The 111,222-nt window shown below is 73.5% G+C and carries 96 protein-coding genes, 2 tRNA genes, 1 pseudogene and 1 riboswitch (1 of these 100 only partly in view); of the genes and pseudogenes, 42 read left to right on the top strand and 57 right to left on the bottom strand.

Annotation, left to right across the window (positions count from 1 at the left end; genetic code table 11):
- Positions 1-179: 179 nt before the first annotated feature.
- Entirely contained in the window at positions 180-602 is a 423-nt protein-coding gene (locus tag ACWGSR_RS15500) for an ATP-binding protein (RefSeq protein ID WP_376245501.1), read from the bottom strand.
- A 105-nt stretch (positions 603-707) separates the two neighbouring features.
- Positions 708-1,076, bottom strand: a complete 369-nt coding sequence (locus ACWGSR_RS15495) for an STAS domain-containing protein (RefSeq protein ID WP_376245504.1) — start codon at positions 1,074-1,076, stop codon at positions 708-710.
- A gap of 219 nt (positions 1,077-1,295) precedes the next feature.
- Between ACWGSR_RS15495 and ACWGSR_RS15490 the strand changes: the two genes are divergently transcribed.
- The 3 genes from ACWGSR_RS15490 (at position 1,296) to ACWGSR_RS15480 (ending at position 5,682) form a co-directional block, all read left to right on the top strand.
- Positions 1,296-2,195, top strand: a complete 900-nt coding sequence (locus tag ACWGSR_RS15490) for an RNA polymerase sigma factor SigF (protein ID WP_376245508.1) — start codon at positions 1,296-1,298, stop codon at positions 2,193-2,195.
- A gap of 176 nt (positions 2,196-2,371) precedes the next feature.
- Positions 2,372-3,556 carry a DegT/DnrJ/EryC1/StrS family aminotransferase gene (locus ACWGSR_RS15485; protein WP_453566778.1) on the top strand — a complete coding sequence of 395 codons (1,185 nt, stop codon included), beginning with the start codon at positions 2,372-2,374 and terminating at the stop codon, positions 3,554-3,556.
- Positions 3,553-5,682, top strand: coding sequence for a lipopolysaccharide biosynthesis protein (locus tag ACWGSR_RS15480; RefSeq protein WP_453566776.1), 2,130 nt, complete (start codon positions 3,553-3,555; stop codon positions 5,680-5,682). The genes ACWGSR_RS15485 and ACWGSR_RS15480 overlap by 4 nt, the downstream gene beginning before the upstream one ends.
- Before the next feature lie 6 nt (positions 5,683-5,688).
- Here ACWGSR_RS15480 and ACWGSR_RS15475 read toward each other — a convergent pair whose 3' ends face one another.
- The 6 genes from ACWGSR_RS15475 to ACWGSR_RS15450 all read right to left on the bottom strand — a co-directional run bounded on the left by ACWGSR_RS15475 (position 5,689) and on the right by ACWGSR_RS15450 (position 12,712).
- Positions 5,689-6,669 (bottom strand): glycoside hydrolase family 26 protein, encoded by a 981-nt coding sequence (locus ACWGSR_RS15475; protein ID WP_453566798.1) that lies wholly within the window; start codon positions 6,667-6,669, stop codon positions 5,689-5,691.
- An 80-nt stretch (positions 6,670-6,749) separates the two neighbouring features.
- Positions 6,750-7,199, bottom strand: coding sequence for a hypothetical protein (locus ACWGSR_RS15470; protein ID WP_453566774.1), 450 nt, complete (start codon positions 7,197-7,199; stop codon positions 6,750-6,752).
- Between the two features lie 43 nt (positions 7,200-7,242).
- Positions 7,243-9,225: a hypothetical protein gene (locus tag ACWGSR_RS15465; protein ID WP_453566772.1), complete on the bottom strand. Its 1,983-nt coding sequence runs from the start codon at positions 9,223-9,225 to the stop codon at positions 7,243-7,245.
- Between the two features lie 196 nt (positions 9,226-9,421).
- Positions 9,422-10,231 carry a polysaccharide deacetylase family protein gene (locus ACWGSR_RS15460; protein ID WP_453566770.1) on the bottom strand — a complete coding sequence of 270 codons (810 nt, stop codon included), beginning with the start codon at positions 10,229-10,231 and terminating at the stop codon, positions 9,422-9,424.
- Complete coding sequence (locus ACWGSR_RS15455) at positions 10,228-11,520, bottom strand: glycosyltransferase (RefSeq protein WP_453566768.1); 1,293 nt, start codon at positions 11,518-11,520, stop codon at positions 10,228-10,230. Before ACWGSR_RS15455 ends, ACWGSR_RS15460 begins: the two co-directional genes overlap by 4 nt.
- A gap of 115 nt (positions 11,521-11,635) precedes the next feature.
- The gene (locus ACWGSR_RS15450; RefSeq protein WP_453566796.1) at positions 11,636-12,712 is read right to left on the bottom strand and encodes a GNAT family N-acetyltransferase; all 1,077 of its coding nucleotides are present in this window, start codon (positions 12,710-12,712) and stop codon (positions 11,636-11,638) included.
- 249 nt (positions 12,713-12,961) lie between these two features.
- Between ACWGSR_RS15450 and ACWGSR_RS15445 the strand changes: the two genes are divergently transcribed.
- Genes ACWGSR_RS15445 through ACWGSR_RS15435 form a run of 3 tightly spaced genes read left to right on the top strand, consistent with a single transcriptional unit; the run spans position 12,962 to position 14,265 of the window.
- Entirely contained in the window at positions 12,962-13,315 is a 354-nt protein-coding gene (locus ACWGSR_RS15445) for a hypothetical protein (protein WP_376245528.1), read from the top strand.
- A 39-nt stretch (positions 13,316-13,354) separates the two neighbouring features.
- Positions 13,355-13,705, top strand: coding sequence for a VOC family protein (locus ACWGSR_RS15440; RefSeq protein WP_376245530.1), 351 nt, complete (start codon positions 13,355-13,357; stop codon positions 13,703-13,705).
- A 14-nt stretch (positions 13,706-13,719) separates the two neighbouring features.
- Positions 13,720-14,265, top strand: coding sequence for an NUDIX hydrolase (locus tag ACWGSR_RS15435; RefSeq protein WP_453566766.1), 546 nt, complete (start codon positions 13,720-13,722; stop codon positions 14,263-14,265).
- Positions 14,266-14,277: 12 nt separating this feature from the next.
- Here the strand turns inward: ACWGSR_RS15435 and ACWGSR_RS15430 are convergent, their stop codons facing one another.
- The 5 genes from ACWGSR_RS15430 to hutU form a co-directional block, all read right to left on the bottom strand.
- The gene (locus tag ACWGSR_RS15430) at positions 14,278-14,865 is read right to left on the bottom strand and encodes a hypothetical protein (RefSeq protein ID WP_453566764.1); all 588 of its coding nucleotides are present in this window, start codon (positions 14,863-14,865) and stop codon (positions 14,278-14,280) included.
- Positions 14,866-14,962: 97 nt separating this feature from the next.
- Positions 14,963-16,246, bottom strand: coding sequence for an imidazolonepropionase (gene hutI / locus ACWGSR_RS15425; RefSeq protein ID WP_453566762.1), 1,284 nt, complete (start codon positions 16,244-16,246; stop codon positions 14,963-14,965).
- A 17-nt stretch (positions 16,247-16,263) separates the two neighbouring features.
- A complete protein-coding gene (locus ACWGSR_RS15420) occupies positions 16,264-17,604 on the bottom strand; it encodes a formimidoylglutamate deiminase (RefSeq protein ID WP_453566760.1) in 1,341 nt (446 codons plus the stop codon).
- Positions 17,595-18,815, bottom strand: a complete 1,221-nt coding sequence (locus ACWGSR_RS15415; RefSeq protein ID WP_376572646.1) for an allantoate amidohydrolase — start codon at positions 18,813-18,815, stop codon at positions 17,595-17,597. Before ACWGSR_RS15415 ends, ACWGSR_RS15420 begins: the two co-directional genes overlap by 10 nt.
- 17 nt (positions 18,816-18,832) lie before the next feature.
- Positions 18,833-20,533, bottom strand: coding sequence for a urocanate hydratase (gene hutU, locus ACWGSR_RS15410; protein ID WP_376244899.1), 1,701 nt, complete (start codon positions 20,531-20,533; stop codon positions 18,833-18,835).
- A 128-nt stretch (positions 20,534-20,661) separates the two neighbouring features.
- Between hutU and ACWGSR_RS15405 the strand changes: the two genes are divergently transcribed.
- From ACWGSR_RS15405 to ACWGSR_RS15380, 6 genes are all read left to right on the top strand, one after another.
- Complete coding sequence (locus ACWGSR_RS15405) at positions 20,662-22,089, top strand: diaminopimelate decarboxylase (RefSeq protein WP_453566758.1); 1,428 nt, start codon at positions 20,662-20,664, stop codon at positions 22,087-22,089.
- Between the two features lie 32 nt (positions 22,090-22,121).
- Positions 22,122-22,637 carry an SRPBCC family protein gene (locus ACWGSR_RS15400; protein WP_453566756.1) on the top strand — a complete coding sequence of 172 codons (516 nt, stop codon included), beginning with the start codon at positions 22,122-22,124 and terminating at the stop codon, positions 22,635-22,637.
- A gap of 161 nt (positions 22,638-22,798) precedes the next feature.
- Positions 22,799-23,215, top strand: a complete 417-nt coding sequence (locus ACWGSR_RS15395; RefSeq protein ID WP_376244890.1) for a hypothetical protein — start codon at positions 22,799-22,801, stop codon at positions 23,213-23,215.
- Complete coding sequence (locus ACWGSR_RS15390) at positions 23,212-23,988, top strand: transcriptional regulator (protein WP_432088357.1); 777 nt, start codon at positions 23,212-23,214, stop codon at positions 23,986-23,988. The genes ACWGSR_RS15395 and ACWGSR_RS15390 overlap by 4 nt, the downstream gene beginning before the upstream one ends.
- A gap of 41 nt (positions 23,989-24,029) precedes the next feature.
- Positions 24,030-24,533, top strand: a complete 504-nt coding sequence (locus ACWGSR_RS15385) for a roadblock/LC7 domain-containing protein (protein WP_376244884.1) — start codon at positions 24,030-24,032, stop codon at positions 24,531-24,533.
- Between the two features lie 108 nt (positions 24,534-24,641).
- The gene (locus tag ACWGSR_RS15380; protein WP_125667118.1) at positions 24,642-25,013 is read left to right on the top strand and encodes a hypothetical protein; all 372 of its coding nucleotides are present in this window, start codon (positions 24,642-24,644) and stop codon (positions 25,011-25,013) included.
- A 22-nt stretch (positions 25,014-25,035) separates the two neighbouring features.
- On the opposite strand, the gene ACWGSR_RS15375 is transcribed toward ACWGSR_RS15380, so the two are convergent.
- Positions 25,036-25,887, bottom strand: a complete 852-nt coding sequence (locus tag ACWGSR_RS15375; protein ID WP_453566753.1) for a MurR/RpiR family transcriptional regulator — start codon at positions 25,885-25,887, stop codon at positions 25,036-25,038.
- Between the two features lie 462 nt (positions 25,888-26,349).
- Positions 26,350-27,738 (bottom strand): cystathionine beta-synthase, encoded by a 1,389-nt coding sequence (locus ACWGSR_RS15370; RefSeq protein ID WP_376244877.1) that lies wholly within the window; start codon positions 27,736-27,738, stop codon positions 26,350-26,352.
- 103 nt (positions 27,739-27,841) lie between these two features.
- Between ACWGSR_RS15370 and ACWGSR_RS15365 the strand changes: the two genes are divergently transcribed.
- The 3 genes from ACWGSR_RS15365 (at position 27,842) to ACWGSR_RS15355 (ending at position 31,459) form a co-directional block, all read left to right on the top strand.
- Positions 27,842-28,912: an SGNH/GDSL hydrolase family protein gene (locus ACWGSR_RS15365; protein WP_453566750.1), complete on the top strand. Its 1,071-nt coding sequence runs from the start codon at positions 27,842-27,844 to the stop codon at positions 28,910-28,912.
- Positions 28,913-29,170: 258 nt separating this feature from the next.
- Positions 29,171-30,391 carry an acetyl-CoA C-acetyltransferase gene (locus ACWGSR_RS15360; protein WP_453566748.1) on the top strand — a complete coding sequence of 407 codons (1,221 nt, stop codon included), beginning with the start codon at positions 29,171-29,173 and terminating at the stop codon, positions 30,389-30,391.
- Between the two features lie 249 nt (positions 30,392-30,640).
- A complete protein-coding gene (locus ACWGSR_RS15355; protein ID WP_453566794.1) occupies positions 30,641-31,459 on the top strand; it encodes a hypothetical protein in 819 nt (272 codons plus the stop codon).
- Between the two features lie 25 nt (positions 31,460-31,484).
- Here the strand turns inward: ACWGSR_RS15355 and ACWGSR_RS15350 are convergent, their stop codons facing one another.
- The 4 genes from ACWGSR_RS15350 to ACWGSR_RS15335 form a co-directional block, all read right to left on the bottom strand.
- Complete coding sequence (locus ACWGSR_RS15350) at positions 31,485-31,814, bottom strand: hypothetical protein (protein WP_376244865.1); 330 nt, start codon at positions 31,812-31,814, stop codon at positions 31,485-31,487.
- Positions 31,815-31,928: 114 nt separating this feature from the next.
- Positions 31,929-32,831, bottom strand: coding sequence for a Bax inhibitor-1/YccA family protein (locus tag ACWGSR_RS15345; RefSeq protein ID WP_453566746.1), 903 nt, complete (start codon positions 32,829-32,831; stop codon positions 31,929-31,931).
- Positions 32,832-32,991: 160 nt separating this feature from the next.
- Positions 32,992-34,500, bottom strand: coding sequence for a DUF2079 domain-containing protein (locus ACWGSR_RS15340; RefSeq protein ID WP_376244859.1), 1,509 nt, complete (start codon positions 34,498-34,500; stop codon positions 32,992-32,994).
- Between the two features lie 229 nt (positions 34,501-34,729).
- Positions 34,730-34,814: transfer RNA gene (locus tag ACWGSR_RS15335), tRNA-Leu, on the bottom strand.
- Between the two features lie 388 nt (positions 34,815-35,202).
- Between ACWGSR_RS15335 and ACWGSR_RS15330 the strand changes: the two genes are divergently transcribed.
- Positions 35,203-35,973, top strand: coding sequence for an ABC transporter ATP-binding protein (locus ACWGSR_RS15330; RefSeq protein WP_125667110.1), 771 nt, complete (start codon positions 35,203-35,205; stop codon positions 35,971-35,973).
- 76 nt (positions 35,974-36,049) lie between these two features.
- Positions 36,050-38,581, top strand: a complete 2,532-nt coding sequence (locus tag ACWGSR_RS15325) for an ABC transporter permease (RefSeq protein WP_453566743.1) — start codon at positions 36,050-36,052, stop codon at positions 38,579-38,581.
- Positions 38,582-38,670: 89 nt separating this feature from the next.
- Here ACWGSR_RS15325 and ACWGSR_RS15320 read toward each other — a convergent pair whose 3' ends face one another.
- The 11 genes from ACWGSR_RS15320 to ACWGSR_RS15270 form a co-directional block, all read right to left on the bottom strand.
- Positions 38,671-39,972, bottom strand: coding sequence for a class I SAM-dependent methyltransferase (locus ACWGSR_RS15320; protein WP_453566741.1), 1,302 nt, complete (start codon positions 39,970-39,972; stop codon positions 38,671-38,673).
- A 195-nt stretch (positions 39,973-40,167) separates the two neighbouring features.
- Positions 40,168-41,547, bottom strand: coding sequence for an NAD(P)/FAD-dependent oxidoreductase (locus ACWGSR_RS15315; protein ID WP_125664989.1), 1,380 nt, complete (start codon positions 41,545-41,547; stop codon positions 40,168-40,170).
- A 401-nt stretch (positions 41,548-41,948) separates the two neighbouring features.
- Entirely contained in the window at positions 41,949-42,863 is a 915-nt protein-coding gene (locus ACWGSR_RS15310) for a Ppx/GppA phosphatase family protein (RefSeq protein ID WP_453566739.1), read from the bottom strand.
- The gene (locus ACWGSR_RS15305) at positions 42,860-43,480 is read right to left on the bottom strand and encodes a DUF501 domain-containing protein (RefSeq protein WP_453566737.1); all 621 of its coding nucleotides are present in this window, start codon (positions 43,478-43,480) and stop codon (positions 42,860-42,862) included. Before ACWGSR_RS15305 ends, ACWGSR_RS15310 begins: the two co-directional genes overlap by 4 nt.
- 46 nt (positions 43,481-43,526) lie before the next feature.
- A complete protein-coding gene (locus tag ACWGSR_RS15300) occupies positions 43,527-43,997 on the bottom strand; it encodes an FtsB family cell division protein (protein ID WP_030215997.1) in 471 nt (156 codons plus the stop codon).
- 100 nt (positions 43,998-44,097) lie between these two features.
- Complete coding sequence (gene eno / locus ACWGSR_RS15295) at positions 44,098-45,384, bottom strand: phosphopyruvate hydratase (protein ID WP_376234169.1); 1,287 nt, start codon at positions 45,382-45,384, stop codon at positions 44,098-44,100.
- A gap of 324 nt (positions 45,385-45,708) precedes the next feature.
- Positions 45,709-46,434: a transglycosylase family protein gene (locus ACWGSR_RS15290; RefSeq protein WP_376234166.1), complete on the bottom strand. Its 726-nt coding sequence runs from the start codon at positions 46,432-46,434 to the stop codon at positions 45,709-45,711.
- Positions 46,435-46,437: 3 nt separating this feature from the next.
- Positions 46,438-46,609, bottom strand: a riboswitch (cyclic di-AMP (ydaO/yuaA leader).
- A 258-nt stretch (positions 46,610-46,867) separates the two neighbouring features.
- Positions 46,868-47,911, bottom strand: coding sequence for a transglycosylase family protein (locus ACWGSR_RS15285; protein ID WP_453566734.1), 1,044 nt, complete (start codon positions 47,909-47,911; stop codon positions 46,868-46,870).
- A 175-nt stretch (positions 47,912-48,086) separates the two neighbouring features.
- Entirely contained in the window at positions 48,087-49,466 is a 1,380-nt protein-coding gene (locus tag ACWGSR_RS15280) for a cytochrome P450 family protein (protein ID WP_453566732.1), read from the bottom strand.
- Positions 49,467-49,579: 113 nt separating this feature from the next.
- Entirely contained in the window at positions 49,580-50,539 is a 960-nt protein-coding gene (locus tag ACWGSR_RS15275; RefSeq protein ID WP_453566730.1) for a nucleoside triphosphate pyrophosphohydrolase, read from the bottom strand.
- Between the two features lie 19 nt (positions 50,540-50,558).
- Complete coding sequence (locus ACWGSR_RS15270; RefSeq protein ID WP_453566792.1) at positions 50,559-51,149, bottom strand: SurA N-terminal domain-containing protein; 591 nt, start codon at positions 51,147-51,149, stop codon at positions 50,559-50,561.
- Between the two features lie 384 nt (positions 51,150-51,533).
- Between ACWGSR_RS15270 and ACWGSR_RS15265 the strand changes: the two genes are divergently transcribed.
- Entirely contained in the window at positions 51,534-53,975 is a 2,442-nt protein-coding gene (locus ACWGSR_RS15265) for a YfhO family protein (protein ID WP_453566728.1), read from the top strand.
- Here the strand turns inward: ACWGSR_RS15265 and ACWGSR_RS15260 are convergent.
- The gene (locus ACWGSR_RS15260; RefSeq protein ID WP_453566726.1) at positions 53,869-54,513 is read right to left on the bottom strand and encodes a VanZ family protein; all 645 of its coding nucleotides are present in this window, start codon (positions 54,511-54,513) and stop codon (positions 53,869-53,871) included. The two genes, ACWGSR_RS15265 and ACWGSR_RS15260, sit on opposite strands and share 107 nt — an antisense overlap.
- 125 nt (positions 54,514-54,638) lie before the next feature.
- Here ACWGSR_RS15260 and ACWGSR_RS15255 point away from each other — a divergent pair, with 125 nt between their 5' ends.
- Genes ACWGSR_RS15255 through ACWGSR_RS15245 form a run of 3 tightly spaced genes read left to right on the top strand, consistent with a single transcriptional unit; the run spans position 54,639 to position 56,220 of the window.
- Positions 54,639-55,010, top strand: a complete 372-nt coding sequence (locus ACWGSR_RS15255) for a PadR family transcriptional regulator (protein WP_366377033.1) — start codon at positions 54,639-54,641, stop codon at positions 55,008-55,010.
- Positions 55,007-55,576 (top strand): HAAS signaling domain-containing protein, encoded by a 570-nt coding sequence (locus ACWGSR_RS15250; RefSeq protein ID WP_453566723.1) that lies wholly within the window; start codon positions 55,007-55,009, stop codon positions 55,574-55,576. The genes ACWGSR_RS15255 and ACWGSR_RS15250 overlap by 4 nt, the downstream gene beginning before the upstream one ends.
- 38 nt (positions 55,577-55,614) lie before the next feature.
- Entirely contained in the window at positions 55,615-56,220 is a 606-nt protein-coding gene (locus ACWGSR_RS15245) for a GNAT family N-acetyltransferase (RefSeq protein WP_453566721.1), read from the top strand.
- A gap of 45 nt (positions 56,221-56,265) precedes the next feature.
- Here ACWGSR_RS15245 and ACWGSR_RS15240 read toward each other — a convergent pair whose 3' ends face one another.
- A complete protein-coding gene (locus tag ACWGSR_RS15240) occupies positions 56,266-56,880 on the bottom strand; it encodes a hypothetical protein (RefSeq protein WP_453566719.1) in 615 nt (204 codons plus the stop codon).
- A 151-nt stretch (positions 56,881-57,031) separates the two neighbouring features.
- Here ACWGSR_RS15240 and ACWGSR_RS15235 point away from each other — a divergent pair, with 151 nt between their 5' ends.
- Entirely contained in the window at positions 57,032-58,228 is a 1,197-nt protein-coding gene (locus tag ACWGSR_RS15235; protein WP_453566717.1) for a phage baseplate protein, read from the top strand.
- 33 nt (positions 58,229-58,261) lie between these two features.
- Here ACWGSR_RS15235 and ACWGSR_RS15230 read toward each other — a convergent pair whose 3' ends face one another.
- Positions 58,262-58,654 carry a hypothetical protein gene (locus tag ACWGSR_RS15230; protein WP_453566715.1) on the bottom strand — a complete coding sequence of 131 codons (393 nt, stop codon included), beginning with the start codon at positions 58,652-58,654 and terminating at the stop codon, positions 58,262-58,264.
- Positions 58,655-58,828: 174 nt separating this feature from the next.
- On the opposite strand from ACWGSR_RS15230, the gene ACWGSR_RS15225 reads away from it, so the two are divergent.
- Positions 58,829-59,671, top strand: coding sequence for a helix-turn-helix domain-containing protein (locus ACWGSR_RS15225; protein WP_453566713.1), 843 nt, complete (start codon positions 58,829-58,831; stop codon positions 59,669-59,671).
- Positions 59,653-59,850, top strand: a complete 198-nt coding sequence (locus ACWGSR_RS15220; RefSeq protein ID WP_453566711.1) for a DUF397 domain-containing protein — start codon at positions 59,653-59,655, stop codon at positions 59,848-59,850. Before ACWGSR_RS15225 ends, ACWGSR_RS15220 begins: the two co-directional genes overlap by 19 nt.
- 3 nt (positions 59,851-59,853) lie before the next feature.
- Here the strand turns inward: ACWGSR_RS15220 and ACWGSR_RS15215 are convergent, their stop codons facing one another.
- The 6 genes from ACWGSR_RS15215 to ACWGSR_RS15190 all read right to left on the bottom strand — a co-directional run bounded on the left by ACWGSR_RS15215 (position 59,854) and on the right by ACWGSR_RS15190 (position 66,464).
- Entirely contained in the window at positions 59,854-60,642 is a 789-nt protein-coding gene (locus ACWGSR_RS15215) for a helix-turn-helix domain-containing protein (protein WP_453566709.1), read from the bottom strand.
- A 374-nt stretch (positions 60,643-61,016) separates the two neighbouring features.
- Positions 61,017-61,418, bottom strand: coding sequence for an FKBP-type peptidyl-prolyl cis-trans isomerase (locus tag ACWGSR_RS15210; protein WP_453566707.1), 402 nt, complete (start codon positions 61,416-61,418; stop codon positions 61,017-61,019).
- Between the two features lie 90 nt (positions 61,419-61,508).
- Positions 61,509-61,907, bottom strand: coding sequence for an LppU/SCO3897 family protein (locus tag ACWGSR_RS15205; RefSeq protein WP_376234117.1), 399 nt, complete (start codon positions 61,905-61,907; stop codon positions 61,509-61,511).
- Between the two features lie 154 nt (positions 61,908-62,061).
- The gene (locus tag ACWGSR_RS15200) at positions 62,062-63,663 is read right to left on the bottom strand and encodes a protein kinase domain-containing protein (RefSeq protein WP_453566705.1); all 1,602 of its coding nucleotides are present in this window, start codon (positions 63,661-63,663) and stop codon (positions 62,062-62,064) included.
- A complete protein-coding gene (locus tag ACWGSR_RS15195; protein WP_376234112.1) occupies positions 63,660-64,286 on the bottom strand; it encodes a hypothetical protein in 627 nt (208 codons plus the stop codon). The genes ACWGSR_RS15200 and ACWGSR_RS15195 overlap by 4 nt, the downstream gene beginning before the upstream one ends.
- 126 nt (positions 64,287-64,412) lie before the next feature.
- Complete coding sequence (locus tag ACWGSR_RS15190; protein WP_453566790.1) at positions 64,413-66,464, bottom strand: N-6 DNA methylase; 2,052 nt, start codon at positions 66,462-66,464, stop codon at positions 64,413-64,415.
- Positions 66,465-66,777: 313 nt separating this feature from the next.
- Here ACWGSR_RS15190 and ACWGSR_RS15185 point away from each other — a divergent pair, with 313 nt between their 5' ends.
- Entirely contained in the window at positions 66,778-67,527 is a 750-nt protein-coding gene (locus tag ACWGSR_RS15185; RefSeq protein ID WP_376234109.1) for a DUF4352 domain-containing protein, read from the top strand.
- A gap of 119 nt (positions 67,528-67,646) precedes the next feature.
- Positions 67,647-68,411, top strand: a complete 765-nt coding sequence (locus ACWGSR_RS15180; protein WP_376234107.1) for a hypothetical protein — start codon at positions 67,647-67,649, stop codon at positions 68,409-68,411.
- A gap of 183 nt (positions 68,412-68,594) precedes the next feature.
- On the opposite strand, the gene ACWGSR_RS15175 is transcribed toward ACWGSR_RS15180, so the two are convergent.
- From ACWGSR_RS15175 to ACWGSR_RS15165, 3 genes are all read right to left on the bottom strand, one after another.
- The gene (locus ACWGSR_RS15175) at positions 68,595-69,341 is read right to left on the bottom strand and encodes an N-acetyltransferase (protein ID WP_453566702.1); all 747 of its coding nucleotides are present in this window, start codon (positions 69,339-69,341) and stop codon (positions 68,595-68,597) included.
- A gap of 98 nt (positions 69,342-69,439) precedes the next feature.
- Positions 69,440-70,114 (bottom strand): HNH endonuclease family protein, encoded by a 675-nt coding sequence (locus ACWGSR_RS15170; RefSeq protein ID WP_453566700.1) that lies wholly within the window; start codon positions 70,112-70,114, stop codon positions 69,440-69,442.
- A 104-nt stretch (positions 70,115-70,218) separates the two neighbouring features.
- Positions 70,219-71,058, bottom strand: a complete 840-nt coding sequence (locus tag ACWGSR_RS15165; RefSeq protein WP_453566788.1) for an SCO6745 family protein — start codon at positions 71,056-71,058, stop codon at positions 70,219-70,221.
- Between the two features lie 124 nt (positions 71,059-71,182).
- Between ACWGSR_RS15165 and ACWGSR_RS15160 the strand changes: the two genes are divergently transcribed.
- The gene (locus ACWGSR_RS15160; RefSeq protein WP_453566698.1) at positions 71,183-71,752 is read left to right on the top strand and encodes a TetR/AcrR family transcriptional regulator; all 570 of its coding nucleotides are present in this window, start codon (positions 71,183-71,185) and stop codon (positions 71,750-71,752) included.
- Positions 71,753-71,781: 29 nt separating this feature from the next.
- On the opposite strand, the gene mfd is transcribed toward ACWGSR_RS15160, so the two are convergent.
- From mfd to ACWGSR_RS15145, 3 genes are all read right to left on the bottom strand, one after another.
- Entirely contained in the window at positions 71,782-75,315 is a 3,534-nt protein-coding gene (gene mfd, locus ACWGSR_RS15155) for a transcription-repair coupling factor (RefSeq protein ID WP_453566696.1), read from the bottom strand.
- A gap of 190 nt (positions 75,316-75,505) precedes the next feature.
- Positions 75,506-78,076 (bottom strand): ABC transporter permease, encoded by a 2,571-nt coding sequence (locus ACWGSR_RS15150; protein ID WP_453566694.1) that lies wholly within the window; start codon positions 78,074-78,076, stop codon positions 75,506-75,508.
- Entirely contained in the window at positions 78,073-78,891 is an 819-nt protein-coding gene (locus ACWGSR_RS15145; protein WP_453566692.1) for an ABC transporter ATP-binding protein, read from the bottom strand. Before ACWGSR_RS15145 ends, ACWGSR_RS15150 begins: the two co-directional genes overlap by 4 nt.
- A gap of 197 nt (positions 78,892-79,088) precedes the next feature.
- On the opposite strand from ACWGSR_RS15145, the gene ACWGSR_RS15140 reads away from it, so the two are divergent.
- Positions 79,089-80,729, top strand: a complete 1,641-nt coding sequence (locus tag ACWGSR_RS15140; protein WP_453566690.1) for an MFS transporter — start codon at positions 79,089-79,091, stop codon at positions 80,727-80,729.
- A 208-nt stretch (positions 80,730-80,937) separates the two neighbouring features.
- On the opposite strand, the gene ACWGSR_RS15135 is transcribed toward ACWGSR_RS15140, so the two are convergent.
- From ACWGSR_RS15135 to ACWGSR_RS15115, 5 genes are all read right to left on the bottom strand, one after another.
- Positions 80,938-83,205: an FG-GAP repeat domain-containing protein gene (locus ACWGSR_RS15135; protein WP_453566688.1), complete on the bottom strand. Its 2,268-nt coding sequence runs from the start codon at positions 83,203-83,205 to the stop codon at positions 80,938-80,940.
- 69 nt (positions 83,206-83,274) lie between these two features.
- Positions 83,275-83,661, bottom strand: a complete 387-nt coding sequence (locus tag ACWGSR_RS15130) for a VOC family protein (protein ID WP_376234084.1) — start codon at positions 83,659-83,661, stop codon at positions 83,275-83,277.
- A gap of 77 nt (positions 83,662-83,738) precedes the next feature.
- Entirely contained in the window at positions 83,739-84,653 is a 915-nt protein-coding gene (locus tag ACWGSR_RS15125; protein ID WP_453566686.1) for a cellulose-binding protein, read from the bottom strand.
- A gap of 126 nt (positions 84,654-84,779) precedes the next feature.
- Entirely contained in the window at positions 84,780-87,428 is a 2,649-nt protein-coding gene (locus ACWGSR_RS15120) for an SUKH-4 family immunity protein (RefSeq protein ID WP_453566684.1), read from the bottom strand.
- Between the two features lie 7 nt (positions 87,429-87,435).
- Positions 87,436-88,434 (bottom strand): SMI1/KNR4 family protein, encoded by a 999-nt coding sequence (locus ACWGSR_RS15115; RefSeq protein ID WP_366377068.1) that lies wholly within the window; start codon positions 88,432-88,434, stop codon positions 87,436-87,438.
- Positions 88,435-88,703: 269 nt separating this feature from the next.
- On the opposite strand from ACWGSR_RS15115, the gene ACWGSR_RS15110 reads away from it, so the two are divergent.
- Entirely contained in the window at positions 88,704-89,216 is a 513-nt protein-coding gene (locus tag ACWGSR_RS15110) for a YwqJ-related putative deaminase (RefSeq protein ID WP_376234073.1), read from the top strand.
- A 10-nt stretch (positions 89,217-89,226) separates the two neighbouring features.
- Positions 89,227-89,715: an SUKH-3 domain-containing protein gene (locus tag ACWGSR_RS15105; RefSeq protein WP_376234071.1), complete on the top strand. Its 489-nt coding sequence runs from the start codon at positions 89,227-89,229 to the stop codon at positions 89,713-89,715.
- 156 nt (positions 89,716-89,871) lie between these two features.
- Here the strand turns inward: ACWGSR_RS15105 and ACWGSR_RS15100 are convergent, their stop codons facing one another.
- A complete protein-coding gene (locus ACWGSR_RS15100) occupies positions 89,872-91,206 on the bottom strand; it encodes a sensor histidine kinase (RefSeq protein WP_453566681.1) in 1,335 nt (444 codons plus the stop codon).
- 129 nt (positions 91,207-91,335) lie between these two features.
- On the opposite strand from ACWGSR_RS15100, the gene ACWGSR_RS15095 reads away from it, so the two are divergent.
- From ACWGSR_RS15095 to ACWGSR_RS15065, 7 genes are all read left to right on the top strand, one after another.
- Complete coding sequence (locus tag ACWGSR_RS15095) at positions 91,336-92,193, top strand: hypothetical protein (RefSeq protein WP_453566679.1); 858 nt, start codon at positions 91,336-91,338, stop codon at positions 92,191-92,193.
- A gap of 29 nt (positions 92,194-92,222) precedes the next feature.
- Positions 92,223-92,294: transfer RNA gene (locus ACWGSR_RS15090), tRNA-Gln, on the top strand.
- Between the two features lie 163 nt (positions 92,295-92,457).
- Positions 92,458-93,891 carry a bifunctional UDP-N-acetylglucosamine diphosphorylase/glucosamine-1-phosphate N-acetyltransferase GlmU gene (gene glmU / locus ACWGSR_RS15085; RefSeq protein ID WP_453566677.1) on the top strand — a complete coding sequence of 478 codons (1,434 nt, stop codon included), beginning with the start codon at positions 92,458-92,460 and terminating at the stop codon, positions 93,889-93,891.
- A gap of 120 nt (positions 93,892-94,011) precedes the next feature.
- Positions 94,012-94,986: a ribose-phosphate diphosphokinase gene (locus ACWGSR_RS15080; protein WP_030216703.1), complete on the top strand. Its 975-nt coding sequence runs from the start codon at positions 94,012-94,014 to the stop codon at positions 94,984-94,986.
- A gap of 240 nt (positions 94,987-95,226) precedes the next feature.
- Entirely contained in the window at positions 95,227-95,847 is a 621-nt protein-coding gene (locus ACWGSR_RS15075; RefSeq protein WP_376234060.1) for a 50S ribosomal protein L25/general stress protein Ctc, read from the top strand.
- A 157-nt stretch (positions 95,848-96,004) separates the two neighbouring features.
- Complete coding sequence (pth, locus tag ACWGSR_RS15070) at positions 96,005-96,601, top strand: aminoacyl-tRNA hydrolase (RefSeq protein ID WP_453566675.1); 597 nt, start codon at positions 96,005-96,007, stop codon at positions 96,599-96,601.
- Between the two features lie 39 nt (positions 96,602-96,640).
- A complete protein-coding gene (locus tag ACWGSR_RS15065; protein WP_376234057.1) occupies positions 96,641-97,081 on the top strand; it encodes a hypothetical protein in 441 nt (146 codons plus the stop codon).
- Between the two features lie 108 nt (positions 97,082-97,189).
- Here the strand turns inward: ACWGSR_RS15065 and ppc are convergent, their stop codons facing one another.
- On the bottom strand, positions 97,190-99,931 hold the full coding sequence (gene ppc, locus ACWGSR_RS15060) for a phosphoenolpyruvate carboxylase (RefSeq protein ID WP_453566672.1): 2,742 nt from the start codon (positions 99,929-99,931) through the stop codon (positions 97,190-97,192).
- 252 nt (positions 99,932-100,183) lie between these two features.
- Between ppc and ACWGSR_RS15055 the strand changes: the two genes are divergently transcribed.
- From ACWGSR_RS15055 to ACWGSR_RS15040, 4 genes and pseudogenes are all read left to right on the top strand, one after another.
- A complete protein-coding gene (locus ACWGSR_RS15055) occupies positions 100,184-101,176 on the top strand; it encodes an acyl-CoA desaturase (RefSeq protein WP_376234053.1) in 993 nt (330 codons plus the stop codon).
- Entirely contained in the window at positions 101,176-101,865 is a 690-nt protein-coding gene (locus ACWGSR_RS15050; RefSeq protein ID WP_366377239.1) for a TetR/AcrR family transcriptional regulator, read from the top strand. The genes ACWGSR_RS15055 and ACWGSR_RS15050 overlap by 1 nt, the downstream gene beginning before the upstream one ends.
- A 310-nt stretch (positions 101,866-102,175) precedes the next feature.
- Positions 102,176-103,879, top strand: a complete 1,704-nt coding sequence (locus ACWGSR_RS15045) for an FG-GAP repeat domain-containing protein (protein WP_453566670.1) — start codon at positions 102,176-102,178, stop codon at positions 103,877-103,879.
- A gap of 365 nt (positions 103,880-104,244) precedes the next feature.
- Positions 104,245-105,711 (top strand): annotated as a pseudogene (locus tag ACWGSR_RS15040) (FG-GAP repeat domain-containing protein); the annotation flags it as partial.
- A gap of 264 nt (positions 105,712-105,975) precedes the next feature.
- Here ACWGSR_RS15040 and ACWGSR_RS15035 read toward each other — a convergent pair.
- Positions 105,976-106,809, bottom strand: a complete 834-nt coding sequence (locus ACWGSR_RS15035; protein ID WP_453566668.1) for a trans-aconitate 2-methyltransferase — start codon at positions 106,807-106,809, stop codon at positions 105,976-105,978.
- Positions 106,810-106,972: 163 nt separating this feature from the next.
- Between ACWGSR_RS15035 and ACWGSR_RS15030 the strand changes: the two genes are divergently transcribed.
- Positions 106,973-107,470, top strand: coding sequence for a MarR family winged helix-turn-helix transcriptional regulator (locus tag ACWGSR_RS15030; RefSeq protein WP_366377080.1), 498 nt, complete (start codon positions 106,973-106,975; stop codon positions 107,468-107,470).
- Here the strand turns inward: ACWGSR_RS15030 and ACWGSR_RS15025 are convergent.
- The 4 genes from ACWGSR_RS15025 to galT all read right to left on the bottom strand — a co-directional run.
- Entirely contained in the window at positions 107,429-108,229 is an 801-nt protein-coding gene (locus ACWGSR_RS15025; protein ID WP_376234047.1) for a LuxR C-terminal-related transcriptional regulator, read from the bottom strand. The genes ACWGSR_RS15030 and ACWGSR_RS15025 overlap by 42 nt on opposite strands.
- A 285-nt stretch (positions 108,230-108,514) precedes the next feature.
- Positions 108,515-109,654, bottom strand: coding sequence for a galactokinase (gene galK / locus ACWGSR_RS15020; RefSeq protein ID WP_376234045.1), 1,140 nt, complete (start codon positions 109,652-109,654; stop codon positions 108,515-108,517).
- On the bottom strand, positions 109,651-110,622 hold the full coding sequence (gene galE, locus ACWGSR_RS15015; protein ID WP_366377083.1) for a UDP-glucose 4-epimerase GalE: 972 nt from the start codon (positions 110,620-110,622) through the stop codon (positions 109,651-109,653). Before galE ends, galK begins: the two co-directional genes overlap by 4 nt.
- A protein-coding gene (gene galT, locus ACWGSR_RS15010; protein WP_376234039.1) for a galactose-1-phosphate uridylyltransferase crosses the window boundary here: on the bottom strand, positions 110,619-111,222 show its 3' portion. Its footprint extends 440 nt past the window's final position; only the last 604 of its 1,044 coding nucleotides appear in the window; its start codon lies off the right edge, out of view — the gene reads right to left on this strand; it ends in the stop codon at positions 110,619-110,621. Before galT ends, galE begins: the two co-directional genes overlap by 4 nt.

Genomic DNA, 111,222 nt, shown 5'->3' with positions numbered 1-111,222 from the left:
GGGGTTTTTATTCACCCCAATTAGGTCCCAGCGCCCCTGGGCCACGCCCCCCGCCGGCCCCCCCCCCCCACCCGCTGGGCCCCGCCCCCCCGGATCGGTGCGGCGGCCTCCTGCGTTCACTCACGGTCTCCGGCGGGCCCGGTCCAGGGCCCGTCCGGCGGACCGGGGCCGGACAGGCCCTAGTCGCCGGGCGCGGAGAGCTCCGCCCAGACCGTCTTGCCGAGGGCCCCGGGCGTGCGGTCGATGCCCCAGTCGCGGCAGAGGCGCTGGACGATGAACATGCCGTGGCCGCCGGGGCGCCCGGCGCGGTGCGGGGTGCGCGGGGCGGGCTGGCCGGCGCCGCGGTCGGTGACTTCGAGGCGCAGCACCTTGGGCAGCCGCAGGACGCGCAGGCTCTCGGGCCCGTCGGCGTGCAGGCAGGCGTTGGTGACCAGCTCGGAGACGACCAGGAGGACGTCCTCGGCGGCGGCCCTGCGGTCGGCGGTGTCGGCGGGCAGCCAGCCCCACTCGTGGAGCGCCGTCCGCGTGAAGTCGCGGGCGAGCGGCACCGTGCCGCTGGTCTCGCCGAGGGCGAGCGTACGGACGTCGGAAGCTTGGTCCATCAGCGCTTCACCTCACCGATCGACGGGACTGGGGCGGGACGTACGGGTCGTGCGGGACCGGGGCCGGAACCGGGCCCGGGGCCCGGCTGCCCGGTCCGGCCGGGCTCATTCGGGGAGTGCCGTCGCGAGCGTGTCGTGGACGGTGAAGACGGTGTCCGCCCCCGTGATGTGGAACACCCGGGCCACCGCGGGCCGCATGCCCACCAGGTGCACCGCGCCGCCGGCGGCGTCCGCCCGCAGCCGGGCGCCGAGCAGCACGTTGAGCCCGGTCGAGTCGCAGAACTCCAGACCGGAGCAGTCGACGACGAGCCGCGAGCGGCCCGCGTCCAGTGCCCCGTCCAGGGGATCGCGCAGGAGTTCGGCGGTGTGATGGTCGAGTTCGCCCACCGGTGTGAGGAGTTCGCTCTCCCCCACGGCCCGCGTCTCGACCCGCAGCCGCGCGGGCAGTGCGCTGCCGATGTGTTCGCGGTCCATGGCCGTGCCTCTTCTCGCTCTCGCGGATGCCGACTGACGTCCTCGAACACTACAAGCGGAGCGCCCCTCGATGCACACGAGGTCCATCTCATAACGGGACAAACGGGATTAATGGCACTTGCAACCTTCAGGGTCGAGCAGGTAGGGCTAGAGAGAACACCCGAAACGGCCGGCTTGGAGGCGCCGCAAACCGCTGCGAGAAGAACCCGAAGGAGACCCATGTCACCCCGGCTCGACGCCACGCGTACCCCCGACGCGCCGTCGGCAATCCTTTCCGTCGACCACACCGCCCCCCTCCCCGGCGAGCTCGCCGACCGGCTGCTCGACCAGCCCCTCGACCGGATCGGCCCGGTCGACGCGCGCGCCCTGTCGAAGGACCTCTTCGCCCGCCTCGCGGAGCTGGAGGAGGGCACCCACGACCACGCGTACGTCCGCAACACCCTCGTCGAACTCAACCTCGCCCTCGTCCGCTTCGCCGCCGCCCGGTTCGGCACCCGCAGCGAACCGATGGAGGACATCGTCCAGGTCGGCACCATCGGCCTCATCAAGGCCATCGACCGCTTCGAGCTCTCCCGCGGGGTCGAGTTCCCCACCTTCGCGATGCCGACCATCATCGGCGAGATCAAGCGCTTCTTCCGCGACACCTCCTGGTCCGTGCACGTACCCCGCCGCCTCCAGGAGCTCCGCCTCGACCTCGCCCGGGCCACGGACGACCTCTCCCAGCGCCTGGACCGCTCCCCCACCGTCGCCGAGCTCGCCGAGGAACTCGGCATCGCGCCGGAGGAGGTCGTCGAGGGCATGACCGCGAGCAACGCGTACACCGCCAGCTCGCTCGACGCCCAGCCCACCGAGGAGGACGGCGGAGGCGGCGAGGCCGCGCTCGCCGACCGGCTCGGCTACGAGGACCACGCCATCGCCGGCATCGAGTACATCGCCTCCCTCAAGCCGATGATCGCCTCGCTGCCCTCCCGCGAGCGGCAGATCCTCTCCCTGCGCTTCGTCTCCGGCATGACCCAGTCGGAGATCGGCGAGGAGCTCGGCATCTCCCAGATGCACGTCTCCCGGCTCCTGGCCCGCACCCTCACCCGGCTGCGCCAGGGCCTCACTCTGGAGGAATGACCTCCGGCCCCCGCCCCGGGCCGCCACCACGGCCGCAGCCGTGAGGTCGGCCGCGGAAAGGGCCCGTTCACGGTCTGCCGACCCTGGACGGGCCCTTTCCGCGCGTCCGGGCCGCGTTGTTGACGCGCCGTCCGGACCGGGCCACATTGGGCCCGGGGATTTCAGGGGGGAATCACATGGTTTCTGCGTACGCGGAGCTGGAAGGGCGGATGCGCGACCGGCTCGGGGGCAGGGAGTGCCTCTACGTGCCGTCGTGCCGCCTCGGCCTCTACCTCGCGCTGCGCCACTGGTGCGCACCCGGCGGCCGGGTGCTGATGTCGCCGGTCAACGACGACGTCATCCTCTTCGTCGTGCTCGCCGCCGGCCTCCGCCCGGTGCAGGCGCCGCTCGACCCGCGCGACGGCTCCCTCGACGCGGCGGCCGTCCCCGAATCCGTCTGGAGCGGCCTCTCCGCCGTCCTCACGACCAATCTGTACGGGAACCCCGACCCGGCACCGGAGCTGCGGGAGCGCTGCGACCGGCTCGGCGTCCCGCTGATCGAGGACGCGGCCCACGCGATCGGCTCCACCGTCGGCGGCCGCCCGGTCGGCACGTACGGCGAGGCGTCCGTCTTCAGCCTCTCCAAGCACGCCCGCGCCGGGACCGGCGGCTTCCTCGCCCTCGCCGACCCGGCCCTGCGCGACGAACTGGCCGCCGCCCGCGACGCGTTGCTGCGTCCGGCCCGCACCACCGCCGAACTCGCCCACCTGGCACGGCCGTACGCGGAGGCAGCCGTGCGCGGTCTGCGCCTGACCGGGGCCGCCCGCGCCGCGCTGCGGACGCTCGGCCGGGAGGAGCGGGAGGGGATACGGATGCCGCTCCGCCCCGGTGCCCTGGAACGGGCCCTCCCGGCCGCGCCCGCGCTCGACCCCTTCCACTCCTGGATCCGCGTCGACCTGCACGACTACCGGCTCCGGCCGGGCGCCGCCCGGCTCCGCCGCACCGGCCGCCGGCTGGCCCGGCTCGACGCCGTCCTCGACGCCCACCGGGCGGGCACCGCCCGGCTCCTGGCCAGCGAGTACGGCTCCGGCGGCGAGGCCCTGCCCCTCTTCCGGGTGCCGCTGCTCGTCGAGGACCGGGACGCGGCCGTCGCCGCCCTCGCCCGGCGCCGGATCACCACCGGCTACCTCTACGACCCGCCGCTCGACGCCTACGCGGGCGGGCGCTTCACCGACCCCTCCCCCGCGCCGGAGCGGGCCGCCTGGTTCGCCCGGCACGCCCTGCCCGTCGACCCGCGCCGCGCCGGCGCCGCCCTCGCCGCCCTGCGGACCGCCGGGGTGCGACCCGCGCACCCGTCGGCGGTCCCCGGCGGCGCCCGGTGACCGGGACCGGAGTGCCCCGGGGCGCCGCCCCGGACGCCCCCGGGCGGCCCGGCGCCTCCGGGGCGAAGGGCGGCGACGGCGGCTCCCGCGGCGAGGACTCGCTCTTCCGCAACGCCTACGCCCTCATGCTCTCCACCGGCGTCTCCGCCGCCCTCGGCCTCGGCTTCTGGCTGATCGCCGCCCGCCACTACACCGAGGAGGCCGTCGGGCAGGGCTCCGCCGCCATCGCCGCCCAGCGGATGCTCGCCTCCGTCACCGCCACCACCCTCTCCGGCGCGGTCGTCCGCTACGTCCCCCGGGCCGGCCGCGCCACCGGCCCGCTCGTCGCCCGCCTCTATCTGCTCAGCACGGTCGTGGTGGCCGCCGCCTCCGGGATCTTCCTGCTCACCCTGGACCTGTGGGGCCCCTCGTACGCCCCGCTCGGCACCCTCTCCGCCGGCCTCTTCTTCACCCTGTCCTCCGTCGGCTGGGCGCTGCTCACCCTCCAGGACGGGGTCCTCACCGGCCTGCGGAAGGCCTTCTGGGTGCCGGTGGGCAACGCCGTCTTCTCCCTCGGCAAGCTGGTCCTGCTCGTCGTCCTCGCCGCCGCCCTGCCCGTCCTGGGCGTCTTCGTCTCCTGGGCGGCGGCGATCGCGCTCTCCACGGTCCCGCTGGCCTGGCTGGTCTTCCGCCGGCTCATCCCGCAGCAGGCCCGCGCCGACCGGGACCGCGAACCCCCCTCGTACCGCGAGATCGGGCGGTTCGTCGCCGGGGACGCGGCCGGCGCCTTCTTCAGCCTGGCCATGATCAGCCTGCTGCCGGTCATGGTCGCGGTCCGCTTCGACGCCGCGCACAACGCCTTCTTCTACACGGCGTACACCGTCGGCGGCACCATGGAGTTCATGGCCATCAACATGGCCTCCTCGCTCACCGCGCACGCCTCGCACAGCCCCGAGTCCCTCGCCGAGGGCGTCCGGGGCGCGCTGCGCCGGATGATGCTGCTGCTCGTCCCGGTCGTCCTCGTCCTGGTCCTCTTCGCGCCGCTGGTCCTCACCCCCTTCGGCCGGGGCTACACCGACCACGGCTCCACGGTGCTGCGGCTGCTCGCCGCCGGGGCGCTCCCCCGGGTCGCGGTGGAGCTGTACATCGGCGTCCTCCGCGTCCAGGGCCGCACCGGCGTGCTCGCCGCCGTCCAGGCCGGCATGTGCGTCCTGGTGCTCGGCGGCGCGGCCGTGCTGCTCGGCCCGTACGGGATCAGCGGGGCCGGCTGGGCGGTCCTCGGCGGGATGACGGTGATGGCCGCGGCGTGCGCGCCGGGGCTGCGGGCCGTGCTGAAGGGGCGGGAGCCGGGGGCGCCCGCCGCCCCCGACGACGACGGGTACGGCACCGACTGGGCGCGGCAGAGGGCCCGTTCGCGCGCCACGGCCGCCCGGGACGCGGTGGCGCCCGCGTACGGCGTCCCCGTGGACGCGGTGACGCCCGCGTACGGCACACCCGTGGACGCGGTGACACCCGCGTACGGCACCTCCGTGGACGCGCCCCGGCCGCGCGCGCCCGGGCCCGTGCCCGGCGCGCGGCCCCCGGCCGCGAGGGACCGCGCGCTGCCCGCCGTCCGGTGGGCGCTGCTCGCGGTGGCGGTGCTCGCCTTCTGGCCGCCGCTGGCGTCCGCCGCCCCGCTCGACGCCGCCCGGCCCTCCGGCCCGGACCTGCTCGCGGCGCTCCCGGTGCCGACCCTGCTGGCCGGGCTCGCCCTGATCGGCCTCCAGGGCGCGGCGGTCGGCCCGCGCGCCTTCCGCGGCGGGTACGCGGGCGTGGTGCTGCTGGCCACCTTCCTCGCCCTGCACACCGCGCCGCCGCTCCTGGGCGTGCTTCCGCCGGTCGCGGCCGGACCGGGCGCCGAGCTGCTCGGCACGGGTCCGGCGGCGCGGTTCGCGCCGGTGGTGGCGCAGGGCCTGTGCCTGGTGCTCGCGGCGGTGCTGCTGCGGCTGCTCGGCGCGAGCGGGCGGACCACGGCCGGGGCGGTGTGGGTGCTGACCTGGGCCGGCTGGGCGGCCCAGCAGCTCCTCGCCGCCGGTCCGCTCCCGCTGCTGCTCGGCCTGTCCGGCGTGACGGCGGTGGTGTACGCGGTCCGGGGCCCGCGCTCCTGAGCGGGCTCAGCTCCGCGGCAGGGGCTGCTTGAAGTACGGGTCCTGCCCGGCCGTCCGGTAGCCGTCGAGCCCCGGCCCGGAGTCGACGGTGAGGTCGCAGCCGGGTCCGGGCACGGACCGGTTCCAGTGGACGTACGCCCTGACCTCGGGGAGGGTCGGCGCGACCCTCGGGATCCTGGCGTACCAGTCGCGGTGGCGCTCGGGGTCCTCCGGGTCGGGGGCGGTGGCGAACTCGGCGAGCATGACCGGTTTCCGGTCGGAGACGTTCGCGCGGAGCCAGTCGTAGGCGGGGCGCTGGCTGGCGTCGAAGTCCCGCCAGGCGTCGGTGCCGTGGCAGCGGTAGTAGTTGTACTGGTCCATGCCGATCCAGTCGACGTACCGGTCGCCGGGGTACAGGCTTCTCATCTCGTCGGCCATGCCGAGGTGGCCGGAGACGGTCCACACCCAGACGACGTTGTCGGCGCCGAGCTCCCGGAAGCGGTCGTGGAGGTGCCGGTGGGCGGCGACGTACTCGGCGGGGGTGCCGGCGCCCTCCTCGATGCGGGCGTCGACCTCCTGGTCGAAGGAGAGGAAGACCCGCTTGCCGTACTCCTTCACGCGGCGGATCTGCGGGTCGACGACCTCGGCGTCGTACCGCCCGGAGGCGATGTCCTTCCAGCCGAGCTGGGTCTCGGTCCAGCCGGCGTGGTGGGGCTCCTTCCACACGGTGGACTCCCAGGCGAGCATCAGCAGCCGGTCGCGGCCGAGTTCGCGCTCGTCGTCGGTGAGGAGCGTGCCGTCGAGCGCGTTGCCCGACATGTCGTGGTACGCGTACACGAGGTCGAGCCTGCGGCCGATCCTGCGCTCGAAGGCGTACACGGGCCGGGTGAGCGAACCGTCCCGGTCGTGGGGGAGGTACGCGCCCCACCAGGCTCCGCAGGGGGCGACGAGCCGGGCGTCGGGGGCGCAGCGGTCGCCGCCCTCGTCGCCGGTGGCCCAGACCCCCATCGCGGCGGTCAGCGCGCCGACGGCGGCGAGGGCGACCGCGAGGCGTCCGGTGGCGGTGCCCCGGGCCCGCCGGCCGCCGGTCACCGGCCCCCACCGGGCCCTCGTCCACGGGACAGGAAGGACTCGGCGTCGGCGGGGGTGACGGCGCCTCTGGTGGCGGCGGGCAGCGGGAGGCCCGGGAGGAGGGCGGCGGCCGTGGTGAGGGCGGCGAGCGGGGCGAGGAAGGCAGGCACGGAGAAACCTCCGACCAGGAAGAGGACGGTGGCGGTGAGCGCGGCGAGGGCGAGGCTGAGCGGGGCGGCGAGCGCGAAGGCCTCCAGGCGGGCGCCCGGGCGCAGTCCGCGGGGCTGCGGATGGAGCAGGGCGAGGCCGGGGCCGAGGCAGACGAAGAGCAGCACGGGGACCCAGCGGAGCGGGAGGCCGTCGGGGAGGAGGGTCGCGGCGAGGGCGAGCCAGCCGGAGGCGGCGACGGAGGCCCTGGCCCGGCGCCCCCGGGTCCGGGGGGCGGGCGCGGTCGGTTCGGGGGTCACGAGGCACCGCCCGGGGTGGTCGACGGAGTGTGGTCTTCGAGGGTCACGGAGCACCGCCCGGGGTGGTCGACGGGGTGTGGTCGAGGACGATCCCGTACGGGTGCTCCTCGACGGTCCTGAACAGCGGGGAGGCCTTGAGCCGGTCGCGCAGGACGGCGAAGCCGCCGGCCGGGAGCAGTCCCTCGCCGGCGGTGTAGACGTCCTGGGTGCGGGTGAGGACGACCCGGGCGGTGGCGCCGCGCGGGATGCGGTCGGCGAGGTACCGGGCCGGGTCGGCGAGCATCCTCCCGTTCTCGGCGGGGTCCTGCTCGCAGAACCACCAGTGCTCGACCTCGTCGTAGCGGTGCAGGGCCCGGGGGAAGGAGCCGGAGGTGGCGAGGAGCAGCCCGCCGGCCGGCATCCCGTCGATGGCGCGGGTGACGAGCGCGGACTCGGCGGGCGGGGTGTAGTACATGGCGTCCTTGCCGTAGTACGCGGTCAGGAAGCCGGCGGTCAGGGCGAGGAGGACGGCCGGAAGGGCGACGGCGGTGACCCGGCGGCGGGTGACGGCGGCGCGGCTGCGGCGGGCGCCGCCGGCGGCGGGGACGAGCGCGGCGGCGGCGAAGAACGCGGCGCCGGGCAGCCCGAAGAGGTAGACGCGGAAGAGCATCTCGCCGCCGTAGTCGTTGACGGCGAAGAGCGGCAGGGGGGCGGCCGAGGCGAGCAGCAGCGGCAGGGCGCCGTGCGCGAGGCGGCGGCGGGCGAGGACGGCGACGCCGGCGAAGAGGACGACGGCGAGGGCCATGGCGATGCCGGCCCGGCCGGCGAGTTCGGGGCCGGGGCCGGTGAGCTGTCCGGTGTAGCCGGCGCGGGAGTTCTGGGTGAGCCGGCCGAAAGAGTCCTCGAGGGTGCCGAGGGTCTCCAGGAAGAGCGGGCGGCCCATGGTGAGGTTCCAGCCCAGCATGATCAGGCCGGTGACGGCGAGGAGGCCGAGGTTGCGGTGGCGGCGGGTGAGGCAGAGGGCCGCCAGGACGGCGCAGAGCATGACCGGGGTGAGCTGGTGGACCGCGTTGACCGCGAGGATCAGCGGGGACAGGATCAGCACCCCGACGGCCCGCTGCCGGGTGGTCGTGGACGGCGGCACGGCGGTGGCGGCCGGGTCGAGCGCGGTGCGGTCGCGGAGCCGTCCGGCGGAGCCGGGCCGGACGAAGTGGCGCAGCACGAAGGCGAGCACGGTCAGGTGGAGGACGTAGGCGAGGCCCTGCGGGGCGAGGTAGTCCTGGCCGACCCAGTTGGCGAGCTGGAAGATCCAGACGGCGGTCCAGACCAGCCGCCAGTCCTCGGTGAAGGTGCGGTAGAGGAGCACGAGCACCGGGAGGAGGACCAGACCGAGGACGATGGGCGCCCAGTTGAGGTAGACGGCGGTGGACTCGACGCCGAAGGCGCGGACGAGGGCCGCGTTGAGGGCGAAGAAGCCGGGCCACTGGTCGTAGGCGGACATGTTGCCGGACAGGGCGGCGTGCGGGCGGAGTTCACCGGCGCCGAGGAGGGTGCTGACGACGGCGTCGTGCTTGGACGCCCACGGGTAGCGCACCGAGTCGTAGAGGACGGCGGGCGCCGCCTTGAGGGCGACGAGGAGTCCGACGCAGTACACGAGCGGCCAGCCCGGTGAGGTCCCGGCGCGGCGCAGCGCCACCAGGAAGCCCGCGGTGAGGACGACGAGGGAGGCGTGGAAGGGGACGGGCAGCCGGTCGAGGAGTCCGTAGTCGCCCATGGAGCGGAAGTCGACCAGGGGCAGCGAGAGCCCCCACAGGCCGAGGCCGAGCGCCAGGAGGGCGGGGGGCAGCCAGGAGAGGGCGGGGACGGGGGCACGGCGCGGGCGCGGCGCGGGCGTCTCCGGACGGCCGCCGTCCTTCCGCCCGGGCGTGCGGCGCGGGCGCGGCGCGGGCGTCTCCGGACGGCCGCCGTCCTTCCGCCCGGGGGCGCCGGCCCGCGCGGGCACGGCCCCCTCCCTCGCCGGTGCCGGCTCCTGGCGGTGCTGTCGCACGACGCGTCCTCCCCCACTGTCCCCCCGGACCAGGCGGGGGAACGTGCTGCGGTCCTGTCCTGGTGCGCGACTCCCGTCGCGTGCACGGGTTTCGCCGGTCCCGGTCCGGCCGGGCCGACCCGTCCGGATCCCGGTCCGGCCCGATCCCTCCGACGCCGGTCCCGGTCCGGCCCGTCCGGCCGGCTCCCGCCGTCGCTCAGCCCGCGAACCCGGGCCCCTTGAGCAGGGCGCGGGCCCTGCGGTACGTCCGCCAGCCGACGGTGGGCAGCGAGTCCGGGTAGGGCGCGGCCCTCGCGCCCCGTCCCGCCATCCACCGCTCGACGTCGGCGGTGGTGTGGGTGCGGCGCAGGATGAGCCGGGCGATGCGGTGGACCTCGTCGCGCCGGGAGCTCAGGGCGTGCCGGACGGCGACGGCCGAGGTGTATCCGGCGGCCGCGGCGGCCCGGCGCACGGCGGGGCTGTTGTAGCCGTGCGGGTAGGCGAGGTGCGTCACCTCGTGCCCGAGGACGTCTTCGAGGACCGCCTTCGACTCGCGCAGTTCGCGGCGCAGGGCGCGGGGCGCGAGGGTGTCGAGCTGCGGGTGGGTGGCGGTGTGGGCGCCGATCTCCATCCCGTACCGCTCCAGGCGCGGGGCCTGGGAGAGGGTCATCATCGGCGCGGGCGGCAGCAGACAGGGGCGGCCGGGGGTGATGGCGCCGGTGGTGAGGTACGCGGTGGCCGGCAGGTCCCGGGCGGCGAGCGCCTCGGCGGTCGGCCCGGCCAGGTCGGCGAAGCCGTCGTCGAAGGTGAGGACGACGGGCCGGTCCGGCAGCGGGGCCCCGGAGACGAGGTGCGCGGCCAGGGTGCCGACGGTGACCGGGGTGCGGCCGCTGGCGACGACCGCGTCGAGCTGGGAGGCGAACTCCCCGGGCGCGACCGTGAATTCGGCGATCCAGTCCGGGGGGTCCTCCATGACGGCGTGGTAGAGGAGGACGGGTATCCGGGTGTGGAGGGGCGCGCTCGTCATCGGGGGCCCGCCTTCCGCAGCCGGGCCTTGGCGTATCCGATCGGGCCGTAGAGCATGCCGCGTCGCTCCAGTCGGGAGAGGCTGCGAGGCCAGGGGTGATGGGTGCCGTGCTCGCCGGGAACGCCGCTCCCGGCCCCGCCGGCCCGCCGGGCGGTCGTCGTCCGGGCGTGCGCGAGGCCGCGCGGCAGGCGGGCGAGGAGCGCGGGCAGCAGCCGGGGCCGGCGGACCAGGGTCGCGGTGAGGTACGCGGTGAGGCCGGCGCCGTAGCCGTACGCCTGGTTCCGCAGGTCCTGCCAGGTGTCGCGGTGGTGGTGCCAGACGAGGGCCCCGGAGGTGTAGCGGAGGCGGAAGCCGGCGGAGAGGACGGCGACGAAGGCGTACAGGTCGTCGCCGCCCTTCGCGGCGGTCCCGGTGCCGGTGGCGGGGTCGAAGCCGCCGGCCCGGCGCAGGGCGTCGGCGCGGAAGGCCATGTTGGCGCCGGAGCCGAAGCCGCCGGCGGTGAACGGGAAGAGGGGTTCGTCGGCGGGCGGCCGGGCCGGGTCGTACAGGCGCGGGGCGAAGCCCTTGGCGAACCCGCCGTGCGCTTCGAGGAGGACCTGGGCGGGGGTGGCGAGCCGGGCGGGCAGGATCAGGCCGGTGACGCAGCCGAGGCCGGGGTCGGCGGCGAAGGGTTCGGTGAGGGCGGTCAGCCAGTGCGGGTCGGCGATCACGTCGTCGTCGGTGAAGGCGAGGACGGTGGCGCCGGCGGCGGCGACCCCGGCGTTGTGGGCGGCGGCGAGGCCGGGGACGTCCTCGCGGACGTACCGGACGCGGCCGGCGTACTTCCGGGCGATCAGGTCACGGGTGTCCGTGGTCCGGGGCGCGTTGTCGACGACGACCACCTCGAAGTCGGGGTGGTCCTGGGCGAGGAGCGAGTCGAGGGCGCGGGCGAGCCGATCGGGGCGCTCGTGGGTGGCGACGACGACGGAGGTACGGGGCGGGGTGACCGGGCCGGCCTCCCCGCGGGTCTCCGCTCGGTTCCGCGCGAGCCGCTCGGCGTCGGAGGGGGGCGCGGGCCGGGCGAGCCGTTCCCGGGCGAGGGCGGCGAGCGCCTCGGCGGGGTCCTCGCCGTCCGCGACGGTCCCGACGACGGTGGCGGCGGGCCGCCCCCGGAGCCGTACGAGCGCGTAGACGCCGCCGCCCTCGACCTCCGGCCCGCCGGGCGCGGGCCGGAACGACAGGACGGGCCCCTCGGGCGCGTCGAGGTCGAGCTCGGCGACGGAGAGGGGGCGGGGGACGGGGAGGTTCAACGGGGTTCTCCCGGGGGGCGTACGGGCGGGGAGGTTCAACGGGGTTCTCCCGGGGGGCGTACGGGCGGGGACGCGGGCGGCGGCGCGAGCGGGAAGGGACCGTTCCGTCCGGGGGTCAGCGTCCGCCCCGCAGGCGGGCGATCCGGTTGAGGGCGGTGCGGCCCCGGGCGGCGAGGGCGGGGCGCGCGCGGACGAAGCCGTGGAGGCGGCGGGCGGGCTCGCGGCCCGCCCAGTGGAGGGCGGCGCGGACGCCGGGCCGGACGACGGCCCCCTCGTACACGGTCAGCTCGCCGGTCTTGAGGGCGTCCTTGTACTCGGCGTCGCCGCGCCCGAGGTCGAGCACGCCGATCCCGGCGGCGGCCGCGGCTTCGGCCATCCGCAGGTGGAGGACGAGACCGGGCGAGTACGGGGCGAACTCGGGGTCGTAGGAGGGGAACCAGCAGGACAGGACGGTCGCGGACCGGAGCCCGAAGTGGGCGGCGACGGGCCGCTCGCCCGCGTAGAGCACGGAGAGGACGCCGGAGCAGCCGGGCGCGCGGAGTCCGTGCAGACGGCGGACGAGGGCGGTGATCCACTCCTGGGCGAAGCGGTCGCGGCGGCCGGTCCTGCGGTACTGGGCGGACTTCCACGCCATGAGGGTGCGCAGGGCCGCCGGGTCGCGCTCGTCGAAGACGAAGCGGACCCCGCCGTCGGTCCGGCGGGCGAGCCGCCGCTCCTTGGCGAGGGTGGTCTTCAGGAACTTGGGCGACCGGACGCGCAGGAGGGCCTCGTAGGCGGCGTACCCCTCGCCGACGTCGATCACGGGCGAGGCGAAGGACCCGACGGCGGCGCCCTCGAAGACGGGCTGGCCCTGCTCCAGGTTGTCGAACTGCCAGTCGACGAGGCCGCAGCGGCGCAGCAGGGCGCGCGCGCCGGGCCGCAGGCCGTCCCGGAGGACGGCCCCCTGGCTGTCGGAGACGCCGAACCCGATGGCCCGGCCCCGCCCCAACGGCCCCTTCTCGTACGGGAAGAAGCCGACGGGCTCGTCCCCCTCCCACCAGACGGCGACCCGGGCCCGGGGCCGCACCTCGGCGACCGCGCGCGTGAACTCCGGTTCCATGAAGGGATTGGCGGGCGCACCGGACGTGGCGCGCAGCTGCCGCCACGCCCCGATCTCGCGCGCGCTCAGCTCCCCCGGCCTCACGACCCGCATGCGGACAGCGCTCACCCTGCCGACCCCCCGGTCTTCCCCCCGAGTCCTGCCAGGACAGGACGGTACCGGCCCGCAACGCCCGGAGACAGGGATACTCGGCCTTTCCGTGACCGACCGGCGAAGACGGGGACACGGCGAAGTCCCTTGCGCAAAAAAGGACTTCTCGCCCATCGCCCCGAAAAACCCGTGGTCACGGCGACGGACCCGTCGCTACCGTTGAGCTCCCCTTTCCCGGAAGAAGGCGACGCCATGACCACCCCCCGCCCGACGACGACCCTCTGGCGCCCCACGGGCCCCGTGGAGCTGGACCTCGTCCGGGAGTCGGGCTGGCGCGCCTGGCCGCCGCGGCTTCCGGAGCAGCCGATCTTCTACCCGGTGATGAACGAGGACTACGCGATCCGGATCGCCCGCGACTGGAACGTCAAGCACGACGGCGCGGGCTTCGTCACCCGCTTCGAGGTCGACACGGAGTTCCTGGGCAGGTACCCGGTCCAGCAGGCGGGCGGGCGGACGATCCTGGAGCTGTGGGTGCCGGCGGAGGAGCTGGAGGAGTTCAACGCGCATATCGTGGGGGAGATCCAGGTGGTCCACGAGTTCCGCTGAACGCCGTCGAGCGCCGTTTCCCGTGCCGAGGAGTCCCCGATGAGCGTGCGCCGCGCAGTCCCCAACCTCCGTACGGAATCCCCCGAGGAGAACAGGGACTTCTACGGTCTCCTCGGCTTCGAGCAGGTCATGGACCACGGCTGGATCGCGACCCTGGCCTCGCCGGCCGTCCCCGCCGTCCAGGTCAGCCTGATGGGCGCGGACCCGGCCGCCCCCGTCTCCCCCGACCTGAGCGTGGAGGTGGAGGACGTGGACGCGGTGTACGCGGCGGTGCGGGCGGCGGGCGCGGAGGTCGTGCACCCGCTGACGGACGAGGAGTGGGGCGTGCGGCGCTTCTTCGTGCGGGACCCGGACGGCCGGGTCGTCAACGTGCTCGGCCACCGGGCCTGAGAGGAGCCGTCGCCATGCGCTGGAAGGTCCACGGGGAGCGTCCGCTCCACGAGTACCCCTGGGTGAACCTGTGGCTCGCCGACGTCGAGCGGCCCGACGGGCAGCGGGACGAGTACTACGTGGTCAAGCTCCGCGACCTCGCCGTCGCGGCCGTCGTCAACGACCGCCGCGAGGTCCTGATGATGTGGCGCCACCGCTTCGTCACCGACGTGTGGGCCTGGGAGCTGCCGATGGGACTGGTCGAGGACGGAGAGACCCCGGCGGAGGCGGCGGCCCGCGAGGTCCTGGAGGAGACGGGCTGGCGCCCGGGCCCCCTGACCCCGCTGATCTACTCGGAGCCCGCCAACGGCATCACCGACGCCCGGCACCACGTCTTCCGGGCCGCCGGCGCCGTGCACGAGGGCCCGCCGACCGAGCTCAACGAGTCGGACCGGATCGAGTGGATCCCCCTCGCGGACGTCCGGGGCATGATCGCCCGCCGCGAGATCGTGAGCGGCGCGACCCTGGTGGGGCTGTTGCAGTTGTTGCTGGACGAGCCGCCCGGCGTGGCGGGCGGCTGAGGCGCCGCGCCGTCACCAGCCGAGCTGCGGCTCGTCCGGCACCTCGCCGCCGATGTGCGCGGCGAGCTTCCGGGCCCGGGACGGGTCGCCGAACTTGCTCACGTGGACGAAGACGGTGTGGTACTCGCTCCACCGGTCCCACTGGGCCTGCTCGCCGTGGAACACGACCTGGACCCCGTCGTGGTTCGCCGACGGGTACTGGTCCGACTCCGGGTCGTCCGGCCACAGGCCGTGCCAGGCGACGGCGGCCATGCCCCGGCCGAGGACCCCGACGAAACGGTCCTCCACGCTCCCCGTCGGCGCGTCCTCCAGGAGGCCCAGCGGAAGGTGCTGCTCCAGCGTGGCGTCGTCCGCCGCCGCGACGTCCAGGTCGAACCGGACGAACCCGCCGTCCGGCCCGGTGCGCCGGTTCACGTACTCGTACACCGCCCCGGGCAGGACCTCCGCCATGCCCCGGAGCTCCGCGACCGTCTCCAACTCGGCGAAGAGCCCGACCTCGTCGTCCCGCTTCTCCAGCAGCCCGCACAGACGCTCGGCCCGCGCGTACGCCGTCGCCGCGTCGGTGGTCCGGAAGACCGCGTACGCCCTCGAATTGCCCATGGCGGGAACGGTCACACGCCCGGGCGGACGCCCGCCACCGCATTGCGCGGGACCGTGCCGGGAGCCCGGCCCGCCGGGTCGGTCCGGGCCCGTCCCCTCAGACCACCCGCACCCCCCTCCGCCACACCTCCGACACCAGCGGTACGCCCGGGCGGTAGGCCAGGTGGACGTGGGACGGGGCGTTCAGGAGGGTGAGGTCGGCTCGGGTGCCGGGGGTGAGGCGGCCGACGTCCGTGCGGCGGAGGGCCGCCGCGCCGCCGGCCGTGGCGGACCAGAGGGCCTCGTCGGGGGTCATGCGCATGTCCCGGACCGCCAGGGCGATGCAGAAGGGGACGGAGGAGGTGAAGGAGGAGCCCGGGTTGCAGTCCGTGGAGAGGGCCACCGTGACGCCCGCGTCCAGGAGGCGGCGGGCGTTCGGCCACTCGGCGCGGGTGGAGAACTCCGCCCCCGGGAGGAGCGTGGCGACCGTGTTGCCCGAGGCCAGCGCGTCCACGTCCGCGTCCGTCAGGTGCGTGCAGTGGTCCGCGCTCGCCGCGTCCAGTTCCACCGCCAGCTGGACGCCGGGGCCGTACGAGAGCTGGTTGGCGTGGACCCGGGGGTGGAGGCCCTTCGCCTTGCCCGCCGTCAGGATCGCGCGGGCCTGGTCGCCGTCGAAGGCGCCCTTCTCGCAGAAGACGTCCACCCAGCGGGCGTACGGGGCACAGGCGTCCAGCATCGGGCCGGTGACCAGGTCGACGTAGGCCGCCGGGTCGTCGGCGTGCTCCGGGGGGACGATGTGCGCACCGAGGTACGTGACCTCGTCGGTGTGCTCGGCGGCGATGCGCAGGGCGCGGGCCTCGTCCTCGACCGTCAGGCCGTAGCCGGACTTCGTCTCGAAGGTCGTCGTGCCCTGGGCGAGGGCCTCGCGCAGGTAGTGGGCGACGTTCGCCGACAGGGCCTCGTCGCTCGCCGCGCGGGTCGCCGCCACCGTCGTGCGGATGCCGCCCGCCTCGTACGGCTGCCCCGACATGCGGGCGTTGAACTCGGCCGTGCGGTCGCCCGCGAAGACCAGGTGCGAGTGGGAGTCGACGAAGCCGGGGATCACGGCCCGGCCGCCCGCGTCGACCCGGTTGTCAGTGGTCGGTGCTTTGCTGGATTCACCGACCCAGACGACGCGGTCGCCTTCGATGACGACGGCCGCGTCCTGGATCAGACCCAGAGGACTTCCTCCCCCACTCTCGAACTTGGTCGAGCGGGGGGACCCCCATCCGAGGGAGGGATCATTGGTGACCAGGCTCGCGATGTTGACGATGGCGGTGGCGTGCGTCGCCACGGCGCTGTTCGCGCTCGTGGGGGCGGAGGTCGCCGCCGCGCTGTTCCTCGCCTCGGGGCCGGTGTTCATGGTGAGGGGTGTCTCCTTCAGCCGCGCAGGGCGGCGATCGAGTCGGCGAGGGCCCGGGGCACGTCCGGTACGGATGAGTGGACCCCGTCCCGTACGACGTGACGGCCGCCCACGACCGTGTGACGCACATCCGCTGCCGACGCTGCGAATACCGCCGTCTCGGCTGCCAGACGCGGTGCCGGTCCCGCTGTCCTGACGGAGTCCAGGGCGATCGTCGTGAAGTCGGCGAGGGCGCCCGGCGTCAGCTCGCCCGCCTCCTGCCAGCCGAGGGCCGCGTGGCCGTCCGCCGTCGCCGCGCGGAGCAGGGACGCGGCGGTCCAGTGGCCCCGGATGTGGGTGCGCAGGCGCTCGTTCAGCTCCATCGCCCGCGCCTCTTCGAGGATGTCGACGACCGCGTGGCTGTCGCTGCCCAGGGAGAGGGGGGAGCCGGCGCGCTGGAGGTCCACCGCCGGGCCGATGCCGTCCGCGAGGTCGCGTTCGGTCGTCGGGCACATGCAGGTGCCGGTGGAGGACGAGCCGAGGAGGGTGATGTCGCCGGGGGTGAGGTGGGTGTTGTGGACGCCCGTCGTCCGGGGGCCGAGCACGCCGTGTTCGGAGAGGAGCTGCGTGGGGGTGAGGCCGTGGGCCGCCAGGCAGGCGTCGTTCTCGGCCGTCTGCTCCGAGAGGTGGACGTGGAGGGGCGCCTCCCGGCGCCGGGCCCAGTCGGCCACCGTGGCCAGCTGGTCCGCCGGGACGGCCCGTACGGAGTGGATCGCCGCCCCGATCCGTACGCCGTCCCGCTCCTTGAGCGCCGAGGCCCGCTCGGCCCAGGCGTCCGCCGTGCCGTCGGTGAAGCGGAGCTGGTGGTGTTCGGGGGCGGCGCCGAAGCCGGAGGAAAGGTAGGCGGTGTCGAGGAGGGTGATGCGGACGCCCGCCTCGGCGGCGGCCGCGATCAGGGCCTCGCCCATGGCGTTGGGGTCGGCGTACGGGGCGCCGCCGGGGGCGTGGTGGAGGTAGTGGAACTCGCCGACGGAGGTGATGCCGGCGAGCGCCATCTCCGCGTACACGGCGCGGGCGAGGGCGAAGTAGCTGTCGGGGGTGAGTCGCTGGGCGATCTTGTACATGGTGTCGCGCCAGGTCCAGAACGTGCCGGAGCCGACCTGGACCGTGCCGCGCAGGGCGCGGTGGAAGGCGTGCGAGTGGGCGTTGGCCAGGCCCGGGACCGTCAGGCCGCGCAGGACCTCCGCGCCCGGGGGCGGGGTCTCCACCCCCGTCCGGACCGAGGCGATCCGGCCGTCCGTCACCTCCAGGGCGACGCCCGGCTCGACGGCGGGGTCGATCCAGGCGTGCTCCAGCCAGTACGCGGTCGTCAGCGGCACGCCAGCTCCTCCAGTACGTCGGCGAGTGCGCGGACCCCGGCCAGGCAGTCGTCCTCGGCCGCGAACTCGGCCGGGGAGTGCGAGACGCCCGTGGGGTTGCGCACGAACAGCATGGCGGTCGGGATCGATTCGGACAAAATACCCGCGTCGTGGCCCGCGCCCGTGCCGAGGACCGGGACCTTGCCCGAGGTGCCCGTGGTGCCGGCGGCCGAGTCGCCCAGGATCCGGGACAGCTCGTCGCGCAGGGCGTGCGAGAAGTCCACGACCGGGGTGAAGGACTCGCGGACGACCGTGAGGTCGATGCCGTGCCGGTCGGCGTAGTCGCGGGCCGCCGTCTCGACGCCCGTGACGACCGCGTCCAGGGCGCCCTGGTCGGCGGCGCGCGCGTCGAGCCAGCCCCGGACGAGGGAGGGGATGGCGTTGACGCCGTTCGGCTCGACCGCGATCTTGCCGAAGGTGGCGACGGCGCCCGCGAGTTCGGCCTCGCGGCGGGCGGCGAGGACGGTCTCGGCGTAGGTGAGCATCGGGTCGCGGCGGTCGACGAGCCGGGTGGTGCCGGCGTGGTTGGCCTCGCCCGCGAAGTCGTACCGCCAGCGGCCGTGCGGCCAGATGGAGGAGGCGATGCCGACGGCGTCGCCGGACAGGTCCAGGGCCCGGCCCTGCTCGACGTGCAGTTCGACGAAGGCGCCGATGCGGGCGAGCCGTTCCGGGTCGGGGCCGATGGCCTCGGGGTCGTATCCGGCGGCCTCCATGGCCTGCGGGAGGCTGATCCCGTCGCCGTCGCGCAGCTCGTACGCCTGCTCCTTCGTCAGGCGTCCGGCGGTGAGGCGGGAGCCGACGCAGGCGAGGCCGAAGCGGGCGCCCTCCTCGTCGCCGAAGTTGACGATGGCGAGGGGGCGCCTGAACGAGACGCCCCGGGCGCGCAGTTCGTCGAGCGCGGCGAAGGAGGAGACGACGCCGAGGGGGCCGTCGAAGGCGCCGCCGTCGGGGACGGAGTCCAGGTGGGAGCCGGTGACGACGGCGTCGCCGGCCGTCGGGTCGCCGAGCCAGGCCCACTGGTTGCCGTTGCGGTCGGTCTCGACGTCCAGGCGGCGGGCCTCGGCCTGCATCCGGAACCAGAGGCGGCAGTCGGCGTCGGCGCCGGTCCAGGCGTAGCGCCGGTAGCCGCCGGAGGCGTCGCTGCGGCCGATCGGCCGCAGCGAGCGCCACATGGCGTGGAAGCTGTCGCTCACGCGGAGCCGCCCTGGTCGCCCCGGTCGGCCCGGTCGGCCTCGGAACCCTCGCGCATCGGGACGCGGACGCCCTTCTCGTCCGCGACCCGCTCGGCGATGTCGTAGCCCGCGTCGACGTGGCGGATGACGCCCATGCCCGGGTCGTTCGTCAGCACGCGGCGGATCTTCTCGCCCGCGAGGGCCGTGCCGTCGGCCACCGAGACCTGGCCCGCGTGGATGGAGCGGCCCATGCCGACGCCGCCGCCGTGGTGGAGGGAGACCCAGGAGGCGCCGGAGGCGACGTTGACCATGGCGTTCAGGAGCGGCCAGTCCGCGATGGCGTCGGAGCCGTCGAGCATGGCCTCGGTCTCGCGGTACGGGGAGGCGACCGAGCCGCAGTCCAGGTGGTCGCGGCCGATGGCGAGGGGGGCGGCGAGGGTGCCGTCGGCGACCATGTCGTTGAACATGGCGCCGGCCTTGTCGCGCTCGCCCTGGCCGAGCCAGCAGATGCGGGCGGGCAGGCCCTGGAAGTGGACGCGCTCGCCGGCCATCTTGATCCAGCGGTGCAGCGACTCGTTCTCCGGGAAGAGGTCGAGGATCGCCTTGTCGGTCTTGTGGATGTCCGAGGCCTCGCCGGAGAGCGCGGCCCAGCGGAACGGGCCCTTGCCCTCGCAGAACAGCGGGCGGATGTACGCCGGGACGAAGCCCGGGAAGGCGAAGGCGCGGTCGTAGCCGGCGAGCCGGGCCTCGCCCCGGATCGAGTTGCCGTAGTCGAAGACCTCGGCGCCCGCGTCCATGAAGCCGACCATGGCCTCGACGTGCCGGGCCATCGACTCGCGGGCCCGGGTCGTGAACCCGGCCGGGTCCTTCGCCGCCGCGTCGGCCATGTCCTCGAAGGCGACGCCGACGGGGAGGTAGGAGAGCGGGTCGTGGGCGGAGGTCTGGTCCGTCACGATGTCGATCGGGGCGCCCTCGGCCAGCATCCGGGGCAGCAGCTCGGCGGCGTTGCCGAGGAGGCCGATGGAGAGCGGGCGGCGGGCGTCGCGGGCCTCGGTGGCGAGCGCGAGGGCGTGCTCCGGGGAGTCGGCCTTCACGTCCAGGTAGCGGTGCTCGATGCGGCGCTCGATGGCGCGCGGGTCGACGTCGATGCAGATCGCGACGCCGTCGTTCATCGTCACGGCGAGCGGCTGGGCGCCGCCCATGCCGCCGAGTCCGGCGGTCAGGGTGATGGTCCCGGCCAGGGTGCCGCCGAACTTCTTCGCGGCGACGGCGGCGAAGGTCTCGTACGTGCCCTGGAGGATGCCCTGGGTGCCGATGTAGATCCAGGAGCCGGCCGTCATCTGGCCGTACATGGTGAGGCCGAGCTGCTCCAGGCGCCGGAACTCCTCCCAGTTCGCCCAGTCGCCGACCAGGTTGGAGTTGGCGATGAGGACGCGCGGGGCCCACTCGTGGGTCTGCATGACGCCGACCGGGCGGCCGGACTGGACGAGCATCGTCTCGTCCTGCTTGAGGGTGCGCAGGGTGCGGACCATCGCGTCGAAGGAGCGCCAGTCGCGGGCGGCCTTGCCGGTGCCGCCGTAGACGACGAGCTTGTCGGGGTGCTCGGCGACCTCGGGGTCCAGGTTGTTCTGGAGCATCCGGAGGGCGGCCTCCTGCTGCCATCCCAGGGCGCTCAGTTCCGTACCGCGCGGGGCCCGTACGGGGCGGGGTCCTGACATGGCGGTGCCTCCTCGAATGTCGTTCAGATATTCACATCCTGGCGTGATGAATAGTTGTAGTCAACAGGGCCGGGCGGAAGGGGCGGGGCGACACGACGCCCTCCCGTTCCTCCACCGGATCGACGACGATGGGGCCCATGGCCTCCTCCCGTCGCGATCTCGCCGTCCGCGCCTCCGTCGACCAAGGACTCCTCTCCCCCGCCGAACCGGTCGTCGCCCTCCTCGACACCGCCGGCATCCGCGCCTCCGCAGCCGCCCTGACCGGCGCCTTCGCCGCCGTCACCGACGCGCCCGTACTGCACGCCTTCGCCGTGAAGGCAGCCCCGCTCGTCCCCGTCCTGCGCCTGCTGCACGAGGCCGGGATCGGGGCCGAGGTGGCGAGCCCCGGCGAGCTGGCCCTCGCCCGCGCCGCCGGGGTCCCGCCGGAGCGCACCGTGCTCGACTCCCCCGCCAAGACCCCGGACGAACTGCGCCTGGCCCTCGCGCTCGGGATCGCGGTCAACGCCGACAACCTCCAGGAGCTGGACCGGCTCGACGCCCTCGTCGCCTCCGGACCCACCGCCTCGCCCCTCGGACTCCGGGTGAACCCGCAGGTCGGAGCCGGTTCCATCGGTGCGCTCTCCACCGCGACCGCCACCTCCAAGTTCGGCGTGGCGCTCCGCGACGAGGGCGCCCGCAAGACCGTCGTCCAGGCCTACCTGGACCGCCCCTGGCTCACCCGGCTGCACACCCACACCGGCTCCCAGGGCGTTCCGCTCGCCCTGATGGCGCAGGGCGTCGGGGAGGCGTACGCGCTCGCCGAGGAGATCAACCGGGCCACCGGCCGGCGGCAGGTCGACACCCTCGACATCGGCGGCGGCCTCCCGGTGAACTTCGCCTCCGACGAGGAGACGCCGACGTACGCGGAGTACGCCCGGCTGCTCGCCGACACCGTCCCCGGTCTCTTCGACGGCCGCTACCGCCTCGTCACCGAGTTCGGGCGCTCACTTCTGGCCAAACACGGCACGGTCCTCGCCCGGGTGGAGTACACCAAGACCTCCGGCGGCCGCCCGATCGCCGTCACCCACGCGGGCGTGCAGCTCGCCACCCGTACGGTCTACGCGCCCGACTCCTGGCCGCTGCGCGTCCTCGCGTACGACTCCGAGGGCCGGCCCCGCACCGGGGAGACCGCCGTCCAGGACGTGGCGGGCCCCGCCTGCTTCGCCGGGGACCTGATCGCCACGGGCCGCGAGCTGCCGCTGCTGCGGCCGGGGGACGTGGTGGCGGTGCCGGACACCGGCGCGTACTACTTCGCCCACCACTACGCGTACAACAGCCTGCCCCGGCCGGGGATCCACGGCTTCGCCGTGGCCGGCGACGGGACGGTGGCGTTCACGCCCGTGCGGAGGCCCCAGACCTCCGAGGAGATCGTCGCCGAGGCGGGCGGGGACCTGGCGGACGCGCTGGTGCGCATGCCGGCCGAGCAGGTCGAGGCGGTCGAGGCGGTCGAACCCGATGAACCGGCCGAACCGGCCGGGCGGAGGGGTCGAACAGAAAGAGGGCCGACAGTCCGGTAGCGCCGGCCCCACGCCCCGGCTTCCATGAGGACATGAGTGGTGAAGACATGACCGGAACGGGTACGGGCACCACCTCCGTCGTCGTCGAGCGCCGGGTCGCCGCCTCCCCCGGGCGGGTCTGGGAGGCGATCACCGACCTCCCCGGCCTGCCCCGCGTCCTGACCGGCGTCCGGAAGGTGGAGGTGCTCACCCCGGGCGGCTTCGGCGTGGGCACCCGCTGGCGCGAGACCCGGCGGATGCTGGGCCGGGAGGCCACGGAGGAGATGACCGTGACCGCGTGCGAGCCGCCCGACCGGTACGTCACGGTCGCCGACTCCCACGGCATGCACTACGTCTCCGAGCTCACCCTCGTCCCCGACGGGACCGGGCTCGCCCCCGACGGGACCGGGTCCACCGTCCTGCGGATGTCCTTCTCCGTCCGGCCCGCGCACGGGCGCGCCCCCGGCCTCCTCGGCCGGGCGTTCGCCCGCCTCGGGGCGAGGGCCGTCGCCAGAGCGCTCGCGAAGGACCTGTCGGACGTCGCGAACGCCGTGGAGACCCGGATCTGACGGGCCCACCACATCCGCCCGCCGAGGACAAGGGATCAATTTCCGTCAGACCCGGGCATGTTCCGATGGAAAATGCCAGAACACCTCCCACGGACCGGAACGTTCAGTAGCGTCACCGTTACTGCCGCACGTTCGCACGCCGCATCGGGAGGGGAATCCGCGTGCCCGGAATCGACGAGTGCCTGACGGAGGCCATGACCCTACCGGGTGCTCGGGGCGCCTCCCTGGTCGACTGGACCAGCGGGCTCGCGCTGGGAACGGCGGGCGACTCACCCGTCGGGGACCACGAGACCACGGCCGCCGAGACCGCCGAACTGGCCCGCTCGGCGGCCGAGTTCGACACCTTCCTGGCGACGGACGACGACTCCGGAGGGGCGGACGGGGCCGGAGGCGGCGGAGGGCCTCCCGTCGAGGACCTGATCGTCACCACCCGGGCCGGCTACCACGTCCTCCGCTTCGTCGAGACCTCCTTCGACAGCAGCGTCTTCCTCCACCTCTGGCTCGACCGCGACACCGGCAACCTCGCCCTGGCCCGCATGAGGCTCCGCGACATAGCCGAGAAGCTGGTCCTCGGATGAGCGCGGTCGCCACCCCCGTCTCCCCGATGCTGGTCCGGCTCGCCGCCGAGAAGGCCACCGGCGCCCTGCTGCGCGACCACGGCACGCTCTACCTCGTGGACGGCCGGGTCGTGCACGCCGAGAGCCCCGCCGCCCCCGGCGTCGACGTCCTCCTCACCACCGGCGGCCGGCTGCCCCGGGAGAACTGGGACGAGGCCGTCGACCGGGCCGGGGCCCACCGCGCGGTGGGCCGCTTCCTCGTCGACAGCGGGCGGCTCCAGGACGGGGAGCTGGAGATATGCCACCTCGGCGCCGTCTTCGACGCCGCCTTCTTCGCCCTCTCCCCCACCAGCGGCCCGACCCGCTTCCGGTACGGGGTGGGGCACTGGTTCGGCACGGTGCGGCCGGTCTCGGCCGAGGCCGTCGAGCGCGAGACCGTGCGCCGCCGCGAACTCCTCGACGCCGTCTGGCCGTACCCCGCCGTGGACACCGCCCCGGTCGTCCCCCGCCCCGCCGCCCCCGGCCAGACCGTGGGGGCCCGGCAGCGCGCCCTGCTCGCGGCGGCCGACGGCGAGCGGAACCCGGCCGAGCTGGCCCGGCTGCTCGGCCGCCCCGCCTTCCACACGCTCCTCGACGTACGGAGGCTGGCCGCCGCCGGACTCGTCGAGACCCCGCTCGCCCCCGAACCCGACCCCGTGCCACCGGCACCGGCCCTCTTACCCGTCCCGCCGGTGCCCGATCCCGACATCGCCCTGCTGCGCCGGCTCCGTGACGCCCTGGAGGCACACCTGTGATGAGGCGTGCCCTGCGCATGCGCGCCGAGAGGAGACAGCTCATGACGGCAGAAGCCGAGGTCCTCGGCGAGCTGAGACGACTGCGGGCGCGGCTGCCCCAGCTCACCGGAGCCCTGGCGGCCAGCGCCGACGGACTCGTCCTGGCCCACGACACCGTGGACGGCGAGGCCGAGAGCGTGGCCGCGCTGACCGCGGCGGCGCTGGGCGTCGGCCAGCGCCTCACCGACTCCACCGGCCAGGGCCGCTTCCGCGAACTGCTCGTACGCGGCGAGAGCGGCTACGTGGCGACGTACGCGGCGGGCGGCTCGGCCGTCCTGACGCTGCTCGCGGAGCCCCGGATCAACGTGGGGCGGCTCCATCTGGAGGCCCGCAGGTCCAGCGCCCGGATAGGCGAGCTGGTCGACGGAGCCCTCGAGCGCAGGGAGCCGCCGACCCGGCTCGGGCAGCTCCCGCCCCCGTATCCCGGCAAGCCCCCGCACCCCGGGAGTCCTCCGCTGCCGGGGAGGCCCCCGGTCCGCGAGGTCCGCCACCCGAGGAGCCCGTAGCCCCGGCAGTCCCGGAAACCCGCGGGAAGCCCGTCACCCCGGAGACCCACGGCCCGAGAGGCCGTCACCCGAGAAGCACGTCACCCCAGAAGGAAGAAGTACGACACCATGGCGAACACCGAGACCTCCCTCAAGGAAGCGGCCTCCATCGACGGCGCGATCGGCGCTGCCCTCGTCGACTACACCAGCGGCATGGCGCTCGGCACGATCGGCGGCGGCAAGGAGCTCGACCTGAACGTGGCCGCCGCCGGCAACACCGACGTCGTCCGGGCCAAGGTCCGGGCGATGGAGATGCTGGGGCTCAACGACGAGATCGAGGACATCCTCATCACCCTCGGCACCCACTACCACCTGATCCGGCTGCTCAAGGGGCGCAACACCAACGGCCTCTTCCTCTACCTGGCCCTGCACAAGGACCGGGCGAACCTGGCGATGGCCCGCCACCAGCTGAAGAAGATCGAGGCCGAACTGGACGTCTGACGGCCGGGAGGCCGCCCGTCGCCTACTCGACGAACAGGCCCCGCGCCGCCGCCTTCGCGTCGAACTCCTCCAGGCGCGCCTGCGCGTCGGGGAGTTCGTCGGCCATCGCCTCCAGGAGGACCCGGCCGAGCATCATGGGGGCGCAGGCGGTGTCGAAGGCGAGCCCGGTGCCGACGGCGGCCGGGATCAGCAGGTCGCTGTGGGCGGCGACGGGCGCGAACGCCGAGTCGGCGACGGTCACGACCGCAAGGCCGGCCGCCCGCGCGTACTCCAGGGCCTCGACGACCTCGCGCGGGTGCCGGGGCAGCGCGAAGCAGAGCAGGGCCGTGGCTCCGGCCCGTACGGCCGCGTCGACGCGGTCCGTGAGCATCGAGCCGCCCTCGTCGAGGAGCCGCACGTCCGGGTGCACCTTGGCGGCGAAGTAGGCGAAGCCGCGCGCCTGCGAGGAGGCGGCCCGCAGCCCGAGCACGGGCAGCGGGCGGGAGGCGGCGAGGAGGCGGCCGGCCCGCTCGACGGGCCCGGGGTCCGCGAGCAGCCCGGCGAGGTGCCGGAGGTTCCCGATCTCGGCGAGCACGGCCTGCTGGTACTCGTTGAACGCCTCGCCACCGTCCCCTCCCTCGCCCGCACCGGTCTCCGGGGGCGCGACCTCCCGCAGGTGGCGGCGGAGCGCCGGGTAGCCGTCGAAGCCGAGGGCGACGGCGAAGCGGGTGACGGAGGGCTGGCTGACCCCGGCGAGTTCGGCCAGTTCCACGCTGGACAGGAACGGCACGTCTCCGGCGCGCCGCACCATGCAGTGCGCGATCCGCCGCTGGGTCGGCGTCAGCCGGTGCCCCTCGAAGAGGGCCTGGAGCCGGCCGGCCGGGCTGTCGCTCACGTCGCCCTCCCCTTTCACCTATTCACTCGCGCGTCACTCTGCATAAGGATATGCACGATCCGCCACGGGCGGTCCTGGAAAGAGACCGGAAAGAGACCGGGAAGAGAACGGCCGAAGGGCCCCCCGCCACTGCGAGGGGCCCTTCCGTGAGGCTTGGCGCGGGGACCGCCGCACCCCCGTTGCCGGGGGGCGGGACGACGGCGGTCCCCGCGAGGGACACGGGCCCGGGTCAGGGCCGGTCCGCGTCCGTGGCGTCTCTGGAGGCCCGGGAGCCGCTCCGGAAGTCCGTGACGCCGACGAGGAACAATCTGCCGGACGCGTGTTAAGCGGGTGCTGCGCGGACGTGTCGCGCTCGTACCAGTTGCGCGAACTCGCCCGCGAGCCCCGCGCCCGGGCCCGCCCCGCGGCGCCGACCGCCCGTTCCCGGGCCCGCCCCGCAGGGCCGTCCAGCCGCCCCCGGGGCTACTTCGCGCCGCCGCCCGCCAGGAAGGCCAGCAGGTCCTGGCGGCTGACGACACCGGTCGGCTTGCCCTCGACCAGGACGGTCGCCGCGTCGGCGGCCTCGCCCAGGACGGCCATCAGGTCGGCCACGGGCTCGCCGGAGCCGACCTGCGGCAGCGGCGCGCTCATGTGGCGCTCCAGGGGGTCCTCCAGGGACGCCTTCTTGGTGAAGAGGGCGTCGAGCAGCTCGCGCTCGACGACCGAGCCGACGACCTCGGCGGCCATGACGTCGGGGTGGCCGGCGCCCGGCTTCACGATGGGCATCTGGGAGACGCCGTACTCGCGCAGCACCTCGATGGCCTGGCCGACGGTCTCGTCCGGGTGCATGTGGACGAGGGAGGGCAGGCCGCCCTCCTTGTGGCGCAGGACGTCCGCGACGGTGGCGGAGGAGGTGTGCTCCAGGAAGCCGTAGTCGGCCATCCACTCGTCGCTGAAGATCTTGGACATGTAGCCGCGGCCGGAGTCCGGGAGCAGCACGACCACGACGTCGTCGGGGCCGAGGCCGCGGGCGACCTCCAGGGCCGCGACCACGGCCATGCCGCAGGAGCCGCCGACGAGGAGGCCCTCCTCCTTGGCGAGGCGGCGGGTCATCTGGAAGGAGTCCTTGTCGGACACGGCCACGATCCCGTCGGCGACCTTCCGGTCGTACGCGCTGGGCCAGAAGTCCTCGCCGACGCCCTCGACCAGGTACGGACGGCCCGAGCCGCCCGAGTAGACGGAGCCCTCCGGGTCGGCGCCGATGACCTTGACGGCGCCGCCGCTGGCCTCCTTGAGGTAGTTGCCGGTGCCGGAGATGGTGCCGCCGGTGCCGACGCCCGCGACGAAGTGGGTGATCTTCCCGTCCGTCTGCTCCCACAGCTCGGGACCGGTGGTCTCGTAGTGCGAGCGCGGGTTGTTCGGGTTGGAGTACTGGTCGGGCTTCCAGGCGTTCGGCGTCTCGCGGACGAGCCGGTCGGAGACGTTGTAGTACGAGTCCGGGTGCTCCGGGTCGACGGCGGTGGGGCAGACGACGACCTCGGCGCCGTACGCCCGCAGCACGTTGATCTTGTCGAGCGACACCTTGTCGGGGCAGACGAAGATGCACTTGTAGCCCTTCTGCTGGGCCACGATCGCCAGGCCGACGCCGGTGTTGCCGGACGTGGGCTCGACGATGGTGCCGCCGGGCTTCAGCTCGCCGCTGCGCTCGGCCGCCTCGATCATCCGCAGGGCGATCCGGTCCTTGACCGAACCGCCGGGGTTGAAGTACTCGACCTTGGCCAGGACGGTCGCCTGGATGCCCGCTGTGACGTTGTTGAGCTTCACCAGCGGGGTGTTGCCGACGAGGCTGATCATCGAGTCGTGGAATTGCACCGTAATCTCCGGGGTCTCCGTAATGGTGTGGCCAGCGTATGCGTAGTCGGAGCGGGTTACGGGGCAGTTACACCGTGAACGGCTTGAAGGAGGTGACGGCCCCATGTCGAGGGCGAGGGTGGCGCGGCGGATCGCGGCGGGTGCGGCGTACGGCGGCGGGAGCATCGGACTCCTCGGGGTCGCGACGGTGGGGGTCCTCCTCGCCGAGGCGCACTTCGCGAAGCGGACCGTCGGGGGCGGGGCGGCTCCGCTGCCGCCCGCGGCGGACGGGCTGTACGGGCGGGCGTTCGGGACGGAGGACCCGCTGCGACTGGCCCTTCTGGGTGATTCCACGGCGGCGGGCCAGGGCGTGCGCCGCACCGGCCAGACGCCGGGCGCGCTGCTCGCCTCGGGGCTCGCGGCGGTGTCGGAGCGGCCGGTGCTGCTGCGGAACGTGGCCCTGTCGGGGGCGCGCTCGGACGACCTGGAGCGGCAGGTGTCGCTGCTGCTCGCGCAGCCCCTGGGGCCGCCGGACGTGTGCGTGATCATGATCGGGGCGAACGACGTGACGCACCGGATGCCGGCGACGGAGTCGGTGCGGCTCCTGGCGGCGGCGGTGCGGCGGCTGCGGACGGCCGGGTCGGAGGTGGTCGTCGGCACCTGCCCTGATCTGGGCACGATCGAGCCGGTCTACCAGCCGCTGCGCTGGCTGGCCCGCCGGGCGTCGCGGCAGCTGGCGGCGGCGCAGACGATCGTGGTGGTGGAGCAGGGCGGGCGGACGGTGTCGCTCGGCGACCTGCTGGGCCCGGAGTTCGCGGCGAACCCGCGCGAGATGTTCGGGGTGGACAGCTTCCACCCGTCGGCCGAGGGGTACGCGACGGCGGCGATGGCCGTGCTGCCGACGGTCTGCGCGGTGCTCGGCGCGTGGCCGGAGGCCGACCGGCTGGAGCCGGCGCGCCGGGAGAACATGCTGCCGGTGGCGAAGGCGGCGGCCGAAGCGGTACGGGAGGCGGGCACCGAGGTCACGGGCGCCCGGGCGCCGTGGGCCCTGCTCAAGCACCGCCGCAGGCGGCGGCTGCCGGTCGCGGCGGAGGCCGCCGGGGCGGCGGGAGCGACGGAGGGTCCGGAAGAGGCCGGAGGGACACTGGAGGCACCGGCGGACGCCGTCCCCTCGACGGAGACTCCGGCCAACTGAACGCCCGGCGGGAGCCGGGGCTCCGGTCGGCACCGGCCCGGCGGAGCGCCCGCCGGGAGCCGGGTCCCGACGGAGCACCCACGGAAAGCAGGGCCCGGCGAACCGCCCACCGGCAGGCGTGCCCCGGCGAACCGCCCCGCTTCCTGAGCGCCCGCTTAGAAAAGAGGTCCGCATCACACGCCCGTCCCGGTGACCCGTGCGGTACGTACGGGTAACTTCCTTTTCAGTCCGCCCACTCCGCACCCTCATGGAGCCGTGATGCCCGAAGCCGTGATCGTCTCGACCGCCCGTTCCCCCATCGGCCGGGCCTTCAAGGGCTCCCTGAAGGACCTGCGCCCGGACGACCTCACCGCGACCATCGTCCAGGCCGCCCTGGCGAAGGTGCCCGAGCTGGACCCGCGCGACATCGACGACCTGATGCTGGGCTGTGGTCTGCCCGGCGGCGAGCAGGGCAACAACCTGGGCCGGATCGTGGCCGTGCAGATGGGCATGGACCACCTGCCGGGCTGCACGATCACCCGTTACTGCTCCTCCTCGCTCCAGACCTCCCGGATGGCGCTGCACGCGATCAAGGCGGGCGAGGGCGACGTCTTCATCTCGGCCGGCGTCGAGATGGTCTCCCGCTTCACCAAGGGCAACTCGGACTCCCTGCCCGACACGCACAACCCGTTCTTCGCCGAGGCCGAGGCCCGCACCGCCGAGGTCGCCGCCTCCGAGGGCTCCACCTGGCACGACCCGCGCGAGGACGGCGTCGTCCCCGACGCGTACATCGCGATGGGCCAGACCGCGGAGAACCTGGCCCGCTGGAAGGGCATCGGCCGCCAGGAGATGGACGAGTTCGGCGTGCGGTCGCAGAACCTCGCCGAGCAGGCCATCAAGAACGGCTTCTGGGAGCGCGAGATCACCCCGGTGACGCTGCCGGACGGCACGGTCGTCTCGGCGGACGACGGCCCGCGCGCGGGCGTCACCCTGGAGGGCGTGCAGGGCCTCAAGCCGGTCTTCCGCCCCGACGGCCTGGTCACCGCCGGCAACTGCTGCCCGCTCAACGACGGCGCCGCCGCGCTCGTGATCATGTCGGACACGAAGGCCCGCGAGCTCGGCCTGACCCCGCTGGCCCGGATCGTCTCCACCGGCGTCTCCGGCCTCTCCCCCGAGATCATGGGCCTCGGCCCGGTCGAGGCGTCGAAGCAGGCCCTGAAGCGCGCCGGCCTCACCATCGGCGACATCGACCTGGCGGAGATCAACGAGGCCTTCGCCGCCCAGGTCATCCCCTCCTACCAGGAGCTGGGCCTGGACCTGGACAAGGTGAACGTCAACGGCGGCGCCATCGCCGTCGGCCACCCCTTCGGCATGACCGGCGCCCGCATCACCGGCACCCTGATCAACGGCCTCCAGTTCCACGACAAGCAGTTCGGCCTGGAGACGATGTGCGTCGGCGGCGGCCAGGGCATGGCGATGGTGATCGAGCGGCTGAGCTGAGCACCGCTCTCCTCGTGGACGGCGGCTAACCACGTCGCGTCCCAGCCGTGACCGAATCTCCCCCAGGATGTGACCTACATCCCGGGGGAGTTCGTTTTCCCAGGTCAGAGCGGTTTCGGTACTAAACGCCTGGCAGAAATACCTGTCCAATTCGTGACGTAATGCACTGACAGCGGCCCCCGCCTCACGACAAGCTGAGGTAGGAAGTCGGGGGATCGACTCGGAATCGGGAGTACGTCAGTGAGCGCCATGCCTCTTGCCCTGCTGCTGACCACGGCCGCCGCCACGGCCGTGGTCGCTGCCGCCCTGCACGCCGTCCACGGTCTCCGCAAGCAGGTCACCGCCCTGCGGCGCGAGCTGGCCGCCGGGCACGGCGTGACGGTTCCCGCGGCCCGTGCCACGCCCGCCGCCGAGATACGGGCCGCGGTCGCGGAGGCGCTGGCCGAGGAGCGCGAGCGCGAGCTCGCCGAGGCGCGGGCCTTCTGGGCGGCGCAGGAGGCGCGGGACGCGGCCGACGCCCCGTCCCTGCTCGGCGGCCTCGGCGGCCCGGCCGAGGACGGTTCCTTCTTCGTGCCGCGCCAGACCGACTTCGTGGGCCTGGAGGCGATGGCCCTGGAGGCCATGGAGGCCGAGGCCGCGGCGCTCGACGGCGCGGCGGAGCCGCTGGACGAGTTCCCCGAGGACTCCCCGGAGCTGGCCGCGGCCCGGCGCCGGCACCCCTCGCACCCGGACTTCGTGCCGGTGCAGACCCCGGTCGTCACCGACCACGAGCGGACGGTGGCGCGCCTGGAGGAGCTGGCCGACACGCGCACGGCCCTGACCGACGTCCGCCCGGGCCCGCTGGGCACCCTGGACGTCTACGTCTTCGCGGACGGCACCACGCTCTGTATGACCCCCGGGCACCGCGAGACCGCGGAGCGCCTCGCGGAGGCCCTGCGCACGGGCCGCACCCCGGTGCTGCTCGGCGGCTCGGGCGTCTCCGGCGCCTTCGCCCTGACCTTCTCGTACGGCGACACGGACGAGGAGAACGTCTACATCCTCGCGGACCGCGTGATCGCCTCCCTGTAGGGCCGCACGCGGCCCCGGCGGGCCGCTACAGCCCCGAGCGCGCCGCCGCCTCCCGTACGAGCCCCACGGCCTCGTCCAGCTCCCCCTCGCGGGGGCCGGCCGGGGCCGTTCGCAGTGCCTCGGCCAGGTCGCTCCCGGCCACCGCGAGCTGGTCGGCCACCGCGAAGACCCCGGCGTCCGGCATGGTCCGGGGCTCCCGGTCCGGGTCCTCGGCGCGCTGCGCGCGCACCGCGAGCTCCCGGGCGAGGGCGAGCCCCTCGGCCGCCGCGCCCCGCTGGAGGCGGCTCTGCGGGGCGGCGCGCAGCCGGTCGGCGAACCGCTCCACGGCGGCGGTCAGGTCACTCGTATCAAGCACCCCGCGACCCTACGCGCCGTCCGGGACCCCGTGCCAGCGGCATCCGGGAACGCGGAAGGGCCCGCCCGGCGCGAAGCCGGACGGGCCCTTCCCCCCGAGTCAGGGGGCCGTGCGTCAGTCGTCGCCCTGGAGGATCGACAGCAGACGCAGCATCTCCAGGTAGATCCACACCAGGGTCATGGTGAGACCGAAGGCGGCCAGCCAGGCCTCCTCGCGCGGCGCGCCGTAGGTCACGCCGTCCTCGACCTGCTTGAAGTCGAGGGCGAGGAAGCAGGCGCCCAGGATGATGCCGATGACGCCGAACAGGATGCCGAGGCCGCCGCTGCGGAAGCCCAGGCCGTCGCCGCCGGCGAAGACCGCGAACAGCAGGTTGGTCACCATGAGGAGCATGAAGCCCATCGCGGCGGCCATCACGAAGCCGTAGAAGCGCCGGTTGACCCGGATCCAGCCCATCTTGTAGGCGATGAGCACGCCGGCGAAGACCGCCATGGTGCCCAGGACCGCCTGGATGACGACGCCGTCGGCGATGTACGTCGAGACGGCGGCCGAGATCACTCCGAGGAAGACGCCCTCGAAGGCGGCGTAGCTCAGGATCAGCGCGGGCGACGGCTTGCGCTTGAAGGACTGCACGAGCGACAGGACGAGGGCGACCAGGGCGGCGCCGATGGCGATGCCGTAGGACTTGCCCAGGTTCGCCGGGTCGACCGGCAGCAGCAGCCAGGACAGGACGGCGGTGAGCACGACCGTGCCGAGCGTCATGGCCGTGCGGCTCACGACGTCGTCGATCGTCATCACGTTGCCGCGGGCCTGCTGCGGGGCGCCGAGCTGCGTGTCCTGCGGGGCGTACGGGTTGGTCGCGTACGGGTTCGTCGCGCCCTCGGCGTACGGGTTGCCGGTGGCGTACGGGTTGGTTCCGACGGCGGGGCCCCCGGCCTGCGGCTGCTGCGCGTTGAAGCCCGCGTAGCCGTTGTCGCGGCTGAACCCCCGTCGCGAGAAGACCGGGTTGCTGCTCCTCATCTCACTCCTCCATGGCAGACCGCACGGCGCGGCCTTGCGTCAAGGGTAATGCGTAGGCAAAAGAAACTCCCTAGTGCTCGGGGAGGATCTTTCCCTCATCTTCCCGCTCTTCCTCCCCGGAGTCGCGGGGTGTACGCCCCCTCCGCCGGGACCCCTGTCCTCAGGGCCGCTCGCCGGGGGCGCCGGCCCGTTCGCCGACCCGTTCGCCGGCCCGCTCGTCGACCCGTTCGAGCAGGGAGATCCCGCTCCGGCGCTCGACGAGCCGGTAGCCGGGGACGTGCGGGGCGCCGGATTCCAGGGACTTCCCGGTCGCGCATTCCGGATCGGACGGATCGGCGTTGTCGTAGACCATCCAGCGGGGCCGTTCCTTCGGCTCGAAGGAACGCGGGAAGAGGCACACCTCGCTGACGGTGGTCCGGTACGCGAGCTGGGCCGCGAGGCGATTGGACGCGGCCACCGTGGCGCCGTCGGGGATCTTCCCGAGGATTTCGTCGGTCACGCGCACGTGCTCGGACGCGGTCCACGTCCGCGGCAGCACGAGTTCGTGGAACGGGGAGGTGAAGAAGGTGACGCCGGTGGCCACCGCTCCGATCACCCCGGCGTGCAGGAGCCTGCGGGTGATCGTCCGCCCCGAGGCGACGGCGTGGACCGCCGCCGCGAAGGCGACCGGCATCAGGACCGCGCTGTAGTGGAAGTCCATTCCCCAGTAGTTGGGGAAATCCGAGGTGAAGCGCCAGCCGAGGGTGGGGAGCATCACGATCAGGAGGGGGGAGCGGACCGCCAGGAATCCGGTGGGGGCCACGATCATGAGGAGCGTGAGCCATTTGACCGGTGGCCAGAAAGTCGCCACGGCCTTCACCAGGAGGCTCTTCTCCTGCGGTTCCGCGGGCGGCCAGTAGGCGAACTCGCCGAGCGGATTGACGGACGGCAGGACGACGAACATCGCGAGGGCCGTCGCCACCGCGCCGAAGAGGGCCAGCAGGATCCCCGCGCGCCGGGGCCCCTTCCACGCGACGTACGCGCCGATCGCCGCCACCGTGAGCCCGAGGTCCTCCTTGACCAGGGCCAGGGGGATCGCCCAGAGGACGGCCGCGCGCCACTTCTCGCGGCCGGCGGCGCACACGGAGAACGCGAGGAGCGGCACCGCGAAGGCGACTTCGTGGAAGTCGAACTGGACGAGTTCCGCGATGCCCCAGGAGGCCCCGTAGGAGATTCCGATCCAGTAGGCGAATTTCGGCCCCCTGACGTCGAGGGCCCACAGCGTGATCGGAATGACGGAGACCGCGATCAGGGCCGCCTGGCACACCAGGAGCGTATAGCTCGACGGGAACACCTTGTAGAGGGGCCCGAGAACCGCGAGGATCGGGTGGAAATGGTCCCCGAGCGCGTTGTATCCGGTTCCCTTGAGAGGGGCGTACGGAGCCGTGAACTCCGAATAGGACTTCGCTATCTGGGTGAAGATGCCCAGGTCGTATCCGGTCGTCAGGTGTATCGCGTGACGCCGGGCGGACAGGGCCAGATAGACCAGGAAGAAAACACCGGAAAGAAGAAGAGCAGGCTTCTTCGAATACCGCTCCGCCGGTTTCGGCGCATTCCCCGCGGGTGCCGCGCCGCCCCCTTCCGGTGCGCGCCGCTGAGAGGGCACTGCCGAAAGGTTCAGGATATTCATGACGGCATGAGAACCTAACAGGAGGCGGAGGGGTCCCTCAGGGTAACAGGGGTGCTCGACGGCCTCCCGGGGCGCTGCGGGCGGCCGGACGGACCTGCGGACGTGCGCGGGAGCGGAGGGATCCGCTCCGTACGGGCGGGGCACCGGGGGCACGCTCCCGACCTCCCGGAGGAGCCGGAGGAACCGGCGGAGAACGGACGCCCCCACCGGTCGGCGGCACTGTCGTCGGTGGTGCCCGGAACCGGACTCGAACCGGTACGGCCCGAAGGCCAGCGAGGTTTAAGCTCGCCGTGTCTGCATTCCACCATCCGGGCGTCGCGATGCTCCGCGTTGGCACATGAGCCTATCGGGGCGCTTCCCTCGTTCAGCCGAACATCGCCCCTGATGTTGTCTTATTTTATTGAGGTCTGAGGGTGCGTCAGTGCAGGTGGGGGCCTTTTCGCCGAACTGTGACAGGGGTCGCAGGCGCAAACCGGCACCCCTTGGAATGACGAAAAGTCGTCGGATTTGTGTCACCTCGGTCCGGGGCCCCCGGTCCGGCGCCTCTCAGGGGCCCGGTCATACCTCAGGAGGAGGAAGCGGGGCTCCGGTCCGACTCCAGACTGCCCCGGGAACGGGCACGTGGGCGGACGCTCCGGGGCGGAACGCTCGACACGATGGAGGGGTTCCCGAAACAGCCCCGCAGTGACAGGAGTCCTCCTCGTGACCACCTCCCCCACCGTGTCCCGCGCCACCGCGGTGGCCGCCCGCGCCACGGATCTCACGAAGGTCTACGGACAGGGCGAGACCCAGGTGGTCGCGCTCGACCACGTCACCGTGGACTTCCGGCAGGGCGAGTTCACCGCCATCATGGGCCCCTCCGGATCCGGCAAGTCGACGCTCATGCACTGCGTCGCCGGCCTGGACTCCTTCTCCTCCGGCTCGGTGCGGATCGGCGAGACCGAGCTGTCCACCCTGAAGGACAAGCACCTCACCCAGCTCCGCCGGGACAAGATCGGCTTCATCTTCCAGGCCTTCAACCTGCTGCCGACGCTGACGGCCATGGAGAACATCACGCTGCCGATGGACATCGCGGGCCGCAAGGCCGACAAGCAGTGGGTCCAGCAGGTCATCGACATGCTCGGCCTCTCCGGCCGGCTCACCCACCGCCCCACCGAGCTCTCCGGCGGCCAGCAGCAGCGCGTGGCCGTGGCCCGCGCGCTCGCCTCCCGCCCCGAGATCATCTTCGGCGACGAGCCCACCGGAAACCTGGACTCCCGCTCGGGCGCCGAGGTCCTCGGCTTCCTGCGCAACTCGGTCCGGGAGCTGGGCCAGACCGTCGTCATGGTCACCCACGACCCCGTCGCCGCCTCCTACGCGGACCGCGTGATCTTCCTCGCGGACGGCCGGATCGTCGACGAGATGCTGAACCCGACGGCGGACGGCGTGCTCGACCGCATGAAGGCCTTCGACGCCAAGGGCCGTACGAGCTGACGCCGCGAGAAGCGGCCCCGTAGCGCGCCCCGCGCCCCCGACCTCCGTCCGTCCCACCCTCCGTTCAGGACACCCCATGCTCCGTACCGCCCTGCGCAACGTGCTCGCGCACAAGGCGAGACTGCTGATGACCGTCCTCGCCGTGATGCTCGGCGTGGCCTTCGTCTCCGGCACCCTCGTCTTCACCGACACCCTCTCCCAGGCCTTCCGCAACCAGTCGGCGAAGAGCTACGACGACGTCGCCGTCGCCGTCGAGATGCACCCGGACCCCGAACAGGCCCGGCAGGCCCCCGGCCTCTCCCAGAAGGACGTCGACCGGGTCGCCGGGCTCGACGGGGTCGCCTCCGTCGCCCCGCGCGTCGGCGGCTTCGCGGGCGTGCCCGACAAGAACGGCAAGCTGATCGGCGTCGGCTGGTCCAACAAGGGCACCAACTTCGCCCCCGGCAAGGACGGCAAGGACCGCGCGTACGCCTTCGCCACGGGCGGCGGGCCGACCCGCGACGGCGAGATCGCGCTCGACAGGGCCTCCGCCGACAAGGGCGGCTACAAGGTCGGCGACACCGTCCGCGTGGCCACCAACGGCCCGGTCAAGGAGTACGTCCTCTCCGGCGTCTTCACCACCGAGGACGGCGCCGTCAACGCCGGCGGCAGCCTGGTCCTCTTCGACACCTCCGTGGCCCAGAAGCTCTACCTGAAGCCCGGGTACTTCCAGGAACTGACCGTCACGGCCGCCCCCGGCGCGCAGGCGGACAAGCTGCTCGACGAGGTCCTGAAGGTGGTCCCGAAGGCCGCCACCGCCCAGACCGGCCAGGCCCTCGCCGACCGGCAGGCCGAGGACATCGAGGCCGGGCTCGGCGCGCTCAACCAGGTGCTCCTGGGCTTCGCGGGCATCGCGCTCTTCGTCGGCGTCTTCCTGATCGCCAACACCTTCACGATGCTGGTCGCCCAGCGCACCAAGGAACTGGCCCTGATGCGGGCGGTCGGCGCCTCGCGCAAGCAGATCACCCGCTCCGTCCTCGCCGAGGCCGGTCTGGTCGGTCTGGTCGCCGCGGCCGTCGGCCTCGTCCTGGGCGTCGGCCTCGCGGTCGCGCTCCGGTCGGCCATGAACGCCTTCGACCTGAAGATCCCGGCCGGCGGCCTGGTCATCGGCGCCGCCCCCGTCGTCTCCGCGTTCGCCGTCGGCGTCCTGATCACCATGCTCGCCGCCTGGCTGCCCGGCCGCCGCGCCGCGAAGATCCCGCCGGTCGCCGCCATGAACAGCGTGCACGCCACCGCGAGCACCAAGTCGCTCGTCGTGCGGAACTCCATCGGTGCCGCGTTCACCGCGCTCGGCGCCGTCCTGATCGTGCTCGGCGCGGGCAAGGGCGGCGACGACGGCCGCATGCTCATCGCGGGCGGCGCGTTCGTCACCCTCATCGGCGTGATCGTGCTGATCCCGATGCTGTCGCGGCCCGTGATCGCCCTGATCCGCCCGCTCTTCGTCGGCCTGTTCGGGATCTCCGGCAAGCTCGCCGGACTGAACGCGGTCCGCAACCCGCGCCGCACCGGCGCCACCGCCTCCGCGCTCGCCATCGGCCTGACCCTGGTCACCGGCCTCTCGGTGCTCGGCGCGACCGTCGGCACCGCCATCGACAAGATGACCGTCGACCAGATCAAGGCCGACTACATGGTCACCATGGCCAGCGGCGACAGCCTGAGCCAGGAGGCGCTCGCCGCCCTCGCGAAGGCCCCCGGCGTCACGGCCGTCTCCCCGCAGCAGGCCGGCGCCCTGGACATCAAGGGCTCGTTCGTCTCCGCCTCCGGCGTCACGCCCGGCGACATCGAGAAGGTCCTCAACCTCCACGTCGTGAACGGCTCGCTGTCCTCCCTGAAGCAGGGGCACATCGCGGTCGCGGACAAGACCGCCGAGAAGCGCGGCCTGAAGGTCGGCGACACGGTCCCGGTCGAGTACACGGACAAGGTCAAGGGGAAGCTGACCGTCGGCGCGATCTACGAGGAGAGCGAGTTCGTCTCCCCCGTCCTGATCGACCACGAGGTGATCGGGGCCCACGACCCGCAGGCCTACACCCCGCAGATCTTCGTCGCGATGGACGGCGGCGCCTCCGACGCCAACGCCAAGGCGCTGTCGAAGGCCATGGGCGACAACCCCGGCATCACCGTGATGAACCACAAGGACATCCGTGACGCCTTCGGCGGCCCGATCAACATGCTCCTGAACATCGTCTACGGCCTGCTCGGCATGGCCCTGGTGATCGCCGTCCTCGGCGTCGTCAACACCCTCGCGATGTCCGTCTTCGAGCGCCAGCAGGAGATCGGCATGCTCCGCGCGATCGGTCTCGACCGGCGCCGGGTGAAGCGGATGGTCCGTCTGGAGGCCGTGGTCATCTCGGTGTTCGGCGCGATCGTCGGCATCGGCCTCGGCGCGTTCCTCGGCTGGGCGATCGGCGAGACGTTCAAGAGCAGCCTGCCGGGCTACGCCCTGGTGCTGCCCTGGGAGCGGATCGGCGTCTTCCTGCTCCTGGCCGGTCTGGTCGGCGTCCTCGCCTCGCTGTGGCCGGCCCGCAGCGCGGCCCGCCTGAACATGCTCGCCGCCATCAAGGCCGAGTAGCCGCCCGCACCACCGGCGAAGGGCCGGCCTCCCACCCGGGAGGCCGGCCCTTTCCCGTACGTACGCGCGCACGTACGCCCGTACGTACGTCAGTCCGTCCCCTCGGTCCACGCCCGCGTCCGCAGCGGCAGCCCGCTCGTCCCCGGCACCGGGGTCCTCACCGCGAGGAACTGGTTCACGCCGATCCGGTTGCGTTCGAAGGAGACGGCGGAGGCGGCCATGTAGAGCCGCCAGACGCGGGCCCGGCCCGGGGAGACGAGCCGGACGGCCCGGTCCCAGTCGGCCTCCAGGTTGGCCACCCAGCGGCGCAGGGTCAGGGCGTAGTGCTCGCGGAGGGCCTCCACGTCCCGGACCTCGAACCCGGCCTCCTCCAGGGTCGTCAGGGTGCGGCCCATCGGGGCGAGTTCGCCGTCGGGGAAGACGTACGCGTCGATGAAGGGGTCGATCGCGTAGGCGGCCTCGTCGGGCTCGGGGCGCCGGGAGATCTGGTGGTTGAGGAGCCGCCCGCCGGGCCTGAGGAGCCCGTACAGGATGTCGGCGTACTCCCGGTACTTCACGGCGCCGACGTGCTCGGCCATGCCGATGGAGGAGATCGCGTCGTACGGGCCGTCGGTGACGTCCCGGTAGTCCTGGACGCGGATCTCGATCCGGTCCGTCAGGCCCTCCTCGGCGATCCGCTTGCGGGCGTGGGTCGCCTGTTCGCGGGAGAGGGTGATGCCGACGACCCGGGCGCCGTACTCGCGGGCGGCGTGCAGGGCCATGGAGCCCCAGCCGCAGCCCACGTCGAGGAGCCGGTCGCCCTCCTTCAGGGCCAGCTTGCGGGCGACGAGGTCGAGCTTGTCGCGCTGGGCGTCCTCCAGGGTGCTGCCCGGCGTCCAGTACGCGCACGAGTAGACCATCGAGGGGCCGAGGACCAGTTCGTAGAAGTCGTTGCCCACGTCGTAGTGGTGGCCGATCGCCTGCCGGTCGCGGCGTCTGGTGTGCCGGCCGCCGCTGCGGCCGCGGACCTCCTCGGCCGGCGGCGCGGGCGGCGGCACGGGTCCGGCGAGCCGGAGCAGGGAGCGGGCGGCGGCGCGCAGCCGGGGGTCGCGGGCGGCGGCGAGCAGGCCCGGGGAGTCGCCGTCGCGCTCCCAGAGGAGTCCGGAGATCCGGTCCAGGACCTCGTACAGGTCCCCCTCGACGTCGAGCTCGCCGGCCACCCAGGCGCGGACCATGCCCAGTTCGCCGGGCTTCCAGATCATCCGGCGCAGGGCGCGGCGGTCGCGGAGGATCAGTACGGGGGCGTCGGCGGGACCGGCCTCGCTGCCGTCCCAGGCCCGCAGCCGGACCGGGAGCGGTCCTCCGAGGAGTTCTTCCGCGAGAGTCGTCAGCCGCGGCGCGGCGTCGGCCATGGTGCCCACCTCCGTGATCGTTGCCCCAGAAATGTCCGTCACCAAGGGAACACCGTCGGTGGGCGCCCGCACTCCCCTCGCGGCGCAACGAGTCGGCAAAACACGCGAAGGGCCGTCCGCACCACGGATGGCGGACGGCCCTTTACGGTCTTGTGCGTTACTGCGTTACTGCGGTACTGCGTCGACGCCGGAGCGTCAGGAGGCCTTGGCCTTCTCCTGCACCGGGGCGGCCGGGGCGGGGGCGGGCTTGGCGGCCTCGTAGAACTCCTCGCGCGGCGACTCGATGGCGCCGAGGGAGACGACCTCGCGCTTGAGGAACATCGCCAGGGTCCAGTCGGCGAAGACGCGGATCTTGCGGTTCCAGGTCGGCATCGCCATGCCGTGGTAGCCGCGGTGCATGTACCAGGCGAGACGGCCCTTGAGCTTGATCTTCACCTTGCCCATGACGATCATGGCGACGCCCTTGTGCAGACCGAGTCCGGCCACCGCGCCCTTGTTGGCGTGGCTGTACTCCTTCTGCGGGAAGCCGCGCATGCCGGCCACCACGTTGTCGCCGAGGACCTTGGCCTGGCGCAGGGCGTGCTGGGCGTTCGGCGGGCACCAGGCGTTCGGGTTGCCCGCGCGACGGCCGACCATGTCCGGGACCTGGGCGTTGTCGCCCGCGGCCCACGCGTAGTCGAGACCGTTGATCTGGAGCTTCTCGTTGCAGTCCACGTGGCCGCGGGGGCCGAGCGGCAGACCGAAGCGGGAGAGCGCCGGGTTGGGCTTGACGCCGGCGGTCCACACGATCGTGTTGGAGTCGACCTCCAGGCCGTTCTTCAGCACGACGTGGCCGTCGACGCAGGAGTCCATGGAGGTCTCGAGGTAGATCTCGATCCCGCGGCTCTCCAGGTGCTCCTTGCCGTACTGGCCGAGCTTGGGGCCGACCTCGGGAAGGATCTTGTCGGCCGCGTCGACCAGGACGAAGCGCATGTCCTCGCGCGACACGTTCTGGTAGTACTTCGCGGCGTCGCGGGCCAGGTCCTCGACCTCGCCGATGGTCTCCGCGCCGGCGAAGCCGCCGCCCACGAAGACGAAGGTCAGCGCCTTGCGGCGGACCTCCTCGTCGGTGGTCGAGTCGGCCTTGTCGAGCTGCTCGAGGACGTGGTTGCGCAGGCCGATGGCCTCCTCGATGCCCTTCATGCCGATGCCCTGCTCGGCGAGGCCGGGGATCGGGAAGGTGCGGGAGACCGCGCCCATCGCGATGACGAGGTAGTCGAAGGGCAGCTCGTACGCCTCGCCGACGAGCGGGGCGATCGTGGCGACCTTGCGGTCCTGGTCGATGGTGGTGACCCGGCCGGTGAGCACCTCGGCTCCGCGGACGACGCGTCGCAGCGGGACGACGACGTGGCGCGGGGAGATGCTGCCGGCGGCGGCTTCGGGGAGGAAGGGCTGGTAGGTCATGTACGACCGCGGGTCGACGACCGTGACGGTCGCCTCCGCGTAGCGCATCTTCTTGAGGATGCGCCGAGCTGCGTACAGGCCTACGTACCCGCCGCCTACTACGAGGATCCTGGGACGCTCCGTGGTGCTCATGCCATCGAGTATCCACCCCGTCCGGGGGGTGTGTTCGTGCGCCCCTTCACAAGGTTGGTGGACACCTCTGCTACACTCCGCCGCCCACGTGATCCACGTCATGTTCCTGCAAAGGAACCGAGGTGCAGTGGCGAACGTTGTTCACCCCCCGTGAACTGGACCGGAGAGCCTCCGTTAACCCTGAACCGGAGGCCCCGTTCACGCGATGGAAACACCGGGCGGATCGGCCTCCGCACCTGCGAAAGGGCCCTGAGACACCCCTCGGAGGGCCCAACGACCCCCTTCGGACTCCCTCAGGGCCCTTTTCCTTGTGAAGAACTTCACGAACTTTCCCGGCGGAACCCCGCGGGAAGGCTCGATAGCGCACCTCTATGCGTCGGATAGAGCCTTCCCATCGAGGTCTACGCGACGGACAGGGCGATCCCGTCGAGGATGTCGTGCTCGCTGACGACCACCTCGCGGGCGCCGACGCGCTCGACGATCTCCCTCAGGACGAGCGCCCCGGCGACGATCACGTCGACCCGCCCGGGGTGGATCACGGGGATCGCGGCCCGCTCGTCGTGGGTGGAGGCGAGGAGCCGCTCGGTGACCTCGGCGACCTGCCCGGCGGAGATCCGGGAGTGGTGGACCTTCTCGGAGTCGTACTCCGGGAGGCCGAGGGCGATGGCGGCGACGGTGGTCACGGAGCCGGCGAGTCCGACGAGGACGTCGGCCGTGTCGATCGGCACGGCCTCGGCGGCCAGGTCGAGCGCGGCCCGGACGTCGGCGCGGATCGCCTCGGCCTCCTCGGCGGTCGGCGGGTCGTGGCGGACGTGCCGCTCGGTGAGCCGGACGCAGCCGATGTCGACCGAGCGGGCGGCCTGGACGTGGTCGGTGCCGGTGACGAACTCGGTGGAGCCGCCGCCGATGTCCACGACGAGGTACGTCTCGGTGCCGGGCAGCTCGCCGGTGGCGCCGGCGAAGGAGAACGCGGCCTCCTGGTCGCCGGTGATGACCTCGGGCTCGACGCCGAGGATCTCCACGACCCCGTTCACGAAGTCGTCGCGGTTCTCGGCGTCGCGGGAGGCGGAGGTGGCGACGAAGCGGATCCGCTCGGCGCCCAGCTCCTCGATCACGGCGGCGTACTCGCGGCAGGCGGCGAAGGTGCGCTCCAGGGCCTCCGGGGCGAGCCGGCCGGTCCGGTCGACGCCCTGGCCGAGCCGGACGATCGTCATCCGCCGGTCCAGCTCGACCAGCTCGCCCGTCTCCGGGTGCACGTCGGCGACGAGGAGGCGGATGGAGTTCGTGCCGCAGTCGATTCCGGCGACCCTGGTCACTTCTCCTCCTCGGCGCCGTCGGCGGCGTCGTCGACCGGCTTGAAGGCGAAGTGGCCGTCCCGGTCGCCCTCGACCGTCCAGCCGTCCTCCTCCTTCGGCGCCGCGCACGGGGTGACGCACGGGCCCTTGGCCCACCACTCCGGCAGCATCGCGAGCGCCTCGTCGCCGAACGGGTTCACGCCCGGGCCCGCGACCAGCGAGTGGCCGACGAGGACGTGCAGGCACTTGACCCGGTCCGGCATGCCGCCGGCGCTCGGGAAGCCCTCCAGGACCTCGATGGCGTCGCGGCGGGCGAGGTAGTCCTCGTGCGCGGCCCGGTAGGCGTCGGCGAGCTCCGGGTCGGTGGCGAGCCGGGCCTGCATCTCCTTCATGACCCCGTTGGCCTCCAGGGTGCCGATGGCCGAGGCCGCCCGGGGGCAGGTCAGGTAGTACGTGGTGGGGAAGGGGGTGCCGTCGGGGAGCCGGGGCGCGGTCTCGACGACGTCCGGCTGCCCGCAGGGGCAGCGGTGCGCGATGGCGCGCAGGCCGCGGGGCGGCCGGCCGAGCTGGAGCTCGAAGGCGGCGACGTCCGCCTCGGTGGGCTCGGTGCGTTCGGTCTGCGGAGGGGGCGTTTGCATGTCTGCCTTGGGTGCCTAGGTCGTCGGTCGTCGGTCGTACGGGAGGTCAGCGGCGGTCGGCGTTGTCCACGCCGTCCCAGAGGTTGTCGTACCAGGGGCGGTCCGCCGCTCCCTGGTCGGCGCGGGGCCGCTGCTCCGCGCCGGGGTCGTTCACGGTGAAGCCGGTCTCGCCGGGAAGCACGTAGTGCAGGTGCTCGCGGGCGAGGCGGCGGACGTAGGCCGGGTCCTGGAGGCGGGCCTTCTCGTCCCTCAGCTCCTGCACCCGCCGGGCGGCCTCGGCGGCCCTGCGCTCCTGCTCGGCGATCTCGCCCTGCTGGGAGACGTAGCTCCGCATGGGATAGGCGAGGGCCACCACCAGGGAGCAGACGACGAGCGCGAGGAAGGCCGCACGGCCGGTGAGCCGGGAGCGGCGGGCCTGACGGCGGGTCTGGGAGCGGTAGACACGGGCGGCGGTCTGCTCGCCGAGCAGCCTGAGCCGGGTCGCGGTCGAGAACCGGTCCCGGTCCTTCACGGCCATGTCGTGTCGCCTCCCCTGTTCACGCGGACGTCCCCGCACACGGTACGGGACCGGGTACGGGGACGTACGGAAGCCGCCCTGTGGAGGGGCGCGGTGGGTGTCAGCCCTTGAAGCGCGGGAAGGCACTCCGGCCGGCGTACACCGCGGCGTCGTCGAGGATCTCCTCGATGCGCAGCAGCTGGTTGTACTTGGCGACGCGCTCGGAGCGGGCCGGGGCGCCGGTCTTGATCTGGCCGCAGTTGGTGGCGACGGCCAGGTCGGCGATGGTGACGTCCTCGGTCTCGCCGGAGCGGTGGGACATCATGCACTTGAAGCCGCTGCGCTGGGCCAGCTCGACGGCGTCGAGGGTCTCGGTCAGCGAGCCGATCTGGTTGACCTTGACGAGCAGGGCGTTCGCGGACTTCTCCTCGATGCCCCGGGCCAGGCGCTCCGGGTTGGTGACGAACAGGTCGTCACCGACGAGCTGGACCTTCTCGCCGAGCTTCTCGGTGATGACGTTCCAGCCGGCCCAGTCGTCCTCGAACAGCGGGTCCTCGATGGAGACCAGCGGGTACGCGGAGACGAGCTCCTCGTAGTACTCGGTCATCTCGGCGGCCGAGCGGGACTTGCCCTCGAACTCGTACGAGCCGTCCTTGTAGAACTCGGAGGCGGCGACGTCGAGCGCGAGCGCGATGTCCTTGCCGGGCACGTAGCCGGCCTGCTTGATCGCCTCAAGGATGAGGTCGAGCGCCTCGCGGTTGGAGCCGAGGTTCGGGGCGAAGCCGCCCTCGTCGCCGAGGCCGGTGGAGAGGCCCTTGGACTTCAGGACGGACTTGAGGGTGTGGTAGACCTCGGTGCCCCAGCGGAGGGCCTCGGAGAAGGACTCCGCGCCGATCGGGGCGATCATGAACTCCTGGATGTCCACGTTGGAGTCGGCGTGCGACCCGCCGTTGAGGATGTTCATCATCGGAACGGGCAGCAGGTGCGCGTTCGGGCCGCCCAGGTAGCGGAAGAGCGGGAGGTCGCTGGCCTCGGAGGCGGCGTGCGCGACGGCGAGGGAGACGCCGAGGATGGCGTTGGCGCCGAGCGAGGACTTGTCCGGGGTGGCGTCCAGGTCGAACATGGCCTGGTCGATCAGGCGCTGCTCGGTGGCGTCGTAGCCGACGAGCTCCGGGCCGATCTGCTCGATGACGGCGAGGACGGCCTTCTCGACGCCCTTGCCCTGGTAACGGTTGGGGTCACCGTCGCGGAGCTCCAGGGCCTCGAACGCACCGGTGGAGGCGCCGGACGGAACGGCAGCACGGCCGGTGCTGCCGTCGTCGAGGCCGACCTCGACCTCGACCGTGGGGTTGCCTCGGGAGTCCAGGATTTCCCGGGCTACGACGACGTCGATGGACGGCACGAGCATCTCCTTCTGGGATGTGACGCTGGATGTGACGCAAGGTCGGTGCGGGGTCGCTCGGCCTTGCGACAAGAGCCTAACCGCCCCGGCGGCTCCGACCGGCCGGGCGCCCGCCCCCTGGGACGAAAAAGGACCCAAGGGCACGCACAGCGGGGCGAAAGGCCCCAGATCTACCGGCCGGTAACCATCAGGTGGGCCGCGGGAGGCCCCGGTGAAAGACGGAACCCCGGTCCGGCGCGCACGGGGGACGGGCGCGCCGGACCGGGGTGGGTCACCGCGGGAGGGTCGTCGGGGGCGCGTGAGCCGCCGGACTCACACGACCCGCCGGGCTCACTTCAGGTGGAGCTGCTGGCCCGGGTAGATCAGGTCGGCGTCGTCGACGACGTCCTTGTTGAGCTCGAAGAGCTCGGCCCAGCCGCCCTCGACGCCCTGCGCCTCGGCGATCTTGCTGAGGGTGTCGCCGGTCACGACCTTGTACTCGCCGTCGCCCTTCTCGACCGTCTCGCCGGTCGGGGTGGTGACGGTCTTCTCGGCGCCGGCCTGCGGAGCGGCCTGGCGCTCCTTCTTCGGGGCCTGGCGCTGCTCGCTGCGGGTGGTCGGCTGCTCGGCCGTGCGCTGCTTCTTCTGCTTCTTCTGCTGCTTCGGCTGCTCCTGCGCGCTCTCGGCGGAGCCGCCGTCGTAGGAGGCGCCGGAGAGGCCCACGCCGCAGCTCGGCCAGGCACCCTTGCCCTGGCCCGCGAGGACCTTCTCGGCGATGGCGATCTGCTGGGACTTCGACGCCTGGTCGGCGGTCGACGCGTAGGCGGTGCCGCCGTACGCGGCCCAGGTGGAGGCCGAGAACTGGAGGCCGCCGTAGTAGCCGTTGCCGGTGTTGATGGACCAGTTGCCGCCGGACTCGCACTGGGCGACGCGGTCCCACTCGGAGGAGGTGGCGGCCGAGGCGGCGCCCGCGGTCATCAGCGGGGCGGCGACGGCGACACCGGTGACGCCGACGAGCGCGGCGATCTGGGTGGCCTTGGAGGGACGGCGGTGTTTGCCCTTGGTGGAAAACAGCATGGGAATTCTCCTCACCGACGCCTGCGAGGTGAGCTGTCGGGTTCGGGCCGAAGAGTTGCCCGGCCGCGCGTCCTAGCACGCGGCTTCACCCCAAGCCGGTCGTCGGCCGTCTCTCGACGGCCGGGGCCGGCACTTACCTTGGGTCCCCCGCTCCTGCCTTCGGCGCTTGCGCGACGACTGTTCCCATCGACCGACGGCAGGATTCGGCGTTTCGGTCGACGGGGCCCGCGGTGGCGAGCGGTGATGACCGTAGACACAGAACCCTCCGAAGTTCAAAGAGGCTCATACGACGAATTTCGCCTCTTCTTGCCCTTCGGAGGGGACTGTTTGCGCAGGTGGGAGATGACGGAAGCGGAGTTTGCGGGCGCGACACGCCAGTTGGGACAAAGAGACCCATGTCTCACTCGTCCAGAACCGGACATACGCCCGCGAACTACCCCTCCGCCGAGACCGGACTCGCCGTCAGATCGAGGTTCTGACCAGGGAGGATGAGGTCCGGATCGATGCCCACGGTCCCCTTGTTGGCGTCATAGAGGGCGGTCCAGCCTCCGGGCAGTTCGTTCGCCTGGGCGATACCCGAAAGGCTGTCACCCGGACGCACGACGTATTCACCCGAAGAGCCCTGACTGTCCGTTGTGTCCGCATTCTTCGCTTCGTCAGCGATGGGAAGCGATTCGGCACCTTCGGCAGACTTGTCCTTGCCCGAGGCATGTCTACCGGCTTCGGTGGAGCTGTCCGGCTTGTCGGTTTCCTCCGGAGCGGCCTCGCCCCGGTGCTTGCCCGTGCCGGGCGCGGCCGACGCTCCCCCGTCTCCCGGAACGCCGGGCGTCACGGGCGTACCGGGCGTCACGGACTCCTCGGGGGCGACGGGGGCCGTCGGGTCCACCGGGAGCGCCGGGTCGGCCGGGAGCGTCGGGTCCGCCGGGTCCGTCGACCCGGTCGGCGCGGACGGCGTGGCGGGGGCGGTCGGCGCGGTCGGGCCCGCCGGGGCGGCGGGAGCCGTCGGCGTGGCCGGCGCCGTGGACGTGGCGGGGGCGGACGGCGTGGCCGGGGACTCCGGCGTCGCGGTGGACGGCGCGGCCCCGGAGACGTCCGGCGAGCCCGAGTTCCAGCTCGACTCGGGGACGGGCGCCACGGAGGGCGCCGGAGCGGTGGCCGGGCCCGGGTCCACCCCGGTGGGCTTCCCGTCGTTCGTCAGGCCGGCGATCGGCGCGCAGGTCCCCCAGGCGTCGCTGCCCTTGGCGAGGGCCTTCTCGGCCACGGCGATCTGCTGGGCGCGGCTGGCCAGGTCGGCGCTGGGCGCGTACGCCAGGCCGCCGTGGCGCTCCCAGTCCCCCTGGGTGAACTGGAGGCCGCCGTACATCCCGTTCCCGAAGTTGGCGGTCCACTGGCCGCCGGACTCGCACTCGGCGACGCGGTCCCACGTGGCGGCGTCGGCGGCGGACGCGGATCCGGTGGCGAGCAGAGGCAGCGCCATGGCGGATCCGGTCACGCCCGCGGCGACGACGATGGCGGGGGCCTGACGGGGGCGACGGTGTCGTCCGTTCCCGGAACGCATAGGTACGCCTTTCGCGTGACGGCTGAGACTGCGGCGAAACGTAGCGGCATTCGAACGCTCGTCACAAGTCGATGGCCGCCCGATCACATGAAGATCACAGTTCTGACGTTCCGTCAGTGTGCGAGAGGGGTACGGACGGGGAGAACTCCACCGGAAGCGTGCGCAAACCGCGCATGATGAGCCCTCCGCGCCACCGCAGTTCGGCCGGATCGGCGGCGAGCCGCAGGTCCGGCAGACGGGTCAGCAGGGTGGCGAGCGCCGCCTGTCCTTCGAGGCGGGCGAGGGGCGCGCCGAGGCAGTAGTGGATGCCGTGGCCGTACCCGAGGTGCTGGTTGTCGCGCCGGGCGAGGTCGAGCACGTCGGGCCCGTCGAACCGCTCCGGGTCCCGGTCGGCGGCGGCGAGCACCACGAGCACCGGGTCGCCCGCCGGGATCTCCTGCCCGCCGATGGTCAGCGCCCGCGTGGCGTACCGCCAGGTCGCCATCTCCACGGGCCCGTCGTACCGCAGCAGCTCCTCGATCCCGGTCTCCAGGAGCCCGGTCTCGCCGGCGGCGAGGGAGGCCTGGAGGAGTCCCCTCTGTCCGGGATCGCGCAGCAGCGCGTACAGACCGTTCCCGATGAGGTTCACGGTGGTCTCGAACCCCGCGAAGAGAAGGATGAAGGCCATGGCGGCGGCCTCGTTCTCGGTGAGGTGCTCGCCGTGGTCGGAGGCCTTGATGAGCCCCGAGATCAGGTCGTCTCCCGGCTCCTCGCGCTTGCGGTGGATCAGCTCGGCGAGGTAGCCGCGCATCTTCTTCACCGACCGGGCGACGCCGCCGCGCGGCCCGCCGCCGTGCCGGATCATCATCCCGGCCCAGTCGCGGAAGTCGTCCTGGTCCTCCTCGGGCACGCCGAGCAGGTCGCAGATGGCGTAGATGGGGAGCGGGAAGGCGAACTCGTGGATGAGGTCCGCGCTCCCCTTCGCCACGAAGCCGTCGATGAGGCGGTCGGTCAACTCCTGGACGCGCGGGGCGAACTCGGCGACCCGGCGCGGGGTGAAGGCCTTCGACACGAGCCGCCGCAGCCGGGTGTGGTCGGGCGGGTCGATGTTGAGCAGGTGGGTCATCAGCTCGGCCTTGCGCTCGCCCGGAATGCCCGTCTTGCCCTTGGCGTGCGGGGACTCGTCGTGGTGCGCCGGGTTCTTGGACAGCCGCTGGTCCGCGAGGGCCTGCCGGGCGTCCGCGTACCGCGTCACGAGCCAGGCCTCGACCCCGCTGGGCAGCGTCGTCCGGTGCACGGGCGCGTGCTCCCGCAGCCAGGCGTAGGCGGGGTACGGATCGGTGGCGAACTCCCAGGTGAAGAGCTCGGGCGCGGAGCCCCTGCCGGGGGCGGGGGCCGCGTCGGGGGCCGGGGCCGCCCCGGAGGCCGGGCAGGAGGCCGGTGCGGGGTGCGGCTCGGGGTGCGGCTCGGGGTCCGGGGCGGTGCTGTCACTCACCCCCCGACCGTACAGCGCGCCCCCGTGCGCCCCGGCGGCCCGCGCGCCCCGGCCCTCCCCTTGTACGGCGCTACGGCCTCGCAGTCCCCTCCCCCTCGGACGCCGCTACGGCCTCACAGCCCCTCCGCCGCCCGGATCGCGTCCCGGTACGTCCGGGCCGCGGCCCGCAGCGCCGTCTCCGGGTCGACTCCCGCCGCCTCCGCGCGGGCCGCGAGGGCGAGCAGCTCGTAACCGAAGCCCCCGTCCGCCGGGACGGGCACGTCGAGGCCGGCCGCGCGCACCCGGCCCGCCAGCTTCGCGGCGAGCGCGAGGCCGGGCTGTCCGAGCGGCACGCCGTCGGTGACGGACTCCCGCCGCTTCTCGACCGCCTTGGTCCGCTGCCAGTGCGCGTGGACGTCCTCGGGCGTCTCGGCGGTCGCGTCCCCGAAGACGTGCGGGTGGCGGTGGATCAGCTTCTCGACCAGGGTCCCTGCCACGTCGTCCACGGAGAACGGCTCCTCCGGGTCCTCCTCGGCGATCCGGGCGTGGAAGATGACCTGGAGCAGGACGTCGCCCAGCTCCTCCCGGAGCGCGGTCCTGTCCTCGTCCTCGATCGCCTCGACCAGCTCGTACGCCTCCTCGATGGCGTACTTCACGAGCCCCTCGTGGGTCTGCGCCGAGGTCCAGGGGCACTCGCGCCGGACCCGGTCCATGACCTGGACGAGGTCGAGGAGGCGGGCGCCGGGCAGGTCGTACGAGCCCGGCAGCAGTTCGAGCTCCGGCATGGCGACCCGGCCGGAGCCGGCGAGCCGGGCCAGGCCGTCGGTGAGGCGCCGGTCGCCCTCGCCGGAGGCGAGGAGCAGGACCGTGCGGCCCCCGGCGCAGGCCCCGACCAGCTCCTCGGCGGTGGGCAGGGCGTGCTCGACGACGACGCCCGCCTCCCGCAGGTACGGCAGCTGGGGGTGGTGCTCGTCGGGGCAGAGCACCCGGTCCGCGGAGCGCAGCGCCTGCCACGCGGGCCAGGACAGGAGTCCGGGGGCCACGCGGTGGCTGGCGGTGAGCAGGACGACGCGGCCGGGGCTTTCGGAAGTCACCCCTCGAACCTACCCGGCCTCAGGCACCGGCCGGAGCGGCGTTCGGATCCTGGCTGATCCGCCGCAGCCAGGCCGGGGTGGTGGAGGCCAGCCGGATCTGGGCGTCGTCCCAGGCGCCGAAGCGCGGGTTCACGTCGATGGCGAGGTCCTTGGAGGCGGCGGTGAAGACCTCCGTCAGCTTCTTCTGGCCCTCGGGGCTGTCGTCGGCGCCCACCTTGGCGGCGATCTTGTTGAGGAGGACGTTGCGGCGGACGACCCCGTCGATCTGGCCGGGGGCGACGCCCTGCTCCTGGAGGAGGGCGGCGGCGAGCCGGTCCTCTCCGCCGCTCTGGCGGACGAAGGCGGTGCGGGTCTGCTGGAGCTCGGCGCGGCTGGCGGTGACGCCGTTGTCGCGGGCGACCTTCTCGACGACCCGGTCGAAGATCATGCTGTTGAGCTTGCGGCGGCTCAGGTCGCCGGTGGCCGCGACGAGCTGCGCGGACTCCGGGGAGGCGGCCTGCGCGGTCCGGACGTCCTTCACCTGTGCCTGGAGGCTGGCGACGTCGATGCGTTCGCCGCCGACGACGGCCGCGGCTCCCGGGTGGGCGTCGCCGCCGCAGGCGGTGAGCAGCGGGGCCGCGACGAGGAGCGCGGCGGAGACGGCGAGCGCGGTACGGCGGGGCGTGCGGGGCGTGCGAGGGGTGCGGGGCTTGCGCGGCTTGCGGGGCGTGCGGGGCTGCGTGCGGCGGTGCAAAGGAGCCTCCCGGGCTGGTCGTGCGTCAGTTGAACGACCTTGCGGTGATCGATGGTAGGGAGTCGCCGGGGCCGGAGCCACCACTTCGGAGCGACTGTTTCCCCCAACGACTCACCCGTCACCCGGGTGTCGGCCCGCCCCGCGCGTTCCTCCCGCCGCCCGGCCCCCGCGAGGGCCCCGGATGACCTCCGGGCGACCATCGCGTGAACTGCCCCTCCGTCCTGCGGTTTCGCCCGTTTTCGCTGGCATATTCGACCCGTCATGCCGAAGACCACACGCGCCTGTCTGCTGGCCGCCCTCCTCTCCGCCGTCGCCGTCTGCGGCGGGGACGCCGTCGCCCGGGTCTTCCCCTTCGGGCCGCGCCACCGGGCCGTCAACGACCTCGCCAACCAGTTCGTGCCGTTCCACGCGCACCTGTGGGACCTGCTGCGGGGCCGGGCGGACGGCGGGCTCCTCCTCGACTGGCGGGCGGGCTGGGGGACGTCCTTCCTGCCCGACTACGGCACGTACCTGTCGAGCCCGTTCGCCCCGCTGGTGGCGCTCTTCCCGCGCGCGGACGTCGAGTACGCGGTCTACGCGATCACGGTCCTGAAGACGGCGGTCGCGGCGGCCGCGATGACGTTCCTGCTGCGTCGCCTCGGACCGGGGGCGTGGTGGTGGGCGGCGGTGCTCGGCGCCTCGTACGCGCTGTGCGGCTGGTCGCTCGCGGAGGCCACGTACAACCCGATGTGGCTGGACGGACTGATCGCCTTCCCGCTGCTCTGCCTGGTGGGCGAGTGGGTGCGGGAGGGGCGCCGACCGCTCCTGGGCCCGCTGGTGGTGGCGGTCTGCTGGATCGCGAACTTCTACACCGCGTACATGGCGACCCTCGGCGCCGCCCTGGTCCTCCTGGTCCGCCTCGCGGCGACGGACTCCTTCCGGACGCCGGAGCCGACGGCGGTACGGACGCCGGTACGGGTCCTGGCGCGGGCGGCGGTGACGACGGGGATCGGGGTGGGCCTGGCGGCCCCCGTCCTTCTCCCCGTCCTCCTCGGCTCCCGGCAGGCCCACCCGGGCCTGGTGCGGGAGTTCGCCCCGGTGGCCGGGACGGACTTCCTCGCCCGGCTGCTCCCGGTGACGTACGGCTTCGCGACCCCGGCGGCCTTCGTCTGCACGGCGGTCCTGCTGCTCGCGGGGGCGCTGCCGTTCCGCCGGGGCGTGCCGGGCCGGGAGCGGTGGCTGTGGCCGGGCCTGTGCGCGGCGGTGGCGGTGTCGATGCAGTGGGGTCCGACGCACCTGCTCTGGCACGCCTTCGCGACGCCGAACGGCAGCCCTTACCGGCAGACGTTCGTCCTCTCCGGGGTCCTGGTCCTGACCGCCTGGACGACCCTGACGCACGGGCGGCCGGACCGCCGGGCGGTGGCCGGCGGCTCGGCGGTCGTCCTGGTCCTGGCCCTCGCGGCGCTGCCGAGCCCGGTCCTCACCTCCTGGGCGCTCGTCCTCGCGGGCGCGGGCCTCGCGGCCGTGGCGGGGGCGCTCCTCCTTCCCCGCCGGGGCCGGTACGGCGTGCTCGCCGCGCTCCTCGTGACGGGCACCCTGCTCGGCCAGTCGGCGGCGACGACGGCGTACGCGGACCGGGAACGGCTCGTGCGGCTCGACGACTACCCGCCGCTGGGCCCGGAGCAGGAGCGGCGGGCGGCGGCCCTGGCGGCGGCGGACGGCTGGCCCGCCCACCGCACGGACCCGGGTCTGCCCCGGGTCGCGGGCAACGACCCGCTGCTCCTGGGCGGCCAGGGCGCCGCGTACTACAGCAGCCACACCCCGGCGGTCCTCACCTCCACCCTTGACGCGCTCGGCGGCGGCTGGACCTCGCGGGGCCGGAACCTGCTCGGCCTGGACAACCCGGTGACGGACTCGCTGTTCGCGGTGGGCGCGCGCTGGCGGGACGGCGGGGTGGTCCGTACGGACACGCGCCTGCCCCTGGTGACGGTCCGGCCGCCGGGCCCGCCCCCGTCCTACGGCCGCTCGCCCTTCCGGAACCAGGAACTCCTGCTCGGCTCCCGGGTGTACGAGGCTCCGCACGCGGGCGCGTGCCGGGTCGGCACGGAGGTCTTCCTCTGGGCCCCGGACGCCACGGGCCCGGCCCGCCTGGGCGACCGCGGGGTCCGGCTCCTGGGCGGACGCCCGAAGCGGCAGGCGGCGATGGTGTCCCTCGGCCTCCAGCGGACCCCCGGCCTGCGGCCGTCGCTCCCGGGCCCCGGCGAGCTCGGCTGCCTGGACCACGACCGCCTGCGCACGGCGGTCACGGCCCTGCGCGCCCGCGCGGCGACCTCGGTGGGGGTCACCCCGTCCGGCATACGGGCCGTCCTCCCGCCGGGCGGCGGCACGGCGGTCGTGGCGGCCCCCCGCATCGCGGGCTGGCACTGCGAGGGCCCGGCGCCGACCGCGTACGGCGGTCTCCTGGCGGTCCCCCTCGGGGACGGCCGCACCGAACTCGCCTGCTCCTTCCGGCCGCCGGGCCTGCGGGCGGGGCTCGCGGCGGGAGCGGTGGCGGCGGTCGCGCTGCTGCTCCGGGCCGGACTCCCGCTCAGGCTCAGGCTCCGGGCCGGACTCCTGCTCAGGCTCCGGAACGCCTCCCGGCGCCGGCCCGCTCCCCTCTCCCGACCCGCTCCCCTCTCCCGGCCCTCTCTCCGGCCCCGGACGCGGAGGACGCCGGCGGGGTGAGCCGCCGCGCCCGCGTCGTCCTGGTCCAGCGCCGGACCAGGAAGGCGCCCAGGGCGGCGCCGGAGGTGTTGAGGAGGACGTCGTCGACGGAGGTGACCCGGCCCAGGGAGAGCGCGTACTGCGCCACCTCGACGGTGAGGGAGAGCGCCGCCGCGGTCAGGGCGGTCTTGAGCACGCGCCGGCGGCCCGGCCAGACGAACGCGGCGGCCGCGCCGAACGGGACGAGCAGGAGGACGTTGCCGACGAGGTTGACGGCCGCGACGTCCGAGAGGTCCACGTCGGCGTGGGCCGAGGCGTCGAGGATCTCCCGGAACGGGACCGCCGAGATCCGGTTCTCCGTCCCGTAGCCGTGCGAGAGCGTGATGAGCAGGAACGGCAGGAGGGCGAGGAAGGCCACGAGGCCGAAGACCGCCCGCCCGCCCGTCGGACCGGCGGGCGGAGGGCCCTTCGCCTCCCCGCGCGCCTGCCGGGCGCCAATCGCGACGGCGAGCACCGTCAGACAGACGGAGAAAAGGACTTCGTCTCCGTGCGTTCCCACCACAGGCCTCCCGGAAGATCTCCTCCGGCGGCTACCCGGAGGCCCGGCGCCCAAGCCCGCGACGGAGCATCCGCTCCGTACGCGAACCGTTGATCCCCGCCCCCTCCCCAGGTATCTTGCATTACATGGTTCCTGGCGAAGCAAGATCCGATGCGGCCGGCAAGGTGGCCGTGCAGCTGCGCAAGGGCGTCCTGGAGTACTGCGTCCTGGCACTCCTCCGGGGCGGCCCCCGCTACGGCGTCGAGATCCTCGACGAACTCGCCGCCGTCAGCGTCATGACCACCAGCCAGGGCACGATCTACCCCCTGCTGTCCCGGCTCCGCCGCGACGGTCTCGTCGACACCGAACTGCGCGAGTCGGCCACCGGGCCCGCCCGCCGCTACTACACGCTCACCGCGTCCGGCCGGGCCGCGCTCGCCGAGTTCACCGAGGACTGGCCGCGCTTCCGCGACGGCGTCGACCACTTCCTGACCGCATCTCCTGGAGGTTCCGCATGACCCGCACCGCGCACCCCCTCGTGACCGACTACCTGGAGACGGTCGAGCGGGAGGCGTCCTTCCTGCCGGCCGGGCGCCGCGAGGAGCTCCTCGCGGACCTGCGCGAACACCTGGACGTCGCCGTCGGCGACGAGCGGGACCCGGAGACCGTCCGCGCCGCCCTCGACCGCCTCGGCAGCCCCGCCGCGATCGTCGCCGCCGCCCGCGCGGAGGAGCCCGAGGCCCCCGCCGCGCCCCGGCCGGAGGGCGGGCCCAAGGGGCGCACGACCCACACGGCCGTCATCATCGGCCTCACCGGAGTCGCCGGGTACGTCGACCCGCTCATCGGCCTGCTCGTCCTGGTCCTGGGCCTGGGCATGCTGTGGTCCTCCGACGTCTGGACGCGGGGCACCAAGCTCCTCACGACCGCCCTCGTCGCCCTCCCCCCGCTCGCCCTCGTCTTCATCGGCCTGTCGGGCCGCATGGGCCCGATCGAACTGCTCGTCGTCCTCGCGGCCGGGATCGTCCTCCCCGTCACGGCCGCGGTCCGCCTGATCCGCGCGGCCCGCAGGACCGCCCGCGCCTGAGGCACCCCCCGACGGACCAAGATCGACACGGGTGCAGAATGACCCGTATGCCCATAGCAAACGCACCGAAGACGGCCGTGATCGACGACGCTCCGGCCATCGGCCGCACGCTGGCCTCCGCCTTCGGCGACGACCCGATGATGCGCTGGTTCTTCCCCGACGACGCCACCCGCGAGGCGGGCCTCGGCCGGTACTTCACCACCCTCTTCACCCGGCAGTACGGCCTCCACGGCGTGTGCGAGCGCACCGACGCGGCGGCGGCCTTCTGGGTGTCGCCCGAGGGCGCGGAGAAGGCCGTTCCCGACGCGGAGACGATCCGGGAGCTCCAGGAGATCCTGGGCGACCGGGCCGGCGCCTTCCGCGACGCGGTCACGGCCGCCGCCGGGCACGGCCCGACCGAACCCCACTGGTACCTCGCCGTCATCGGCGCCGACCCCGCCGCCCGGGGACAGGGCCACGGCTCCGCCCTCCTCCGCTCGGGCCTCGCCAAGGCCGACGCGGCGGGCCTGCCGGTGTACCTGGAGTCCTCCAAGCCGGACAACCTCCCGGTGTACGAGCACTTCGGCTTCGTCGTCCGCGACGAGTTCAGCCTGCCGGGCGGCGGCCCGGTCCTGTGGGCGATGCGACGCGAACCCCGGGCCTGACGCCTTTCCCCGGCCGGGCGCGGGCCGGGCCCGCGCGGTGGCGCCTCAGCCCATCCGCACCGCGCGGGACGGGCGGCCCGTCTCCCGGTCGAGGTCGATGAGGTGGACCTCCTCGCTGCCCTCCTCGGCGCCGCTCGTGACCAGTCGGACGCGGTCGGGACCGTCCCAGGACGCGTCGATGAGGGCGTTCTCGGCGTCGCCGTTGATGTAGCTCACCTGCCAGCGCCGCGTCATCGGCCCCCATCCCTCGTCCACGTAGACCCACCACAGCGGATCGATCATGGCGGACCCCTCCACAATGACGAGGCTGCGGTCGTCGCGGCCGGGAGCCGCCGTGTCCGACGCCTCCCGGGGCCTGTCGAGGAACACGAGGAGGAAGAAGGGAAGGGTCATGACGAGGGCGAGCCCGAAGGCCACCCCCGCCATGATGCGAACGGCCAGGTTGCGCACCGCGACGATCAGCGCCGCCGTCAGCAGCACCCCCGTCAATACGCCGAAGGCAAACGGGTGGTGGAACAGTCGCGCCGCCCAGAGCAGTCCGCCGTCCTGATCGGCCCACCAGCCCACCGCTCCGGCCAGGACCGAACACCCGGCCGCCAGCGTCATCGCCCTCGGTGAGAACCGGGCCTTCCGGCTCCGGACTGCGGTCTCTTCGGTCATGCGCGGTCGCTCCCCGCCGATCCTCGTGGCGCCCCACGGACGCTTCCCACCCATGACCCCCGGGGAACGCGAAAGGTTGCGGTGGGATCCGGTCCCGGTCCAGGAGCGTTCCGGGAGAACCGGATTGAGCACGGCCGCGCCCTTCGCTTGGATGGGCGTCGTGACCCACGACAAGCTCCCCCGACCCAGCCGCCGTTCCCTGCTCGCCTGGGGCGGCACCGGCGCGCTCACCGCCGCGACCGCGTCCCTCGGCACCGGAACGGCCTCGGCCGCCACCTATCCCGCAGCGGGCTCCGCGCTGCTGGTGCCTTCCCCCCGGCTCGACCTGAACAGCCCCTCGGAGAACTGGATACGCGAGAAGCCCACCCGCGACTCCACCATCCTCCAGTCGATCGGCTACGACAACGCCAACGGCCACATCTACCTGGCGCAGGTGACGCAGGGAGGCCTGAAGCTCACGGGTGAGAGCGGACCGGTGAGCAGCGCCGACCGCAATCGGCGCGGCGACCTGACCCTCACCAAGTGGGACATGTCCGGGAACACCCTCGGCTACATGTACCTGCGCGGCTTCGGGCACGGCATGAGCATCGGCGTCGAGCCGGTCGGCGGCAAGGCCTATCTGTGGGTCGAAGCCGACGGCGTCGAGGTGGTCGACGTCTCGGGCAAGCCGTCCAGCCGCGGCACCCGCCTGGCCCGTTTCCCCTTCGTCAACGGCCAGGTGCTCGACACCACCTCGCCCACGCTCGCCAAGTACACGCCGGTCCCCGGCTCCACGATCAACACCGCCAGCGTCGACCCGGTCTACGGCCGGCTCGCCGTCCGCTACCGCGATACGGACGGCGTGATGAAGTTCCAGGTGCACGACCTCGACCTGGCACGCCTCGGCATCTGGACCCAGCCGCTCGCGAGCATCAGCGAGCCGAAGATCACCTCGGTCCCCGGATGGCCCCTCACCACGTACGGCCACCCCTATCTCCAGGGCTACGTCGTCGTCGGCCGGTACCTCTACCTGTACCACGGCAACAGCTACGGTTTCGTCGAGAACATCGACGGCCAGGACGTGGTGATCTCCAAGCCCGACATCGGGAACACGTTCCTCACCTCGGTGGACCTCACCACGGGCACCTTCGCCCCTGCCCCGCCGTCCCCCTTCAACAAGAACGTCAACCCCCTCCACACCACGGCCGCGTACACGCTGGACTATCGCGAGCCCGAAGGCCTCGGGGTCTACGTTCCGGACCTCTCCGAGCCCGGCGTGTTCAGCATCGGCATGGGCTTCGCCTCGGGGGACCCGGGCTCGCGCGTGGCGAGCATCTACGGAAAGTCCGTGCTCATCCAGCCCTCGTGACGCGCACGGGGATCCCGGCACGGGAGTGAACGCTCAGGGGTGGTCCCGGCTCAAGTGGCGGCGCATCAGGACGTTCGCGTCCGTCTCCGCGCTGCGGTCGAACCGCTCCCGGGCCTCCCGCCGTTCCCGTACGAGCAGCGCGCAGGCCACGCAGTGCGGTACGGGCCGGGGCGGCCGGCTCAGGTCCGGCACCGGGCCCGTCGCCTCCGCCTCCGCGCGGGCCCGGTCGTTGGCCGCCCGCACGCCCGCGCTCAGCCGCTCGGCGGGGGTGGCCGGGCGCAGGTCGGCGGGGTCCGCCTGCCACTCCCGGCCACCGCCCACGGGCCGCAGCATCACGTACGGCCCGGCCTCCCCCCGGAACTCCCCCACCACGCGCGCCACCTGGTCGTACACGAGCGCCCCGCGCTCCGGTCCGTGCGACTCCATGCGCCCTCTCTCCTTCTCCTCCACCGCCTGCGCGGAGCGCCATGGGTGGACTACCGTGCGTGTTCCGGGTACGAGACAAGGATGGCCCGGTTCCAGGGACGAAGAGCGCGGTCGGGCGGTACTTCTGCAGGTGGCGCGGGTAGTTCCACATCTTCCACAAGGGGAGGGCGCGCCATGCCGGCGAGACGGGCGGTCACGGGCCGGAGCCAGGAGCCGAGGAAGCGGTTCGCGGAGGAGCTGCGGTCGCTTCGGGCCGAACGGGAGCTTCCCCTGAGAAAGTTGGGCGAGGCCGTCGGCTGGGACTGGTCCCTGTTCTCGAAGATGGAGAACGGGGAGACGCTGGGCGGCCCGGAGGTCGTCCAGGCGCTGGACCAGTACTACGGGACACCGGGGTTGCTGCTGACGCTGTGGGAACTGGCGCTGAACGATCCGAACCAGTTCAAGGAGCGGTATCGCCAGTACATGACGCTGGAAGCGGAGGCGACGAGCCTCTGGTATTACGCGGTGGGTGCCGTTCCAGGCCTTCTCCAGACCCCGGCATGCGCTCAAGCCCTGCTGTCGGCAGGCGGCATGGACGGCGACGAGCTGATCACTCAAGTAGAGGCGCGCATAGGGCGGCGAGGGCTGCTGTCGGACGAGGGAGCTCCCGCCTTCCGCGCGATCCTGTCGGAGACCGTGCTCCGAGCACCCCTGCCGAACAGGGACGATTGGCTGGAGCAGCTGGAGTACCTCATGACGATGAGCGAGCAGCGGAACATCATCGTCCAGGTCGTACCGCACGCGGTCGGCCCACACGCTCTGGTGAACACGGACGTGATGTTCCTGCGCTTGTCGGACGGCCGCACAGTGGCCTGGGTCGAGACAGACTTTTCGGGCCATCTCGTGGACGAAGCGTCATCCGTCGAGAGACTCCAGCTCCGCTACGATCGGGTCCGTGATCTGGCCCTTTCCCCCGCTGAATCACGGAAGTTCATCATGCGGACGCTGGAGGAAGCATCATGCGAGCCATCGATCTGAACAACGTCACGTGGCGCAAGAGCTCCTACAGCAACACCGACGGCGGCAACTGCCTGGAGGTCGCCGACAACCTCCCCCACATCCCCGTCCGTGACAGCAAGGCCCCGGCCGGGCCCGCGCTCGTCTTCGCGGCCGGGGCCTGGGCGGTCTTCGTGGACGAGGTGAAGCTCGGCGGCTGAGGCTCAGGCCGCCGTTCTCCCGGCCGCCGCGCGGCAGTGCGGGCACGGGCCCGGTTCCGGGGCCCGGAAGGCGACCTCCTCGCACGTGTCACAGAGCTGGATCGGGTCCGGCCTGTGGACGGCCGGCCCCGTGGGCAGCGGCGGTGGGAGCAGGCGGGTCAACCGGTAGGACAGCAGGCCCGCCGGATGCGCGAGGTCGTCCGGCAGCGCGGCCAGCAGGGTGCGGCGGACGGCGTCCGGGGCGGCGCCCCGTGCGAACCACGCCTCGACGCCCGGCACCAGGTGTCGTACGTCCCGTACCGACAGCAACAGGCGCGGGTCGTGGCGGCGCAGGTCGAGGAGCAGTTCGGCGGCGGGGCCCTCGGGGAGGGCCGGGGCCTCCCGGCGTACCGGATCGGGCTCCGGTGCGGGCACCGGCTCCTTGTCCGGGTCGGGGTCCGGGCCCTGGGACGGCTTCCCCGGCGGCTGGTTGTACGAGACCGTACGGGTCGCGATCCGGCCGTCGGGCCGACGGACGCGCGTACGGGCGAGGTAGCCGTGGGCCTCCAGCTCTCGGAGGGCCGCCGCGATGCGGATCTCGCCCTCCGGGAAGTCGGCGGCGAGGTCCTTGATGCCGATCGGGGAACCGGTGGGCAGCGACTGGATGTGGACGGCGAGTCCGATCGCGGTCAGCGAGAGGTGCCGGTGCTGCGAGAGGTGGTTGCCGACGACGACGTAGTTCCTCGTCTGGGGGGTGTTGGCGTGGATCACGCCCGCGCGGGGGCAGCCCGCGTTAAGGTGCTGGGTATCCATGGGGAAGGGACTCGCGGTTTCTTCCTCGTGGCCAGGCCCCTGCCGGGAGTGTGAGAGTTCCGGGTGGGGGCCGACCTATTTTCAGTTCGGTAGCCGCGAGCATATGCCAGACAACCTCCCCGATATCCAACGAAGTTGGGCAAGTTAGCTCGTACGGGTGACGCGCCGCTCGACGCCCCCAGGTGTGATCCCTTAGAGCAGGTGGGGTGGGGTTGGTACTTTCCCCCGGTACTTATCAGGATGCCGCGCGGGGCCGGGTCCTGGCGCGCCCCGATCCGGTACGGAGCCGTGGAGCGGCGCGCGCACCGGCCGCGCGCTCCCGCCGCATCGCGGTCCACCACGTCACAGGCCACCGCCGCCGCCACCGGCCCGGCTCAGGCAGAGACGGAGAGCAGGTCCACCACGAAGACGAGGGTCGAGTGGGCAGGGATCAGGGACGAGGGCGACTGCCTGCCGTACCCGAGGCGCGGGGGGACGACGATCTCGCGCCGGCCGCCGACCCTCATCCCCCTGATGCCCCGGTCCATGCCCTTGATGGCCCGGCCGCCGCCCACGGCGAACTTGAACGGCTCGTCGCGGCCCCAGGAGGAGTCGAACTCCTTCCCGGAGGCGAAGGTGACGCCGACGTAGTGGATCCGCACCACCCTGCCCGGCTTCGCCTCGTCCCCGTCCCCGACGACGAGGTCCCGGGTCGTCAGCTCGGCAGGGGCGTCGCCCTCCGGGAGGACGACCTCGGGCTTCGTCGGTCCGCTCTTCGCGGTCGCTTCGCTGTCCACCGGGTGCACGCTACCCGTGGGCCCGGACCGGAACGGACGACGGGCCGGAACCCGCCAGGGGTTCCGGCCCTTTTCGGGAAGTACGCGCGCCTACTTCGCGGCGACCTCTTCCAGGCAGAGGACGAACTTGTCCGAGTCGAGCTGCTGGGCGAGCGCCGACAGCTCCTCGCCGCACTTGTTCACGTCGAAGGTGCCGTCGATGACCTTGACGACCTTGAAGAGGTCGGCCTTGCCGGAGGAGCAGTCGACGGTGTCGACCTTCGGGTCGTCGTCCGGACCGGTGACCGTGACGCACTCGCCGGCCTCGGCGTGCACCGGGGCGTCGCCGGTGAGGTGCGGGAGGCCCAGCTTCACGGCTATCGCGACGACGATAGCGACGACGACACCGCCGATCTTCTTGAGGATCGCGGAACCCTTCTTCGCGGGGGCGGGCTGCTGCTCGGGGGCAGGCTGCTGCTCGGGGGAGAAGGGCGCGGGCGGCGTCGTCATGAGGGATTCCTTGCGGGTATGGACATGATCAGACGCGAACGTTACATGTACCAAAAACGGCAAAAAGGATCACGAAGATCCACTTGCCGATCATTTGCCGAGTCGTGATCCTGTCGTCCCGTCAAGGACGCCGTTCCGTTGCCGACGGTCCCCGTCAGGGGCGCGGGCCCATCATCCGCTGGTGGTCCAACGCCCTGCGCAGCTCCGCCGGAAGCGGGTGGTACGGGCCGTACGCGCGCTCCGCGTCGAACAGCAGCCGCTGGAGCTGGTCCCGGCCGGCCGCGTGCTCGCCCGCCGCCAGGAGCAGCAGTCCGATCCGCTGCCGGATGTCGAAGGCGCGGGCGGGCTCCCGCTCGTAGTACGGCAGGACCGCCCGGAACTCCGCGAGCGCGTCCGCCGTCTCCCCCAGCTGCTCCAGGCACAGCGCCGTGTCGTAGCGGAACTGGAGGGTCCCCGGGTCCGCCGGGCCCGCCTCCGCCTGGCGGTCCGCCGCGAGGCGGCGCAGCTCCGGCAGCGCGCGCCGGTACTGGCCGTCGTCCATCAGCGTCGACGCGTACTGCTTGCGCAGGATGCGGACGACCGGCGACCGCTCCCCGTGCTCGGCCTCGGCCGCGGGCAGGATCCCGCCGAGGACGTCCACGGCCTGGGTCAGCGAGCCCTCCGCGAGCAGCCGCTTGACCTCGTCCACGGCGGCGGCGACGTCCGGCCGCGCGAACGGACCGGGCTGCGCGTACACCCGGGGGTCGGCCTGCGGGGCCGGGACCGGGGTCGGGGCGTGGCTGGGCACGGGCGGGATCGGGACCTGGGGGGTCGGGACCGGGCGCACCGGGCCCGGCGGCGTCCGCGCCCGGTCCGGCCAGGGCGCGTGCGGGCGCAGGAACGGCCGGGTCGGGTCCATCGGGCCCGCCGGGGCGCCGCGCGCGGGCAGCAGCGGCAGCAGGTGCTCGTACACCTCGTGCGCGCCGTCCGGCCGGTCCCGCGGGTCCTTGGCGAGCAGCCGGAGCACCAGCGCCTCCAGCGGCTCGGGCACCTCGGGGCGCAGCTGCCGGAGCGGGACGGGCGTCTCGTACAGGTGGCGGTGCAGCACGCCGAGCGCGGTCGAGCCGGAGAACGGCACGTTCCCGCTGAGGAGTTCGTGGAGCAGGACGCCGAGCGCGTACAGGTCGGTGGCCGGGCCGACGGCGCCGCCCATGGCCTGCTCCGGCGCCATGTACGCCGGGCTGCCGATGGGCGAGCCGGTGTGCGTGAGCCGGGTGGTGTCGGTGTCCAGGACGGAGGCCACGCCGAGGTCGAGGACGGTCAGCGTCCCGTCCGGACGGATCATCACGTTCCGCGGCTTGAGGTCGCGGTGCACGATCGGCACCGCGTGCACGGCGGCGAGCACCGCGCAGAGCTGCGCCGCCACGGACACCGCCCACTCCCACGGGTACGGGGCGTGCTCGGCGAGGTGGTCGGCGAGGTCCGCGCCCTCCACGTACTGCATGACGAGGTACAGGTCCTCGCCCTCGCTGCCCGCGTCGTGCACGGTCACCAGGCCGGGGTGGGTCACGCGCGCGGTGACCCGGCACTCGCGCACGAAGCGGCGGCGCAGCTCGTCGGCGGAGGAGGCCTGGCCGTTCATGCCGGCCGGCCGCAGCAGCTTCACCGCGACCCGGCGGTCGAGGCGTCCGTCGTACGCCGTCCAGACCTGGCCCATGCCGCCCTGGCCGACGACGGTGGCGAGCTCGTAACGCCCGCCGACGACCCGCCCGTTCACCGGCCGCCTTCGCCTTCCCGGGGCTCCCCGCGCAGCAGGTGGCTCAGCTCGTCGAGCTCGGCGCGGACCTGGTCGATGCGGGGGCCGGGCGGCTGGGGCACGGGGGTGGCGGGACCGGGCACGACGGGCGCCGGGCCGACGGGGGTGTGCGTGACGGGGGTGTGCGTGACGGGGCCGACGTACGGGTTCGGCCGCACGTCCGCGCGCGGGACGGTCGCGGCGGCGCCGTTGCCGTACGTGTACCCCGCCGGGCCGTACGCGGGCGCGGTGCGGAGGCGCTCCGCGTGGCGGATCTCCCCGAACAGGTAGTACGTGATCGAGCCCGCCACCAGGGCCACCATCACGCCGACCGCGGCGAACGACTCCGCGGTGCCGGCCTCCTTGTCGCCGGTGGCCGCCGCGTACGAGAACAGGGCGGCCGACCCCGCGAACAGCACGCCGCACACCACCCAGTCGCGCACCTTGCGGGTGACGCACGCGAGCCGGATCAGCGGCGCCCAGGACAGGAAGCCGCAGCTCAGCAGCGCGAGGAGGCAGAAGAGGACGAGCAGGGCGATCCGGCCGGCGGAGAGGGTGCTCTTCGGCGGCTGCGGAACCTGCGGGACCTGCGTGGGGCCGTACATCCTGCTGCTCCTGCTCGGACGGATCTGGGGTGCGGAGACGAGCGTATACACCCATGCGGACAACGGTTCCGGGATACCCGGAACCGTTGTCGAAGAGATGAGGAGGAGCGGGGAGCGGAGGGGCCGTCAGGGAGCCACGGAACCGTCCGCCAGGCCGTCGTACAGGCCCTGTACGAACCGGTCGCCGAGGCGGGAGGTCAGGCGCAGGGACTCCTCGAAGGCGGCGAGGGCGCGGAACCGCTCGCCGAAGCGGCGCTGCTCGACCAGGGGCAGGCGCGGCAGCTGGAGGCGGCGGACGTCGAGGCGGGTCGCGGTGGAGGCGTAGCTGCTGGCCTGCCGGGTGTTGGCGGTGGCGCGGAGGAAGCCGGCCAGGAACCAGGGGTCGAGGGCCGCCGGGTCGGGGCGCAGGAGCTGGAGGTTGCGGCCGAGGGCGGCGCCCTCGGCGGTGGCGTCGACGACCCGGACGGCCGCCCCGCCGCCGAGGACCGGGACGACGACGTCCCCGGCGGCCAGCAGGACCGGCTCCTCGGGCGGGCCGTCGGGCAGCGTGCCGGAGGGCGGCTGGGCGGCCAGGACGTCGTGGTCGGTGAGGACGGCGACCGGGGCGGCGGCCGGGGCCGTGCCCGCGCCGCCCGCGCGCAGCACCAGGGCTCCGGCGCGGGCCAGTTCGCCGACGGTCGTGGTGGGCCTGCCGGACCCGGCGGCGGGCGGGTCGGCGACGGGCGGCGGGGTCAGTTCGCGGGTGCGGCGCAGGGTCTCCGTCAGGCGCTCGCGCACCCCGGCGAGCTGGGCCGCGCCCTCGGCGGCGGCCGGGGGCGGCAGGTGGCGGGCGGGCGCGAGGTCGACGTCGTCGTCGAGGAGTTCGATCACGGGGACGGAGCGGCTCGCGCCCGGGGTCCCGGCGAGGGTCCCGTCCCGGTCGAAGGGCGCCCAGGCGTCCAGTACGGCGGTGTGGACGGCCGGCCAGTCGAGCCGGTCGCGGCCCTCCCGGCCCGGTCCTGCGTGCTCGGACGCGGTGTCCACGAGGAGGAGTTCGGCGGGGGGCCGGCCGCCCGGGACGGGCTTGCGCAGCACCCAGAGGTGGAGCGGGATGCCGTACGGGGGCGCGGCGCCGGCCGGGAGGGCGACGACCGCGCGCAGGGCGCCCCGGCGGAGCAGGTCGGCGCGGATGCGGCGGCCGGAGCGGCGGGAGGCGGCGGCGGGCGGCATGAGGAGGACGGCGGTGCCGCCGGGGCGGAGGCGGGCCAGGGCGTGCTGCACCCAGGCGAGTTCGGACTCCGTGCGGGCCGGGAAGCCGTACTCCCAGCGCGGGTCGTAGGCCAGTTCCTCGTGGCCCCAGTTGCGCTCGTTGAACGGCGGGTGGCAGAGGACGGCGTCCGCCGCGAGCGCCGGGAAGGCGTCGGCGCGCAGGCTGTCCCCGGACCTGACCCGGATGTCGGCGTCGGCCGCGAGGGCCAGGCGCAGGGCGGTGAGCGCGGCGAGGTCGGGGTCGGCGTCCTGGCCGCAGAGGGCGCCGGGGCGCTCGACCGCGCCGAGCAGTCCGCCGGTGCCGCAGGCCGGGTCGAGGACGGTGAGCGGGGCGGCGCCCTCGCCGGCGGGCGCGGGGGCCGCGAGCGCCGCCATGAGGGCGGCGGGCCCGGGCGGGGTCAGCGTGTACTGGCGCGGGTTGGCGTCGAGGTGGCGTCCGAGCAGGAACTCGAAGGCCTGGCGCGCGCCGGTCCCGGCCGCGAGTTCGGCGGCCCCGCGCAGCAGGGGCAGGGAGACGGCGAGCGCGCCCGAGGTGGGGGTGAGGACGGCCCGCCCGGGGCCGAGGCGCTCGGTCAGCGTCTCCTCCAGGGCGACCGGCAGCACTTCCGTGAGCCGGTCGTCCGGGAGCGCGGCGAGCGAGGGCCAGGCCGCCGACCGGTCCCGTACGAGGAGGAGGGCGCAGCCCGCGTGGACGAGGGCGGTGACGGCGCCGGCCGGATGGCCCGCGACCTGCTGCCAGACGCGCTCCCTGAGCGGGACCTCGGCCAGTTTGCCCTGGGCGCGGAGCCACTCCTCGACCTCGGCGAGGGCGAAGGACGGGCTGGCCTCCGTGCCGCCGACGGGTTTGGGGAAGTCGGCGTGGCGGCGGCGCCAGTTGCTGACGGCGGCCCGGCCGACCCCGGCGAGCCGGGCGATCCCGGCGGCGGTCACCTCGGCGGTCACCTCGGCGGGGGCGGCCCCCGCGGGTGCCTCCGCTTCCGCCGCAGCCGTCTCCGCCGCTCCTGCTTCCGCCGCGCCCGTCTCCGCCGCACGCGCGTCCGCTGCGTTCTCCGGCACCTGACCCATCTCCCCTGGCTGGCGCTGACAACTCTCGTGTGACGCCCATCCTACTGACGACATGCGGCGCGGGCACTTCACAGCGTGATCCGATCCGTTTTCCGTGAACCGTGTTGACTCGGTTCACAAGCTCTGTTGTGATTGACCCATCGCGCCAGACATCTTCAATGTCCGGGAGGACACACCCATGTCGTACGACACCCAGGTCCCGCCTGCCGCCCCGCACCGGGCCATGCGCAACGGCCTCGGCACCGCGGCCCTGATCCTCGGCATCATCGGCACGCTCTCCGGCCTCGTGCCGTTCTTCTTCTGGCTGGCGGGCATCCTGGGCCTGATCGCCCTGATCCTCGGGCTCGTCGGCAAGGGGCGCGTGAAGCGCGGCGAGGCGAACAACAAGGGAGTGGCGCTCACCGGTGCGCTCCTCGGCCTCGCGGCCCTGATCCTCTCGGTCGTCGGCGCGGTCATCACGTTCACGGCGGTCAGCGACGCGGTCGACGAGATCGACAAGGCCATCAAGGACTCCGCGCCCAAGGACCCGGCGGCCAAGAACCTGGCGGACGGCGACACCTCGGTCTACGACGACGACCTCAAGGTCACGGTCTCGGACCCTAAGGCGTACAAGCCCGGCGAGTCCGCGGCCGGCCACACCGAGGGCAACAAGGCGTACCAGGTCACCGTGGTCATCGAGAACGGCGGCAAGAAGAAGTTCGACGCCACCCTCGTCACGCTGACCGGCCGCGCCGGGACGAACGGCGTCGCGGCCGAGCAGATCTTCGACGAGAAGGTCGGCACGGGCTTCCAGGGCGCCGTCCTGCCCGGCAAGAAGGCCACCCTCACCGTCGCCTTCGACACCCCCAAGGACGCCAAGAACCTGACGGTCGAGGTGAACCCGGGCTTCGACTACAACGCCTCGCAGTGGGAGCTGAAGCTCGGCTGACCCGGCCGCGACCGGCCGCCCGCGAGGACCGGGGCCCTCCGGGGCCCCGCCCCGGCCCGCCCCCGGACCCCGCTCCCGCACACCCTCCCCCGTACACCCCTCCTCCGGAGAAGAACCCCATGCGCGCCCCCACCCCCGCCTCCTCCCGCCCCCGTGTCCGCCGCACCGCCGCCACCGCCCTCCTGTGCGCCGCCGTCGCGGCCGGCGCCGCCGCCTGCGGCCCGTCCCCGGAGAAGGCGAAGCCCGCGGGGCCCTACGCGGAGCTGACCGGGTCGCAGATCGTCGACAAGGCGTTCGCGGCGACGGCGGCGGCGAAGTCCCTGACCGTGGACGTCGACCTGACGTCCGAGGGCGAGCGGACGAGGTCCTACGTCTCCTTCGACGGCACCGGGAAGTGCACCGGCACGGTGACCACGGGCACGGCCGCCACGACCGAACTGATCAGGGCCGACCGGAAGAACGTGTACCTGCGCTTCGACGAGGCCGCCCTGAACGAGGAGTCCGAGGGCGAGTCGCCGGAGGTGCGGGAGGCCATGCTCAAGACCCTCAGGGGCCGCTGGGTCGAGCTGCCGGCCTCCGCCCCCGAGGCGAAGGACGCCGTGGAGCTGTGCGACCCGAAGAAGCTCCTCGGCGGGTTCGAACAGGGGGCGAGCGGGATCGAGCGGGGCGGGGAGACCACCGTCGGCGGGCAGAGGGCGCTCGCGCTGACGGAGCCGGACGGCGACGCGACCAGCACCGTGTACGTGGCCACGGAGGGCACGCCGTACGTCCTCAGGATCGTGACGAGGGGCGGCGACGAGCCGGGGACGATCACCTTCAGCCAGTACGGGAAGCCGGTCACGGCGAAGGCCCCGGCACCGAAGGACATCGCGGACCTGGACTGAGCCCGAGGGGGGCGAAGCCCGGACCGGGGGCCGGGGATCGGGGGGATCCCGGGCCCGGGGGGCCGGGCTTCAGGAGGGGGAAAGCGTGAGGAGGGCCGTCGCAGGGGAGCGGCCCTCCTCACGCGTGCGCGTGGCGGCGCGGGTGCGCGGTGACACGGACGTACAGGCGGCCACGCGGACGCGTCACACGCGGTGCCGGACCCACACGTTCGGCTCGACGTAGACCGCGTAGCCGCGCGCGGCCTCGCAGTGGACCGGGACGAGCGCGCCCTCGACCTCGACCGGGCCGTCCGTGTCGAAGGGGAGGCCGGTCCACTTCCGCCACTGCTCGACGGAGCCGGGGACGGTCATCGACGCCGGGGCCACCGCCTCGATCGTGCCGCCCGCGCGCACGTGGACGCGGAGCCACGGGTCGTGCGGCAGGCCGTCGGACTCGCGGGTGCGGAAGGCGTACTCGTGGATGGACGCCCCGGCCTCCCGGTGCTTGCCGTTGGGGCGGACCGGGGCGACCAGCTCGGAGAAGCCGCGCGCGGCCGTGTTCTCCCGCAGGGCGGACAGCATCCGGTGCGAGACGCCCTGTCCCAGGTAGGCCTTGTCGACCGTGATCTCGATCGCGCTGACCGTGTCGGGCTCCCGGCCCTGCTTCAGGTCGGAGAAGGCCCAGAGCAGCACCTCGTCCCAGCCCCGGTCGGGCAGCGCGCGACGGCCGTCCAGGTCCATCCGGAAGGGGACGCTGAACCCGCGCGCGACGAACTTCCCGTCGGCGTCGGTGGCGACGAGCACGTACTCCGGGAGCTGCCGCACGATCTGGCCCATGTTCGCCCAGCCCACCGGGTCGTACATCATGAACTCGGGCCAGAGGTGGCGCATGTCCCACATCGGCCCTTCCAGTTCGGGGCGTTCTGCGAGGGTCGATATGTTCAGGTCCATGGCCGCAGACTAAAGATCGTTCCGGCGGCGACCAACCGGTTTTTCCCCAGATCCCCCGCAGGCCTTCCCGCCGGGCCGCCCCGCTACGGAAGCTTCTGCTACGGAAGCTTCTGCTGCGGGCACTCCTTCAGGATCCGCTTCATCGCGTCCCGCTCCCCCTCCGTCACCCACACCCCGTACTTCTTCTTCACCGCGACCTGCCGGGCCACGTACGTGCAGCGGTACGCGCCGTTCGGCGGCAGCCAGGTCGCCGCGTCGCCGTCGGACTTGCGGCGGTTGGTGGCGGCGTCGACGGCGAGCAGGTTGAGCGGGTCGTTGGCGAAGCGGCGCCGGGTCTCCGCGTTCCACTGCTGCGCCCCCTTCTGCCAGGCGTCGGAGAGCGCCACGACGTGGTCGATGTCGACCTTGCTGCGGCCCCGGACGTAGGTGACGGTGGTGCCGGTGTACGGGTCGTCGGTGAGGGTGCCGGAGGCGACCTTGCAGTGGCCGTCCGTGTACCGGACCCCGGTGAGGTCCCGCTTGAGGATGTCGTCGCGGGTGCCGCAGCCGTTCTTGTCGACGTCCGCCCAGGCCTGGCCGAACTCCTCCCGGTCGTACCCGGTCTTCGGGGCACGGCCCTTGACGGTGAGGGTGTCCACGGCGGCGAGGGCCGAGCCGGACGCGGCGGGCCGTCCCTCCGTACCCCCGTCGGGCACGGGGGAGCAGGCGGCGGTGGCGAGGGCCACGGCGGCGAGGGCCGAGGCGGCGAGGGTCCTTCGGTACGTCGGCACCATGAAATCCTAGGTCGGACGGCGAGGAGGCCCTTCGGCCCCGGGGCGAACGGATTCCCCCCGCGTCGGCCCGTCACACCTGCCCGGACCCGGCGCGCCCCGGCCGCTCACACTTTGCCGATGCCCAGCGTGTTCTCGGCGGGCAGCAGGCCGGAGCCGATCGCGGCGAGCCAGGGGCCGCCGAGCAGGTCGGCGAGGCGGCCGGTGTCCTCGGGGCCGAGGGCGGCCCAGGGCGCGGCGGCCAGCTCGTCCGTGTGCCGCTCGACCCCGGCCCGCAGGGCCCGTCCGGCTTCGGTGGCCGCGCCGTCCGCGTCCACGAGCCCCCGGGCGGCGAGCCGGTCCCGGGCGGCGGACCACTCGGCGGCGGACCAGCCCCGGCTCGCGAAGACGGACTCGGGCGCGGCGCCGACCGCCGCGAAGGAGACGAGCGCCTCGACCGGGTCGAGTCCGGCGGCCAGGAGGGCGGTGACGTGTCCGTCGCCCCGGTGCTCGCGCAGGACCGTCGCGGCCTGCCAGAGGACGAGGTGCGGGGCGTCGGGCCAGGGCGCTTCGGCGTTGGCGGCGGCGAGCGGCCGGCCGGCGGGTCCGGCGGCCTCCGCCGCCCGGCGGGCCAGCGCGGCGGCCTCGGCGAGGCCGGGGCCCGTGACCGCGTCCGCGCCGAGGACGGACCGGTAGGCGCGGTCGACGGCCCGGAGCCGGGCGGCGAGCACGTCGGCGGGGCCGGCGGTCGTCCAGGCGGCGGGGACGTACCGGGCGACCGTCGCCGGGCTGAAGCTGTAGAAGGCGGAGGCCACCCGGACCGGTCCGGCGGCGCCGAGCGGCGCGGCGCGCCAGGCGAAGTAGGAGGGCCAGCGCTCGGTGGTGTCGTAGCCGAGGGCGGCGGCCTCGTCGAAGGCCTCGGGGGCGTAGTAGAGCAGGGCGTGCAGCGGTTCGAGCAGGTGCCACATCTGGCGTGCGCGTCCGGATTCCACGGCGTTCTCCCTCACGGTCGACCCTCCATGTCTTGTCACTGACAAGATTGCGCCCCGCCCACAAACTTGTCAATGACTAGATGAGGGCTAGGCTGGCCCCATGACGACCCGGAGCACCTACCACCACGGCGACCTGCGGCAGGCCGTCCTCGCCGCCGCCCTCGACGTCATCGCCGCCGAGGGGCCCGGGGCGCTGAGCCTGCGGGACCTCGCCCGCCGCGCCGGCGTCTCGCACGCCGCGCCCGCCCACCACTTCAAGGACCGCGCCGGACTCCTCACCGCCGTCGCGGCCGAGGGCTACGACCTCCTGGCCCGGACCCTCGCGGACACCCCCGACCTGCGCGAACGGGGCGTGCGGTACGTACGGTTCGCGGTGGAGCACCCCGCCCACTTCCAGGTCATGTTCCAGCCGGACCTGCTGCGCGCCGACGACCCGGACCTGCTCGCCGCCAAGGAGCGCGCCTCCGCCGAACTGCGCGCGGGCGTGGCCGATCTGGACGGCACCCCCGGCGTCCCCGACGCGCGCGAGGCCGGCATCGCGGCCTGGTCGCTCGCCCACGGCTTCGCGACCCTGCTCCTCACCCACAACGTGACGGACGCGCTGGGCGGCCGGGACCCCGGGGAGTACTTCCGCGCGCTCACGGGTCTGCTCTTCACGCGGCGGGAGTAGGGGCGGCCCCGGAGAACCGCCCCCTCATCTCACGACCCCAGGATCGTCGTCAGGAACTCGCCCGTCCACGCGAGGAGTTCGCGGCCCACCACCGGCTTGCCGCCGATCTTGCCCGTCGTCGGGCGCGGGACGAGGATCTGGTGGACGGCCGGCTTGATGACCGTGCGCGGGTACAGGCGCTTGAGGCGCAGCTCCTGGGACTCGCGCAGCTCCACCGGGGCGAAGCGGATGTTCGGACCCTGGAGGACGATCTCGCCGACCCCGCAGGCGCGGGCCAGCATCCGCAGGCCCGCCACCAGGAGCAGGTTCTCCACCGGCTCGGGCAGCTTGCCGTAGCGGTCGGTCAGCTCCTCCCGTACGGCCCTGATGTCCTCCTCCGAGTTGGCGGAGGCGATCGCCCGGTAGGCCTGGAGGCGCAGCCGCTCCCCCGGCGCGTAGTCGTGCGGCACGTGCGCGTCGACCGGCAGCTCGATCTTGACCTCCAGGGGCGGCTCCTCCTCCGCCCCGCCGTCGAGCGACGCCCGGTAGTCCGCGACCGCCTCGCCGACCATCCGTACGTACAGGTCGAAGCCGACGCCCGCGATGTGGCCGGACTGCTCGCCGCCGAGCAGGTTGCCCGCGCCCCGGATCTCCAGGTCCTTCATGGCCACGTACATGCCCGCGCCCATCTCGGTGTGCTGGGCGATCGTCGCGAGCCGCTCGTGCGCGGTCTCCGTCAGCGGCTTCTCCGGCGGGTACAGGAAGTACGCGTAGCCCCGCTCGCGGCCACGGCCGACCCGGCCCCGGAGCTGGTGGAGCTGCGACAACCCGAAGTTGTCGCCGCGCTCGACGATGAGGGTGTTGGCGTTGGAGATGTCGATGCCGGACTCCACGATCGTCGTGGAGACGAGCACGTCGAACTTCTTCTCCCAGAAGTCGACCACGACCTGTTCCAGGGCCTGTTCCGACATCTGGCCGTGGGCGGTCGCGATCCGCGCCTCGGGCACGATCTCGCGCAGCCGCGCCGCCGCCCGGTCGATGGAGTCGACCCGGTTGTGGATGTAGAAGACCTGGCCCTCGCGCAGGAGTTCGCGCCGGATCGCGGCGCCGATCTGCTTCTCCTCGTACGGGCCGACGAAGGTGAGGACCGGGTGGCGCTCCTCCGGCGGGGTGGTGATCGTGGACATCTCGCGGATGCCGGTGACCGCCATCTCCAGGGTGCGGGGGATGGGGGTGGCGGACATGGTGAGGACGTCGACGTTGGCCCGGAGCTTCTTCAGCTGCTCCTTGTGCTCGACGCCGAACCGCTGCTCCTCGTCCACGACGACCAGGCCGAGGTCCTTGAACTTGGTCTCGGAGGAGAAGAGGCGGTGGGTGCCGATGACGATGTCCACCGAGCCGTCCCGCAGCCCCTCCAGGGTCGCCTTCGACTCGCTCTCCGACTGGAAGCGGGACAGCGCCCGCACCTTCACCGGGAACTGCGAGTACCGCTCGGAGAAGGTCCCGAAGTGCTGCTGCACGAGCAGCGTCGTCGGGACGAGGACCGCGACCTGCTTGCCGTCCTGGACCGCCTTGAAGGCCGCCCGGACCGCGATCTCCGTCTTGCCGTAGCCGACGTCGCCGCAGATCAGGCGGTCCATGGGGACGGTCTTCTCCATGTCCTCCTTCACCTCGGCGATGGTGGACAGCTGGTCGGGCGTCTCCGCGTACGGGAAGGCGTCCTCCAGCTCGCGCTGCCAGGGGGTGTCGGGGGCGAAGGCGTGGCCGGGGGCCGCCATCCGCGCCGAGTACAGCTTGATCAGGTCGGCCGCGATCTCCTTGACGGCCTTCTTGGCGCGCGCCTTCGTCTTCGTCCAGTCCGCGCCGCCGAGCCGGTGCAGGGTCGGCGCCTCGCCGCCCACGTACTTGGTGACCTGCTCCAGCTGGTCGGTCGGGATGTAGAGCCGGTCGCCGGGCTGGCCGCGCTTCGCGGGCGCGTACTCCACGAGCAGGTACTCGCGGGTGGCGCCCTGCACGGTCCGCTGGACCATCTCGACGTACCGGCCGACGCCGTGCTGCTCGTGCACGATGTAGTCGCCGACCTCCAGGGTCAGCGGGTCGATCGTCTTGCGCCGCTTGGCGGGCATCCGCTGCCCGTCCTTGCCGGCCGCCTTCTGCCCGGACAGGTCGGTCTCGGTGAGGACGGCCAGCCTCAGGCCCGGGTCGACGAAGCCGTGGTCGATGGAGCCGCAGGCCACGTGGACGACCGAGGGCGCGATGTCGGTCAGGTCGGAGTCGAGGCGGGCGGCGATGCCCTCGCCGCCGAGGACCTCGACCGTGCGGGACGCGGGGCCGTGGGCCTCCGTCACGTAGACCGTGCGCCAGCCGTCGGCCAGCCAGCCCTTGGTGTCGGCGAGCGCGCGGGCGGTGTCGCCCCGGTACGACTCGGGGGCGCGCATGCCGAGGGCGAGGGTGTCGCCGTCGGCGTCGGCCGCGTCCGCCGCGAACGGCGACACCGACCACCAGGGCATCCCCAGCTCGCGGGCCCGGTCGCGGACGTCCGCGATGCCCCACAGGGAGGCCGCGCCGACGTCGATCGGGGCCTCGCCGCCGCCGGCGGTCGCCGCCCAGGACGCCTGGAGGAACTCCTGGCTGGTCGCGACCAGGTCCGCCGCCCGGGTCCGTACCCGCTCGGGGTCGCAGACCACGGCCATGGAGCCCTCGGGCAGCACGTCGAGCAGCAGCTCCATGTCGTCGACGAGGACCGGCGCGAGGGACTCCATGCCCTCGACCGCGATCCCCTCCGCGATCTTGTTCAGGAGCTCGCCCAGCTCCGGGTGCTCCTCGGCGAGGGCCGCCGCCCGCTCCCGCACGGAGTCGGTGAGCAGCAGCTCGCGGCAGGGCGGTGCCCACAGGCCGTGCTCGGCGACCTCCAGGGACCGCTGGTCGGCCACCTTGAAGTAGCGGATCTCCTCGACGTCGTCGCCCCAGAACTCGATCCGGAGCGGGTGCTCCTCGGTGGGCGGGAAGACGTCCAGGATGCCGCCGCGCACGGCGAACTCGCCGCGCTTCTCGACCAGCTCCACCCGGGAGTACGCGGCGGCCGCCAGGCCCTCCACGACCTCGTTCAGATCGGCGGTCTGCCCGGACCGCAGCGCCACGGGCTCCAGGTCGCCCAGGCCCTTGACCTGCGGCTGGAGCACCGAGCGGACGGGTGCGACGACCACGCTGACCGGCCCGGCCGCCGGGTCGTCGTCCCTGGGGTGCGCGAGGCGGCGCAGCACGGCGAGGCGGCGGCCGACGGTGTCGGAGCGGGGCGAGAGGCGCTCGTGCGGCAGGGTCTCCCAGGAGGGGTACTCGGCGACGGTGTCGGGGTCGAGGAGCGAGCGCAGCGCGGCGGCCAGGTCCTCGGCCTCCCGGCCGGTCGCGGTCACCGCGAGCACCGGCCGCCCCGAGTCCCGGGCGAGCGCGGCCACGGCGAAGGGGCGCGCGGCGGCCGGCCCGACCAGGTCCACGTGGGGCCGGTTCCCGTCGGCGGCGGCCTTCACCGCCTCGGTGAGGGCGGCGTCCTTGACGACGGCGTCGAGCAGACCGTGCAGGCTCATGGGGCTTTCCATCCCGGAACTGGAGGTGCGGACAACGCGAACCGCCCGACACGTCGCACGGGCCGGGTGGTCCCGGACGCGTTCGGCCCGGGCGTCCCCAGCCTACGACGCACCACCGACACCCGCGCACGGAACACGGACGGCCCCGGCGTGCGCGCACCGGGGCCGCCCGTGTCCCGCCGTACGGCCGCTACTCGCTCGCGATCGCGTTCAGGACGTTCATCCGCCCCGCCCGGAACGCCGGGACCAGGGCCGCGAAGAGGCCCACGAAGGCCGAGGCGACGAAGACGGTGAGGATCGTCGGCCAGGGGATGTCCAGGGTGCCGAGGCCCTCCAGGGCCAGGAGCTTCTGGGCGGCGGTGCCCCAGCCCATGCCCAGGCCGAGGCCGAGGAGCGCGCCGAAGAGGGCGATGACCACCGACTCCAGGCGGATCATGCGGCGCAGCTGGCGGCGGGAGAGGCCGATGGCCCGCATGAGGCCGATCTCGCGGGTCCGCTCGACGACCGACAGGGCCAGGGTGTTCACGACGCCGAGGACCGCGACGACGATCGCCAGGGCGAGGAGCCCGTACACGATGTTGAGGAGCTGTCCGACCTGGTCCTGGAGCTCCTCCTTGTAGTCGGCCTGGTTGCTGACCTTGTACTGCGGGTAGGGCGCGAGCGCGTCCTTGAGGGCCTGGTAGGCCTGCGTCTCCTGGCCTTCCTTCGCGCCGGCGAAGAGCAGCAGGCTGTGCGGCACCCGGTCGGCCGGCAGGTACCGGGCGGCGGTGGTGACGTTGGTGTACATCACTCCCTTGTCGACGTTCGCCTCGTCCGAGGTGATCGCCGCGACCTTCAGCCGCGCCGGCTTCCCGCCCTTGAGGGCGACGGTCAGCACGTCGCCGACCTTCACGCCGTGCGCGGTGGCGTAGTCGCTGCCGACGGACATGGCGTCCGGCCCGTAGGCGTCCGCGAGCCGGCCGGCGGTGGTCTCCCGGCGCAGGTCCTGGGCGTACGTCGGGTCGGCGGCGGCCAGGCCCTGTTCGGCCTTCTTGCCGCGCGGGTCGGTGACGGTGACGTCGAGCCACTTGTACTCGGTGACGTGGTCGATGCCGGGGGCCTTCTCCAGGGCGGCCTGCGCCTGCGGCACGATCGGCTGCCCGGTGCCGGACCGCACGATGAAGTCGGCGCCGACGGAGCGGTCCAGCTCCTCGGTGGCGGAGGCCACCATGGAGGAGCCGACCACCGACAGGCAGGCGACGAGCGCCAGGCCGATCATGAGGGCGGCGCCGGTGGCGCCGGTGCGGCGGGGGTTGCGCAGGGCGTTGCGCTCGGCCATCCGGCCGACGGGCCCGAAGACCCGCAGGACGACGACGCCGAGGACGCGGACGACCCCGCCGGCCAGCAGCGGGCCGACGACGACGAAGCCGAGCAGGGAGAGGACGACGCCGAGGCCGAGCCAGGCGGAGCCGGGGGCGGCCTCCTCGGCGCGGGCGGCGGCCACCAGGGCGGCGGCTCCGGCGGCGGTGAGGGTGAGGCCGATCCCGCCCCGGACCCGGCCTGCCCTGCCGTCGGCGGGGGTGCCCGCGTCGCGCAGGGCGGCCATCGGGGAGATCTTCCCGGCGCGGCGGGCCGGGACGTAGGCGGCGAGGACGGTGACGACGACGCCGAGGACGACGCCGACGACCGGGGTCGTCCACTTCACGGTGAGGTCGCCGGTGGAGAGCTCCATGCCCACGGCGGACATCAGCTTCATCAGGCCGACGGCGAGGCCGACGCCCGCCGCGACGCCGGCGGCCGAGCCGACCAGGCCGAGGAGCAGCGCCTCGATCAGGACGGAGCGGTTGACCTGCCTGCGGCTCGATCCGATGGCCCGCATGAGGCCGATCTCGCGGGTGCGCTGGGCGACCAGCATGGAGAAGGTGTTGACGATGAGGAAGATGCCGACGAGGAAGGCGATCCCGGCGAAGCCGAGCATGGCGTACTTCATGACGTCGAGGAATCCGGCGAGCTCCTCGCGGCCCGCGTCGGCGGCCTCGGCGGCCGTCTGGAGCTTGTAGCCGTCGCCGACGGCGGCGGCGATGTTCGCCTTGAGGGCCTCGTCGCTCACGCCGGGCGCGGCGTCGGCCGTGATCTGGGTGAACAGGCCTTCCTTGCCGAGCAGTTCGCGCTGGGCGGTGGCGGTCTCGAAGTAGACGAGGGTGGCGCCGGGGTTGGTGACCTTGAACTCGGCGATGCCGGAGATCCTCGCGGTGAAGTCGCCGGTGACGGAGATGGTCCGCAGCTCGTCGCCGAGCTTCAGGCCGTGCTTCTCGGCGGTGGCGGCGTCCACGACGACGTCGGTGGGGCCGCGCGGCTCGTGGCCGGAGGCGATCTCCACCGAACGCAGTTCGTTCGGGCTCCAGTTGACGGCGATCGTCGGGGCGCCGCCGGTCGGGCCGACGTTCTTGTTCTTCGCGTCGACGACGGTGACGCCCAGGGAGGCGACCGAGCCCTGCACGTTCCGGGCGCCCTCGGCCTTCGCGACCTTCTCCAGGAGCGCGGCGGGGAAGGTCTCGGGCCGGCCGGTCTGCGGGGTCTCGTCGTCGGTCGCGCCCTCGGGGCTGACGGTGACGTCGGAGGCGGTGGTGGCGAAGAGCTTGTCGAACGTCGTGTTCATCGTGTCCGTGAAGACCAGGGTCCCGGAGACGAACGCGACGGAGAGCAGGACGGCGACGGCGGAGAGCGCCATCCGGCCCTTGTGCGCGAGGAAGTTGCGCAGGGAGGTCTTGAGGACGCTCATGAGGTCCGCCCGCGCGCGTCGAAGTCGGGGGTCCGGGGGTTCCCGCCGGGAAAGAGGCGCATGCGGTCGAGGACGGCCTCGGCGGTGGGCCGCTCCATCTCGTCGACGATCTTCCCGTCGGCGAGGTAGAGGACGCGGTCGGCGTAGGAGGCGGCGACCGGGTCGTGGGTGACCATGACGATGGTCTGGCCCAGCTCGTCCACCGAGGTGCGCAGGAAGCCGAGGACCTCGGCGCCGGCCCGCGAGTCGAGGTTTCCGGTCGGCTCGTCGCCGAAGATGATCTCGGGCCGGGCGGCGAGCGCGCGGGCCACGGCCACGCGCTGCTGCTGGCCGCCGGAGAGCTCGTTCGGCCGGTGCTTGAGGCGCTCGGAGAGGCCGACGGTGTCGACGACCCGGCGCAGCCAGTCGGCGTCCGGCTTGCGGCCCGCGATGTCCATCGGCAGCGTGATGTTCTCGATCGCGCTCAGGGTCGGCAGCAGGTTGAACGCCTGGAAGATGAAGCCGATCCGGTCCCGGCGGAGCTGGGTGAGCTTCTTGTCCTTCAGCCCGGTGATCTCGGTCTCGTCCAGGAAGATCTGCCCGCTGGTCACCGTGTCGAGCCCGGCGAGGCAGTGCATCAGGGTGGACTTGCCGGAGCCCGAGGGCCCCATGATCGCGGTGAACCGGCCGCGGGCGATGTCCACGTCGACGGAGTCGAGGGCGACGACCCGGGTCTCCCCCGAGCCGTACGCCTTGACGACCTGGCGCGCCCTCGCGACGACGGCCGTAGCCCCTCCGGTTCCCCCGGGCCTGGGGGTGGTCACAGCCGTGGTCACGGTTCTCTCCTCGGGTCGGAGCGGTGATGGGTTTGTAGGTTCAAGTTAAGTATTCGGACCGGGAGTTCTCCTCCTCCGCCGGTACGAACGGCCCCTGGGCCGTATGGGGGAGGAGCCCCTAAGGGTTCCTCCACCCGTGGTCCGAGTGGCACGCTGTCCCCGAGAATTTAGGTGTACGAAGAAAGGAAGGGCGTACGGTGACCGAGCCGTCGACGACACGGGCCGGAACCGGCCCGTCCTCCGCCACCGCCCCCGCACACCGGAGGCCCGTCGTCGCCGCGCTCATGCTCGGGATGGGGCTCGCCGCGATCGACGGCACGATCGTGTCCACGGCCGTCCCGCAGATCGTCGGCGACCTCGGCGGACTCGCCGTCTTCTCCTGGCTGTTCTCCGGCTACCTGCTCGCCGTCACCGTCACCCTGCCGGTGTACGGGAAGCTCAGCGACACCTTCGGCCGCAAACCGGTCCTGGTCGCCGGGGTCGTCCTCTTCCTCGTCGGCTCCCTGCTGTGCGCCGCGGCCTGGAACATGGCGTCCCTCATCGCCTTCCGGATCGTCCAGGGCCTCGGCGGCGGCGCGCTCCAGGGCACGGTCCAGACGATCGCCGCCGACCTGTACCCGCTGAAGGAGCGCCCGAAGATCCAGGCGAAGCTGTCCTCCGTCTGGGCCGCCTCGGCGGTCGCGGGCCCGGCGGCCGGCGGCCTCCTCGCGGGCTACGCCGACTGGCGCTGGATCTTCCTGATCAACGTGCCGGTCGGCCTGGTGGCGCTGTGGCTGATCTGCCGGTACCTGGTGGAACCGGAACGGCCGGCGGGCGCGGGGGCACGCGCGCGCGTACGGGCGGGGGCGGAGGTACGCCCGCGCGTACGGGCGGGGGCGGGGAAAGCAGGCGTACGGGCGGAGGCGCGAAAAACGGAGGCACGCGCGCGCGTACGGATCGACTGGGCGGGCGCGCTCTGCGTCTTCGCGACCGGCGCCCTGCTCCTGACCGCCCTCGTCCAGGGCGGCGTGGCCTGGCCCTGGCTCTCGGCGCCCTCCCTCGGGCTCCTCGGCGGGGCGGCCGTCCTCGGCGCCGTGACCGTCCTCGTGGAGCGGCGCGCCGCCGAGCCGATCATCCCCGGCTGGGTCTGGCGCCGCCGCACGATCGCCGCCGTCAACCTCGCGCTCGGGGCCCTCGGCCTGCTCATGGTCGCCCCGACCGTCTTCCTGCCCACGTACGCCCAGTCCGTCCTGGGGCTCGGCCCGATCGCGGCCGGATTCGTCCTGTCGGTGATGACCCTGAGCTGGCCCGTCAGCGCGGCGCTCTCGAACCGGGTCTACGCCCGCATCGGCTTCCGGCTCACCGCCGTCCTCGGCATCTCGGGCGCGCTGCTCGTCCTGCTCGCCTTCCCGCTGCTGCCGTTCCCCGGGGAGCCCTGGCAGCCGGCGCTCCTGATGCTGCTCCTCGGCGCGGCCCTCGGCCTCTTCCAACTGCCGCTGATCGTCGGCGTCCAGTCGACCGTCCCGTACGAGGAGCGGGGCACGACCACCGCGTCCGTCCTCTTCTGCCGCCAGGTCGGCCAGAGCGTCGGCGCGGCCGTCTTCGGCGCCGTCGCGAACGGCGTCCTGTCCGCCCGGCTCGGCGGGGACGGCGACCTGGACACCCTGGCCCGCGCCCTGGACTCCCCCGAGTCCCTGCCGCCCGCGACGACGGACCTCCTGCGCCGCGCGGTCGACGCGGCGGTGGACTACGTCTACCTGGGCGCGGCGGGGGCGGCCGCCCTGGCCCTCCTGGTCCTGCTCGTCCTCGCGCCCCGCCGCTTCCCGGTGCTGGGGGAGGGGGCGGGGCGCGGGGACTGACGGCGTACGAACGGGCACGTGCCGGGGCGGGACTTCCACCTGCTGCTGCGGATCATGGAGAACCCCCGGCCCCGGTCCGGAACTCACGGACGGGGGCCGGGGGCTGCTGCTCGTCGGCGGGATCGCCGACCGCTGGGGCTGGTGCCCGAGGCTGCTGGCGCCGGGGAAGACGGTGCGGGCGGAGTGCGTCCTCGGCTGACGGGCCGGGTCAGAAGGCGATGTCGTACCGGACGCCGTTCGTGACGCCGGTCTTCACGCCCGGCTTGAAGGGCGCCTTCCAGTTGCCCGTGCCGGCGTAGAAGGTGGCTCCGGCGGCCGAGGCGATCAGGTCGGCGCGGCCGTCGCCGTCGGCGTCGCCGATGCCGACGAGGTCGGTGAAGGCGCCCCAGCCCTTGCCGATCGGAATACGGGCGGCGAAGGTGCCGTCGCCCTTGCCGAGGTAGAGCCAGAGCGCACCGGCCCTGTCCCGGGCGACGAGGTCGCCGGCCGGTCCTCCGGCGAGGTTTCCGAGGGAGGCGATCTCGTTGTAGACGTCCCAGCCGCCGCCGATCCGCTTGCGGGCGGCGAAGGGCGCGGTGGCGCTCCCGGTGCCGGGGTGGAGCCACAGCACGCCGGTCTTGTCGGTGGTGAGCAGGTCGGGCCGGCCGTCGCCGGTGAGGTCGCCGCCGGCCGCGATCCGGTCGTACCCCTGCCAGCCGCCGCCGATCCGCGTCCGGCCCGTGAGGGGCGCGACCCGGTCGCCGGTGCCCCGGTAGAGCCAGAGGACGCCGGTGCGGTCCCGGGCGACGACGTCGGGCGCGGTGGTGCCCGCGAGGTTCCCGGCGGCCTCGATCCGGTCGTACACCTGCCAGCCGGGGCCGATCCGCACCGCTCCGGCGGAGACGACCGGACCGCCCGCGGCGGCGGTCCGCGTGCGGAACGACCACAGGGTGCCGTCGGACTGACGGGCCAGGAGGTCGGCGGTGCCGTCGTCGTCGAAGTCGTGGGAGGCGGCGGGGCGGGTCACGGTGAAGCGGCCGGTACCGGTCAGCTCCGGACCGATGCCCTCGTCCGGGCGGGCGACGATCCTCCACTCGTACGTGCCCGCGCGGGCGGGGGTCAGCACGCCGCCCGGACGCTCCACGTCCTTGCCGTCCCAGTGCCAGGAGATCCGGCGCGGCCCTCCGGCGGCGGCGGGCCACTCCCGTACGAGGGACTTTCCGCTGCCGACGTGCGTGAGGCTCATCGTGACGTGCGCGTCTCCCCGCGACAGGTCCCAGCCGAAGTCGGCCCCGTTGGCGAGCCGGTCGCCGGTGAGGGCCTTCGGGGCGGTGGAGCCGGTGAGGGCGACGACGGTCGCCTGCCGGGTGGTGGCGACCGGTTCGGCCGTCGGCCGGCCGCCGTCGGCGCGCGGCGCGATCCGGTAGAGGCCCTCGCCGTGCTCGGGGGTGCCGCCGCGCACCAGGAGGCTGCCGTCGGGGCCGGTGACGGCGGAGGAGAACGCGGTGAGGAGGACGGCCTCCTCGCCGGTCTCGACGGACCGGACGGTGAACGGCCGCACCGTGGCCGCCGCCGTCGTGCCGGCGGGGGCGGACGCGTCGATGTGCGCCTTTCTGCCGTACGCCAGCCAGCCGCCGACCAGGTACAGCGGGTCCTGCGCCTCGCCCTCGGGGTCCGGGATCCACCGCTCCCGGGTCTCGCCGCGGCGGTAGGCGACGATCCCGTCGCCCCCGAGCCGCGCCTCGCGCCAGGCCATGTGCGTCGCGGAGACGGCGCCGTCCCAGACCCACTGGTCCTGGCCCTGGGGGATCCAGGTCTCCTTCCCCGACGCGAGGTCGACGAGGATCTTGGCGGAACCCTTCCAGGTGCCGATCCGGCAGTCGTAGAGCGCGGAGGCGGTGTCGGTCCAGCCGCCCTCGGCGTCCTCGCAGTCGACCTGGACCCCGCCGACCAGCTGTCGGAGCTTCGGGGTGCCGCCGGTGAGCACGGCGGCGTCGAGCGCGGCGGCGTACTGCACGCCGTAGCCGCCCTCGTACCGGCCGAGGAGGAGGGTGTCGCCCGCCAGGCCCGAGTAGTGGTAGCCGCCGAGCGCGTCCAGGTCGATCTCCACCGGCGTCGCGTCGGGCTTCGCCGTGTCGTGGATCCGCAGCACCGAACTGACGCTCAGCAGGGCCCGGTTACCGGTGACCACGAGGTCCGAGCCGCCACCGGCGGCGGAGGCGCCGGCCAGGACGGCCGAGGAACCGTCGGAGTAGCGGGTCCACCGGAACTCCGGCGTGGTGCCGCGCGTCTTCGACAGGAAGCCGCGCGGCCCCGCGCCGACGACGTCCGCGTCGCGCGGGAACGCCACCGCGGCCTCCTGCCGGTCCTGCCGCGAGGCCTCCGGCGCGGTGGCGGCCGCGGCCGGGAGCGCGGTGAGCGTGCCGCCCGTGGCGGCGAGGACGACGGTGACCGCCGCGGCCGCGATCCGGCGGGCGTACGGGCGTGTGACGTGCATGTTCGTGTTCCCTCCCCTGGGAAGAGGGAGGCTAGCCGACGGGTCCGACAGGACCGGCACCGGGCTCCGTCACGCGTCCGGGCGGCTCGGGAGCGTCAGGCAGAACGGGTGCCCCGCCGGGTCCAGGAGGACCCGCCAGCGGTCCGGGCGGGGCTGGTCGGCGGAGACGGTCGCGCCCAGGGCGACGAGCCGGACCTCCGCCTCGTCCAGGTCGTCGACGTCGAAGTCCAGGTGCAGTTGCTGCGGGACGTCCTGGCCGGGCCAGGTCGGGGGCAGGTAGCCCTCGACGCGCTGGAATCCGAGGAAGAGACCGGACCCGGCGGGGCCCCGGACGAGGCCCGCGAACTCGCCGTCCGACCGATCGTGGACGGGCAGGCCGGTGGCCCGGTGGTAGAAGTCGGCCAGGGCCAGGGGGTTGGCGCAGTCGAGCGTGACGGCCGTCAGCTTCATGATCATGGGCAAGAAGCTAGACAGACGGTCCGGTGCCGCGCAATCCCGTGAAACCGGCCGCCTCCCGGGGGCGGGGACGCCCGCTATCGGCCGTCCCCGCCCTCCGTCTCCCGGGCCGGCTCCTGGGCCTCCGGCTCCTCCTCCGGCCCCCGCCCCGTCAGCGCCGCCAGCGAGTCGCGGATGTGTTTCATGTGGGAGTGGATCTCGTCCCGGGCCTCCTCGTGCTCCCGCAGGACCCGTTCCGTCGCGCGTTCGGTCCGTTCGGCCTTCAGGCGGGCGGCGGCGAGGAGTTCCTCCGCCTTCGCCTCCGCGTCCTCCCGGCCGTGCCGGGCCTGCTCCTCGGTCTCCGCCAGGGCCCGCCGGGCCTCCGCGAGGCGGGCCTCCGCCTGCCCGGTCAACTCCTGGTGGTGCGCGTCGAGTTCGGCCGTCCGCGCCTGCTCCCCGCGCTCGGTCTCCTCCCGTACCGCCTTCTGCTCGGCGGCCCGCTCCGCCAGGAGCTCCGCCGCGCGCCGTCCGGTCTCCTCGAAGGCCTCCCGGGCCGCCGACCGCAGCTCCGCCGCCTCGCGCTCCGCCTCCGCCGTCAGCTCACCGGCCCGCTCCCCGGCCGCCTCCAGGGTCGCGCGGGCCGCCGCCTCCGCCGCCTCGCGGACGCCCTCCGCGTACGCCCGCGCCGACTCCGCCGCCTCCCGGCCCGCCGCGCCGGCCTCCTCGGCGAGGGCCTGCGCCTCGGCCTCGGCCGCGCGGACGAGCGCCTCGTCCTCCGCCTCGGCGAACTCCAGGATCTTCCGCGCCCGCTCGCCCAGCGACTCGTACCGCTGCGGCGGCAGCCCCTCGGCGATCCCGCGGAGCCCGGCGAGCTCCGTCTCCCGCTCCGCCACCAGTGCGGTGAGCAGCACGGCCCGCTCCCGGGCGCCGTCGCGCTCGGCGGAGAGCGCGGCGAGGAAGCGGTCGACCTGCTCGGGGCGGTAGCTCCGTCCCCGCCCGACAGCGAAACCCATCCCTGACGCCCCTTCCCTGTGGCCCGAACTTCCAGGATGCTCCATCAGAACGGACAAAAGACGCCCAACGTGTACACACGTCGAGCGCCTTTCGTCACATTCCGTCCGGCCGTGGACCGGGAAGGCTCAGAGCAGGCCGTCCCACATCTGCTCCAGGAGCACCGACCACCAGTTCTCCGGCGACGCCAGCGCCGCCGGGTCCAGCATCGCCAGCTGCGCCTGGAAGTCCACCGTCCAGCGGCCCGCCTGCTCCGGATTCAGCCCGAACCGCAGCCGCCACATCCGGCCGAGCAGCGCCATCGAGCGCGTGAACTCCGGCAGCCCGGTGTTCACGAACTGCGGCGGCACCGACTGCCCGCCCGGACCGGCCTCCACCGGCACCGCCACGATGTGCGCGGTCCCGTACTGGACGCACAGCGCCCGCCCGAAGTCCGAACCGACCACCAGGTACGAGCTCGCGTCCGGCGCCGCCTGCACCTGCCGCTGCGCCGCCAGCTCCGCCAGCGTCGGCACCACCGGCATCGCGGGCTGCGCCCAGAAGAACGGCCCGAAGTCCGCCGGCAGCCCCGCCCACACCAGCGTGCGCGCCACCAGCTCCGGCACGCCCTGCCGCGACACCGCCCGCTGGTCGAAGCGGAGGATGCCCGGACCGAACGCCCCGGCCAGCTCCTGCGCGATCGCCTCCGGCGGGACCGGCGGCGCCGGCTGCACCGGCGGCAGCGGCGCCCGCACCGGGGCGGGCCGCGCCGGGCCGTCCGCGACCTGGTGCAACTCGCCCTGATGGGTCAGCAGTTGACGCATGCCCTGCTGCCGGCCCGCGTGGTCGCGACCGTACGCGGCGATGCTGGTGATCCGCGCCTGCGGCCACGTCTCCCGGATCATCCGCGCGCAGTAACCGCCCGGCAGCTCGCAGGACTCCAGCTCCGTGTGCAGTTCGAGCACCTGCTGCGGCGGCACGTTCATCGCGCGCAGCTCGTGCAGGATCTGCCACTCCGGATGCGGGGTGCCCGGCGCCGAACGCCGGATGATCTGCGCCTCGGAACCGTCGGGCGCCCGATAGCGCAGCACCGCCTGGTAGCCGGGACCGACCGTCGGCTGCCCCGCCGGCTGCTGCGGATACCCGTACGCGGGCGGTACGGGACCGGGCACGGGCGGCGGCGTGTGCCCGCCGTGCACCGGCGGCGCCGGAGCGGGCGGGGGCGGCGGACCGGCCGGACCGCCGGGACCCGGGTGCGCCAGCATCGTCGCCGCGTGCGCGACACCGCCCGGAGGCGTCCCGGGCACGCCCGGCGGCGGCGGGGGCGGCGGAGGCACGCCCGGACCGGCCGGACCGGGCTGCGCCAGCATCGTCGCCGCGTGGTGCACGGGCTGCGGCGGCGTCACCGGACCCGGCGGGGCGGGCGGCGGCCCGGGGGGACCGGGCGGACCCGGCTGCGCGGGCGGCGGGGGCCCGTCGGGCCCGAGCTGCGACACCAGCTGCGTCGGGATGTACGCGTTGCCGCCCGACGACGCGCCCGGCGTACCCGGGACGCCCGGCGGGGGCGGCGGACCGGCCGGACCGCGACCGCTCTTCGGCGGCGCCGTGGCCTTGCTCGTCGTGGCGTCCGCGATGTCCCCGGCGCCCGAGGGCGCGGGCGGCGGAAGCGGCGGGGCGGCCGGACCGGGCGGGGCCGGGGGGGTCGCCGGAGTCGCCGGGGTGACGCCCGGCGGGGGCGGCGCGGCCGGGTCGAGCCGGGGCGCCACGGCGGTCGGCGGCAGCGCGCTGCCGCCCTTCATCAGGGCGGTCGGCGCGTCGGCGCCCACCACCGGCTGCGGGGCGTCCTCGTCGTCCGTCCCCGTCAGCGGCGGCGCGAAGACGGTCGCGGGCAGCGGCACCGCCCCGTCCGCACCGCCGGAGCTCGCGTTCGCGTCCACCCACGGGCTGCCCACGGGCGCGGGCGGGGCCGCCGGAACCACGGGCGACGGGGTCGCGAGCGGCGGCACGGGCGCGGACGCGGGGACGCCGTCCATCGCGGTCGGCTCGTAGGCGTCGTCGGAGGCGGTGCCGGACGCGGGGGTCCCCTGGGCGGGGATCCCGGAACCGGAAGCCGTGGACGCCCCGGGGACCGGGGACGGCACCGACGGGGACTCGGCCGAAGTCGAAGACCCGGAGAACCCGGAAGACTCGGAGGATCCGGAAGAAGAACCGGAAGAAGGAGAAGAAGGAGAAGAAGACGCGGGGGAAGCGAAGGACCCCGAGGACCCGGAAGAGGCGGAGGACGCCGAAGACGCCGAAGAGGCTGAGGACGCCACCGACGGCACCGGCCCCGTCCCGCCCGCCCCGTCCACCACGTCCGACGCGTCGTCCACCGGACCCGCCGCGCTCCCGCTCTCCTGCGAGGCGTGCGACTCCTCCCTCGGCAGCCCGGCCTTGTCCGCCGCGTCCTGCAACCACTCCGGCGGAGTCAGCAGGAACGACGTCTGGTTCAGATCGATCCGGGCCGCCGGCACCGCCGCCTGGGGCGGCACCTCCTCCGCGGACCCGTACTCCTCCTCGTACCGCCGGATCACCTCGCCCACCGGCAGCCCCGGCCACAGCGTCGCCTCACCGCTGTCCCGCGCGATCACGAGCCGCTGGCGCCCGCCGTCCGACGTCGGACCGCCCTCGCGGTCCTCCGCCCACACCACGAACCCCAGGCCGAACTCCCGCACCCGCACCTCGCGGTGCTGGTAGCCCGGCAGATCGCCGTTGATCCACTCCTCGGCGCGCTCCTGCGCCTGCGCGAACGTCACCACAGCCAGCTCACTCCCCCACCGGGACCACGGGCACGGCGCGCGCGAAGCCGCCGTCCACCATCAGGTTCGCCACCGTCTCCAACTCCGGCGGATTGCCCGCCAGACGCTGGAGGAACGCGTCGAAGTCCGCACCGCACGGCAGCAGCAACCGCTCCACCCGCTCGTTCACCGACCAGCCCGCCGCGACCTCGCCGGCGTCCCGCGCGTCGTCGTACGCGCAGAACCACACCGAACCGACCCCGCCGCCCCGCACCTTCAGGGCGATCAGACCGCCCTGCACGAACGCCACGCCCAGGTAGTCCTTCGTCAGGTGGTCGCGGAGGCACTTGTTCACGTACACCAGGTCGTTGACCCCGGCCTCCTCCCGCACCGTGAAGAACGGCTGGTCCACCAGGAGCCCCAGCTCCGCGTCGAGCGCCGCCCCCACCGGAGCGCACCCGCCCGCCGCCCTCAGGAACGAGCGGTACGCCCCCGGAAGCCGGTAGCCCAGGTCCTCCTCGACGCCCTGGAGCTGCTGCTCCGACACCGACACCCCGCCCTTCGGCAGCCCGAAGTGCGCGGGGCGCGTCTCCTGGAGCGGGCGCGTGCCCCGCTTCGCGTGGTCGACGGCGGCCGTCGCCACCCCGCCGTGGTGCCGCAGCAGCGCCTTCACCTCGACCGGCACCAGCTCCATCCGGCGGCTGTGCGCCACGTGGTGCCAGGTCCAGCCGTGCGGCGTCGCCACCGCCGGAATCGTGTCCCACAGCTCGTGCCCGGTCGCGGCCATCGCCGCGTTCGCCGACACGTAATCCGTGAGCCGCAGCTCGTCGACGCCGAAGCCCTCCGGCGGATCCGCGATCTCCGCCGCCGCGCGCGCGTACGGCGAGAAGTCCGGGTAGCCGCGCCCGTCCACCCGCACACCCCTGGGGTGCCGGGAAGCACGGACCGGATCCGGGAAGTGCACGACCTGCCCGGCGTAGGCCGCGTTCGGTGGCGCGGTGTCCTGCCCGAGCCGACCTGTCGTCATGGCGGTTGCCCCCTGCATGGCGTCGCTGACTGCTACCGACAGCCGGACCGCTGACTGCCGCCGACTGATGCCGCACAGCCTATGCGCTGCCACAAGAGGCCGAACCGGTCCGATCCGACGGTGACCAAACGTCACGGACCCATGACAGGCGCACCATGATTCCGACACACCGAAAGCGCGTTTCGGCGCCCCAGCTTCCCCATATGGCTCCCCATTTGGCAGGCTGTCCCCGCAACTCGGGGGGATTGCAGGAGGGGAAGACCAGCACCATGCACGCAGCAACGACGCCCACACAGGGTGACCCACGCCTCAACTGGAGCAGCAGCGCCGAGGCGGGCCGCGCACCCTTACTGCGTCACCGCCGCGACGGAATCCTCCCCGCCGTCGGGGCCGCCCTCTCCGTGCGCGGCGAGACCCTCACCGGCACCGCGGGCCGCGGCGACCGCCCGCCCGTCCTGCACCCGCTCGTCCAGGACTTCCTGGACACCCTCACCAGCGGCCAGCGGGAACGGTTCACCGGGCGATGTCCCGAGGCGATCCTGCTGTCCCGGCACCTCGCCGCCGCCGAGGGCGGACGCTCCCGGCGCGCCCAGCGCAAACCGCTCACCCACGGCGAGGCCCGCCGCTCCCTCAAGCACGCCAAGCTCACCGCGCGGCACATCCGCGAGGACGGCGACCCGCTGCACGGGAGCTACGCGCCGCCCTGCCGCTCCTGCACGGCGATGCTCGCCCACTTCGGCGTCCGCACCGTCGACCCCACCACGCCTGTCGAGAACGGCTGACCGCATCTCCATGCCCGACCACAGCACCACCCGCTTCCCGGTCAACGTCGACGCCGCCCTCCGCGAGGCCGGCTGGCAGCCCGGCCGCTGGGACATCAAGCTCGCCGAGGAGTGGGCCGACGCCCTGCGCGCCCACGTCTCCCCCGCCGGCCACCGGCACAGCGTCTTCCCCGCCGTCGTCGAGGCCTGGGCGGAGTTCGGCGGCCTGCGGATCACCGCGCCCGGCCACGGCCGGCAGATAGCCCCCGCAGCCGTCCGCTTCGACCCGCTCGCCGGCCTCCACCTCTCCCGCACCCTCGCGGACCTCGGCCGCGCCCTGGAGACCGAACTCGCACCGCTCGGAGAGGAGGGCGACCACCGGGCGGTCCTGGCGATGGACGCGGAGGGCCGCGTCTACAGCCTCGACCACGCGGGCGACTGGTACCTCGGCAAGGACATCGACGCGGCGCTCTCGGCCCTGGTGACGGGAGCGCAGCCGACGCGGCTGACGGCGGGGTAGGCCGTACGGACAGGTGGCAGGTGACAGACGGCAGACGACAGACGACAGACGACAGACGACAGGTAGCAGACGGCAGGTGGCAGGTGTGCGGGGCCGGAAGAGACCGGCCCCGCCCGGCCTGCACCGCCTCCGCCACCCGCTCCGTCCCGGCCCGGCCTACACCGCCTCCGCCACCCGTTCCGTCCCGGCCTCCGGCTCCCGCACCGGCAGCACCGCCGACACCTTGAAGCCGCCCGCGTCCGTCGGACCGGACACGAACGCGCCGCCCAGCCGGGAGACCCGCTCCCGCATCCCCACGAGCCCGTTGCCCCCGCTCGGCAGACCGACGTCGGCGGCCCCCGCGTCCGAGGGGCACGGGCCGTTCTCCACCTGCATCGCGACCTCCGCCCCGCGGTGCGCCAGACGCACCACGACCTCGGCGCCCGCCGCGTGCTTGTGGACGTTGGTCAGGGCCTCCTGCACCACGCGGTACGCCGTGCGCTCCAGCTCCGGCGGGTACGCGCGCACCTCCCCCGTCACCACGAGCTCCACGACCGCCCCCGCGAGCCGCGACTGCTCGCACAGCGCCTCCAGGGCGTCCAGGCACGGCCCGTCGTCGGCGGCGGCCTCGGCGGCAGCGGCGGCGGCCCGGCCGACGGCGGCCAGCGGCACCGGCGCGGGGGCGGCGGGCACGGTCCCCTCCCTGAGCACGCCGAGCATCTCCCGCAGCTCGGTGAGCGCCTGCCGGCCCATGTCGCCGACGAGGGCGGCGTTCTTCACGGCCTTCTGCGGGTCCTTCAGGGCCACCGCCTGGAGCGCGGCGGCGTGCACGACCATCAGCGACACCCGGTGCGCGACGACGTCGTGCATCTCGCGGGCGATCCGGGTCCGCTCCTCCTGCCGGGCCCACTGGGCCCGCTGCTCGGCCCGGTCGGCGAGGAGCGACAGCTCCTGCTCCAGGCTGTCGGCCCGCTCCCGCAGGCTCTCCATGAGCCGCCGGCGGGCCCCTATGTAGAGGCCGAGGAGGAGGGGCGGCGCGTTGAGCCCGAGGGTCAGGAGGAGCGCCATGCCCGGCACGTACCAGCTGCTCGTCTCCAGCTCGGCGCGGGCGATGTCCTGCCGCAGCGAGACCACCGTCACGACGAACACGGCCGTCGTGGACATCCCGGCCAGGACGGCGGTGATCCGGCGCGGCACGTCGGAGGCGGCGAGCGTGTAGAGCCCGACGATCCCCATCAGGAAGCCCATCTCGGCGGGCGCGACGGCGATCGACACGAGGACGACGGCGATGGGCCAGCGGCGGCGCACGACGAGCACGGAGCCGACGAGCAGCCCGAACACCACCCCGAGGGGCACGGGCAGCACGGCCTTCTCCGCGAAGCCGACGCCTTCGAGCCCGCACTCCAGCGCGGACACGACCGCGAGTCCCACGTCGAGGACGGCGCTCCGCCGTCTCCCCCACCACCGGCCCCCGACGCCCGCGGCGTCCCGATCTGCCCCCGTTACGGTCATGCCCACCACCCTACGGGCGGGCCCGCCCCCGACACGCCCCTCGTCAACGCTGTGAACACCAGTCCCTCGAACTGTTGAATCGCCAGAGTTTTCGACCCGGACGTCCGGATTCCGGACGAGGGTGTTCGCATGACAGCCGAGACGAGCCGGTACGCCGACTTCGAAGCCCTTCGGGAGCGGGCCGTCGCCCTCCGCCGCGAAGGCCTCAGCCTGCGGCAGATCCGCGACCGGCTGAAGGTCTACAACAACGACCTCCTCCACCGCCTGGTGAAGGGCGAGCCCCCGCCGGAGTGGACCAGGCGCCCCAACGCCAGGGACGACCTGCGCGCCCGCGCCCGCGAGCTGCGCCTGGAGGGCTGGACGTACGACCGGATCCAGCTGGAGCTGGGCTGCTCGAAGAGCTCGATCTCGCTGTGGGTCCGGGACCTGCCGAAGCCGGAACCCCGGTACACCGAGGAGGAGCGCCGGGCCCGGATGGACGCGGGTCTCGCCCGCCTGCGCGCGACGCGGGACGAGGAGCGGCAGGAGACCAAGCGGCTGGCGCACGAGTCCGTCGGGGCCCTGTCGGACCGGGAGCTGTTCATCGCCGGGGTGACGCTCTACTGGGCCGAGGGCGCCAAGGACAAGGCGTACAGACGGCGCGAGGTCCTCCAGTTCATCAACAGCGACCCGAACGTCATCACCCTCTACCTGCGGTGGCTGGACCTCCTGGGCGTCACGCCCGACCGGCTGCGCTTCCGGGTCAGCATCCACGAGAGCGCGGACGTCGCGGAGGCCGAGGGGTTCTGGGCGGAACTGGCCGGGGTCGACGGCTCGACGTTCCAGAGGGCCACCCTGAAGCGCCACAACCCCCGGACCGTCCGGAAGAACACCGGGGAGGCCTACCGGGGGTGCCTCGTCGTCTACGTCACGGGAGGCTCGGAGCTTTACCGTCGCATGGAGGGGGCCTGGTACGGCATAGTAGAGGCCGCCGGGGCACGGGACTGACGTCATGTCCGTTTTGGCCCCATACACCATCCCCTGTGGTGTAATTGGCAGCACTGGGGCTTTTGGTGCCCTATGTCCGGGTTCGAGTCCTGGCGGGGGAGCTGTGCGTCGCGGGTCCTGACCTCCACGGTCAGGACCCGCGCTCATGTCCGCCCCCCGACCCCCCGGTATCCTTCGTGCGTCCACCACCCAAAGCCGAAGGGCATTCCCGTGAGCGCCAACCTCCCCCAAGTTCTCGGCTCCACTCGAACAGGGGAGGCCCCCTTGGCAGCCGTCGTCGTCCTCGCGGCGGGTGAGGGCACCCGCATGAAGTCGAAGACCCCCAAGGTCCTGCACGAGATCGCCGGGCGTTCGCTCGTCGGGCACGTCGTGTCCGCCGCCCGCGAGCTGGAGCCCGAGCACCTCGTCGTGGTCGTCGGGCACGCCCGGGAGCAGGTGCGGGGGCACCTGGAGGAGCACTACGCCGGCACCCGCACCGCCGTCCAGGAGGAGCAGAACGGCACCGGGCACGCGGTGCGCATGGCCCTGGAGGAGCTGGGCGAGGCGCCCGAGGGGACCGTCGTGGTCGTCTGCGGCGACACCCCGCTGCTCTCCGGCGAGACCCTGCGCGCCCTGGCGGACGCCCACGCGGCCGACGGCAACGCCGTCACCGTGCTGAGCGCCGAGGTCCCCGACTCCACCGGTTACGGGCGGATCGTGCGGGACGCGGCGACCGGCGCCGTGACCGAGATCGTCGAGCACAAGGACGCCTCCGACGAGCAGCGCGCGATCCGGGAGATCAACTCCGGCGTCTTCGCGTTCGACGGGAAGCTGCTCGCCGAGGCCCTGGGCCAGGTGCGGACCGACAACAGCCAGGGCGAGGAGTACCTCACCGACGTGCTGTCGATCCTGCGCGAGGCCGGGCACCGGGTCGGCGCCTCCGTGGCCGCCGACCACCGCGAGATCCTCGGGATCAACAACCGGGTGCAGCTCGCCGAGGCCCGCGGTCTGCTGAACCGGCGCCTCCTGGAGCGCGCCATGCTCGCCGGCGTGACCGTCGTCGACCCCGGTTCGGTGTTCGTCGACGTGACGGTGACCTTCGAGCAGGACGCGGTGCTCCTGCCCGGTACGCAGCTCCTGGGCGCCACGCACGTCGGCGAGGACGCCGTGGTCGGCCCGAACACGCGCCTCAAGGACACCACCGTCGGCGCGGGCGCCCGGGTGGACAACACGGTGGCGGATTCGGCCACGGTCGGCGCGGGCGCCTCCGTGGGCCCGTACGCGTATCTGCGTCCGGGCACGAACCTGGGCGCGAAGGCCAAGGCGGGCACGTACGTCGAGATGAAGAACGCGACGATCGGTGAGGGCACCAAGGTCCCCCACCTGTCGTACGTGGGCGACGCGACGATCGGCGAGTACACGAACATCGGCGCGGCGAGCGTCTTCGTGAACTACGACGGCGAGGCGAAGCACCACACCACGATCGGGTCCCACTGCAAGACCGGCTCGGACAACATGTTTGTGGCTCCCGTCACGATCGGGGACGGCGCCTACACGGCCGCCGGGTCCGTGATCACGAAGGACGTGCCGGCCGGCGCCCTGGCCGTGGCCCGGGGCCAGCAGCGGAATATCGAGGGCTGGGTGGCCCGGAAGCGGCCCGGCAGCGCCGCCGCGCAGGCCGCTCAGGCCGGCTCGGAGGGTCCCACCGGCGAAAGCTGACCGGAAACGGGTACGCCGAACTCGGCGTACCGTGATACGTGCACACAAATTCGGCTGGTTCGCTCACGCGCACGGGAGCGCGGGATCGCGGCCAGGGAACACGTCTGAGGAGACAGTGCTGTGACCGGGATCAAGACGACCGGCGAGAAGAAGCTGATGCTCTTCTCCGGCCGCGCCCACCCCGAGCTGGCCGAGGAGGTCGCGCACCAGCTGGGCGTCGGCCTCGTTCCCACCAAGGCGTTCGACTTCGCCAACGGTGAGATCTACGTCCGCTTCCAGGAGTCGGCCCGTGGTGCGGACTGCTTCCTGATCCAGAGCCACACGGCTCCGATCAACAAGTGGATCATGGAGCAGCTGATCATGATCGATGCGCTGAAGCGGGCCTCGGCCCGCAGCATCACCGTGATCATCCCGTCGTACGGCTACGCCCGTCAGGACAAGAAGCACCGCGGCCGCGAGCCGATCTCGGCGCGTCTGGTGGCGGACCTGCTGAAGACGGCGGGCGCGCACCGGATCCTGACCGTGGACCTGCACACGGACCAGATCCAGGGCTTCTTCGACGGTCCGGTGGACCACCTGTCGGCGCTGCCGGTCCTCGCGGACTACGTGGGCGCGAAGGTCGACCGCTCCAAGCTGACGATCGTCTCCCCGGACGCGGGCCGCGTGCGGGTCGCCGACCGCTGGTGCGACCGTCTGGACGCCCCGCTGGCGATCGTGCACAAGCGGCGCGACAAGGACGTCGCCAACCAGGTGACCGTGCACGAGGTCGTCGGTGACGTGAAGGGCCGCGTGTGCGTCCTGGTGGACGACATGGTCGACACGGGCGGCACGATCTGCGCGGCGGCGGACGCCCTGTTCGCGCACGGCGCCGAGGACGTCATCGTGACGGCGACGCACGGCATCCTGTCGGGTCCGGCGGCCGACCGCCTGAAGAACTCGAAGGTCAGCGAGTTCGTGTTCACGGACACGCTGCCGGTTCCGGGCGCCCTGGAGCTGGACAAGATCACGGTGCTCTCGATCGCGCCGACGATCGCGCGCGCGGTGCGCGAGGTGTTCGAGGACGGTTCGGTGACGAGCCTCTTCGAGGAGCACTGAGCCTCCGAGAAGGAGCAGGGAGGGCCGTTTCCCCGGTGGGGAGGCGGCCCTTTCCCGTGCTCGCGCTGATCCATTTGGGCGGTTCGGGGGCGGCGGGTAGACTGCCGGGGTTGCTCGGCGAGGGAGGCCGTGCCCGTTGAGGGTCACGGCGGTCCGTTATCGACGCGCTCTTCGTAGCAGGCCATCGCCAGTCGTGGCCGGGTGACCTCGTTTTCCGTCACCTTCTACGAGGAGTGCACCATGTCCGAGGTCAAGATCGCCGCCTCCGTCCGTTCGGAGTTCGGCAAGGGCGCCGCCCGCAAGATCCGCCGTGACAACAAGGTCCCCGTCGTCCTCTACGGCCACGGCACGGACCCGGTCCACCTGACCCTCCCGGGCCACGAGCTGCTGCTCGCCCTGCGTACGCCGAACGTCCTGCTCTCGCTCGACATCGACGGCAAGGGCCAGGAGCTGGCGATCCCGAAGGCCGTGCAGCGCGACCCGCTGAAGGGCTTCCTGGAGCACGTCGACCTGATCCTCGTGAAGCGCGGCGAGAAGGTCACCGTCGAGGTTCCGGTCCAGGCCGAGGGCGAGCTGGCCGCCGGTGGCAACCTCCTTGAGCACGTGCTGAACACCCTCTCGGTCGAGGCCGAGGCCACCCACCTGCCCGAGTCCTTCTCGGTCTCCGTCGAGGGCCTGGAGGCCGGTGCCTCCGTCCTCGCCAAGGACATCGAGCTCCCCAAGGGCACCACCCTGGTGACCGACGCCGACGCCGTCGTCCTCCAGGTCCTGGCCGCCCAGGCCGAGGAGCCGGCCGCCGAGGGCACCGAGGCCGCCGAGGGCGAGGCCGTCGAGGCCGCCGCCGAGGGCGACGAGGCCTGAGCCGTAGGCTCTGCCTGATGTGACGGGGTGACCGGGCCGCACGGCCCGTCACCCCGTTTCCCTTGTACGGGTACGAACGTACGGGTACGGACGCGACGGCTTACGGACGTACGGGTACGGACGCGACGGCTTACGGACACGAGGAGACCTGACGCACATGACGGACGACGCCGACGCCCCCTGGCTGATCGTCGGCCTCGGCAACCCGGGGCCCGAGTACGCGGCGAACCGCCACAACATCGGCTTCATGGTCGTGGACCTGCTCGCGGAGCGGATCCGCGGCTCGTTCAAGCGGGCCCAGAAGGCGCAGGCGCAAGTGGTGGAGGGCCGGATGGGTCCGCCAGGACCGGCGAGCCGGCGGGTGGTGCTCGCGAAGCCGATGTCGTACATGAACCTGTCGGGCGGCCCGGTGACGGCGCTGCGCGACTTCTACAAGGTGCCGACGGCGCACGTGGTGGCGGTCCACGACGAGCTGGACGTCGACTACGGGGTGCTGCGGCTGAAGCTGGGCGGCGGGGACAACGGGCACAACGGCCTGAAGTCGATGACGAAGGCGATGGGCGCCGACTACCACCGGGTGCGGTGCGGGATCGGGCGTCCGCCGGGCCGGATGCAGGTCGCGGACTTCGTGCTGAAGGACTTCTCGTCGGCGGAGCGCAAGGACCTGGACTGGTTCGTGGACCGGGCGGCGGACGCGGTGGAGTGCCTGGTGGCGGAGGGCCTGGAGCGGGCGCAGTCCGCGTACAACTCCTGAGGCCGGCCATGCGGACGTACGGATGTACGATCGCGGGTCATGACGCACGTCCGTAACGCAGTCCTGGCCCTGGTCGCCCTGCTCCTCGTCGTCGCGGGCGTGTGGACCTCGTGGGCCTCGGCCCAGCACGTGCTGCTGGGCAAGGGGCGCGAGCACGGCACCCTGACGGTGACGGCCTGCGGCGAGGAGACGTGCAGCGGGCGCTACGTTCCCGGGGAGCCCGGCTCGGCGCGCCGCGCGCTGACGATAGGGCGTTCGGTGGCGGCGGAGCCGGGGGCGACGATCCCGGTGGTGGTGAAGCCGGGCACGGACGAGGGCGTACGGGCGGGCTGGGGCGGCGGGCTGCACGCCTGGCTGCCGCTGGGCGGTGCGCTGCTGCTCGCGGCGCCGCTGGTCGGGTGGCTGCGGCTGCCCCGGACGGCGTGGTCGCTCGCGGGGCTCGGCGGGGGGCTGCTGGTGGCGGCGTTCTTCGCGCTCTGAGACGTACGCCTTCGTGTTCCAAGCCGGACGCCCGGCTCCGCACCCACGACGAAGCCCCCGCCGGAAGGGATTCCGGCGGGGGCTTCGTCGTGTCCGTGCGGGGTGGGGTCAGCCGGTGTTGCGCAGGCCCGCGGCCACGCCGTTCACCGTGAGGAGCAGGGCCCGCGCGAGCAGCGGGTCCGGGTCCTCCTCGTGCTCGGCGACAGCGCGCTGGCGGGCGAGGAGGGCGACCTGGAGGTAGGAGATCGGGTCCAGGTAGGCGTCGCGGATGGCGAAGGTCTGCTGGAGGACCGGGTTGGAGTCGAGGAGCTTCTCGCCGCCGGTGATCTTGAGGACCTCGGAGACGGTCAGCTCGTGCTCGGCCCGGATGGTGTCGAAGACGTGCTTGAGGTCGTCGGGGACCAGGGTGTCGACGTAGTGGCGGGCGATGCGCAGATCCGTCTTCGCGAGCGTCATCTCCACGTTGGAGAGGAAGTTGCGGAAGAAGTGCCAGTGCTCGTACATCTCGCTAAGGACCGGGGCGCCCTCCTGCTGCGAGCCCCCCTCGCGCAGGGCCTTGAGGCCGGAGCCGACGCCGAACCAGCCGGGGACGATCTGGCGGGACTGGGTCCAGCCGAACACCCACGGGATGGCGCGGAGTCCGTCGAGCGAGACGCCGGAGCCGGGGCGGCGGGAGGGCCGTGAGCCCAGGTGCAGGTCGGCGAGCTGGTCGACGGGGGTGGAGGCGAGGAAGTACGCCGGCAGGCCGGGGTCCTCGACGAGCTTGCGGTAGGCGGTGTGGGCGGCGTCGGAGACGGTGTCCATGGCCGCGTCCCAGCGGGCGAGGGCCTCGTCGGACTGGCGCGGCGCGGTGTGCAGGGCGGAGGCCTGCAGGGTGGCGGCGACGGTCAGTTCGAGGTTCTCGCGGGCGAGGGACGGGATGAGGTACTTGTCGGAGATGACCTCGCCCTGCTCGGTCACCTTGATCTCGCCCTCCAGGGTGCCCCAGGGCTGGGCGAGGATCGCGTCGTGGGAGGGGCCGCCGCCGCGGCCGACGGTGCCGCCGCGGCCGTGGAAGAGGCGCAGGCGGACGCCGTAGCGGTGGGCGACGTCGCGCAGGCGCCGCTGGGCGCGGTGGATCTCCCACTGGGAGGTGGTGATGCCGCCGAACTTGGAGGAGTCGGAGTAGCCGAGCATGACCTCCTGGACGTCGCCGCGGAGCGAGACGAGGCGCCGGTAGGAGGGGTCGGCCAGCATGTCGTTGAGGATGACGTCGGCGGCCTTGAGCTCGTCGGTGGTCTCCAGGAGCGGCACGATGCCGATCTTGGCCCAGCCGGCGTGCAGGTCGACGAGGCCGGCCTCGCGGGCGAGGACGGCGGCGGCGAAGACGTCGTCGGCGCCCTGGCACATCGAGATGATGTACGACTCGATGACCTCGGGGCCGAAGCGCTCGAAGGCCTCCTTGACGGTGTGGAAGACGCCGAGGGTCTTCTGTCCGGCGGCGTCGAGGGGGGCCGGGGTGGGGGCGAGCGGGCGGCGCGAGCGCAGCTCCTTGGCGAGGAGCTTCTGCCGGTAGTCGCGGGGCATGTCCGCGTACCGCCAGGACTCCTCGCCGAGGCGGTCGAAGAGCTGGCCGAGGGCGTGGTGGTGGGCCTCGGCGTGCTCGCGGACGTCCATGGTGGCGAGCTGGAGGCCGAAGGCGGAGAGGGTGCGGATGACCCGGTCCATGCGCCCGTCGGCGAAGAGGGCGCCGCGGTGCTCGCGCAGCGAGGTCTGGATGAGGGTGAGGTCGTGGATCAGCTCGGCGGTGCCGAGGTAGTCGCGGCCCTCCTGGTGGGCGGTGCCGGTGGCGAGGCGCTCGCGGGTGTTGACGAGCTTCTGCCGGACGCAGGTGGCCTTGAGGCGGTACGGCTCCTCGGCGTTGAGGCGCTTGTAGCGGGGGCTGATCTCGGGGAGGAGTTCCAGGTCGCGCCCGAGGGACTCCAGGAGCTCCGGGGTGGCTCCGGTGTAGCGGATGGAGTTGGAGAGGAGTCCGCGCAGGAAGTCGACCAGTTCGAGGGCGTCGCTGATGCCGTGCTCGTGCTGGAGGATCAGGACGTCGCGGGTGACCTGGGGGGTGACGTTGGGGTTGCCGTCGCGGTCGCCGCCGATCCAGGTGCCGAAGGTGAGGGGGCGGGTGTCGGCGGGCAGCTCGACGCCGACGCGCTCCAGCTCGGCGGCGAGGTCCTCCAGGACGTCGCCGACGGCGCCGGCGTGCAGCTCGTCGAGGTAGTAGATGGCGTTGCGGGCCTCGTCGGCGGGCTCGGGGCGGACGACCCGGAGTTCGTCGGTCTGCCAGATGAGGTCGATGTTCTCGGCGAGGCGCAGGTCGGTGCGGCGCCGGTCGGCCTGGCCGACCGGGGTCTCCAGGAGGGCGGCGATCCGGCGCAGCTTGTTGAGGACGGAGCGGCGGGCGGCCTCGGTGGGGTGCGCGGTGAAGACGGGCCGCACGTTGAGGTTCTTGACGGTCTCGCGGACGTGCTCGGGGTCGCCGTCCTTGAGCATGTCGACGGTGCGGGCGAGGAGGCCGCCCTCGGCGGCGCGCTTCTCGCGCAGTTCACGGCCGCGGTGGACCTGCTCGGTGACGTTCGCGAGGTGGAAGTAGGTGGAGAAGGCGCGCACGAGCTTGGCGGCCGTCTCGAGTTCGACGCCGCGGAGCAGCTCGGCGGCGGCCTCGCCGTCCTCGCGGGTGAGGCTGCGGACGCGCTCGACGAGGTCGAGGAGTTCGTGGCCCTCCTGCCGGACGAGGGTCTCGCCCAGGAGGTCGCCCAGTCGGCGGATGTCGGCGCGCAGCTCGGTGCTGGCGGTGGGGGTCTGGTCGGCACTGCTCACAGGTGCGGCTCCTTGCAGTGTTTGAGCACGTCTGGAGGTGTTCTGGAGGCTTGCGGACCGCGCTGTCCGACGCACCAAGGATAGGTGGCCGTCCCTCCGGTGGCGGCCGGGCCCCTCTGGTGCCCTCTTGCCGCGCGCCACGACGCTGCCATACTTACGACACCGTAGGTTACGGATCCGTAGCCGCGTGACGGTTCACGTGCGCGTTTCCGCGCGCGTCACCCCTTCTGCCCTCACCTCCCAGGGAGACCCATGACCACGAGCCCCGAGATGACCTCGGCGTCCGAGGCGCCGGACGATCCGGACGGCGCCGGGGCCCTGCCCTTCGCCACGCTGGGCGGTGACAGGAAGGGGTCGGTCGAGCAGATCGCCCTGACGCTGTTCATCGTGGTGCCGTTCCTGGCGGTCCTCGCGGCGGTGCCGCTGGCGTGGGGTCGGGGGGTGAGCTGGCTGGATCTCGGTCTGCTGGTGGCGATGTACTTCATCGGCTGCCACGGGATCACGATCGGTTTCCACCGGTACTTCACGCACGGCTCGTTCAAGGCGAAGCGGCCGCTGCGGATCGCGCTCGCGATCATGGGGTCGCTGGCGGTGGAGGGCCCGCTGGTGCGCTGGGTGGCGGACCACCGCAAGCACCACAAGTTCTCGGACGCGGAGGGCGACCCGCATTCGCCGTGGCGGTTCGGCGAGACGGTCCCGGCGCTGATGAAGGGCCTGTGGTGGGCGCACATCGGCTGGATGTTCGACGAGGAGCGGACGCCGCAGCACAAGTACGCCCCCGATCTGATCAAGGATCCGGCGCTCCGGGCGATCTCGCGCCAGTTCGTGCTGTGGACGGTCGTGTCGCTGGCGATCCCGCCGCTGGTGGGCGGTCTGGTGACGTGGTCGTGGTGGGGCGCGTTCACGGCGTTCTTCTGGGGCTCGCTGGTGCGGGTGGCGCTGCTGCACCACGTGACGTGGTCGATCAACTCGATCTGCCACGCGGTGGGCAAGCGTCCGTTCAAGTCGCGCGACCGCTCGGGCAACGTGTGGTGGCTGGCGGTCCTTTCCTGCGGCGAGTCGTGGCACAACCTGCACCACGCGGACCCGACGTCGGCGCGGCACGGGGTGCTGCGCGGGCAGATCGACTCCAGCGCGCGGCTGATCCGCTGGTTCGAGATGGCGGGCTGGGCGTACGACGTGCGCTGGCCGGCGAAGTCCCGCATCGAAGCCCGCCGCCAGAGCGTGTCCGCAGACGCGGCATGATGGAAGACGTGGCGATCGAGGGCAGGACGGGCGGCAGTGGCGGCAGCGGCGGAGAGCAGAAGCCCCGGCGCGGGCGCCGGGTGCGGATGACGGGCGCGGAGCGCCGGGAGCAGCTGCTCGACATCGGCCGCACGCTGTTCGCCGCGAAGGGCTTCGAGGGCACGTCGGTGGAGGAGATCGCGGCGAAGGCCGGGGTCTCCAAGCCGGTGGTGTACGAGCACTTCGGGGGCAAGGAGGGGCTGTACGCGGTCGTGGTGGACCGGGAGATGCGCCAGCTCCTGGACGGGGTGACGGGGGCGCTGACGGCGGGGCATCCGCGGGAGCTCCTGGAGCAGGCGGCGTTCGCGCTGCTCGACTACATCGAGAACTACACGGACGGCTTCCGGATCCTCGTACGGGATTCGCCGGTGGCGCAGTCGACGGGCACGTTCGCGTCGCTGATCAGCGACATCGCCACGCAGGTGGAGGACATTCTGGGCCTGGAGTTCAAGGCGCGGGGGTTCGATCCGAAGCTGGCGCCGCTGTACGCGCAGGCGCTGGTGGGCAGTGTGGCCCTGACGGGCCAGTGGTGGCTGGACGTGCGCCGCCCGAAGAAGGCGGAGGTCGCGGCGCACCTGGTGAACCTGGCGTGGCACGGCCTGGACGGCCTGGAGCAGAAGCCGCGGCTGATAGGCCACCGCAAGAGCTGACGGGCCGGTGGCACCGGCGGGGCCCGGAGGGCCCGACCGGGCGGACCGGTGGGACGGACCGGCCGGACGGACCGGTGGGGCGGACCGGTGGGGCGGACCGGCCGGGCGGGGAGGGTCGGGCCCGGCGGCCGGAGGGCGTCTCCGGTCGCCGGGCGTACGCGTTGATGCCCTGTCGTAGGGGCGGGATATGCTCCAGCCGAAACCGGGAGGGTGTTCGCCCCCGGCGCGCGTCCTCCACGCGCGCGGGTGTCGCAGAGCCCCGCACCCGGTCCGTGGTCATCTGATCCCTGGGGGGGATCTCTTGCGTCCTGTGCGTTCCACGCGTGCGCGCCTCGCGGCCTGCACCGCTCTCGTCCTCTCCGCGGGCATGCTGCTCGCGACCCCGGCGTCGGCCGACAGGCCCTCGCCCCGCCCGGCCGTCGAGAAGCCGGCGCCCGGCTTCGCCCCGCCGACCCTGCGGATCCCGGAGGCCGCCGGCGCGGCCCGCCCGGGCGCCGCGGGGGCGTCCGGGGCCCGTCCCTCTCCGCTGCTGTCGGACTTCGACCGCGACGGGTACGGCGACCTGGTCTACCGTGCCTGGAACGGCAGCCTCTACACCGCCACGACCACGGACGGGGGCGGGCTCTTCCTCGGGGAGGCCACGGAGCCCGTCGAGGACGTCATCCCGATCGGGGACCAGGACGGCAACGCCGGCCCCGAGGTCCTGACGCTCTCGTCGAGCGGCGTGCTCTCCCTGTACGAGAACGCCACGCCCACCACCGCCTCGTACGCCTGGCGGGGCACCGGCTGGCAGACCTACAACAAGGTCCTCGCGCCCGGCGACGTGAACGACGACGGCCGCGCCGACCTGCTGGCCCGCGACCACGCCGGGAACCTGTACCTGTACTACGCCACCGGCGACCGCAAGCAGCCGTTCTCCGCGCGCGTGAAGGTCGGTCCCGGCTGGAACATGTACGACCAGCTCCTCGGCATCGGCGACAACAACGGCGACGGCTGGGCCGACCTGCTGGCCCGCGACCCCGCGGGCATCCTGTGGTTCTACCCCGGCAAGGGCGACAAGTCGGGGCCGTTCGGCGCCCGCAAGGCCGTCGGCGGCGGCTGGAACGCCTACAACCAGATCCTCGCCGTCGGCGACGACAACGCGGACGGCAACGGGGAGCTGGTCGCCCGCGACAAGAACGGCACCCTCTGGTACTACGTCGGCGTGGGCAAGGGCGTCTTCGCGACCCGCCGGCAGTCCGGCAGCACGGGTTACTGGGCGGGCGTTCCGCAGTTCGGCGGCGCGGGCAACATCCCGGTCACCGGCGAGAAGGAGGGCGTCCTGGCGCGGGACAGGGCCGGCACGCTGTTCTGGTACGGCAGCAGGACGGACGGCCTGCTCGCCGACCGCGGGCAGATCGGCGAAGTGGGCGACTGGGCTGGGGTCGGCCTCGCGCACCTGTCCTCGCTGGACCCGGACGCCTCGTCGGACGTCGCGTGGGTCGACCGGGGCGGCCTCTACGTCGACGGCGCGTACATCGGTCCCGGCTGGGACGCCTACGACGTGCTCGTGGGCCCGGGCGACCTGACCGGCGACGGGAAGGGCGACCTGCTGGCCCGGGACAAGTCCGGCGTCCTCCACCTGTACGCGGGCAACGGCGCGGGCACCGCCTTCGGCGGCCGGATCAAGATCGGCCCCGGCTGGGGCGCGTACGACAGGATCGTCGGTGCGGGCGACCACACCGGCGACGGCCGCGCGGACATCCTGGCCCGCACGCCGGGCGGCGACCTCTACCTGTACGCCGGCACCGGGAACACGGCCGCTCCGTTCAAGGACCGGGTGAAGATCGGTCCCGGCTGGCAGACCTACGCCAAGCTGGTGGCCCCCGGCGACCTCGACGCGGACGGCAAGGCCGACCTCATCGGCGTCGCCCCCAACGGCGACCTCTACCGCTACCTCAACACCGCGCCGGGCGTGTTCTCCTCACGCGTCGTGTTCGGCTCCGGGTTCCAGATCTACGACTCCGTGTCCTGACGGCCCGCGTCCCGACGACTTCGCGCCCTGACGGCCCGCAGGCCGACGGGCGTCCCGCACGGCCCGTCCGGGGGATCCGGGAAGCTCCGGATCCCCCGAACAAAACCCCTGGCAGATCGTGAGGCCCGGGGTAGGATCGTGTTCAACATCCGGGGGGGTGTTCCCATCCTCGAACGAAGCCGTCTCGGCGTGCCCGCAGGGCCCGCGCCGACGCCGTTCGATGCCGTGCGAACCCTCTCGTCCGACCTCTTTTCTCGTTCGAGTTCGCCGCACCTCTGATTCCTGGGGGGAATCTCTTGTTCTTCGCGCACTCCAAGCGTGCCGGCCGCGTCGCCGCCTGCACCGCTCTCGCCCTCTCCGCGGGCATGCTCCTGGCGGGCCCCGCGTCCGCCGACCCGACGCCGCCTCCGTCGGTCACGAAGGAGGCCGTCCAGCAGAAGGCGCCTTCCTTCACGCCTCCGCAGGTGACGCTCCCGCAGCGGGACGTCCGCGCGGGCGCCGCCACCGCCACGGCCAAGGCCGCGCCGCTGCTGTCCGACCTGGACCGCGACGGCTTCGAGGACATCGTCTTCCGCGCCCTGGACGGCGAGCTCTACTCCTCCACGTCCAGCGGCCAGGGCGGCCCGTTCGACCTCCTCCGCACCGGCGACGTCGCGAAGGAGATCATCCCGATCGGCAACCAGGGCGGTGCGGGCGAGCCCGAGGTGCTCGTCCTCTCCGAGAACGGCGCGCTGAGGCTGTACCGCGACGCCAACCCGTACGGCACCCCGACCTCGTCGTCGGTGGGCGGCGGCTGGCAGGTCTACAACAAGGTCACCTCGCCCGGTGACGTGAACGGCGACGGCCGCGCCGACGTGATCGCCCGCACCAAGGACGGGTACCTGTACCTGTACCTGGGCACCGGCAACCTGTCGAAGCCGCTCGGGGCCCGGACGGCGATCGGCCCCGGCTGGGGCTCCTACGACCAGCTCGTGGGCTTCAGCGACGCCAACGGCGACGGCAGGGCCGACCTGTACGCCCGCGACAACGCCGGCACGCTGTGGTTCTACGCCGGCACCGGCAAGCCGTCCGCGCCGTTCGGCGCCCGCAAGGCCATCGGCGGCGGCTGGGGCGCCTACACCCAGCTCCTGCCCGGCGGCGACGGCTTCCTGCTGGCCCGGGACAACGCGGGCACGCTGTACGTCTACGCGGGCAAGGGCAACGGCACCCTGGCCGGGCGCCAGAAGTCCGGCGACACGGGCAGCATGAAGGGCATCGTCCACTTCGCCAACGGCGGCGGCAACGCGTACACCGGCAAGGAGGGCTTCTTCGCGACCACGCCCGCCGGAGCCCTGTACTGGTACAGCAACGACACCGTCGGCAAGCCGAACCCGCGCGTGCTGGCCTCCGACAACGGCACCTACGACGAGACCTTCGTCCCCCAGCACTTCTCCTCGCTGGACGGGGACGGCCTCTCGGACCTCGGCATCCTCACCTACGGCGACCTCTACATCGAGGGCGAGTACATCGGCCCCGGCTGGGACACCTACGACCGGATCGTGGGCCCCGGCGACCTGACCGGCGACGGCAAGGGCGACCTGCTGGCCCGGGACAAGTCCGGCGTCCTCTACGTGTACGCGGGCAACGGCGCGGGCACCGCCTTCGGCGGCCGGATCAAGATCGGCCCCGGCTGGGGCGCGTACGACAAGATCATCGGTGCGGGCGACCACACCGGCGACGGCCGTACGGACATCCTGGCCACCACCCCGGGCGGCGACCTCTACCTCTACCCGGGCACCGGCACCGCGACCGCTCCGTTCAAGGGCCGCGTCAAGATCGGTCCCGGCTGGCAGACCTACGCCAAGCTGGTCGCCCCCGGCGACCTCAACGCCGACGGCAAGGCCGACCTCATCGGCGTCGCCCACAACGGCGACCTGTTCACCTACCTGAACACCGCGCCGGGCAAGTTCTCGGCGCGGGCCAGGTTCGGCCCCGGCTTCCAGATCTACAACTCGATCTCCTGACGGGCCGAAGCCCGCGGACGCCCCGCACCGGTCATCCGGTGCGGGGCGTCCGCGCGTTCGGGCCGGTTCGAGGGCTCGGGCCGGTCCGCGCGTTCAGGCCGGTTTGCGGGCGACGGCGAAGATGCGCCGGAACGGGAAGACCGTGCCGTGCGGGCCGGGCGGGTAGGCCTCGCGCAGGAGGGCGCGGTACTGGCCGAGGAAGGCGTCGACCGCCTCGCGGTCGTCGCCCAGGGCGGTGAGGACGGGCCGCAGCGCGGTGCCCTTCACCCAGTCGAGGACGGGGTCCTCGCCCTGGAGGAGCTGGTGGTACGTGGTCTCCCAGACGTCCGTCTCGCAGCCGAGGCCGACGAGGCGGTCGAGGTAGTCGGCGGTGTCGAGGACGTGGACGAAGCGGCGTCCCTGGTCGCCGAGGCGGTCGCGCCACTCGGGGGAGTCGGTGAGCTCGCCGAGCAGGGCGTGGCTGGGCGAGACGAAGTTGCCGGGGACCTGGAAGGCGAAGCTGCCGCCGGGGCGCAGCCCGTCGATCCAGGAGGCGAAGGACTCGGGGTGGCCGGGGACCCACTGGAGGGCGGCGTTGGAGACGATCAGGTCGTAGGGCTCGTCCGGGGTCCAGTGGGCGGCGTCGGCGTGCCGGAAGTCGATCCAGCCGCCTCCTCCGGTGGCCCCCGCCCAGTCCTTGTCGGCCCGTTCCAGCATCTCGGGCGAGAGGTCGAACCCGGTGATGTGCGCGTCGGCCCACCGGTCGGCGAGGAGGGCCGTCACGTTGCCGGGGCCGCAGCCGAGGTCGGCGATGCGGGCGGGCCGGTCCGCGGCCGGCAGGTGCGGTATTCGGGCGAGCAGGTCGAGGAAGGGCCGGGCGCGGTGCCCGGAGTGGCGGAGGTACTGCTGCGGATCCCACGTGGGCGCGGCGGATTCCACGGAATGCATGTTCGAAGCCCCCTTGCTGGAACGAATGACCGAAGCGGAACGGTGTTCCGGCCGGGTCCCTTCCCCATAGTTCGACGAACTATATCTTGATGTCAAGAATCTTTACATAAAGAAACTTCAGCTGAAGAGACTTTATGTCAACAGACCCTCTACACTGATCGTCATGGAGGACGAGGTCGACCGACTGGTCGCAGCATGGCGCCGCGAGCGCCCCGACCTCGACGTGGAACCGCTCGAGGTGCTCAGCCGCGTCTCGCGGCTCGCCCGGCACCTCGACCGCGCCCGTCGGCTCGCCTTCTCCGAGCACCAGCTGGAGCCCTGGGAGTTCGACGTCCTCACCTCGCTGCGCCGCGCCGGAGCGCCCTACCAGCTCTCCCCCGGCCAGCTCCTCACCCAGACCCTGGTCACCTCCGGGACCATGACCAACCGCATCGACCGGCTCGCCAAGAAGGGCCTCGTCGAGCGGCTCCCCGACCCCAGCGACCGCCGCGGGGTCCTCGTCCGGCTCACCCCCGAGGGCCGCGACCGCGCCGACGAGGCGCTCGCCGGACTCCTCGCCCAGGAGCGCGCCATCCTGGCCCGGCTCTCCGGCGCCCAGCGCGCCGAACTGGCCGCCCTGCTACGCCGGCTGACCGCCCCGTTCGACAACGTCCCCGGCTAGGACGGCCGCGGCCGCCGGCAGCGGCTCCGCGGGCCCCACGCCCGCGCGACGGGCCAGGGCCACCGCCGCCAGGGTCGAGTGCACGCCCAGCTTCCCCAGCACGTTCTGCATGTGGGTGCGGACGGTGTGCGGGGACAGGAAGAGGCGCTCGGCGACCGCCTTGCGGCCCAGGCCCGCGACCATGCAGCGCAGCACCTCCCGCTCGCGCGGGGTCAGCGACTCCACGAGCCGCTCGCTGTCCGTGCGGTGCTTGCGGGCCGCCGTCAGCTCCCGCAGGACGCCCGTGAGCAGGGCCGGCGGCAAGTGCGTCTCGTCCCTGAGGACCCCCCGGACCACCGCGAGCAGCCGCTGGAGCGAGCAGTCCTTCGCGACCCAGCCCGACGCCCCGGCCTGGAGGGCGAGCGCGGCCCGGTGCGGGTCGTCCCGCTCCGCGAGGACGACGGTCCGGAGGGCCGGCTGGATCCGGCGCACCCCGGCCACCAGGGAGATCCCGTCCACCGCGCCCTCGCCGTCGTCGGGCACCGCGCGGGCCGCGGCCGTCCCGGGCGGGCCCGCGCCCAGCTCGGCGTCGACGAGCAGCACGTCGAACCTGCGCCCCTCCGCCGCGCCCCGCTCCAGACAGCGCAGGGCGGCCGGGCCGCTGCCCGCCGCGGCGACGTCGACGTCCGGCTCCGCCGCGAGGGCGGCGGCCAGCGACTCGGCGAAGATCCGGTGGTCGTCCACCACCAGGACCCGGATACGTGCCACGGACACCCCCATGCGTCGAGGAACGGACCGGCGCGGGCACGGCGCCGGGGGCGGGTCCGTCGTGGGACACGGCCGCCGCCGTGCGGGGACAGATACCCCCGCCCACGGCGCCGTACCCGGCGGTTCTCGCCCCCCGAACGGCGCCGGCCCCCGCCGGCACCGCCCCTCAGGGTAGGGGCGGGGCGTCACGGCGGGGGCCGAATCGCGGAACTGTCGGGGGCGGCGGCCGGAACCGCCGTGGGCCGGGGCCGGAAAAGGCTCCCCGAAGGCGGCGGACGCTCTCGGCGGCAGGTCTCCTCAGAGGCGGCGGGCGCCCGCCGAGGGGACGGCCGGGAAGACGCCCGGGGCCGCGTGCCCGGCCAGGGCGAAGGCCTCCCCGACGGCGGCGGCGACCTTCTCCGCCCGGTCGGTCTCCACCAGGACGACGGCCGAGCCGCCGAAGCCGCCGCCGGTCATCCGGGCGCCGAGCGCCCCGGCCGCGTTCGCCGCCCCGACCACCAGGTCCAGTTCGGGGCAGGAGACCCGCAGGTCGTCCCGGAGGGAGGCGTGGCCCTCGGTGAGGACCGGGCCGACCGCCCGGGGGTCGCCGGCGTCCAGCAGCGCGATCGTCCGCTCCACGCGCGCGTTGTCCGAGACGACGTGCCGCACGTACCGCCGGACCGTCTCGTCGTCCAACCGTGCGAGCGCTTCCGGCAGGTGTACGGCGTCGACCTCGCGCAGGGTGCGCACGCCGAGCGCCCGCGCGCCCGCCTCGCACCCGGCGCGCCGCTCGGCGTACGCGCCGTCCCCGAGCGCGTGCTTCACGCGGGTGTCGACGACCAGCAGCGTCAGCCCCTCGGCGGCCAGGTCGAAGGGGACCCGGCGGTACGACAGGTCGCGGGTGTCCAGGTGGAGGGCGTGGCCCTCCTCCGCGCAGGCGGAGGCCATCTGGTCCATGACCCCGCAGGGCACGCCGACGAAGGCGTTCTCGGCGCGCTGGGCGAGCCGGGCCAGTTCGGGCCGGGAGAGGCCGAGCCCGAACAGGTCGTTCAGGGCGAGCGCGGTGACGACCTCCAGGGCGGCCGAGGAGGAGAGCCCGGCGCCGGTCGGCACGGTCGAAGAGAGGTGCAGGTCGGCTCCCGTCACCGGGTGCCCGGCCTCCCGCAGCGCCCAGACGACCCCGGCCGGGTAGGCCGCCCAGCCGCCGCCGGAGAGCGGTTCGAGGGAGTCCACGGCCAACTGGACGATTCCGCCGTCGACATCGGCCGAGTGCAGCCGCAGGACGCCGTCGTCGCGGCGGGAGACGGCGGCGACGGCGGTGTGCGGGAGGGCGAGCGGCAGCACGAAGCCGTCGTTGAAGTCGGTGTACTCCCCGATGAGGTTGACCCGCCCGGGGGCCGCCCAGACCCCGTCGGGGGCGGCGCCGTAGAGGCTCTCGAATCCGGCCGCGACGCTCACGGGCGCTCTCCTTCTCTGCTCCGGGCGAAGGCCCAGGCGTCGGTGACGACGTCCGCCAGGTCGGGGCGGGAGGGGGTCCAGCCGAGCCGTTCGCGCGCGGTGTCGGCGGAGGCGACGAGGACGGCGGGGTCGCCGGGGCGGCGCGGGGCGACGACCTCGGGGACCGGGTGGCCGGTGACCTTCCGGACGGTCTCGACGACCTCGCGGACGGAGAAGCCGTTGCCGTTGCCCAGGTTGCAGATCAGGTGCTCGCCCGCCGTCATCGCGTCGAGGGCGAGCAGGTGGGCCTCGGCGAGGTCGGCGACGTGGATGTAGTCGCGGACGCAGGTGCCGTCCGGGGTCGGGTAGTCCTCGCCGTACACGGAGATCGCCTCGCGCCGGCCCAGGGCGACCTGGAGGACGAGCGGGATCAGGTGCGACTCGGGCTCGTGGCGCTCGCCGTACGGGCCGTACGCCCCGGCCACGTTGAAGTACCGCAGCGAGACGGCGGCCAGGCCGTGGGCGGCGCACTCGCCGCCGATCATGTGGTCCACGGCGAGCTTGGTCGCCCCGTAGGGGCTGGTGGGGGCGGTGGGCGCGGTCTCGGGGATCGGCACGGTCTCCGGCTCGCCGTAGGTGGCGGCGGTGGAGGAGAAGACGAGGCGGCGGACCCCGGCCGCGCGCATGGCGGCGAGCAGGGCCATGGTGCCGCCGACGTTGTTCTCCCAGTACTTCTCGGGCTCGGCGACGGACTCGCCGACCTGGGAGGAGGCGGCGAAGTGCAGGACGGCGTCGTAGGAGCCGTCGAGCCACCGCGCGGCGTCCTGGACGCGTCCCTCGACGAACTCGGCGCCCTCCGGGACGCCTTCGGCGAAGCCGGTGGAGAGGTCGTCGAGGACGGTGACCCGGTGGCCCCGTTCCAGGAGGTGGGCGGCGACCACGCCGCCCACGTACCCCGCTCCGCCCGTCACCAGATACCTGCGCGTCATGCGCTCGCCACCTCTCGCAGTCGTCGGGCCGCGTCCTCCGGCCGCACGTCGTTCATGAAGGCCCCCATGCCGGACTCGGTGCCCGCGAGGAACTTGAGCTTGTCCGGGGCCCGCCGGACGGTGAAGAGCTCCAGGTGGAGCCCGAAGTCCTCGCGCCGCCCGTCCGTGAACGGCGCCTGGTGCCAGGCGGCGATGTAGGGGGTCGGCGGCGCGTCCGGGCCGAAGATCCGGTCGAAGCGCCTCAAGAGTTCCAGAAGGACCTGTGGGCACTCTGTGCGGGCGTCGCCGTCGAGGGCGAGCAGGTCGGGCACCCGCCGCTTCGGGTGGAGGTGCACCTCGTACGGCCAGTGGGCGGCGTACGGCACGAAGGCGATCCAGTGGTCGGTCTCCAGGACCACCCGCTCGCCGTCGGTCCGTTCCCGGGCGACGACGTCGTCGAAGAGGTTCCGCCCGGTGGCCTCCCGGTGCTCGTCGATCCGGCGGAGCATGGCGGCCGTCCGGGGCGTCACGTAGGGGAAGGCGTAGATCTGGCCGTGGGCGTGCGGCAGGGTGACGCCGATCTCGGCGCCCCGGTTCTCGAAGCAGTAGACCTGCTCGACG

This window comes from Streptomyces sp. NPDC055632, from assembly GCF_053618675.1.
The sequence above is the reverse complement of the archived record's forward strand: the minus strand, read 5'-3'. Positions and strand labels throughout refer to the sequence as shown.

Bases quoted from the DNA above. Each gene is read 5' to 3' on its own strand.
- ACWGSR_RS15500 (WP_376245501.1), bottom strand. From the start codon at position 602: ATGGACCAAGCTTCCGACGTCCGTACGCTCGCCCTCGGCGAGACCAGC.
- ACWGSR_RS15495 (WP_376245504.1), bottom strand. From the start codon at position 1,076: ATGGACCGCGAACACATCGGCAGCGCACTGCCCGCGCGGCTGCGGGTC.
- ACWGSR_RS15490 (WP_376245508.1), top strand. From the start codon at position 1,296: ATGTCACCCCGGCTCGACGCCACGCGTACCCCCGACGCGCCGTCGGCA.
- ACWGSR_RS15485 (WP_453566778.1), top strand. From the start codon at position 2,372: ATGGTTTCTGCGTACGCGGAGCTGGAAGGGCGGATGCGCGACCGGCTC.
- ACWGSR_RS15475 (WP_453566798.1), bottom strand. From the start codon at position 6,669: ATGGGGGTCTGGGCCACCGGCGACGAGGGCGGCGACCGCTGCGCCCCC.
- ACWGSR_RS15460 (WP_453566770.1), bottom strand. From the start codon at position 10,231: ATGACGAGCGCGCCCCTCCACACCCGGATACCCGTCCTCCTCTACCAC.
- ACWGSR_RS15450 (WP_453566796.1), bottom strand. From the start codon at position 12,712: ATGCGGGTCGTGAGGCCGGGGGAGCTGAGCGCGCGCGAGATCGGGGCG.
- ACWGSR_RS15445 (WP_376245528.1), top strand. From the start codon at position 12,962: ATGACCACCCCCCGCCCGACGACGACCCTCTGGCGCCCCACGGGCCCC.
- ACWGSR_RS15440 (WP_376245530.1), top strand. From the start codon at position 13,355: ATGAGCGTGCGCCGCGCAGTCCCCAACCTCCGTACGGAATCCCCCGAG.
- ACWGSR_RS15435 (WP_453566766.1), top strand. From the start codon at position 13,720: ATGCGCTGGAAGGTCCACGGGGAGCGTCCGCTCCACGAGTACCCCTGG.
- ACWGSR_RS15430 (WP_453566764.1), bottom strand. From the start codon at position 14,865: ATGGGCAATTCGAGGGCGTACGCGGTCTTCCGGACCACCGACGCGGCG.
- hutI (WP_453566762.1), bottom strand. From the start codon at position 16,246: ATGAACACCGGCCCCGAGGCGAGGAACAGCGCGGCGGCGACCTCCGCC.
- ACWGSR_RS15415 (WP_376572646.1), bottom strand. From the start codon at position 18,815: ATGTGGCGCTCGCTGCGGCCGATCGGCCGCAGCGACGCCTCCGGCGGC.
- hutU (WP_376244899.1), bottom strand. From the start codon at position 20,533: ATGTCAGGACCCCGCCCCGTACGGGCCCCGCGCGGTACGGAACTGAGC.
- ACWGSR_RS15405 (WP_453566758.1), top strand. From the start codon at position 20,662: ATGGGGCCCATGGCCTCCTCCCGTCGCGATCTCGCCGTCCGCGCCTCC.
- ACWGSR_RS15400 (WP_453566756.1), top strand. From the start codon at position 22,122: ATGAGTGGTGAAGACATGACCGGAACGGGTACGGGCACCACCTCCGTC.
- ACWGSR_RS15390 (WP_432088357.1), top strand. From the start codon at position 23,212: ATGAGCGCGGTCGCCACCCCCGTCTCCCCGATGCTGGTCCGGCTCGCC.
- ACWGSR_RS15385 (WP_376244884.1), top strand. From the start codon at position 24,030: ATGACGGCAGAAGCCGAGGTCCTCGGCGAGCTGAGACGACTGCGGGCG.
- ACWGSR_RS15380 (WP_125667118.1), top strand. From the start codon at position 24,642: ATGGCGAACACCGAGACCTCCCTCAAGGAAGCGGCCTCCATCGACGGC.
- ACWGSR_RS15365 (WP_453566750.1), top strand. From the start codon at position 27,842: ATGTCGAGGGCGAGGGTGGCGCGGCGGATCGCGGCGGGTGCGGCGTAC.
- ACWGSR_RS15360 (WP_453566748.1), top strand. From the start codon at position 29,171: ATGCCCGAAGCCGTGATCGTCTCGACCGCCCGTTCCCCCATCGGCCGG.
- ACWGSR_RS15355 (WP_453566794.1), top strand. From the start codon at position 30,641: ATGCCTCTTGCCCTGCTGCTGACCACGGCCGCCGCCACGGCCGTGGTC.
- ACWGSR_RS15345 (WP_453566746.1), bottom strand. From the start codon at position 32,831: ATGAGGAGCAGCAACCCGGTCTTCTCGCGACGGGGGTTCAGCCGCGAC.
- ACWGSR_RS15340 (WP_376244859.1), bottom strand. From the start codon at position 34,500: ATGAATATCCTGAACCTTTCGGCAGTGCCCTCTCAGCGGCGCGCACCG.
- ACWGSR_RS15325 (WP_453566743.1), top strand. From the start codon at position 36,050: ATGCTCCGTACCGCCCTGCGCAACGTGCTCGCGCACAAGGCGAGACTG.
- ACWGSR_RS15320 (WP_453566741.1), bottom strand. From the start codon at position 39,972: ATGGCCGACGCCGCGCCGCGGCTGACGACTCTCGCGGAAGAACTCCTC.
- ACWGSR_RS15315 (WP_125664989.1), bottom strand. From the start codon at position 41,547: ATGAGCACCACGGAGCGTCCCAGGATCCTCGTAGTAGGCGGCGGGTAC.
- ACWGSR_RS15305 (WP_453566737.1), bottom strand. From the start codon at position 43,480: ATGCAAACGCCCCCTCCGCAGACCGAACGCACCGAGCCCACCGAGGCG.
- ACWGSR_RS15300 (WP_030215997.1), bottom strand. From the start codon at position 43,997: ATGGCCGTGAAGGACCGGGACCGGTTCTCGACCGCGACCCGGCTCAGG.
- eno (WP_376234169.1), bottom strand. From the start codon at position 45,384: ATGCTCGTGCCGTCCATCGACGTCGTCGTAGCCCGGGAAATCCTGGAC.
- ACWGSR_RS15290 (WP_376234166.1), bottom strand. From the start codon at position 46,434: ATGCTGTTTTCCACCAAGGGCAAACACCGCCGTCCCTCCAAGGCCACC.
- ACWGSR_RS15285 (WP_453566734.1), bottom strand. From the start codon at position 47,911: ATGGCGCTGCCTCTGCTCGCCACCGGATCCGCGTCCGCCGCCGACGCC.
- ACWGSR_RS15265 (WP_453566728.1), top strand. From the start codon at position 51,534: ATGCCGAAGACCACACGCGCCTGTCTGCTGGCCGCCCTCCTCTCCGCC.
- ACWGSR_RS15255 (WP_366377033.1), top strand. From the start codon at position 54,639: ATGGTTCCTGGCGAAGCAAGATCCGATGCGGCCGGCAAGGTGGCCGTG.
- ACWGSR_RS15250 (WP_453566723.1), top strand. From the start codon at position 55,007: ATGACCCGCACCGCGCACCCCCTCGTGACCGACTACCTGGAGACGGTC.
- ACWGSR_RS15245 (WP_453566721.1), top strand. From the start codon at position 55,615: ATGACCCGTATGCCCATAGCAAACGCACCGAAGACGGCCGTGATCGAC.
- ACWGSR_RS15240 (WP_453566719.1), bottom strand. From the start codon at position 56,880: ATGACCGAAGAGACCGCAGTCCGGAGCCGGAAGGCCCGGTTCTCACCG.
- ACWGSR_RS15235 (WP_453566717.1), top strand. From the start codon at position 57,032: ATGGGCGTCGTGACCCACGACAAGCTCCCCCGACCCAGCCGCCGTTCC.
- ACWGSR_RS15230 (WP_453566715.1), bottom strand. From the start codon at position 58,654: ATGGAGTCGCACGGACCGGAGCGCGGGGCGCTCGTGTACGACCAGGTG.
- ACWGSR_RS15225 (WP_453566713.1), top strand. From the start codon at position 58,829: ATGCCGGCGAGACGGGCGGTCACGGGCCGGAGCCAGGAGCCGAGGAAG.
- ACWGSR_RS15220 (WP_453566711.1), top strand. From the start codon at position 59,653: ATGCGAGCCATCGATCTGAACAACGTCACGTGGCGCAAGAGCTCCTAC.
- ACWGSR_RS15215 (WP_453566709.1), bottom strand. From the start codon at position 60,642: ATGGATACCCAGCACCTTAACGCGGGCTGCCCCCGCGCGGGCGTGATC.
- ACWGSR_RS15205 (WP_376234117.1), bottom strand. From the start codon at position 61,907: ATGACGACGCCGCCCGCGCCCTTCTCCCCCGAGCAGCAGCCTGCCCCC.
- ACWGSR_RS15195 (WP_376234112.1), bottom strand. From the start codon at position 64,286: ATGTACGGCCCCACGCAGGTCCCGCAGGTTCCGCAGCCGCCGAAGAGC.
- ACWGSR_RS15185 (WP_376234109.1), top strand. From the start codon at position 66,778: ATGTCGTACGACACCCAGGTCCCGCCTGCCGCCCCGCACCGGGCCATG.
- ACWGSR_RS15180 (WP_376234107.1), top strand. From the start codon at position 67,647: ATGCGCGCCCCCACCCCCGCCTCCTCCCGCCCCCGTGTCCGCCGCACC.
- ACWGSR_RS15175 (WP_453566702.1), bottom strand. From the start codon at position 69,341: ATGGACCTGAACATATCGACCCTCGCAGAACGCCCCGAACTGGAAGGG.
- ACWGSR_RS15170 (WP_453566700.1), bottom strand. From the start codon at position 70,114: ATGGTGCCGACGTACCGAAGGACCCTCGCCGCCTCGGCCCTCGCCGCC.
- ACWGSR_RS15165 (WP_453566788.1), bottom strand. From the start codon at position 71,058: ATGTGGCACCTGCTCGAACCGCTGCACGCCCTGCTCTACTACGCCCCC.
- ACWGSR_RS15160 (WP_453566698.1), top strand. From the start codon at position 71,183: ATGACGACCCGGAGCACCTACCACCACGGCGACCTGCGGCAGGCCGTC.
- mfd (WP_453566696.1), bottom strand. From the start codon at position 75,315: ATGAGCCTGCACGGTCTGCTCGACGCCGTCGTCAAGGACGCCGCCCTC.
- ACWGSR_RS15150 (WP_453566694.1), bottom strand. From the start codon at position 78,076: ATGAGCGTCCTCAAGACCTCCCTGCGCAACTTCCTCGCGCACAAGGGC.
- ACWGSR_RS15135 (WP_453566688.1), bottom strand. From the start codon at position 83,205: ATGCACGTCACACGCCCGTACGCCCGCCGGATCGCGGCCGCGGCGGTC.
- ACWGSR_RS15130 (WP_376234084.1), bottom strand. From the start codon at position 83,661: ATGATCATGAAGCTGACGGCCGTCACGCTCGACTGCGCCAACCCCCTG.
- ACWGSR_RS15125 (WP_453566686.1), bottom strand. From the start codon at position 84,653: ATGGGTTTCGCTGTCGGGCGGGGACGGAGCTACCGCCCCGAGCAGGTC.
- ACWGSR_RS15115 (WP_366377068.1), bottom strand. From the start codon at position 88,434: ATGACGACAGGTCGGCTCGGGCAGGACACCGCGCCACCGAACGCGGCC.
- ACWGSR_RS15110 (WP_376234073.1), top strand. From the start codon at position 88,704: ATGCACGCAGCAACGACGCCCACACAGGGTGACCCACGCCTCAACTGG.
- ACWGSR_RS15105 (WP_376234071.1), top strand. From the start codon at position 89,227: ATGCCCGACCACAGCACCACCCGCTTCCCGGTCAACGTCGACGCCGCC.
- ACWGSR_RS15100 (WP_453566681.1), bottom strand. From the start codon at position 91,206: ATGACCGTAACGGGGGCAGATCGGGACGCCGCGGGCGTCGGGGGCCGG.
- ACWGSR_RS15095 (WP_453566679.1), top strand. From the start codon at position 91,336: ATGACAGCCGAGACGAGCCGGTACGCCGACTTCGAAGCCCTTCGGGAG.
- ACWGSR_RS15075 (WP_376234060.1), top strand. From the start codon at position 95,227: ATGTCCGAGGTCAAGATCGCCGCCTCCGTCCGTTCGGAGTTCGGCAAG.
- pth (WP_453566675.1), top strand. From the start codon at position 96,005: ATGACGGACGACGCCGACGCCCCCTGGCTGATCGTCGGCCTCGGCAAC.
- ACWGSR_RS15065 (WP_376234057.1), top strand. From the start codon at position 96,641: ATGACGCACGTCCGTAACGCAGTCCTGGCCCTGGTCGCCCTGCTCCTC.
- ACWGSR_RS15055 (WP_376234053.1), top strand. From the start codon at position 100,184: ATGACCACGAGCCCCGAGATGACCTCGGCGTCCGAGGCGCCGGACGAT.
- ACWGSR_RS15050 (WP_366377239.1), top strand. From the start codon at position 101,176: ATGGAAGACGTGGCGATCGAGGGCAGGACGGGCGGCAGTGGCGGCAGC.
- ACWGSR_RS15035 (WP_453566668.1), bottom strand. From the start codon at position 106,809: ATGCATTCCGTGGAATCCGCCGCGCCCACGTGGGATCCGCAGCAGTAC.
- ACWGSR_RS15030 (WP_366377080.1), top strand. From the start codon at position 106,973: ATGGAGGACGAGGTCGACCGACTGGTCGCAGCATGGCGCCGCGAGCGC.
- ACWGSR_RS15025 (WP_376234047.1), bottom strand. From the start codon at position 108,229: ATGGGGGTGTCCGTGGCACGTATCCGGGTCCTGGTGGTGGACGACCAC.
- galE (WP_366377083.1), bottom strand. From the start codon at position 110,622: ATGACGCGCAGGTATCTGGTGACGGGCGGAGCGGGGTACGTGGGCGGC.